This is a genomic window from Musicola paradisiaca NCPPB 2511, assembly GCF_000400505.1.
Classification (GTDB): Bacteria; Pseudomonadota; Gammaproteobacteria; order Enterobacterales; family Enterobacteriaceae; genus Musicola; species Musicola paradisiaca.
This window is the reverse complement of the sequence record NZ_CM001857.1, coordinates 1-115,343: the sequence shown is the minus strand read 5'-3', so window position 1 is coordinate 115,343 and position 115,343 is coordinate 1. Positions and strand designations below refer to the sequence as shown.

Below are 115,343 nucleotides of genomic sequence, written 5' to 3'. Positions count from 1 at the left end.
GCTGGCTGCGGCTGAAACTGATCTGCTGACGCAGAATGCTCAGCAGGCGCTCGTTATCCCAGGGTTTCTGGATGAAATCGACCGCGCCGGTCTGCATCGCACTGACGGCGATATCCACACTGCCCCAGCCGGTCATCGCTACCACCGGCAGGTACTCGTCGTACTTTTTGATCTCTTCCAGCAAGATCAACCCTTCCTGCCCGGACGTCGTGTCCCGCTGGTAATTCATGTCCATCAGGATCACATCGAAATCATGCTGGGAAAGTTGAAGAGGAACCTGTTCAACGGTGGATGCCAGAGTGACCTGATACCCTTCCATCGACAGCAACATCTGCAAACTGGCCAGAATATGCGCGTCATCATCAACAATCAGAACATGTTGCTTATCCGCCATGTGGGTCCTTTATCACGCTGGGTTATACCGAAGTGTTATACCGATCGACAACCATACACCACAACGCTTATGCGCGGTTGACTGCCAGACCAGAGGCCAGTTTATGGTTGAGATCGCTCCGCGAAATAGCCGCTGGCCGCCGCCACGCATCATTACGGCATCCCCGACGCCGCCAGTCGGAGCGACGGGCAAAACCAGGGTGGGAAGTCCCCGCTGTGTTTGCCCGTCTAGCCAAGTATGACAGCTTGTGGCGACAATTAACGACTCCTGTGCGGAAAACAGGAACCTTAAGGATGCTATCGGGAGTGTCTGCGCCGCTTACTCGTAACGGATCGCCTCGCCGGGTTTCATCATGATCGCCCTGCGCGAAGGGATCCAGGTGGCCAGCGAAACCGTTATCAGGATGAAAAACGCAACCGACAAAAACAGCAGGATAAATCCACTGCTGCCGTCACCGTATACCCGGTTGATTTTTGGTGCGGCAAAAATGGCAAGTGGTAATCCCAGAGCAAGACCGACAAACAATTGCTTCAGCCCAGAGAACATCAGCATGCGCATGAGGTTGGTTGGCGACGCGCCTAGTGCTTGCCGAATACCTATTTCCTGAGTGCGCTGGTTAATCGCATTCTGTGTAACACCATAAATACCACTGGCTGCCAACACCATTGCCGCCAGACCAAATAGCAGAAACAAGTTAGTGACAAACTCCACACCCGCAGTATTTCGGATCAGCATATCACTCAGCATTTGTGGCTGACTCATTCCAACACTTGGATTCACCTGCCGAATAACCTGCTGCATCATAGGAGCCACTTGTTGCTGCTGAGTAGTTTTTAACATCAACGTTAATGGCGGATTATCCTGCTGTAATTGCAATAATGAGCGATAAACGGTTGGCCGACTTTTGAATTCACTAAAAGGGCGGCCGTGAATAATATGCGGGGCAACACCAATTATGGTAAACCAACGACTATCATTCCCATCAATAAAACGAATTTTTTTACCAATAACACTTTTTTCACCGGGCCAATACCGTTGAGCAAAAGAATTGCTGACGACGGCAACGGGTAAAGAATTACTATCATCATTAAATGAAAACTCTCTCCCATATAAAACCGCCGCACCAATTTCTGACAAATTACCCGGCATTAATTTTATGTCATTTACCAGTGAATAGGGCTGAGGTTCTTTAGTATTGCTAAGTAAATCTTCCGTAGTGACCTGATGTGGAAAAGTAAACTGCCCCGGTGCGTTAGAAATTAGAGCACCACCGCTCACCCCAGGAATTTTTTTTAATATTTCCATTGTTTTTATATAAAAATCACCGCGACTTTTGCTATCAGGATAATTATCCTTACTAAGACTGATTTGACTAACAAGATAATTATCAATAGGTACCCCATAGTCTGCTTTTGTCGCGCGAATGACTAAAAAAAGTAATAATACGCTGATACACAGAATAGAGCAGGATAATGCAACTTCAACCACAACTAACGTTCGACTAAATTTACCCGTTCTTCTCCCTTGATCGCTATTTGCACCATCACGCAGTGCATAAGCAAACTGTCCATTCGCTACTTTCCAGGCAGGCAATGCGCTCGTTACCAATGCGGTGATAATGACCAATACAATAGCATCAATAATGACCTCTCCATCCAGCGACAAATGCCACCACACAGGAATTTTATTCGGAACAAATTTGGGGAATATATAGTTTGTGATATCTAGCCCCCAAGAAGCTAATAGCACACCGATAATTCCTGCTACCGTACAAATAATCAGACTCTCCCACACCATTTGTAATAATAGCCGCGATGTAGGAGAACCCAACGCAACCCTAATAGCAATTTCCCTTGTACGGCGATTAGAGCGTGCAAGCAGCAGGTTCCCAACGTTGCAACATGCCAGCAAGAGAACAAAACCTACGGCTGACAACATAACCAGAAATGATTGGGCCGTTTCCTCTCCGGTAAAACTTTCCTGAAAGGACAGCACCTTGACAGAAATTTCTTTCTTATCATTGGGAGCCTCGCCCACGACACCCCGCATAATGCCATCAAGTTCACGATCGGCATCCACAGGCTTACGTTTTTTCGCCAAATGTGCAAAAACAAAAACCTCCGGCGCTTTTTCCCGTTTCAAAGTCGATGCGGCTGGAATAGCGGCAGGCAACCACAAGTCATGATAAAAGGGAAACGCAAAGCCTTTTGGCATCACACCAACAATCTGTGTATTTACGCTATTAATTTTTACCGTCAGGCCAACAATATCACCACGTCCCTGAAAATATTTCTGCCAAAGGTCATAGCTGATAATCGCGACAGGAAGGGCATTTTCCGCCATATCCTGGTCATCAAAAGCACGCCCGAGTAATGGATGGACACCGGTATAGCTGAACATGCTCGGTGTATTTCGCACGGCAATATATCGCACGGAGGTATCTTCCGTTTTCAAATCGATATATTCGGCATAAAAATAACTCATATCTTCAAGCGTTCTGGCTCGCTGGCGAATCAATTCGTAGTCAAGAAAATTTACGCCATAGTCATTAAATGTTTCGCCATTTACCGTCGGTGTCAACAACACCATACCGCTACCATTCGGGTACGGTAACGTTTTATACATAATGGTGTTGATGATGGAAAACATATAAAGCGCAAGCCCCAGTCCGCACGCCATTACGGTAATGGTCAATACGCTGAAACCGGGGCTTTTCAACAGCAGCCGCAGAGCATAACGGATATCAAACCATATGTTCATGCTGTTATACCGCCTGCAGCAGTTGGCTGTTCCCGCCATCAGCCACCACCTGCCCGTCGGACAGCACAATGGTGCGCTGAGCGCGCATGGCAGATCGGGGATCGTGGGTCACAATACAAATGGTTGCACCGTCCTGATGTAATTCGTCCAAAATGTTCATTACCGCTTCAGCGTTGGCGGAATCCAGATTGCCGGTCGGCTCATCGGCCAACAGCAACGAAGGCCGCCCAACGATGGCGCGAGCCACAGCCACCCGCTGCTGTTGGCCACCGGAAAGCTGGGAGGGATAATGCCGCACACGGTGGGACATACCGACCTTCTCCAACGCCTGAATCACCCGCGCTTTTTGCTCCGAACGGGAGATGTCATTACGGTAAGTCAATGGCAATGCGACATTTTCCTCAATGGTCAGATCGCTTATCAGGTTGAAAGACTGAAAGATAAAACCGATTTCTCTGTTGCGCAGGCGCGCCATCTCCTTACGGCTGATAAATTCGATATCCGTACCATTCAACCAGTAGTGCCCTTCGGTAGGCGTATCCAGCAATCCCATAATCGACAATAGCGTAGACTTGCCGCAGCCGGACGGGCCGGCAATGGAAACGTACTCACCCGAATGAATGGAGAGATTTATCTTGCTAAGGGCATGAGTCTCGATTTCATCGGTAAGGAAGATTTTATGCACATTATCAAGTTGAACCAGCACCGTCATGGGAAATCCTCAGAATATAAATAAAATCAGCCTTCCGCGGCCGATGATATCTTATAGTCTTTCTTGCGATTACTTTTTATCTCTGGTTTTAAGAATACGCAAAATTCTCCTGAAAAACACCGAACGCCCTCCCTCTACATTTTCTCGCCGGATAGGTTTCTCCGCTACCTGACGGACAATACCGTCCTATTTCACGCCGCACCGCTGCTTCCACCATTTACGGAACAATAATCCCATTAACGAAACGAATTTCGTCCCAAGAATGGGACTATTTACCAAAAATCGTAACGAATTCCCTTGATATACCGGCTTTCCATACATGGCATGTTATTTGCGTTAAATCGTTTGCTCGTTGCTGTAAGGACAATAATTAACAACCCCTCACCGTTGTATGGATATTCGTCTGTAGCCGGATCCAGATACGAGGAAATTATTTTGGGATGACACCATGAACCTACAGAATACATACGCTCACACACTGGATAACGACAGTTTCAATAATAATCTCATTCAGGATATGTATCGCCGGCATCCGCAATTACGCAAAACGCTGGCATCCAGCAGCAAAGCCACCAATCTGGCGGTGATTATCGACTATATTATAGACAACATCGGTAACAATATTACGCTGGAAAATCTTGAACAGGTCAGTGGAAAATCGAAATTCGACATCTGCAGATTATTCAATCAGATATATAATATTACACCCATGCGTTGGATCTGGCGCGTCCGCCTGACGTTAGCGAAGGAAATCATCCATATTTCCCCCAACTGGTCGTTAACCGATATTTGCTATGCCTGTGGATTTTCGTCGTTACCTCATTTCTCGCGCTGCTTTACCAAAACCTACAATATTCCACCGCTGAAATACCGTAAGGCCGTGTTTCAGGATAAAGAAGCCGCCCGCGTTATTAACAATACCAGCTTCGATATTATTTTCGGTCGGCAGCGTCACCTGTTTTCGCGCCATGTTCTGTTGGATAACATTCAAAATATCGCCAACTGACCCGGGGGCGTCACAGCCAGAAAATCCAGAATACGCCGGTGTACCAGAGGACTGCGTAAAATACCCAGGTGGCCCAAGCCTCGGGTATAAAACAGTTCGCTGCAACGTAAGGCGCCATGCAGCGTCTGCGCAGTCTGCGGCGCAACCCTGGCATCCTGCAAATCATGGCAAATCAACGCCGGGCAGAACAGCGAACGGTAAATTTCCGGCCCGACGTTGTCTGGATGAAAGCCGAAACGCTGCGCATACAGCGCTTTCATCGGCACCGCCAACGCGGGCGCGACTCCCGTTCCCGCCAGAAAGCGATCAATCATCGCGCCCAGATTATCCGGGCTCGCCAACAGCACCAGCCGCTCGGCGGCGAGCCCTTGTACCATGGCCAACGCACTAATAAGTCCTCCGCTGGAATGGCCGATCACCGCGTCGAACGGCCCATACTGCTTCCCCAGCATAAGCACCAGTTCCGCCAACTCATAGTTGGACACGCGATCCCCTTCCGACACCCCATGCGCTGGCAGATCCGGCATCACGATGCCGAACCCTTGCGCTTTCAACGCCTCGCACAACGGGCGAAACATGATGCCGCGCCCCTCCCAGCCATGCACCAGCAGCACATTTCTCAGCGGCGCGCCCCGTGCTGGAAACCAACGGAAAACGCACACCCGCCGACGCTGAAACAGCAGTTCTTCCTGATCAAATGCCGCCAGGTAATCGCGATCCATCTGCTTGTAAGAAAAATAGCGGGTTGACTCAAACAAACGCAGCAAATACCCGGCTGCCAGACGCTGAGAAAATCGTTGCAACAGCCAGAGATCCGCCATGCGTAACCGGTGGCAAACCTGCTGGTAATGGGTATCGGGTTTGATTTTTATCCGCAGCAATAACGAAGGCCGCCGTTTCAACCAGACCAGTACGCGGTAATAACTGTAATGAACCTGCGCAAACAGCCACAGCAGGGGATAGCACAGATCATACAGCAGCATCCCGCTCCCCCAATGATTTCAATAACAAGCGATACTCTCGCAGGAAAACTACCGCATACAGCACGCTAAAAGACACCATCAGACCGGCAAGCGCCCTAATGTCATCAAAGTACGACCTGGTGGTCAGCACGACGCCCGCCATGGCGAGTTCCAGAACCAGGGTAAATAACAACACGCGCTTTCCCCGTTCTAACTGCTCCAGCAGCGTCTGCAACGCCGCCACCAACGACGTCAGGAAAAACGTAGGCAATAGCAACAACAGCACCGTCTGGCTGGCATGACGGATCACCGCATCGTTGGACAACCCATCCAGTACGCCGGTACGGATCGCCCCCACCGCCAACGTCAGGCACAAACAGACCAATACAACCAGCCATAACCCACTTTTCAACAACCCAGCCAGCGCCACGACCGAAGCCGTTTTCAAGCGTTGATTAGACAAAATGGCGATGGCGGATCCCAATGCCACGGCAGGGATGATGAAAAAAGCCCGCAGCTTGATAACGATCAGGAACGCCGGCAACATCCCTTCTCCCGCGCGGGCCACCATCGGAAAGATCACCATCGAACTGAAGAAAACCACCACCATGGAGAAAAACACCGGGATGCCGGCATTGGTCAGCAACGCCAATAGCCGGGGCAAAAACGCCTGCGGGCGATCGTCAGGCCGGTCGGCGGTGCGCGCCTGACGGCGTACCAGAACAAAAACCAGCGGCAGCAACGGCGCTGCGGCGACGGCGTTTGCCAGCAGCACGGCATCGAACCCCAACTGATAGTGCTGAAAACCCACAAAACACAGCAGGGCGTTGCCCAGGATGTAAGCGCACATCAGCAGCATGGCCGCCGCGGTACGGCCCTGACCGCGTAACGCGGCATTCCCCACCTCCAGCAACATGAAAGGCGTCATGGAAAGCAGATACCAGGGGGCCGAGGAGCGCATCAGCGACGGATCCGAACTCCCCATCCAGCTCGACAACGGAGAGGCCAGCAGATAGCACAGCGCCGCCGCCGCCGTTGTGGCCAGCAGCCCCAATCCCCCGGACAGCAACGTGCTGTGCCAAATGCGGCCACGGGGCCAGTCATGTCGGGAACGGGCGCTAAACACCTGATTAGTGATCGCCACGCATTCCATAATGGCGATAAACAGAAAATTGAACGGTTGCAACAAAGAAAGCGTCGACAATGTCTGGCTTTCCGCCCCGTTTCCCAATATCGCGATCTGCAGATTCTGGGAAAGGGAAACGACAATGGCAGTCACCATCATCGGCCATGCCAACACGACGATCTGGAGCACATCGCCGTGCACAGACGATGTTCGGCGGGTCATCACTCGCGAAATCAGGCCCATTCTCGCTTCCTTACCGGTCGTCAGGCTGCAGCCAGGCAACTGGCCTTGCCGTAGATGCTGTACAGCATCATGGAAAAATAGGAGAGGCTATGGGTATTGCCGAGCAGAAAACCGTGACCGCCCATCATTTTCTCCGCGTCATTGCTAAGCTGCGTGATCTGGTAATGGTCGTCCTCCAGGCCAAGCATATCGCCCGCTTGCAGGCGCTGCTGCTGCTGTTCCAACAGCAGCGCGGCCCTGCCCGCCACATCGGCGAAACTGGCCTTAATCAGTTGGTGCCGGGTCGTTTTGGCGCCGAAGCTGGTTCTGCCGGATAAGTGCTGCCAGCTCATGGCCTGCATGCGAGCCAGAATGCCGAGCCGCGCCACACAGACCAGCAAAGGGAAATGAGCCGGCAGGGATAGCGTCTCCTGACTCCGCACCACATCCAACTCCAGGTGCGTCAATACCCGGTCGAACAGCCGTTGCGGCTGGCCCGCGTCAGGGATCCGGCCGATTTCCTGAATCTGGTAGCCTATCTGATGAAGATAATGCCTGGCGCCGGATGCGGGTTGCAGCAACAACGTCAGCGCCTCCGCCAACGGACGATCACGGAAGGCCGTCCAGATTTGCCCGATATGCTCAGCCGACATGACGCACCTCCTGCATGACATTGCTATTCAGCCATGAAATCAGGCCGCCGACTGTACTAAAGGTTTCCATATTAATCTGGTCGGGGTCGAACAGCAGGCCTTCAATTTTATCTTCCAGCGTTAACAGAAATTGCACGAACATCACGGAATCCAGATCGAGATCATTATCCAAATCCGTACTTTCATTAATTTCAATCTCATCGTTATCCATAACTTCACGTAATGCCTGTTGAATTACCGCTAATGTCGCAGACATACCCTTCTCCTATTAAATATCTGTGTGCTGTATCAGTGCGCAAGAAAGCGTGACGCCCATCCCGATGGAAAAACAGAAATAGTTTCTCGCGCGACTGGTTGTCTTAAGTAATGAAGAAAAATTAAATAACACGTCGGAACAATAAAGATGTCCATAATCGGCAACATTGCCATCGAATAATCGCCCGCCAATATTCAAACGCGCCGCCATTTGATTAAGTAATGGAAGATTAAGATTACAGGGTACGAAATAATCCACGTCTTCCGGGTTTATTCCCGACAGCCTGACGGAATGCGAAACAAAATCGCATAATTCTCCCAACAAACAATCATTGAGATCCGCTTTTTCCTGACGGGTCATATTGTCGGCATTGTTATAAAACCGGCTTAAATGCTTTACCGCTGTAAACGTGACCTGCCAAGGGCTGTGCCGCGCATTAAATAATGCGGCGACAGGTAATTCTCCTTGTACGCCAACGGTGAAACGATTTATTTCGGGATGAAACGCCTTCTCTCCCGTTAATACAATAATTGGTATATTTCGCCTTACCGCCCCTTGCCTGATCAAATGCAATGCCGATAGCGCGGAAGCGCAATGATTCAGGCTCAGCGTCATGACATCCCAGTTGGCGAGCCGCTGCCGGATAAGAATACTACCCAGCCAGTCCCGATCGAAAAAGGTGTTGTGGGTTTGTGTTTTGGCATAAATCACCACCCCTTCCCGCTGGCGTAATTCGGGCCATTCTGCCGCCAAACTAGCCACAACCGATTCCAGCATCACTTCATGGCTGGCCGGGTGCATAGGCACCGTTCTCAACTGGTAGAACTTTTCCATCACGCGGCACTGGCCCGCTTTCAGCCGATGCGAATCACCCAATTCGCTCAGGGGAACTCGCCGGATAGCCGAGGGTGCATCGTGATAGATAGCGTTAAGGCAAAACACACCGGTTTCCGATGGAATGTGCACGGCTCCCGTCCCATTTTCGCGCATACGCTACTATTTCCGGACACTTTGCCAATAAACAGATTTAATTTTTATCCGGAATTGCTGGCGTCGGCGTTTCAGGAGACTCTCCGTCCCGCTAATGGGATTAGGGCTGAAAATCCGGAACAGAACGATAAAAACAGCAAAAAAATGGAAGAATGAACTTAAGGCCGGTCAATCCCGCGCCAATAAATCCATGCCAAAACCGGGGGGTTGTCTGTTGAGACCCAAAAAGTAGGCATTACTGCGGGAACCGCCCCGCCTTACCCGGCCTGAGTAACCGGCTTACGCCCCGGTCAGACGCGAATAAGACAGGGTAAAAAAGCGCTGCCGTTCCGGTGTGCCGCTGATTAATCCGGGGACGACATTCCGCTACGCCACGCGACAACTCAGCCGTTACGCCCGAGTTGCGCTTTTCTCTTCAGGAACGCTAAATCCTGGGCGGCAATGACAGCGCCGAAAATGAGAACAACGCCGAGCAGCTGTGCGCCGGACAATCCCTGAGACAAAAACAGAAACCCCAGTAACAGGGCAACGAGCGGGCTAAGGAAACTCAGCATCGACATAGCGACCGGCGAATGCGCCTCTACGCCGGAAAACCACATGAAATAAGCCAACAGCGACCCAGGTATCGCCAGATAAAAATAACCGGCCGCATTTATCAGGGAGAAATGAACCGGAAACGACTCCACCATCAATTGGAGCGGCAGAATAACGATACCGCCGCAAAATAGCTGCCAGCCGGTGAACGTCAGCATCGACATCCCTGGCGGGCGCCCCCATTTTTTGGTCAGCACCAGACCCGACGCCATGCTGCATGTCGCCAGCATCGCCGCCATCAGGCCCTCTGGGTTCAGTGGCGCGTCGGGCAACGAAATCAACAGCACAATCCCCGCGCCGCCCATGGCGGCGGCCATCACCTGCTGCTTCACGATGGGTTGCGCCAACAGCAGGCATGACAACACGATCACCACCAGCGGCTGAAAAGAGCCGACCAATGCCACCACGCCTCCCGGCAATCTGTAGGCGGCGAAAAACAACATGACAAAGAAAATACCGATGTTAAGCGCCCCCAGGACAAACAAGCGCCGCAGCCAATAGCGACTCGGCATGGAGGTACCGGCGATAAGCATCAGCCCCGGCGGCAAAGCACGAACCAACGCCGCCAGCAATGGCCTGTCGGCCGGCAAAAATTGGGTGGTGACAAAATACGTTGTCCCCCAGACACAGGGCGCGTAAAACGCGAAATGCTTAAGTCTCATAGCCCCTCCTTCGACAATGTGCCAATCCATGAACAACGAGCCGTCGTATCGCGTAAAAAGAGACACATCCGGCGCAACCTTCCTGCCTGAACCACAGCCTGGCGATAGGCCGGTATGAGGTTAACCGATCATATATTTCATTGTCGAAATATATTTTTTGGTAATTTACTTAACGGTAATATATTAGATTGAATTTTTCTCTATTGAATATTAGAGTCATGCGTATCGCGTTCAGGAGTTTTCATCGCGTATGACGAATAGGGACAGACAAGACAGACATACTCGCTGATTCAAGGATATCGCCGAAATGCCACGCTACCTGGAAGTATCTGATATTATTAAACAATGGGAACAGGAACGTCCGGATCTGGATGTCAGCCCCATGCTGCTCATCGGGAGTCTATCCCGCGTCAGCCTGCTGATTGACCGGGCGTTAGACAGGGTTTTCAGCCAGCATCACTTAAGCGCCAGAGAGTTCGACATTCTGGCCACCTTGCGCCGCAGCGGCGCGCCGTATGCCATCAGCCCGACGCAAATCGTCAATGCGTTGATGATCAACAACAGTACGCTAACCAGCAGGTTGGATCGTCTTGAGAGCGCCGGATGGCTGCGGCGGGTTCCCATTCAGGGAGATCGGCGCTCCGTGAACATCCAGCTTACGGATGAAGGGTTCGCACTCATCAACCAGGTGGTGGCTGAGCATGTCGAAAATGAAAGGCAGCTGCTTTCCCTCTTCAGTGATGAAGAAAAAGTCACGTTACGCACGTTGCTCTCTCGTTTTGAAAAACACCTGAACACCACCGACTGACCGGCCTGACAGCCGATTCGAGCCATCAAAAAAGGGCATACGTGTATGCCCTTTCGTTGTAACGCCGACCGGCGTTATTTGGCGGATTTGTCCTGCAACTGCGAGTTGCCGCTCACCAACGGTACACCGGTATTGCCGGAGGAAAGCAGGCCGGTTTCCGCATAGTTGAACAGTTTTTCGCGCGTATCGATGATATCCAGGTTACGCATGGTCAACTGGCCGATACGGTCATCCGGCGAGAATACGGATTCGCCTTTTTCCATGGTGAGACGCTCCGGCTTGTAGGTCAGGTTATCGGAGACGGTATTCAGAATGGAATAATCATTGCCGCGACGCAGTTCGAGGGTGACTTCGCCAGTAATAGCGCTAGCGACCCAACGCTGCAACGCATCACGCAACATCAGCGCCTGCGGATCGAACCAGCGCCCCTGATACAGCAGACGGCCCAGCTGACGACCGTGGGCGTGATACTGCTCGATAGTGTCTTCGTTGTGGATACCCGTCACCAGGCGCTCATAGGCGATATGCAGCAACGCCATCCCCGGGGCTTCATAGATACCGCGGCTTTTCGCTTCAATGATTCGGTTCTCGATCTGATCGCTCATGCCGAGACCATGACGGCCGCCGATGCGATTGGCTTCCAGCATCAGTTCAACGTCGTCAGTGAATGTTTTGCCGTTCAGCGCCACCGGGTAGCCGCGTTCGAAACGCACGGTCACTTCTTCCGCCGGGATGTGTACGTTTTCGTCCCAGAACTTCACACCCATGATGGGATTAACGATTTTCACGCTGGAATTCAGGAACTCCAGATCCTTGGCCTCATGCGTCGCCCCCAGCATGTTGGAATCGGTGGAGTAGGCTTTCTCGGCAGACATCTTATAGTTGAAGCCCGCTTGCGCCATAAACTCGGACATTTCCTGACGGCCGCCCAATTCATCAATGAAATCCGTATCCAGCCAAGGTTTGTAGATCTTCAGCTCAGCATTGGTCAGCAGACCATAGCGATAAAAACGCTCGATATCGTTACCTTTGTAAGTGCTGCCGTCACCCCAGATATTCACGCCGTCTTCTTTCATCGCCGCCACCAGCATGGTGCCAGTCACCGCACGGCCCAATGGGGTGGTGTTGAAGTACGTCATACCGCCGGTGGTGTTGTGAAACGCACCGCACTGGATTGCCGCGATGCCTTCAGCCACCAGTTGCTTACGACAGTCGATCAGACGGGCGTTTTCCGCGCCATACTCCTTGGCGCGGCGCGGAATGGCCTCGTAATCATCCTCATCCGGCTGCCCCAGATTTGCCGTATAGGCGTAGGGTACGGCCCCTTTCTGACGCATCCAGAGTAAGGCGGCGCTGGTATCCAGACCACCGGAGAATGCGATGCCAATCCGCTGACCAACCGGAAGATGTTTCAGAATCGTCGTCATAACTATTAGTCCCTGCTCGAGTTCGGTGGCGTGAAGCTTAGCAGCCCGCCGGTTTACGCAATACATGAGAATACATTGAAGCAACCAGGATCACGATGGCGCCGTTGGGATGGCGTTTTCATCATCACGCTCATCAATGCATATTTATGCAAAATATATGATTTATAATTTAATCATCTTTTTTTGCCGACCGGAAGAGAAGAGCGGGATTTTTGGAGGAAAATTTCGTAGATACAGTAAAACCGGCGTTGAAAACGCCGGTTGAAAGCGGTGATAACCCAACAAGGGTCGGAATGAACACCTCGACGCAATGACATGGGACGCAGATTAGAAGAAATTCAATCGACCAGCGCCGTGAACCAGCATATAGGCGCCGACCAGAGCAATCAGCAGGCTGGAAAAATAAGGCGCACGACGCGCCAGCGTCGAAAATCCCGACCAGCGTCGGCTGACCTGCTTCACGCTGATCGCCGCTCCCACGCCGACGGCAACCAGCGTCAGCGCCAACCCGATGCTGAAGCACACCACCAACGCCGCTCCCAACGAAAACGCCTTCACCTGAAGACACAACAACAAGACGGTGATCGCCGCCGGGCAAGGCAGCAGCCCGCCGGTCAGCCCGAATAATAAAATCTGGCCATTGGTTGCCCGCCCATCGGCAAACCGGCGGCGAATTTCGCTGGCGTGAGCCTGCTCATGGGCGTCTTGATATTCGTCGTTATGCCCCACAGGTTGTCCATGCCCGTCGTCGGAAAAGACCAATGGGTAATCATGGTGATAGTCGCCGTGGCCCAGGGTCAGAGACGCCAGAAAACTGTGCGGCTCCGGGATGGTCTGCGCCGACTCCAGATACCCCTCGCGCTCGACAAAACAGAAGCGCTGTCGTTCGCCTGCCGACCGTTCCGTCTCTACGTATACCTGTTCCGCCGCCCACTGCGCACCGGATAACGCTGTCAGTCGCCAGCGCGGTTCACCGGTTTCTTCAATGATCGTCAGCATCACCCGACCGTGGCCGGTATCGACGATACGCTGCTCGTCATGGTGGTGCTCATGGTGGTGGTGCTCATGGTGATGCGTATCCCATTGCCGCTCCCCCTGCCAGGTTCGCCAAAACATCCAGGCCGCCGTGCCAAGAATGATGAAACCAGAGCACAGTTGTAACCAGGGCTCCGTCGCTTCCGCAGTAAAGGCGTTGCTCAAATACATGCCGCCCAGCGCGATCAACCAGACTACGACGGTATGCGACAGCGTAGCCGCCAGCCCCAGCATGATCGCCTGCCGCACCGTCCCCTGAATGGCAATAATAAACGCGGCCATCATGGTCTTCGAATGACCGGGTTCCAAACCGTGTAATGCGCCCAGCAACACCGCGCTGGGAATAAACAGCCAGGCATTGGCTACGCCCTGCTGCAAAAGAGAGACGAAATCAGTCATAGTGAGCATCCGTGTCCGGCGTTTACATGCCTGGATAGAGTGAAAGGAAATGAGAATCAGTTTTATACTATACCCCAGTATATTATGAGACAACCCCGGAGTATTTCATGCCTCATACGATTAAAGACAAAAAGAAGTTGTTGACCCGAGTCAGACGCATAAAAGGCCAGGCGGAAGCGCTGGAAAAAGCGCTGGATAGCGGCCACAGCGAATGCCTGCAAATACTCCAGCAGATCGCCGCCATCCGCGGTGCAGTAAATGGTCTGATGAGCGAGGTGCTGGAAGGGCACATTCGGGTACATTTGATGAACGAAAATGCAGACCCCGCAGAACGGGAAACGGATTTGGATGCGATCGTGGCGGTCATCCGCTCATACCTTAAGTAACCCCCCGCGTCTACAGAGTCTGCGATCCGCAGACTCGCTTCATGATGATTTCGGTTTGCAATACCCATCAATATTCAGCGCGCGTTACGCGATACAAGGCACAGATTCAAAACGTAGTTTCATTTTTTAGCTATTTATTTGCTATCCTTGCGAGCATCAACTCCCCCGATTGCTGGAGATATTATGGCTAAGAAAGTCGCCGTCCTGCTGGCGCCCGGATTCGAAGAAGCAGAAGCGGTCATGGTCATCGACGCCCTGCACCGCACTCAAGTAGAGGTCATGACGCTGTCCTGCCAGGACATGCTGGAACTGCGTAGTTATCACAATATCCGCATGTTTGCGGACGCACTGCTGGAACGCAATATGGATACCCTGTTCGACGCAGTGGTGATCCCCGGAGGGCCGCAAGGCACGGTAAATCTGGCCGCTAACCCGCTGGTCGCTGAATTTATCCGCCGTCATGACGATGCCGGCCGGCTGATTTGCCCGCTTTGCTCCGCAGCGGCTCGTGTACTGGGCGGCCACAACTTGTTGAAAGGCCGGCGTTATGTTTGTTCCGGCGATCTATGGAAAGACGTAACGGACGGCGTATATGTCGACCAGAATGTGGTGGAGGATGGCAATCTGATCAGCGGTAAAGGGCTGGGTGTGGCATTTGATTTCGCCTTCACCATCGCTCACCGGCTGACCGGCAACACCGACGACATCAACTACCAGGTTGAGCACATTTACTATGACTCCTGGCGTGTTAAGGAAACAGCCCACGCCTGAGTTGTCTGTCAGAGACCCTCTTCCAAGGCTGCATGACCATGCAGCCTTTCAGTCACGTTGCCAAGCGACGTCAGTCACTGTAATCCCCTTCGCCGTACCGTTTCCGATACTCTTTTGGCGTCATGCCGTAGTCCTTCTTAAACACGGAATAAAAATACGGCAGCGACGGATAACCGCACATTGTCGAAATTTCATTGACGGACAACGACGTGGAAACCAGCAAATTACGGGCGCGATCCCGTTTTTCTCTATGAATGATGCCGTGAATCGTCTGGTTGGTTTCATCCTTAACGCGCTTCTCCAGATTGGAACGGGAAAGGCCAACCGCATCCAGCACCTGCTCCACCTTGATACCGCGGCAGGCGTGATGACGAATGAAATGCAGCGCCTGAATCACCGCCGGATCATGCACCGAACGGTAGTCCGTAGAGCGGCGTTGCGCCACCCTCACCGGCGGCACCAGAATCCGCTGCAACGGCAACGGCTGTGACGCCAACAGCAGTTGATGCAGCAACTTCGCGGCCCGATACCCCATCTGGCGCGTTCCCTGTACTACGGAAGACAACGCCACCCGAGACAGGTAGCGCGTCAACTCTTCGTTATCGATACCGATGACGCACAACTTTTCCGGCACCGGGATATTCAGATGCTCGCAAACCTGCAGCAAATGGCGAGCCCGGGCATCCGTCACAGCGATAATGCCGGTCTGCGGCGGCAGCGTCTGCACCCAATCAGCCAGACGGTTCTGTGCGTACTGCCAGTTATCCGGCAACGTTTCCATTCCCTGATAAACCACGCCTTGATACTGCTCCGCCGCCACCAGCTGCCGGAAGGCATACTCCCGCTCCTGCGCCCATCCCTTGCCCGCCTCAGCCGGTAAACCGTAAAAGGCGAAACGGTGAATCCCTTTTTGTTTCAGATGCATAAACGCGCTTTCCACCAGCGCGTGGTTATCGGTGGCGATATAGTGCGCTGGCGGATAATCCGCAGGATCATGATAAGAACCGCCCACCCCCACCAGCGGCACCGAGACATCCGCCAGCCGGCGGATAATGTCTCGATCGTCGAAATCGGCGATCACGCCATCACCGAGCCAGTCGCCGATGTTTTCCAGGCGACAGCGAAAATCCTCTTCGATAAAAATGTCCCAATCACACTGCGAAGCCTGCAGGTATTCCCCCACGCCTTCCACGACCTGCCGGTCGTAAACCTTGTTGGCATTGAACAACAGCGTAATTCGATAGCGCTTCTCAAACATGTGATGCATCTCATCCGAACGGAGCCTTCCTGAATAGCACAGCCTGCTTACGGCCAGAAAATGAATTTCCCCATTTTGCGAAGCGCCTCGAGTACCCGATGGATCGCGCCGCCCGGCCACATCGCTGAATGCGTCTCAGGCTTTACGCTTGGTGGCGGTATCCATCCATACCGCCAGCAATAAAATGCCGCCCTTCACGATGTACTGCCAGAACGTGGGCACATCCAGCATGCTCATTCCATTATCCAGCGACGCCATGATAAAGGCCCCCATCACCGCGCCGGCTACGCTGCCGACGCCGCCGGCCAGGCTGGTTCCGCCGATAACGCAGGCGGCGATGGCATCCAGTTCGGCGATATTCCCCGCCGACGGCGACCCAGCGCCGAGACGGGAGCTGAGCACCAGACCGGCCACCGCCACCAGCAACCCATTGATGGCGAATACCGCCAGCTTGGTACGCTCAACATTGATGCCGGATAATCGCGCCGCATCCAGATTGCCGCCCACCGCATAAATCCGGCGTCCGAACGCGGTACGGGCCGCCATAAAAACACCCGCCAGCATAATCAACGTCAACAGCAAGACCGGCGTGGGCACACCACGATAATCGTTGAGCAAATAGATGGCGCCTAACACAACGGCCGCCATCAACGCCTGACGGCCGACGTCGGCGGATGACGGGGCCACCGGCAACCCCAGACGCTGACGGCTGCGTCTCTGGCGCCACTGCCATGCGACAAACAGCAGCAACCCCAGCACACCGAACAGGAAACCGACGCCATCCGGCAGATAACTCTGGCCAATCCGGGACATGGCGGGCGACGTGGGGGACACCGTGGTGCCGCTAGTCACACCGATCAGCACGCCGCGAAATGCCAGCATCCCCGCCAGCGTCACGATAAAAGACGGCACCCGACGATAAGCGACCCACCAGCCGTTCCACGCCCCCAGCAACAATCCCAGCAACAGTGTTACAACGATAGTCAATGGCAGCGGCCAGCCAAACCAGACGTCGAAGATCGCCGCCGCGCCCCCCAGCAACCCCATCATCGAACCGACCGACAGATCGATCTCCGCGGAAATAATGACGAAAACCATGCCTACCGCCAGAATGCCGGTGATAGCCGTCTGGCGCAGCAGGTTGGAAATATTACGGGCGCTCAAATAGGCCCCATCGGTCATCAACGTAAAGAACAACCCGATGGCGACGACCGCTGCAATCATCACGTAGACCTGCAGATGAAAATTTTTGGCGCGGCGAGGCACGGCCAGAGCGTTCGGCCGTTCAGACAGCGACGTTTTCAGCATGATGCTCACTCCTCAGCGCGGCTTCCATGACCTGTTCCTGCGTTAACCCCTGATTAGGCAGATCAGCCCGGATACGTCCCTGGTGCATCACCAGAACCCGATCGCTCAAGCCCAATACTTCGGGCAATTCGGAAGAAATGACGATGATGGCAATCCCTTGTTTAACCAATTGATTGATAAGTTTATAAATTTCATATTTCGCACCGATGTCGATGCCGCGCGTGGGTTCATCCAGAATCAGAATTTTAGGGTGCAGCAGCAGACATTTCGCCAAAATGGCTTTCTGCTGATTGCCGCCGCTCAGACGGGCAATCGCCAGTTCCGGCGACGAGGTTTTCACCTTGAGATGGGCAATAGACTCACGAACACAATTCTGCTCTCGCGCATCATCCAGCACAGACCCGCCGCCGGTGAACTGTTCCAGCGCCGCCAGCGTGATGTTCTGCGCCACGCTCATTACCGGCACGATACCGTCTTTCTTGCGATCTTCCGGCACCATGGCGATGCCGAGCGCTATGGCGTCCCGACAATGACGGATAGTGACCGGCTTTCCCTCCACCAGAACCCGCCCTTGCCAGCGCCCCGGATAAGCGCCGAACACACACTGTACAGTCTCGGTACGCCCCGCACCGACCAGGCCGGCAATCCCCAGGATCTCGCCGCGATGTAACGAAAACGACACCTCATCCACCCGACGAATATGGCGGTTGACGGGGTGCCAGGCGGTCAAGTGCTCCACCCGCAACACTTCGTCACCGATATCGTGCGGTTCGCCGGGGTACAATTCGGTTAACTCACGGCCGACCATCATGGCGATGATCTGCTCCTCGCCAAGCGATGCCGCCGGGTAAGTGCCGACATGCTTGCCGTCGCGAATGACGCAAATCATGTCGGAAATGGCTTTGACCTCATTCAGCTTGTGGGAAATGTAGATGCAAGCGATGCCGTGGTGACGCAGATCCTGCACGATATTCAACAGTACCGCGGCCTCTTTCTCGGTCAGCGATGCCGTCGGCTCATCCAGAACCAGCAACCGCACCTGCTTATTGAGCGCTTTGGCAATTTCCACCAGTTGCTGCTGGCCGAGCCCGAGATCGCCCACGCGGCTGTTGGGGTCGACATCCAGCTTTACCTGTTCCAGCATCGTCTGACAGCGCAGATACATGGCGTCGTAATCCATCACGCCAAAATGCGACCATTCATTGCCGAGGAACACGTTCTCCAGCACCGTCATCTCTTTGACCAGCGCCAGTTCCTGATGAATGATGGCAATCCCCCTCTGTTCGGTGTCGCGGATATGCGCAGCCCGCAATTCATCGCCGGCAAACCGGATGCTGCCTTCATAGCTGCCGTGCGGATATACCGCACACAGCACTTTCATCAGCGTAGACTTGCCGGAACCGTTTTCTCCGCACAGCGACAACACCTGCCCGGCATCAAGCTGCAGGCTGATGTTGTCCACGGCTTTCACGGCACCGAAAGTCTTGGTGATATTTTTCATTTCCAGCAAACAAGGCACGATGCACTCCCCCTTTACCGGCGGTCTCTGCCGTCAATGGACAACATCGCCATCGACGGCGACGCCCCACGCCCCACGCCCCTCAGTACACATCCGATTTTTTGTGGAAACCGTCAGCGACTACGGTACTGTCGATGTTGTTCTTATCCACGGGGATCGGCGTCAGCAGGAAGGAAGGAACGGCTTTCTTGCCGTTATTCAGCGTGGCGTTCGACGAAGGCGTTTTCCCCTCGCCCAGCGAAATCGCGATATCGGCGGCGTCCTGCGCCAGTTTGGTAATGGGTTTGTAGACCGTCATGGTCTGGGTGCCTGCGACGATTCGCTTAATGGCCGCCAGATCGGCATCCTGACCGGAGATCGCCACCTTGCCCGCCAGCCCCTGCGCCGCCAACGCTTGAATGGCGCCGCCGGCCGTAGCGTCGTTCGAGGCCACGACGGCATCGACCTTATTGCTATTGGCCGTCAATGCGTTTTCCATGATCTTCAGGGCGTTTTCCGGTAGCCAGGCGTCCACCCATTGGTCGCCAACCACTTTGATTTTCCCGTTATCAATTAACGGTTTTAATACTTTCATCTGCCCTTCGCGGAACAGCTTGGCATTATTATCAACCGGCGATCCGCCCATCAAAAAATAATTTCCCTGAGGCACTTTATCAACCAGATATCGGGCCTGTAATTCGCCTACTTTCTCATTATCAAACGAAATATAAAAATCGATATCCGCATTATTAATCATACGGTCATAAGCCAGTACCTTTATTCCTTCGCGTTTAGCCTCTGCAATAACATTGCTTAAGACCTTGCCGTTATAGGGAATAATAACCAGCACATCGACGCCGCGATTAATCATATTTTCTATTTGCGATATCTGGGTTTCCTCATTGCCATTCGCGGACTGTACAAACACTTTCGCCCCTTGCGTTTCCGCTTTCTGCACGAAAATATCCCGATCCTTTTGCCAGCGTTCAAGCCTTAAATCATCGATCGCCATACCAATTTTCACTTCTCTGGCGAATCCCGGCTGACCCAGCGTAGCGATAACGGCACAGACTGACAGCAAAATGTATTTCACTTTCATCATTGAGTACCTTTCGTTATTTGAATGCAGGGAACCCCTGACAGGTAAATCCCGTGCTCATCGGAATTGTTGACGCGAAAAGCACAGAGCATCAATTGCTGATTTTCATCCCTTGATTACGATTTTTGGTTTAATTGTTATTTTTTGATAGCGGTCATATTTTACGCTTGTTAACTCTGTTTTTTCACGTAGCTATTCCGAGCAGGTTTGCAAATTTTATTAATTCATTTTTGAGAACACGCGCACATTTAATAATTATCTTAATTTCAGTGTAAAATAACGTAATTGAGCCGCCCAAATATCGATACGAATAATTAAGCAGTGTCCCGTCTGTCGGGAAAATTTCCAAGGAGATGAGAATGCACGCTTATTTCGATCAGATAGAAAAAATCCGCTTTGAAGGTCAGGGCAGCAGCAACCCATTAGCTTTCCGTCACTATGATCCCGAACAGGACATTCTCGGTAAACGGATGGCCGACCACCTGCGCTTCGCGGTGTGTTACTGGCATACGTTCTGCTGGAACGGCGCGGATATGTTCGGCGCCGGCGCGTTTACCCGCCCCTGGCAAGGCAGCGGGGATCCTCTGGCTCTGGCGCGCGCCAAGGCGGACATCGCATTCGAGTTCTTTCAGAAGTTGGGGGTTCCCTATTACTGCTTCCATGATGTGGATGTATCGCCGGAAGGCGCGTCGTTACAGGAGTATCGCAGCAATTTCGCCGCCATGACCGATATTCTCGCGGCTAAACAGCAGGATACCGGCGTCAAGCTGCTCTGGGGCACCGCCAACTGCTTCACCCATCCGCGTTACGCCACCGGCGCCGCCACCAATCCGGATCCGGAAGTGTTCGCCTGGGCGGCGACGCAAGTCTTCACCGCCATGAACGCCACCTTGCAGTTGGGAGGAGAAAACTATGTGCTGTGGGGGGGACGCGAAGGCTATGAAACCCTGCTGAACACCGACCTACGTCAGGAAAGGGAACAAATCGGCCGTTTCATGCAGATGGTGGTGGAACATAAACACAAGATTGGCTTTCGCGGCACGCTGCTGATCGAACCCAAACCGCAGGAGCCCACCAAGCACCAGTACGATTATGACGTCGCCACCGTCTACGGTTTCCTGAAACAGTTCGGGCTGGAAAAAGACATCAAAGTCAATATTGAGGCCAATCACGCGACGCTGGCGGGCCACTCCTTTCACCATGAAATCGCCACCGCCATCGCGCTCGGCATTTTCGGTTCGGTGGACGCCAACCGCGGCGATCCGCAACTCGGCTGGGATACCGACCAGTTCCCTAACAGCGTGGAAGAAAACGCGCTGGTACTGTATGAAATCCTGCGGGCGGGCGGGTTCACCACCGGCGGGTTGAACTTCGACGCCAAGGTGCGCCGCCAAAGCACCGATCGTTACGATCTGTTCCACGCCCACATCGGCGCGATGGACACGCTGGCGCTGGCGCTGAAAGTGGCGGCGCGCATGATCGAGGATAACGTGTTGAGCCGGCAGGTGGCGCAGCGTTACTCCGGCTGGAACGGTGAACTGGGCCAACAGATCCTGCAAGGTAATGCCTCGCTGGAAACGCTGGCGCACTATGCGGAACGCCACCAGCTCGCTCCCCAGCACCGGAGCGGCCGCCAGGAAATGCTGGAGAATCTGGTCAACCGCTATCTGTACGGCTGATGCTGTCCGTTCGGCATGCCATCCGGCTACGGTTGAACTCGCCAACACCGCACAAACACAAACAGTGAGGCGTTATGTACATAGGTATCGATCTGGGAACGTCGGGTGTAAAAGCCGTTCTTCTGCGGGAAGACGGCGAAGTCATCGCCAGTCAGAGCGCCGCGTTGACCCTATCCCGACCCCATCCTTTATGGTCAGAACAGGATCCGGAACACTGGTGGCAGGCGACCGATGGCGTATTGACGCAGTTGGCGAGACAACATGATCTTAGCGCGGTACGTGCGATCGGGCTCTCCGGCCAGATGCATGGCGCCACGCTGCTGGATCGGCGACAACAGGTACTGCGCCCGGCAATTCTGTGGAATGACGGACGCAGTTCCCTGCAATGTCTTGAACTGGAGCAATTGACGCCGGATTGCCAACATATCACCGGCAATCTGATGATGCCGGGGTTTACCGCTCCCAAGCTAAAATGGGTGCAACAGCATGAGCCGGAGATCTTCCGGCAGGTGGACAAAGTGCTGTTGCCCAAGGATTACCTGCGTTTCCGCATGACCGGCGACTTCGCCAGCGATATGTCGGATGCAGCCGGCACGCTCTGGCTGGATGTCGCCAAGAGGGACTGGAGCGATGTACTGCTCAACGCCTGCGCGCTGACTCGTGAACAGATGCCCGAGCTGTTTGAAGGCAACAGTATCACCGGGTTGTTGCGGGCTGATATCGCCGCCCGCTGGGGAATGAAGACCGTCCCGGTCGTTGCCGGCGGCGGAGACAACGCGGCTGGCGCGATCGGCGTCGGTGTATATCAGGCCGGTCAGGCGATGTTGTCGCTGGGTACGTCCGGCGTCTATTTTGCCGTCAGCGATGGATTTCGCAGCAACCCTCAGCATGCGGTGCACAGTTTCTGTCACGCCCTGCCCGCTACCTGGCACCTGATGTCGGTCATACTGAGTGCCGCATCCTGCCTGGACTGGGCGGCAAAGCTGACCCACGCCGACAGCGTGGCTGCCTTGTTGACCGAAGCGGAACAAGCCGGCGAGGACGAAACGGCAACCCCAATCTGGTTTTTGCCCTATCTGTCCGGTGAGCGCACGCCGTACAACAATCCGCATGCAAAAGGGGCGTTCTGGGGGCTGACGCATTCGCATGGCCGGGCCGCGCTGGGCCGGGCGGTGCTTGAGGGGGTGGGTTTCGCGTTGGCGGACGGCATGGATGTATTGCACATGACCGGGCTTGAACCTGAGCGCGTTACGCTGATTGGCGGCGGCGCGCGCAGTGCCTACTGGCGACAAATGCTGGCGGATATCAGCGGTAAAACGCTGGTGTACCGAACGGGAGGCGATGTGGGCCCGGCACTTGGCGCCGCTCGTCTGGCACAGATCGCGATGAATCCGGATCAGCCGCTGGCAACGCTGCTGCCCGAATTGCCGATAGAGCAAATCCATACGCCGGATCCGGCGCGCCACGCACATTATGGTGAACAACGCGGCGTCTTCCGCCAGCTCTATCATCATCTGCTGCCGATGATGTCATAACCCCACCATGGGCTGGACGAGCTGTTATCCGCAACTCGTCCAGATATAGCCCTATCATGTCCTGATTTGGCCTTCAGTCATCCGGTCGTCTGCTGCATCATGACCACTCACCACCACCACCGGAGAGCCGATATGGCCCAGTCAGCATTGTTAGTCATTGATGTACAAAACTCTTTTTTACACCGTCCATTCTGGACGGAGAGCGATGTTCCGGCATTTCAGACGGCGCTGCTGCGATTGATTGATGGCTGCCAACGTCAGGGCGTCGCCATTGCGGACGTTTTCCATGTATCGCAGGGCCCCTTTTCGCTGGCGTCCGGCCATGTCGTCCGTCAGTCTTTTTTGACACATCGGTCAGACATCCAGGTGCACAAACACGTACATAATGCGTTAACCGAGTCAGGCCTGCTGACCTGGTTACAACAGCAGGAGATCCGTCACCTGATTATTTCCGGTATTCGTACCGAACAGTGCTGTGAAACCACCGCCCGAGTTGCCTCCGATCTGGGCTATCGGGTAACGTTTGTTACAGAAGCCACGCTGACATTCCCAATGACGCATGACGGCCTGACGCTAAGTAGCGGCGAATTGAAACACCGCACCGAAACCGTATTGATCGATCGCTTCGCCGCCATCCGCAGTGTGGACGCCTGTCTGGCCGAACTGGAACAAACATCGTAATTCGCCGACCGCGTGACGGCGAAGCGGCACCTTGCCGCCACAGTGGCGGCAATCATCAGATGCAGCAGGAGCCCCAACCATGAGCCGACAAGTCTACTTCCTGATGCTTCCCGGCGTACTGATGCTGGATGTCGCAGGCCCGGCGGAAGCGTTACGGCTGGCCGGCCACTTTTCGCTGCATTACGTCAGCCCGGAAGCTGAATTGCAATGCTCCACCGGCATGACGCTGAGCCACCTTGCCCCACTACCGGATGAGCTACCCGAAGGCGCGATTCTGATCGTTCCTGGCGTCTTTGATTCACAACACTATTTTTCGACACCGCAAGCCGATATCGCACGCCGCTGGCTCTGTCGGCTGCAACCAGCCTCGCGTGCGCAGCGGCTGACGCTGGCCTGTATCTGTTCCGGCACCCTGCTGGCGGCGCAAGCCGGCCTGTTGGATGGCTACCAATGCACCACCCACCACGATGTACTGGAACGGCTGATCCAGCAGGCACCGCTGGCATTGGTAAAAGAGAACCGGATTTTCATTGAAGATCGCGGTATTTACACCAGTGCGGGCATCACCGCCGGCATCGACCTGACCCTGCATCTGATCGCTCGTTTTCTTGATGCGCAACAATCGCTGCAGGTCGCCCGAGAAATGGTGGTGTACTTCCGACGAGCGGGCAGCGACGAGCAGCTCTCACCCTGGCTGCAACACCGTAACCATATCCACCCGGTGGTACACCGGGCGCAGGATTTAATGTCGGCGGAGCCGGAAGCCGACTGGCCCCTCGACGCGCTGGCTGATCGTATTCACGTCAGTAGCCGCCATTTGACCCGCCTGTTTCGCGAACAAACTGGTATCAGCGTCCGGGAGTATCACGAGCGGTTACGCATCGCCGTCGCGCAACAGCGCCTGAGGCAAGGCATTGGCGTGGAAAAAGCCGCGTTGATGGCTGGGTTCTCTTCCGGCCGTCAGCTACGGCGGGCCCAGCAGCGGCAGCAACAGCACTGCTGATAAACAGACAGGGCTGCATACGCAGCCCTGTTAATCAACACTCTTCCCGTCAGAACAGGCCGAGCGGTTTATCCGAGTAACTCACCAACAGGCATTTAGTCTGCTGATAATGCTCCAGCATCATTTTGTGATTTTCCCGGCCAATGCCCGATTGTTTGTACCCGCCGAATGCCGCATGTGCCGGATACGCATGGTAGCAGTTGGTCCACACACGACCAGCCTGTACGCCACGGCCTACACGATAGGCAATGTTGGCATTACGGCTCCAGACCCCGGCACCCAGCCCATACTGGGTGTCATTAGCGATCTCCAGAGCATCATCGATGGTCTTGAAGGTGGTTACGGCCAGCACCGGGCCGAAAATTTCCTCCTGGAATACGCGCATACTGTTGTGGCCAAAAAGAATGGTCGGTTCCAGATAGTATCCCTGCGCCAGATCGCCCGGCAGCGCTTTACGACGCCCACCGCTCAGCACCTGCGCCCCCTCTTTTTTGCCGATATCGATGTAATTCAGAATGGTGTCCAACTGGCCGGACGAAACCTGCGCCCCCATCATGGTCTGGCTGTCCAACGGGTTGCCCACGCGAATGGATTCGACGCGCTTGATGGCTCGCTCCATAAAACGCTCGTAAATGGACTCCTGAATCAGCGCCCGGCTCGGACAGGTACACACTTCGCCCTGATTGAAAGCAAACAGCGTGAAGCCTTCCAGCACCTTATCGAAAAAGCTGTCTTCCCGATCCATCACATCGGCAAAGAAGATATTCGGCGATTTGCCGCCCAGTTCCAGTGTCACCGGGATCACATTCTGGGCGGCATAGCCCATGATCTGCTGGCCGACTTCGGTAGAGCCGGTAAACGCAACCTTGGCGATACGCGGAGAGGTCGCCAGATATTCGCCGATCTGCCCCCCGGCGCCATTCACGACATTGAGAACGCCCGGCGGCAGCAAATCCTGAATCAACTCCATCAGCAACAATACTGAAAGCGGCGTCAGTTTGGCGGGCTTAAGCACAATGCAGTTACCCGCCGCCAGCGCGGGCGCCAGCTTCCAGCACGCCATCAACAGCGGGAAGTTCCACGGAATAATCTGCCCCACCACGCCCAACGGCTCGTGAAAGTGGTAGGCCACGGTATCGTGATCGATTTCACTGATACTCCCTTCCTGCGCACGAATACAGGCGGCGAAATAACGGAAATGATCGATGCCCAACGGGACGTCGGCATTGAGGGTTTCACGGATGGGCTTGCCGTTGTCCCAGGTTTCAGCGCTGGCCAACAGTTCGAGGTTTTCCTCCATACGATCAGCGATGCGATTAAGAATCAACGCCCTCGCACTGGCAGACATCGCTCCCCATTCGGCTTTGGCTTTATGCGCCGCGTCCAGCGCGTGATCTACATCAAGGGTGTTCGAACTGGCGACTTCACACAGCGGCAACCCGGTCACTGGCGTCAGGTTGAGGTAATACTCGCCGCTGGAAGGCGGCACCCATGCGCCGCCGATAAAGTTGTCATAACGTTTCTTCAGATTAAGCGCATATCCATACTCACCGGGAGCAACCCGGCTGCCTGAAGCGTCAATGGTCATGTCGTTCTCCTTCGTGATGCACCGCCTGCAACACCGCTTGGGGTGTAGGGGCTCAGCTATACCCATGTGATCAGCGCGCCTGCGATCGCCCTGACCACAGTGAAAAACACTGGAAGACACAAAAGCGAAAACAAATCAGTAACAGTGATTAAAGAATATACAGCGCGTTATCCATTACAACAGCCTGTTCCACGGTGAAATCTTCACTCTCCGACACAGCGCACAGTTTGTAGCCAGAGTGTTACACCTCGTTACTCTGATTGCGTGCAGGTACGCAACTCCGGGAGAAAAGTTCGCATCCACCAGGCAGCGGTGAAATAATGCGGCAACCTACTTATGCGATGACAGGCAGACAATCAGGGTGAACAGCAACGTCGATAATTTTCCGCCCACCGTTTCGCAGAATGCGGCAACCGGCGCGTGCCAACGTCAGGTACGACATCAGGGCAGCCTCGAATACGCGCAGCCGGATTGGCTGGCGGAAGAAGTGCCGGTGGCGCTGGTTTATAACGGGATCTCCCATGTCGTGATGATGGCGACCCCCAAGGATCTGGAGCCCTTCGCGCTGGGGTTCTCACTGTCGGAAGGCATCATCGAGTCGCCGCGAGAAATCTACGGTATGGACATCGTCCCCGTATGCAACGGTATCGAAGTACAGATAGAACTCTCCTCCCGCCGCTTCGCCGGCCTGAAACAACGCCGTCGGGCAATGGACGGGCGAACCGGCTGCGGCGTCTGCGGCGTCGAACAACTGGCGGAAATCGGTAAACCGATCTCGCCGCTGCCTTTTACCCAGACCTTTTCGCTTTCCCATTTGGAAAATGCGTTGCACGCGCTCAAAAATGTACAGCAGGCAGGGCAACTCACCGGCGCAACCCACGCCGCCGCCTGGATCGCGCCGGATGGGCAATTGCAAGGGGGCTGCGAAGACGTGGGCCGCCATGTGGCGCTGGATAAACTGCTTGGCCTGCGCGCCGGCCAGCCCTGGCAGCAAGGCGCAGTGCTGGTTTCCAGCCGCGCCAGCTATGAGATGGTGCAAAAATCCGCTATGTGCGGCGTTGAAATTCTCTTCGCCGTCTCGGCGGCGACATCGCTGGCGGTGGATGTCGCTCAACGCTGTAATCTGACGCTGGTCGGTTTCTGCCGTCCCGGTCGCGCCACGGTGTATACGCATCCGCAACGGCTGCGGGCTTAGACCGATTTGTTGTTAGGTTGACGGCTGTTGGCATAAGCATTTGCATCCAAGGGCTAAAAGAGCATAAGGCGCTGGCCGCAACCTCGAATAATCATTTTCAATATCATTTAATTAACTATAATGAACCTAATGCTTACGCGGCGCTAACAAGCTTGCGCCGAACAACGGTCATTCCGCATTACAACATAATGGAGATGCTAAACATGAGTTATTCACTGCCATCCCTGCCATACGCTTACGACGCTCTTGAGCCGCATTTCGACAAGCAGACGATGGAAATTCACCACACCAAACATCACCAGGCTTATGTCAACAATGCCAACGCCGCGCTGGAATCCCTGCCGGAATTCGCCAGCCTGTCCGCTGAAGAGCTGATCACTAAACTGGATCAACTGCCAGCCGATAAAAAAGGCCCTCTGCGCAACAACGCCGGCGGTCATGCCAACCACAGCCTGTTCTGGAAAGGCCTGAAACTGGGCACCACGCTGGAAGGCGAGCTGAAAGCTGCCATCGAACGCGATTTCGGCAGTGTTGACGCCTTCAAGGAAAAATTCGAGCAGGCCGCTGCTACCCGCTTCGGTTCTGGTTGGGCCTGGCTGGTACTGAAAGCTGACGGCAAACTGGCCGTGGTGTCCACCGCCAATCAGGACAGCCCGCTGATGGGTGAAGCAATTTCCGGCGCGTCCGGCTACCCGCTGGTCGCCCTGGATGTCTGGGAACACGCCTACTACCTGAAATACCAGAACCGTCGCCCGGATTACATCAAAGCCTTCTGGAGCGTCGTCAACTGGGACGAAGCTGCCAAGCGCTTTGCTGAAGCCACAAAATAATCACTTCACGCTGATTATCACGTTAGCGTAATACCTCAGGCCCGGAATAACTGCCGTTATGCCGGGTCTTTCTTATTTTATTCACCGCATAACCGATACAAAAACCCTGTAAGCTTGCCATCGTTGAGCGCATTAATTTCTGACGCTATCCCGGCTTATGGATGAGAGCATTCAGCACCAATCCTACGCGGATACATAAAATTAGTGCGGATAAGACTCGCCAAATAACATCACGGACTATTGAGTATTATTAATATCTTTTGGGTTGGCGGAGATCCGGCTATACCTTGAATAATTCAAGCGGCAGGACAACCGGCTGGCGTGTTGAACGACGTCAGACATTGGCTTTTCAGGATAAGGGTCATTGAGCGCCTTGTAATACGGCAAGTGGGAACATCCCGATGATCTGACTGCGGTAAGTGATTCGGGTGAGCGACAAATCTGCCGAAAGCAGATTTGAACGCAGCAACGGCGGCCCCCAAAGGGCCAACCCCAGAGATGGTCGAGTTACCAAGCCAACTTACCTGCCACTTGACGTATGACGAGTCTATCAGCCCTCTCTCAATGAACGCGGCATACGTGGAAGAAAAACATGGCTATAAATTTTGAGAACATCAAGGTTAGCAAAAAGTTAGGGTTCGGTTTTGCACTGGTACTGTTGCTGACCGTTGTCATTGCAGGCGTCAGTGTGCGCTATATCGAAATACTGAAAGGGCGTTTTGAAAAAGTTATTTTCAGTAATCAAATCAGTGATGAGGTTAATCAGGCACGTTATTATCGTGCGCTTTATAGCGCCAATTACAGTCCTGATAGCATGAAGGAAAACACCACACATATTGATAATGTTATTAAATTAATATCGTCCATTCAGACAAAATCCTGGCGGTCGGATTATGACGGAAAATTGGGAAATATCAGTAAACTGATCGACCAATATAAAGAAAAACAGAAAAACTACCTTGATGCCGTCGCTAAAAAAGACGATGTCAGAAAGAGCTGGAACCTGTCGGGTGCCGACAAGCCCGTCAAAGAACTGGAACAACAGATCAACGCATCGGGCGATCTCTCCCAACAACTGCAACTGACAACACTAAATCAAAAACTGGTTACTGTTCGCTATCTGGTGCGCGGCTTACTGTTGTCATTGAATAGTGACGCTGAAAAACCATTGCTGGCGGCACTGGATGACGCACGCAGCAGCACCGATCAGTTTGTGAAAATCCTGTCGCCGGAACAGCAGGCGATTCTCGCACCGGTGGTATCCACGTTATCAACGTACAAAACACGGGTGCAGGCTTATCTTCCCGCTTATCAGGAAGAGATGAATCAAGGCAACCAACTTGGCGCCGTTGCGGAACAACTGATGTCAGAGGTGGATAAGCTCGTCACCGAAGAAACGACATCCACCCAGCAGGATATCGCCAACGCTGAATGGCAGATAGCCATCACGTCGATAATCACACTACTGCTAGGCGTCCTGGTAGCTTGGTATATCTCCCGCCAGATAACTCACCCGCTGAACCAAACGGTCAATATCGCCGAACGTATCGCAACAGGCGATCTGACCGTTACGGTGGAAACCCAACGCCGCGATGAGCTGGGTATGCTGCTCGGCGCTATGGCAAAAATGAAAGCCAATCTGCACAACATGATCGACGATATTCGTATGGGAGTGACCCAAATCACTACCGCCGCCAGCGAAATCGTCACCGGCAACAATGACCTCGCCGCACGAACGGAAGCGCAGGCCGCTGCGGTAGAAGAAACCGCCGCCAGCATGGAGCAACTGACCGCGACCGTGAAACAAAACGCCGACAACGCGCATCACGCCAATAAACTGGTGCTGGATGCCACGCAGACGGCGCAATCAGGCGGGAAACTGGTGGAAAACGTGGTGCAGACCATGTCCGAAATCGAAGGCAGCTCCAAACGCATTGCAGAAATTACATCGGTGATAAACGGCATCGCGTTCCAGACCAACATTCTGGCGCTCAACGCCGCCGTAGAAGCGGCGCGCGCCGGTGAACAGGGCCGTGGATTCGCCGTAGTCGCTAACGAAGTCCGCAATCTGGCGCAGCGCAGTTCGCAGGCGGCCAAAGAAATTGAAGGGCTGATCTCTACGTCGGTGGAACAGGTTTCCCACGGTGCGCAACTGGTGCACAAGGCAGGAAAAACCATGAATGACATCGTTTCGGCGGTCACGCATGTCCACGACATCATGGGGGAAATCACCATGGCCTCCGACGAACAGAGCCGTGGCATCGCCCAGGTCAATCAGGCGATAGTGGGCATGGACAGTTCCACGCAACAGAACGCCGCACTGGTACAGGAATCCTCGGCGGCGGCCAATTCACTCGAAGATCAGGCGGTGTTGCTGTCGAATGCCGTTTCTGTATTCCGCCTCTCTTCGGGACGGGAATTGGGGCCGGCAACCCATGGCCTTCCGTTTGCCGGCAGCCCGCGGCAATTGCCCCTCCCGCGCTGACGTTTCCAGCGGTGCGCTGCATCGCGCCAACCGTTAAAAATGCCATAAAAAACGGCGTGAGGAGCTCCCCTCACGCCGTTATCACTGCCGCAAACCTGTCGTTATCGGGCAAATGTCAGCAACGACTGAGATTTCAACTGCGTGAACAGCTTCTGTTGCTGCCCCGTCAACTCGGTCAGCATATTGTTGTACTGGTCAACCTGCTGCTGGGTACGAAACTGCACGTTGGCGCCGTTAAAAATGGCCTGATTGCCCTGTGCCTGCAGATAATCGCCGATTTGCACCAACATCTGGGCAAACGCAACGCTGGCTGGCCCGACGGTTATCATCGCATTGGCGGGCTGAACCACAATGCGGCCATAAATCTTGTCAAACACCGGTTGCAGATCTTCCGTCTGTTTCAATGCACGACGGGCATTCTCCGCCTGCGCTTTGGCGTTCTGCACCTGCTGATTCACCAGGTTAAGCGCGCTGACCGTCTGGCGCACGCTATCGCGCTGGTTGATGTAATCCTGCGGAACATGGATACGCGACACTTCGTCCAGCATCGGCGTCAGACTATCAGCCAGCACCTGATTCAACTGCTGATTGAATGACGTCAACACCGCGTAATCCTGGGTATAGCGGCCAAAACTCTGTTTCTGCGGTTCGGAAAGCTCCGGCAGTTGCCGCCCTTCCTGCGGCAACCCTTGCAGAAACGCAATAAACGCCTGACGCTGCTCCTTGTCCTTGTCGCCACAGGCAGACAGTTGCAATGCCATAAAAAACATCATTACTGGCAACAGCCAGCGTGAACGGATATCCGCCAACATCTCTGATACTCCTGTTGTATTTCACCGCCGCTCACGACGGCAGATTTCACCAGTACATCATGTCCAACCACCGGGCTATGCAGAACGCATCACACGGGATGGAAAACGCCTATCAGGCAGTGGTTCGCTATTCTACGCTCTATTTCCCCGAGGCCATGTAAAAAATAGCCGGCATATTCATCATGCGCCGTCGTAAAAACCCGGTACGCCATGTCACTGGGGCTGGCGGCATATGCAACAGTGCGGACACCTCATCAATACAGGGACGTCTGGCGGGGATGCGAACCACTTAAGATGACGGCATCAGGCAAAGCGGCCGACATTGCGGAACCGATAAAAAGGAAGATCCCTGTCGTCGCGCCGGTGACGAGAGCCAACCGGACACAGCACCGCCAGCCCGGCGGCAGGGTTAGGTCGGGCTGGCGGCGAAGGGGAAAGACTACGCGGACGGTAAGCCCGCCCGTGGTTAGCGGCGGGCAGGAAACCGGCGTTACTCCTTGGTAGCGCCGGCCATCAACCCGTTCATGAAGTAGCGTTGCAGCGCCAGAAAGATCGCCAGCATCGGCAAGACCGCCATGGCGGACATCGCCAGCAGGCGCGGCCAGTTGATATCAAACTGGCCGACATTGCTGGCCAGCGCCAGTTGTACCGTCCACTGGCTCTGATCGCTGATCACCAAGAACGGCCACAAGAAATCGTTCCACCGCCAGACGAAGGTGAACGCCGCCAGCGTGGCGATGGCCGGCAGCGACAGCGGCACCACGATGCGCCACAGAATCCGCCACTCGCTGGTGCCTTCCAGACGCGCCGCCTCCAGCAGGCTGTCGGGAATGTTCTTGATGTACTGACGCATCAGGAATACCCCGGTGGGCGTGGCCGCCGGCGCGATAATCACCCCCCACAGCGTATTGAGCAGGTGCAAATCGCGCAGCAGCAGGAAAATCGGGATCAGGATAATCTGCAGCGGGATCATCAACGCGCACATGATGATCATGAACACCAGCGTATCGCCGCGAAACCGGAACTTCGCCAGCGCGTAGCCCGCCATGACGCTGATCGACACAGACAGCAGCGACGAGAGGATGGAAACGAAAAAGGAGTTGCCGAGCGTATGCACAAAATTGGTGTTGGCGAACACATCGACAAAGTTTTCCAGCGTGATGTGTTCCGGCCACAGGGACGGCGGCCAGGCAAAAATCTCATCGACCGATTTCAGCGCGTTGGAAAAAATCCAGATCGGCGGCAACAGGAAAAACAGCAGCATAAAACCGATGACTATCCAGCGCGTCAGCAGAGATGAACCCTTCATTTAAAACTCCTCGACAGACGAAGTTGGATAACGGAGAGCGCAAACAGGATCACGAACAGCACCACCGATTGCGCCGCCGCAACCCCTGCGGTGGCCGGTTGCATAAACGCATTCTCATAAATGGTCTGGATCAAATAGACGGTGGCGCGCCCCGGCCCGCCGCCCGTAAGTGACAGCACCAGTTCATACACTTTAAAAGCTTCAATCGACGACAACACCACCACCACCACTACACTCGGCTGCAACAGCGGCAGAGTAATGCGCCAGAAGGTGCGCCAACGGCTGGTACCGTCGATACGCGAGGCTTCATACAAATCTTCCGGAATGGCCGTCAACCCGGCCAACAGAATCATCATATTGAAGCCCGCGCTGGCCCACACCCAGACAATCACCACGGCAATCTGCGCCATGGTTTCCTGTTGTAGCCAGGGTACCGGGCTGATATCGATCAGGCTCAGTACGTAGTTGATCAATCCGGAGTTATAACCAAACAGCCATTTCCACATGATGCCGATGGTCAGCAAGCTTATCATCGACGGGAAAAAGACGATGGTGCGCGCCAACCCGAACCCCCGCATCTGCGGCGCCAGCAACAGCGCCATCACCAGAGCGATCGTCAGATTGAGCGGTACCGCAAACACCACAAACACCACCGTCCGCAGCAGGACGTGCTGAAATTCGGGATCGGTAAAGACCTGAATAAAGTTGTCGATGCCGACGAATTTGGGGTGCGTGCTGGCGACCTGCGGCAACACCACCACGCCGCGCTGAAACACCGACATCCAGAACCCTTGCAGCAGCGGATAGAAGGTGAACAGCAACAACAACCCAAACGACGGCAATATCAACAAATAAGGCCAGAACTTCCTGATACGACTGTTAAACGATCCCGAACTCTGCGACATACCCGCCAGACTGGCCTGCTCCGGATTCATCACTTTCATTGCGATGCCCCTAATCCATCCTGTGCCGCCTTCATGATTTTCTCGATGGCCTGCTCCGGCGTGATCTGATGAGTTACCGCCTGCATTACCGCATCCTTCATCGGCGCCCAGACGAACTGCATCGCTTCATTGGCCTGATCCGCCGCCGCATAAGCCGGGCTTTCCACCAGTTCATGCTGCATCAACGCCATCGCCTGGCTGATTTTCGGATCCTCATATTTCACCGGCTCGTCGGACAACGTGGCCGGGATCATGCCGATCGGTACCGAAAGACGTTTCAGGACATCCGGCGAAGTCAGCCATTTGACCACACGGGTAGACTCATCCAGATGTTGACTGGTGTTGAACGCGACCACATATTCGCCGCCGTAAACGCTGGATTTGACGGTGCCTCGCGGCGTATAACCGGCACGCCAGTCAAACTTGGCGCGTTGCGCCAGCGAACTGAGCTGCCAACTGCCGGTCATCCAGGCCACCGCCTGCCCGCCGATAAACAGCTCTTTCGGGTTATCCGCGCTGGAGCCGGACCACTGACCGCGCGGCATATACTCATCGGCGATCTTGACGAAGCCGGCCAGCGTATCGGCGGCTTTCTGCTTATCCATCACCACCTTGTAAGGCGGTTCGGTGGAAAAGACATGGTTGCCATAGTGGTATTCATGGATGATCCAGCGGCTGGCCGACACATCCCACACCAAGGGATAACGCACATGCGCTTTCTGCGCGACTTCCTTGATCTTCGGCAGGAACTCTTCCCAGGTCCAACCCTGCTGCACATCCGGCAGCGCGACGCCCGCTTTCTTGAACGCATCGGCATTGAGCAGCAACCCGGTGGCGGTGACATACAGCGGAGCGGCTATCGCTTTATCGCCCAGCCTGGCGCCGTCCGCCCACCCTTTGATGTAGTGATTCAGGTAGTCCTTGCCGAAGTATTGATTGAAGTCCACCAGGTAAGGGCGAATCACCGCTTCCATCGACGAGGTTTTGGAAATATCCGGCATCCCGGAACCCGACGCCGCATATTGGCGGAATTTCTGGATCACGTTGTCATACGGCACCAGTTGCAGGTTGAAGGTCGTCTGCGGATGCTGTTGTGTGTATTCATTCAATAACTGCTTGAGCACGGCGGATTCATTCTTATCCGTTTCGTACCACATGATCGTCAACTCGGCGGCCTGCAATGATGAACACGCAAGCGTCATGGCGCCAGCCAGTACTGCGATAACAGCCTTTTTCTTCATGATGTGTTTCCTGATCAATGTTATTGCATCGAACACAGTCAAACTACGCTGTGATTACTGACCGCCGTCAAAGTGATGACGGTACTTCATCACCACCGCGGCGGGCATACTGCTCCACCCTTGTAATAACGATCCCCGACCAAACGGCGGAGAGAAATACTCCACGGCGCCCGCCCATCCCTGTTCCAGGCACGTCATCCACCAGCGGGTCAGCGGGTACTCGCTTCCCGGTATGCCGTATTGCAATAGCGTATCGGCGTATAACCCATCCAGATAAGGCCAGTCGGAACCGTTGTGGTAACGCAAGGTAAAGGCCGACTTGGCGCGCGTATCCTGCCGGCGTTTGAACGGCGGCCAGGCGCACATCACGCCCCAGTCGCCATAGCGTTGTTCGCGGTTATGGCGAGTCTCCAGTTGCGCCTGGATCCGGCGCAGCACAGCGTCGGCGCGCGCGTTATCCACCGCGCCGTAACGCAGCAACGTCAGGCTGTCGAGCGTGAGGTGATCTTCAATGAATTCATCCGGACGGCCGTAATCGGCGTAGTGCCCATTCGGTTGCAAAAGCACGGCGTCGAGATGCCGGGCCGCCTGTGCCGCCAGGCGTTCGCAACGCTCGGCCAGCGCCGGATCGCGCGCCGCCGCCCACTGCGCCACCGCGTTGACGGCGCCAACCCACAAACCGAGATCGTAAGCGACATAGCCGAAGCGATAGACGTTATCCGCCCAGTCACGATCGTTATGCGACGGTTTTTGCGGCAGACCGTTATCGTCAAGAATGAAGCCTTCGTAGCGCGCAATGATGGTGGCGATCTGCGGCCAGTATTGCTCGCAGGGCGAGCTGTCACCCGTGACGCGCACGTAATCGGCAATCGTCAGAATAAAGAACAACGGGCTGTCGAAATGGTCGCTCCACCAGTCCTGCGGGCGGCTGTGGTTTTCCGTCACGGCGGGATTATGCTGACGCGCATCTTCCCAGGCGTCCGACAAACCGGGGCCATTGAGGATCACGCCGCTCGGCGCTTCGCCCGTCGGCTGCAATCCCGCCGCCATCAGGTGGATCTCCTCCAGCACGATCTGCGGCTGCAACGGCAGCAACGCCTGCAGCGTCCAGTAGCCGTCACGGTAGTAGGTGCGCGCCGGGGCGCTGTAGTCCATCCCCGCCGCCAGCCCGGCGAATTTCCCGGCGTGGTCATAACGAATACTGGACAACGCGGCGTGCAGGCTTTGCTGCACCATACTGCGCAACAGAGGCTGCGCCTGCGGCAGTTGGTCGCAGTCATCGATGTAACGCTGCGCCTCCTGCTTGATCTGTTCGGTGCTCAGCGCCAGGCCGCGCCGGGCCTCGGCGTCGTCATTGCCCGCAGCGATCAACACATCCTCGCCGCGCTGTTCGACGATCACCACGCCCCAGGGCAATACCCAGCGTTGTTGTTCGCCTAACCGTTCCCGTGCGGCGCGGCCGCCTTGCCGATCCCACCAGGCGCGTTTTTTCGCCGGATAAAAACGCTGGAATCGCGTCTGCGTCAGCAGCGCCACCGGCTGCGATTGCGCCACATAAAACCCCCGTTCCGCCGTCAACAGGCGGTTAGGTGCAAACAAGCAAGACCCATTCAACGGCGCGACATGGACGCGGCCCAGCGTACCGCTGCCCCACAGCGCCAGTTCCACCATGCCCTGCGCCGCACAGAACGATCCCTGCAGGCGCCGAGCCATGAACGGCAGCCGCGTCACGGCGTCGCCGACGAGCTGGCCATCCGGTTGCGGTTGTAACTTCCACTCAGATGACGATATTGACGTGTTACTGTTCATGCCGGTTCTCCCACATCATGCCAAGACAACGCCGTCAGGCAGGCTTCTCTGGCCAGATGGACGGCGCCGACGACGCCCGCATCGTCCAACAGAGCGCTGCCGGTAAGCCGTACCGGCACCGGGATCAACGCCTCAACCTGCTGGCGAACCCGTTCATGGAACGCCGGCCGCGCGCCGATGCCGCCGCCCAGAATCAGCCATTCGGGGTTCAACAGGCTCACCGCGGAAGCGACACCCAGCGCCGCAATCCGTGCGGTATTCTCCAGTACCGCGAGCGCCTGCGGCTCGCCCTGTTCAGCCTGGCGGAAAATATCGATGACCTCGATATTTCCCCCCTGGTAACGCTGGCGAATCGCGCTGCTGCTGACACGATCTTCAAACACGCCGCCCACGGAAATTCTGGCGTCTTCGTAAGGCGTTGCGCTCAGCGGCAAGAGCGCGATTTCACCCGCCATACCGCTATGCCCGCTGATAATGCCGCCCTGCGCGATAATGCCCATCCCGACGCCGGTGCCGAAGGCGACAAACACCAGCGAATCGCTGCCCTTGCCGTGCCCATAGTGGTATTCCCCCAGCGCCGCCAGATTGACGTCATTCTCGAATACCGTCGGACATGGCTTGCCATCCGCCAGTGACAGCACAGCAGGCAGCCGGGCAGGTAAGCGCAGGTTGGGGGAGAGTTGTACATTGCCTTGTTTATCGATTGAGCCGGGAATGCCGATGGCGATCTGCTTCAGCCGCTGCGACGAAACGCCGGCCTGGCTGAGCAGATCCTCCGCCAGCGACGACATTTGTTGCATCGCGGCTTGTTCATCGCCTTTGCGGGTAGGGTGCGCCGTTTGCGCCAGCACTTCGCCGGCCAGCGTCGCCAACCGGCCTTTGACTTTGGTGCCGCCCAAATCAAAACCTATGACGACGGGCGACTGCGGATGCAATTCGATACCCTGTGGTTTACGTTGGATAATGTCCTGTTTTTCCAGAAATTCCATCAATTGCTGTGCGCTCGCCAACGGAATATCGAGGACGGAAGCCCAGCCGGATATCGGTTCCAACGACAGACGCTCCAGTTGAGAAAGCGCGTTTGCAAGAGTTTTACCAAGTGGCTGAGAGTTCGCCATATCACGTCCTTTTTTCCCAACGTAGATTGCAGCCATAAATAACTGCTATAATTAGTTCATCAACCTTACGAATTAATATCCTTTCCGATCGGAACCGTCAATATGAACCCTGAGTCAAATAATAATTTTCTCTGGAAAGTGAACAGAAACGAGAGCGGGGTAACACTTTTATTGCATAATATGCAGGCATTTCTGGCGATCAGACGACCTGATTCAATACCGTCCCGATACATGATTGAGAAAAAATAAGTGATTGAAATAGAAAATGATGTTCCGGTTCTACGCCAGATATCGGTTCGAGCCGTGATGGAGTACCTGCTTCACGCCGGCCCGGCATCGCGTGCGGCGATGGCAAAGGCAACGAAGCTGTCCAAGCAGACGATGTCCGAAGTTATTTTGATTCTGGAAGAACGGGGGTGGGTACGCCCCTGCGGACTGGAGTCGGGCAAGGTCGGGCGCGCCGCCATGAACTACGAGATCGCCGACGATCTGGCCTATGTGTTGGGCATGGACGTCGGTGCCACCACGATCCGGCTAAGCCTGGTCAACCTGCGCGGCGCCGAAATCACGCATTACGAAACAGAAAACAACAGCCAGGGCGGCATCGATCTGGTCAATCGCTTGTGCCAGTTAAAAAACGACATTCTGGCCCAGCAACAGATCGATGAGAGCAAACTGCACAGCGTCAGCGTGGCGATCCCCGGCGTGATCAACCAGAAAACCGGCGCGCTGGACATGGCGCCCAACCTGAAAAACATGAGCGGATTCGCGCTGCGGGACACCATGCAGCAGGCTTTCGGCTGCGAAGTGCTGATTGAAAACGACGTGAATGCCGCCGCAATCGGCGAATACTGGCGGGGCTGCGGGCAGGACGACCACTCACTGGCGTTTATTTCACTGGGTACCGGGATCGGTCTGGGCCTGATACTGGAAGGGATTCTACTGCGTGGCGCGATGGGCGCCGCCGGCGAGATCTCCTATCTGCCGCTGGGCGGAGATGCCTACACGCCGGAAAGCCTGCGTCAGGGGACGCTGGAGTCGGTGCTGGGCGCCGCCGGTATTAGCCAGCGCTATCATTTCGCCGGCGGAGCGGCGAACACGCCGGTGCGGGACATACTGAACCGCTACGCGGACAAAGAGCCTGCCGCCATCGTGACCATCGAAGAGACGGCCCGCACCGCAGCCTTGCTGGTGCTGTCGGTGTCACTGATGTTCGACCCGGAAAGCATCATCATTGGCGGCAATATCGGTATCCGTCCGGAGCTGACCGAACGCATTCGCTATTACCTGAGTAACTGTTCTCCCCACCCTATCCTGCTGAAATCCAGCACCCTGGGTTCGCAGTCCGTACTGACGGGCGCAGTGGCTATTTCATTGAATAAATTACACAATCTTCTTTTTGGTTTACCGGATCTGTCCCGCAAGATCCCATTGCCTAAAAACCTCTGAGCGCCTGCCTACAGCCCTCTCGCGAGCGAGACCGGGGAAAGACGGGAACCCCCCGTTCCCTTCACCCCGCCGCTCGCGCTGCCAGACTGACCAACAAGCACGATCCGCCAACCCACTCTGGCTTTCCGGGCCACTCAACGACCGGTGGCTCTGCCGCAGCGATAAGAAAAAAATATCATAACTCGCTAAATTATAAGTATTTTTATACATTCTTGTTGAAGGTCACATTTTTTTAATTATTTAGTTCGACATATTGACGAACTAAATAAAGCTCCGTCATGATGTCACCCGCTAAGGTAATCGATAGCGTTATCTATCGGTTACTGCGTCTCTCAACTCTGAGCGGTGGACGGAAAGATCTGATGGCACAACTGACACTGAAAAATATCACTAAATCATTTGGTAATACGCAAATCATCAAGGGCGTCGACCTCGATGTTAAAGATGGTGAGTTTGTGGTTTTCGTCGGTCCTTCCGGCTGCGGGAAATCAACGCTGCTCAGGCTGATCGCCGGTCTTGAGGACTGCACCTCCGGCACTATCGCCATCGGCGGTAGCGATGTAACGCAGGTATCGCCGAGCGATCGCGGCATCGCGATGGTATTCCAGTCTTATGCCCTCTACCCGCATATGACCGTAGCGCAGAACCTGTCGTTCGGCCTGGAAAATACCGCCATGTCCAAGGCCGATATCCAGACTCGGGTGCAGGAAGCCGCCAGAATGTTGCAGATAGAACCCTATCTGGCCAGAAAGCCGCGTGCGCTTTCCGGCGGTCAGCGCCAGCGCGTCGCCATCGGCCGTGCCATTGTGCGTAACCCCAGTGTTTTCCTGTTCGATGAACCGTTATCCAATCTCGATGCCGCCCTGCGGGTGGATACCCGTTCGGAAATCATCAAACTGCACAAGCGGCTGAAAAGCACCATCGTTTACGTCACCCACGATCAGATTGAAGCAATGACGATGGCGGATCGCATCGCCATCCTTAACGGCGGCATGGTGGAACAGTTCGATAAACCGCTGGTGCTTTTTCATCATCCCAGAAATCGTTTCGTCGCCGGTTTTATCGGTTCGCCGAAAATGAATTTCTACACCGGGGTCATTGCAGAATTGCAGGGCGATCACGCACAGATCGCGATTGAAGGGTTCCCACCGCTCACTCTGACAGTCAATCCGCAGTTAGCGCAGCCCGGCATGGAAATTGAGCTGGGCATCCGACCCAGCCACTTCCTATTACATACGGCGGATGAAAACACACTGCCGTTCCGCGTGGACTACGCCGAGATGATCGGTACAGAAACCTATATGTACGGGCACATTGAAGGCAACAACAGCAAAACGACGCTGCACCTGCCGGACAACCTCAATGTCGCCGAAGGGGACTTGCTCGCACTGGCGCTGCCGGCCGAACGCCTGCACCTGTTCCGGGTCAGCGATGGCCTCTCGTTGGCCGCGCATTAAGCGGCCCGCCTTGCCGGGCCCGCCCCGAATACTGTAGGACACCACTTAACATTTAATGCTATATTTCCCGGCGATTGAAAATCCTGTTTCAATCCGGTGCGGGCCATAATGATCAGAACCGCCGCATCGTATGAATCATAAAAAATGACCCTGAGGATAACGGCATTATGCGTTTGTTATTTATTTGTCCAGACTGGGCGGGGTTGGCAACACCGATCGTGGCGGAAATGAAACGGCAGGGTCACGATGTTATCCATATCGATCATCGCGATTTATCGACATTCCGTTATTTTGACTCATGCCACCGCATTATCGCTAAACTCTATAAAACATTTAGCGGCAAGCACTACAAACGTCAGGCACTCGATCATCAAATCCAGCATGGCCTGCATAATTTTTTTATCGGCCGAGAACCGTTCGACGCCATTATTATGACGGAACCCAAGCTGTTTAATGAACAGCACCTGAACATACTGCGTCAGCATGGAAAAAAGCTGGTCGCCACGCTGTGGGACAGCCTGAGCAAAGCGCCAGACAACGCTTTACATATCAATATGTTCGATCACGTTCTGAGCTATGACAGCCAGGATTGCGCACGCTTTCACTTCACCAAAATCAACAACTATATCGATCCATCCTGGAAAAGCGCGGCGCCCTATCAGGCCTGTGAATATGATGTTTTTTCCATTATGAGTTTTACATCGGAGAGATATAAACAAGCGGTTCAATTTCTCGATAAAAACCCCGAACTCAAATCCAACCTTATTTTCTATATCGATAAACCGGGAAAACGAAAATATATCAAGGACGCGCGGATAAAAGCCTCGGAGCAATTATTCCTGGGCGCGGCGCTGGCGCACGAAATTGATAATGCCAGAGCCATTCTGGATATTGTACAGGGCCAGCAGGCGGGATTATCTTTTCGCGCTTACGAATCCATGGCTTATCAGCGCAAACTGATCACCACCAATCCGCACACGGCCGATTATGATTTTTATAACCCGCACAATGTCTGCATGCTTAATCAGGATGGGTCAGTCCCATTGGATTTCATTCATACCCCTTACCAACCCGTAGCGGAAAATATTTATCGCCAATACACGCTCAGTGCCTGGGTGGAGAAGGTGATGCAGGAAATATCAGGCGGTACATTGCCCCCCACGGCATTGAATTGACGGGCGACCTTCCTCAGCATCAGCATGGCCCGGCAAACCCCGGTTAGCACCCGGCTAATATGCAGCAGGCGGGCGCCTTTTTACCGTGCATCATCAGCACAAGCCGAATTCGACAAGGCACGCTCAAACGAAAAAGCCTCCGAAACGGAGGCTTTGAGATATGAATGGTAATATCCGAACCGCTTACTGCAACACCGAAATATCCGCCACCTTCAGGAACAGGTTGCGCAGTTCGTTGAGCAGCGTCAGGCGGTTGATACGCACCTGCTGATCCTCGGCGTTGACCATCACCTTATCGAAGAAGTTGTCCACCGATTCGCGCAGCTGCGCCAGTTCCACCAGGGCTTCCTGATAGCGGCCTTCGGCGAACCACGGCGCCAGCTTGCTGGTCAGCGCGGTGACATAGGTCGCCAGTTGGATTTCTTCGTTCTCTTTCAGCAACGCCGCCTGCACGCCGTCGTTCAGCGTTTCGGTGGATTTAGCCAGAATGTTGGACACGCGCTTGTTGGCGGCGGCCAGCGCAGCGGCTTGCTCCAGCGTGCGGAAATGGCTCACCGCTTTCACACGGGCGTCGAAATCCGCCGGGCGAGTCGGACGGCGCGCCAGCACCGCCTGAATGGTGTCCACGCTGTGACCTTCTTCCTGATACCAGGCGCGGAAGCGGCCCAGCATGAACTCGATCACATCGTCCACCACGTTGGCGTTAGTCAGCTTGTCGCCGTACAGACGCACCGCTTCTTCGGTCAGGGTTTGCAAGTCCAGCGGCAGGCGTTTTTCCACGATGATACGCAATGCACCCAGCGCGGCGCGGCGCAGCGCAAACGGGTCTTTGTCGCCTTTCGGATGCTGCCCGATGCCAAAGATCCCCGCCAGGGTATCCATCTTGTCGGCGATCGCCAGCGCGCAGGCTACCGGCGACGACGGCAGCTCGTCACCGGCAAAGCGCGGCTGATACTGTTCGTTCAGCGCCACCGCCACGTCTTCGGCTTCGCCGTCGTGACGGGCGTAGTGCATCCCCATCACGCCCTGGGTGTCGGTAAATTCGAACACCATGTTGGTCATCAGGTCGCACTTGGACAACAGGCCCGCACGTTTAGCATGGTTCACATCGGCGCCGATCTGGCCGGCCACCCAGCCCGCCAGCGCCGCAATGCGGTCGGTCTTGTCGCGCAATGTGCCCAACTGCTGCTGGAACAGCACGGTTTCCAGACGCGGCAGGTGATCTTCGAGGCGTTTTTTACGGTCGGTATTGAAGAAGAATTCGGCGTCGGCCAGACGCGGGCGCACCACCTTCTCGTTACCGGCGATGATCTGCTGCGGGTCTTTGGACTCAATATTGGCGACGAAAATAAAATTCGGCAGCAACTTGCCGGCATTGTCGTACACCGGGAAGTATTTCTGGTCGCCCTTCATGGTGTACACCAGCGCTTCCGCCGGCACCGCCAGGAATTTCTCTTCGAACTTCGCGGTCAGCACCACCGGCCATTCCACCAGCGAGGTGACTTCTTCCAGCAGGCTGTCGCTCAGATCGGCGTTACCGCCAATGTTACGGGCGGCCGCTTCGGCATCCGCTTTGATTTGGGCTTTACGCGCCTCGTAGTCGGCAAGCACCTTGCCGCGCTCCAGCAGAATCTGCGGATACTGGTCGGCGTTATCGATGGTGAATTCCGGCTCGCCCATAAAGCGGTGGCCGCGGAGGGTGCGGGCGGAGTCGATGCCCAGCACGGTACCGGGAACCAGCTCATCGCCCAGCAGCAACGTCACGGTGTGCACCGGACGCACAAACTGGGTGTCGTTATCGCCCCAGCGCATCAGTTTAGGGATCGGCAGTTTCGCCAGCGCTGCACTGACCATGCCCGGCAGCAGCGCCTGCGCCGCTTCGCCTTTCACCTGCGCGCGGAACAGCAACCATTCACCCTTGTCGGTGGTCAGGCGCTCGGCCTGAGAGACGGTGATGCCGCAACCACGCGCCCAGCCTTCGGCCGCTTTGGTCGGGTGGCCCGCGGCGTCAAACGCCTGCGCGATGGCCGGCCCACGTTTTTCCACTTCCCTGTCCGGCTGAGACGCGCTCAGACCGGCAACTTTCAGCGCCAGACGGCGCGGCGCGGCGAACCAGTTCACCGATTGATAACCCAGCCCGGCGGTATCCAGCTCGGCGGTAAAATTAGCGGCAAAAGATTCCGCCAGATTGCGCAAAGCCTTCGGCGGCAGCTCTTCCGTGCCGATTTCCACCAGAAACGTCTTGTCTGTCATCGCTGCCTCTCAGCTCTTTTTTCGATTACACATCGGGAAGCCCAGCGCCTCGCGGGAGGCATAGTAGGCTTCCGCCACCGCTTTGGTCAGGGTACGGATCCGCAGGATGTAGCGCTGACGCTCGGTCACGGAAATGGCTTTGCGCGCGTCCAGCAGGTTGAAGCTATGCGCGGCTTTCAGGATGCGTTCGTAGGCTGGCAACGGCAGCGGTTTTTCCAGCGCCAGCAACTGCTGGGCTTCTTTTTCGTACTGCTCGAAGCAGGTAAACAGGAAATCCACGTCGGCGTATTCGAAGTTATAGGTGGACTGCTCCACTTCGTTCTGATGGAACACGTCGCCATAGGTGGTTGTACCCAGCGGGCCGTCGCTCCACACCAGATCGTAGACACTGTCCACGCCCTGAATGTACATCGCCAGACGTTCCAGGCCGTAAGTGATCTCGCCAGTCACCGGTTTACACTCAAGACCACCCACCTGCTGGAAGTAGGTGAACTGGGTCACTTCCATGCCGTTCAGCCACACTTCCCAACCCAGCCCCCAGGCGCCCAGCGTCGGGTTTTCCCAGTTATCTTCCACGAAGCGGATGTCGTGAATGGTCGGATCCATGCCCAACTCCTTCAGCGAACCGAGGTACAGCTCCTGAATATTGTCCGGCGACGGCTTGATGATCACCTGGAACTGGTAGTAGTGCTGCAGACGGTTGGGGTTTTCACCGTAGCGGCCGTCGGTAGGACGGCGGGACGGTTGTACATAGGCGGCGGCAATCGGCTCCGGGCCGAGCGCGCGCAGGCAGGTCATTGGGTGGGAAGTGCCGGCGCCGACTTCCATGTCCAGCGGTTGGACGATGGTACAGCCCTGACGCGACCAATAATCCTGCAGTGTAAGGATCAGGCCCTGAAAGGTCTTGGTATCAAACTTTTGCATGTTGGATTCGCACGCGATACAAGTGGTTTTTACAATGAAGGCGCCAGTATACCCGCTGAATGCAAGATATACAGCCAGAATGCGGCAACAACTTTACCCACGGGTAAATTTTTGCAGCCCGTAAAACACAGGGGCCGAATAGGCTATTCAGCCGGTAAATACGGTCTGCAACATTTTCAAACTCAGCAACAGCAGCAGCCCGGCAAAACACTTTTTCAGCGTGACGACCGGCAGCCGGTGCGCCAGCCGCGCGCCCACCGGCGCAGTAAAAAAGCTCACCATGGAAATCAGCACTACCGCCGGCAGCGAGACGTAACCCATGCTGAATGCGGGCAAACCGGTCGTCGACCAGCCATTCACCATATACCCCAACGCACCGGCCAGCGCGATCGGCAACCCGACGGCGGCAGACGTGCCGATCGCCTGCTGAATGCGCACGTTGCACCAGGTCAGGAAAGGGACGGTCAGCGAGCCGCCGCCAATCGCCACCAGCGCGGAGATACCGCCGATAACCAGCCCCGCCAGCGATAAGCCCGGCGTTCCCGGCAACTGACGGTTGGGTTTGGGCTTAATGTTCAACACCATCTGCACGGCGACATAAGCCATGAAACAGGAGAAAAAGATCGCCAGCACGCGCGTCGGCACCTTCGTCGCCAACCAGGTGGCGGCAAAAGTGCCGATCAAGATGGCGGGGGCGATGCGCCACACCACCGGCCATAGCACCGCCTGATGCTGATGGTGGGTACGCAGACTGGAGACGGCGGTCATCACGATGGCGGCCATGGACGTCCCCAGCGCCAGATGCACCAGGTGCGACGGCGCTACGCCTTGGGCGGCGAACAACCCGGTCAGCACCGGCACCATGATGCCGCCGCCACCGATGCCCAGCAGCCCGGCCATAAAACCGACGACGGCACCCAATGCCAGATAAGCCAATATCCACTCGACGCCCATTACGCTCCCCTGTCTGCAAAAAATGAGACGGCATCACATCAGCGCCATCTTCGGTTTCGTGATCTTACTGTCGGCGCAGGGTTGCATCCCGCCGGCGTTCAGGTAATCATCGCCGGGATCCGCATCTATGCGCCACACGTCGGCCATCATCAATACCAACATCACCGACAAATCACAACGGGTTAACTCTTTATCGGGGGACGCTATGAAACGCTGCGGCTGGGTCACTCAGGATGCCCTGTATCTGGACTACCACGACAACGAATGGGGCAAACCCTGCACCAACAGTCAGAAACTGTTCGAGTTGCTCTGTCTCGAAGGCCAGCAGGCGGGGTTGTCATGGATTACCGTACTCAAAAAACGGGAACACTACCGCCGCTGTTTTCATGATTTCGACCCGCATCGCGTTGCCGTGATGACCGACGACGACGTCGCGCGGCTGGTACAGGACAGCAGCATCATCCGACATCGGGGAAAGATCGAGGCCATCATCACCAATGCGCGTGCCTGGATAGTGATGCAAGCGCAGGGTGAAAATTTTTCCGATTTTATCTGGGCGTTTGTCGACCACACGCCGATCGTCAACCACCCGGTTTCCCTGTCCGACGTCCCGGCGAAAACCGCCGTTTCCGACGCCATGTCCAAGGCGTTGAAAAAGCGCGGCTTCAAATTTATCGGTTCCACCATCTGTTACGCCTTCATGCAGGCGGCCGGCCTGGTGAACGACCATGTTGTCGACTGTTTCTGCCGCCAGGAGTCATCGTGATCCGGGATTTTCATCCACAGGATGTGGAACAACTCATACCGCTTTGGCTGGAAAGTACCACCCGCGCGCACCCGTTCATCCACCCTCGTTACTGGCAGGAAAGCGAAGAGCTGGTGCGTTATCGCTATCTTCCCCACTCTCAGACCTGGATTTATGAAGACGAACAAGGCATCGGCGGTTTTATCAGCGTCATGCGTCAACGTTTTGTCGGCGCGCTGTTCGTCCACCACCGGCTATACGGCACGGGTGTTGCCGCCACGCTGATGCGCTACGTTCAGGATAGATTTGATGCACTGAGCCTGGAGGTGTATCAGCAAAACCATCGCGCCTGTGCGTTTTACCGCAAGCTGGGGTACTCGGTGGTACAGGAGAGTTATCAGGGGGAAACGCAGGCCCAACTCTTGATTATGCACTGGAAGCGGCTGGATCCAACCTTGTCGGGGTGACGTGTCGAAAGCAGGGCACGGGACGGGTCAACCCGTCCCATGTCAATCGGTGAGAACAATCAGTTGTAGAGCTCAGCCACACCTCGCAGGCTATCGCTGCCGCTGGCGGAAATGATGCGGAAGGATTTGGCGCCGGCGGCATCGGCTTTGGCGGCCAGTTCGGCATTCAACTCACCCAGGCTGGAGGCACTGGCGGAAACGGTACCGATTTCAGTGCCCTGCGCCTGATGAACTTCAGTGGCCGCCATAGTACCGAAAGACAGGGTTGCGAGAGCGAAAATTGCAGCAATATTTTTGATGGCGTTCATAGTATTAATTCCTCGTGTATTTATCAGTGTGGAAGGCTGATTACCTTCGATGGAATCTATCCTATGCCTGTCATCCGGTGATGAAAATCGGGTAATTTTGCGGATATCATTCGATTTATTTGAATTAAAATATGGGCAATTCCACAGCCAATGATGTGCCTTAATCGCTTGCGGTTCACACCGGCCTCACCCATGATGCAGATTGTCACCTCGCCTTGAATCTGCTGGAGTTTGTACCGATGAAACCTGAAATAATCCTCTACAAAAGCATTCCTGACGATTTACGCCGCACGCTGGAACAACACTTTACCGTCGCCGTCTTCGATGGCCTGCCGCCTGTCGACCACCCGGTGCTGGCGAACGCGGAAGGCCTCATCGGCGCAGGTCATACCGTCAGCCGGGAATACATAGCCCATATGCCGAAATTACGTGCGGTTTCCACCGTCTCGGTGGGTTACGACAACATTGACGTCGCCGCGCTGAATGAAAAGAACGCACTGCTGATGCACACGCCGACCGTCCTGACCGAAACCGTGGCCGACACCGTACTGACGCTGATGCTGATGAGCGCCCGACGGGCGCTGGAATCCGCCGAGCGGGTGAAAGCCGGCGAGTGGACGCGCAGCGTCGGCGCCGACTGGTTCGGCGTCGATGTGCATCACAAAACCATCGGCATTCTGGGCATGGGGCGTATCGGGCTGGCGGTGGCGCAACGCACGCACTGTGGCTTCGGCATGAACGTGCTCTACAACGCCCGCCGTCATCATGATGAGGCGGAAACCCGTTTCAACGCCCGCTACTGCGATCTCGATACCCTGCTGGCCGAGTCGGATTTTCTGTGCATCACCCTGCCGTTGACGCCGGAAACCCGTCATCTGATCGGCCAGGCGCAACTGGCGAAGATGAAGCCCGGCGCCATTCTGATCAATATCGGGCGCGGCCCGGTCGTAGACGAACAGGCGCTGATTGAAGCCCTGACCAACGGCACCCTCTACGCCGCCGGTCTGGATGTGTTCGAACAAGAACCGCTGCCGGTCGATTCGCCGCTGCTGAAACTGCCGAACGTGGTGGCGCTGCCGCACATCGGTTCCGCCACCGTCGAAACCCGCTACAACATGGCGGCCTGCGCGGTGGACAACCTGATCGCCGCGCTCAGCGGCAACGTCAAAGAAAACTGCGTCAATCCGGATGTGCTGACGCAGTAACCCATCGTACCCTCTCATCAAGACTGCCTCTTGAGCAGACATTCTGGCCAAGAGGCTTCGCTAGTCTATAACGTTCAACCATATCCTGAGGTTTTACCCTAAAGCCTCATAAATACTTCACGAAACAGAACATCAAATAACACATAAAAATACATAACCAATTGATTTAAAATAATTATATTAGACAGCAACACATTGCGTCAGCCTTCCTATTACTAATGACAAATATATATTTTTATCAAATTACAGATTTCTTTCTTGATTGATAACTTGACAATTCAATTTTTATCAATTTTATGATAGACAATGCATAACCAAACTGAGATAGTTTGCCAAGTTGAACAAAAAAATGTCTAAGTGAGTCGAGTATGATTAAATGGTATCGTTTTAAAAATCTTTACTCGTTTAAGGACGAGCAATTGATTGACCTCACCTTGAAGGCAAACTCTTCAGAGTCATCGTTTGATAGGCAATGGATAGACTGCCGCATAACCAAGGTTCTGGCAGTCATGGGGGCTAATGGTTCTGGTAAGTCTAACTTAATTAAACCGTTAGCATTTTTAAGCTGGTTCTGTAGTGAGTCGTTTAAATCAATGGATAATTCCGACTCATTGCCCATCTATTCTCATATCTGTAATGAAAGTGAGCCTTCTGAAATCGAGATATGCTTCGTTGAGAGTAAAGAGGATAAGAACAGTGTAGATTTTTTTGAATTCAAATATTTTTTGAAATTTAATAGAAAAAGAGTCCTGCATGAAGAATTGAAATATAAAAGCAGTCGTTTATTTTCGTCAGTCTTTTACAGAAAATATGACACAGATACTAATACATACAAAGTAAAAAGTGCAGGCAATGGTTTTTCTGTAAATGAGCTAAAAGCAGTCCCTCAAAATGCTTCAGCTATCTCTTATTTTAGAAGAAAAGGTGACAATGTTATCGCCAAAGCCATGCATTCTATTTTTTATAGCATAGAAAATAATTTAAATGTTTTTGGAAAATCAAGTTTCAATTATGGAAATGTCCTCGAAGCCACAGAGTTTTATAATGAAAAACCAGAATTCTTCGAAAAAGCAAAAAAATACTTAACCAGAATGGATTTTGGTCTTAATGATATTCGGATAAGAACTGAAGATATAATTGATAAGAAAACTGGCGAAGCTGAAAGAAGATTTCTACCTTATGGAATTCATGCCCATGGTGGCAATGAATTTGAGATACCATTCATTATGGAGTCTACTGGTACTCAAGCCTGTTATTATTTTATATATAAATTAATATCCGCATTAAACTATGGTGGTGTTGCTGTTATCGATGAGCTTGATAGTGACCTGCACTCATATATGGTTAGAGAGCTATTAGATATGTTTGCTAATGAAGGAGTTAATAAACTATCATCACAATTGATATTCAGTTGTCATACAGCAGAAGTACTTAAAACTCTCAATAAACATAATGTTTATCTTGTTGAAAAATCAGATAGTGTCAGTGAGGCTTGGCGCTTAGATGAAATACAAGGTTTAAGGAGTCAAGACAATCTATATGCGAAATATATAACTGGTGCATTAGGTGGCGTGCCGAATATAAACATTTGAAGGTTAGAATAATGGCTAAGAAAAAAAGCACACTCCGCTCCATTAATAAAACATTATTATTAGTTGGTGAAGGACATGCTGAAAAGGCTTTCCTTTCTCATATGAAATCGCTTTTCTCTAATGGGAAATTTAAAATAACCGTCGTTACGGCCGGAGGGAAAGTGCCGGAACATGTAATTACCCATGCAATATCATGTAAAAAGTGTGATGGTTATGATTTTGTCATAGTACTGCTCGATACTGACCTTGTGTGGCCAAAATCGCATGTCCAACGTGCCATGAGTGCTGGTATTAACCTTATAGGTTCAGATCCTTGCCTTGAAGGGTTGCTACTTGAAGTTATTGGCAGGGAAAAGGCTGAGTCCAATAGAGCGTGTAAAGAAATTTTTCATCCACTATTAAATGGCTCATCTACTGACCGTGACAGTTATTCTGAACTATTTACGATTGAAGTGTTGGGTAATTGTGAGAATGCAAAGATCAAATTCATTATAGATGCATTACGGGGAAAAGAAAGCAAGTCAATTAAACTGTAGATTTATAATAACACAGCTTATTTATATATAAACTATCTGCCTCTAGTTCATCTTTAAAAAATAAAAACCATGAAGAATTAGCATAAAAGAATAGTTTAAATAAAATGGCTCATTGTCTATCGCCAGCTCTGTAAACGAGCAACAGATCTGAGCCAGATTGGTAACATAATTATTTCAATATTGAGTTGTAAAGCCTAAATGCTATTTAGCAACCGTTGAAAGACCAATCACTCCACCGCGATCGGTTTTTCAGTCAGCGTGACAGCGCGATCGCCCTGAATCGCCTTCACTTTCTGCTCGGCTTGCTGAACGGCGGCCGGGCTGCTCAACAGGCTGTAGGTCAGCTCAAACGTGGTGCTCTGGCCCGGTTGCAACGTCTTCACCCGCCCCTGCTGGCGCTCAATAGTGACCGGATAAGCGTAACTGGTGCCGGGTTCAATACCGGTAACGTAGCCCTGCTTCTGGGTATCGGTATTCTTCCACAGCGTCAGCAGCGGCAACTGATGGGTATCAAACGCGATCGACACGCCTTTGTCTCCCGCCCGGTTGAACAACGCCGCCAGCGTCTTGCCGTCTTTATCGGCATACGGCGTCAGGTTAAACACCATCTCATCAAAGCCTTTGGTCGGCCCTTGATAGGTCTGCCAGTCTTTCAGGCCCGCTTTGGCGTAATCGTTAAACGGCGAGATCTCTTTCACCGGCGCGATGAAACGCGCGCCCGCTTCCAGAACCGGCGTGCCGAAGTTGCTGTGATAGATAATCTGGTAATCACGCGGGTAGTCGGCCTTGTTGGTCAACACATCATGGATAGTGAAAGATTCGCTGCCCGGCACGTAGCGCAGTTCAGTCCAGGTTTCCAGATGGGATTTCTTGAAGCTATTTTCCTTGAGTAAACCGCGAACCGTGATGGTGTGCGGCGCTTTGTCGCTCACATCGACAATCACTTTTGACGCCGGCGTATTCCCGGCGCGGCCGTGCAAAGTGTAGATCATGCCGTCGCTGGTGACGGGGTGCCCGGTCCATTCGTAACCACAACGCACCATCATTTCGTTAAAGCCTTCCAGCCAACCCAGGCCGTTGCGGCTTTCCAGCCGGATGGTATTGGGGTTGACCACTTCATCCACCGGCGAATCCCAGCCCAGCCGGATATTTTTGCCGGTCACATGCAGCAAATCCATGCCGCGGCTCGGGCTGAGCGCAATCTGCAACCCGTTCGGGCTGGTGATGGTAATCACTTTGCTGCCTTCCTGACGGCCGCCGTGCAGTACCTTTTGCTCAATGCTGAAGTGCTGATCCTTAATCTTTAGCGCGTCGCTGGTCACTTGCCAGTTGCCTTTCTCGGTGCTGCTTTCCACGTCCGTCAGCACAAAGGTTTGTGCGGAAAGCTGCCAGGAAACCAGAGCCAGAGAAATACCCATTGCCAGTGCTTTTTTCATCCCTTGCGTCCTCTTTAGCTGAATTGATTAAGCTTTCGAAGGCAGAGACTACGAATCCAACGCCTGAGAGAATGTGACCCGTCTCACCAGGCAACAGGAATGCGCATTTTTCATGCTGAATTTGCCGGTTGAGTCACAGGAAACATAGAAAATATTGACGTTTTATCAGCAAAAATGGGCAATCGATCGGTATAAAGCTGACGAACTTCAGCCGCAGCGCGACCGCGGTGGTGTTAACGCGCAGCGTAAGCTGAACACCTTTCAGCTTATGCTGCGCCAGCGTGCCATTCGGCATCGGCCGTAAAAAATCGACCGTCCCGGCGGTTCCGATTGCGCCGTATTCGGGCCCGCGCTAAGGTTGCGCCTTACCTGCGATCGACGATGACTCACAACATATGAATTTCTCCCGTTTCGGCAACAAATTTACCCGCCATTCCGGCATCACCCAGCTGATGGCGGATCTGAACGACGGCCTGCGCACACCCGGCGCCATTATGCTGGGCGGCGGCAACCCGGCCCATATTCCAGAGATGGATATGTATTTTCAGCAGCTGTGCGGCGATTTGCTGGCAGAAGGAAAATTAACGGAAGCGCTGTGCAATTACGACGGCCCACAGGGTAAAGACGCGCTGTTGTCCGCGCTGGCGGAAATGCTGCATCAGCAGCAGGGGTGGGATATCGGCCCGCAGAACATCGCGCTGACCAATGGCAGCCAGAGCGCTTTTTTCTATCTGTGCAACCTGTTCGCCGGGCGTACCGATGACGGCAAACTGCGCCGGGTGTTGTTCCCGCTGGCGCCGGAATATATCGGTTACGCCGATTCCGGGGTGGATGAAGACATGTTCGTCTCGCTGCGCCCGCAGATTGAACTGCTGCCGGAAGGGCAATTCAAATACCACGTTGATTTTGAACAACTGAACATTACCGATGACATCGGCATGATCTGCGTCTCGCGTCCCACCAATCCCACCGGCAACGTGCTGACCGACGACGAAGTGCAGCATCTGGATGCGCTGGCGCGCCAGCACCAGATCCCGCTGGTGATCGACAACGCCTACGGCGTGCCGTTTCCCGGTATTATCTTCAGCGACGCCACACCGTTGTGGAACCCCAACATCATTCTGTGCATGAGCCTGTCCAAACTGGGGTTGCCCGGCTCACGCTGCGGCATTGTGATTGCCGCGGAACCGGTGATCGCAGCGCTCGGCAACATGAACGGCATCATCAGCCTGGCGCCCGGCTCTATCGGCCCGGCCATTGCCCTTGAGATGATCCGTCGCGGCGATCTGCTACGCCTGTCGGAACAGGTGGTGCGCCCGTTCTACCGCCAGCGCGTCGCACAGACTATCGCCATCATCCGCCGCTATCTGTCGCCGGAACGCTGTCTGATCCATAAACCCGAAGGCGCGATTTTCCTGTGGTTGTGGCTGCGCGACCTGCCGATCACCACCGAAGAGCTGTACCAGCGACTGAAAAAACGCGGCGTACTGATGGTGCCCGGCCATTACTTTTTCCCCGGCCTGGCGCAGGAATGGGATCACGCCCACCAGTGCCTGCGCATGAACTATGTGCCGGAACCGGAAAAAATCGAACGGGGCGTCGGCATTCTGGCGGAAGAAATCGAGCGAGCGTGGCAGGAAAAACGCTGACGACACAACCGACGCAGCCAGCCAGTGGCGAACGCCGGATAAACGCAGCCCCTCATGACGAGGGGCTGGCAACACCTAAAAAACAAGGCCGCATGACGGCCTGCCTCTACCTCACTTCTCGGGGGAGACCAGAATCTTCACCTGGGACTTATCGGCAATCAACGTGTTGAACCCCTGCTCAATCACATCGTCGAGCGCGATCTGGCGCGTCACGAAGTCTTTCGGTTTGAAATAACCTTTTTCCATCAGCGCCAGCGTAGCCGGGAACACATTGCGATAACCGATAATCCCCGTCACATGCCGTTCTTTAAACAGTATCTGGTTGGGGTAAATCGGCGCAGCCTTTTCCCACACGCTGACGATCATGGTTTCGCCCTGAATACGCACGCAGTCGATACTCTGCTGCAATACCGGCGCCACGCCGGTCACTTCATAGGCCACATCGACGCCGCCGTCGGTACGCGCCACAATCTCCTGTACCGCATCCGTCGCGGAAGGGTCGATAACGATGGCGCCCAACGAGGCCGCCTTTTCCCGGCGCTGCGGCGACAGCTCGACGACATAGATCTCCTGCGCGCCGGCAGCCTTAAGCGCTTCGACAACCAGCAATCCGATCGGCCCGGCGCCAAACACGGCGGCCTTGTCGCCCATCTGGAAACGGCTTTCCCGCACCGCATGTACCGCAACCGCCGCAGGCTCGGTGAGCGCGCCTTGCTCATAGCTCACCGAATCGGGCAGACGATGAATGATGGATGCCGGCACCGACGCATACTCGGAAAAACCGCCGCCCATCCCAGCCAGACCGTAAAAGCCCATTTTGTCGCACAGATTGTAAAGCCCCTGACGGCTGGCTTTGGAGTTGGGATCGAACAGAATCGGCTCGACCGTCACCCGATCCCCGACGTGATAATCGCTGACACCGGCGCCGACTTCCACGATTTCGCCGCAGAACTCATGGCCCAGCGTCACGGGCGCTTTTTCACCGGTCAGCGGATGGGGGTGTTCGACCGGGATAAAGATCGGCCCGGCAAGGTATTCGTGCAGATCGGTGCCGCAGATACCGCACCATTTCACCTTGATTTTGACCCGTCCCGGCCCTGCCTGAGCTTCTGCAACGTCATCGATACGAATGTCTTTCTGACCGTGCCATCTTAACGCTTTCATAACACCTCGCTTTCAGTTACCTGATGTTGTTCCTTGAGTTTTCTTGCCGGCGGCCAACCCTGCCGGCAAACAGCGTGAGATCAAATAATATGCAAGCCCGCCTGGCGGCAAACCCCGACGCACATCACCTTTCACCCAAAAACATCTCATTTCATTGACATTATCGATACATATTGAAAACCATCCGCCTAAAACCGGAGCCTGCTGTCGCAATACGTGCGTTTTTTTAGCGCCATGGTCGACGGGGAGCTCAAATCGCTTCATCGACGCATCCTGTCGCCTGAATAATCAGATCCCATCACCCATCACCCATCACCCATCACGGAGGCACGACCATGCGAGTATTCCAACTGCGAACTTACACCCTGAAAACACCGGAAGCCGCCGCGCAGTATGCGGAAATCTGGTATGCCCATATCACGAGCCTGAAAGCGTTTCACATCCAGACGCACGGCGTGTTTCAACCGCTGGCGCATGAACGTCAGGTCATTGCACTTGTCAGCTATCCGGAAAATGCGGATGTGCCGGCGCTGGGCGCCGCTTATATGTCCAGCGATGCGTTTCGCGCCGACATGGCCGGGTTTGATATAGCAATGATTGAAAAGGTGGAAGAGACGCTGCTGGGCGCGCTGCCCGCCTCGCCGTTACAGTAACGAAGCACCGGCTCATCGACGCCGCCGGTTTGGACACAAGCAAACCGCGCACAGATAACCTGACGGGCTGGGTCATGACCCGCGCCAACCGGTTTAAGCATGGCAACTAAAACCAACGCCGTCCCCGGCAGGCAGGAACGGCGTCGTGGGTTTTGACGATCCACATTCAGAGGGGGCCGGGCTCAGCGCCGCCCCACCACGCCCGCTTTTTCCAGCATCGCATGCAACAACACATTGGCGCCTGCCGTCACATGTTCCGGCGCAGCATACTCAATCTCGTTGTGGCTGATGCCGTCCTTGCAGGGGATAAAAATCATACCGGTGGGCGCCAGCATGCTCATATACACCGCGTCGTGCCCCGCGCCGGACACGATATCCCGGTGGGAATACCCCAGCCGCTGCGCCGCATTGCGTACCGCATCTTTGCACTCCGGATGGAACGGCGCCGCCGGGTAGTGCGACACCTGGGTCAGTTCGATGCCGAGGCCGGTTTCCTGCGCCAGTTGGCTGATAAAGGCTTTGAGCGCGGCGTCCATCTCGTCGACCAGCGCATCGTTGATATTGCGAAAATCGACGGAGAACTTCACGCTGCCCGGCACCACATTGCGGCTGTTGGGATGCACTTGCACCATCCCCACCGTCCCGCGGCCATGCGGTGCAAAGCGCCCGGCGATCGCCACCACTTCCTGCATGATGCGGGTGGACACCTGCAACGCATCCTTACGCAGCGCCATCGGCGTCGGGCCGGCGTGCGACTCCTGCCCCGTCACCACGCAGTCATACCAGCGGATGCCCAGCACCGCCTGCACCACGCCGATCGTGACGTCTTCATCCTCCAGGATCGGCCCCTGCTCGATATGCGCTTCAAAATAGGCGCCGATCGGGCGATCGCCCGGCGTTTGCGGCCCGGCATAACCGATCTTCGTCAGTTCATCCTTTACCGTCTTGCCGTCGATATCTACCGCGGCGTAAGCGTGCTCCAGCGAGAAAACCCCGGCGAACACCCCGGAACCCATCATCACCGGCACAAAACGCGAGCCTTCTTCATTGGTCCAGAACACCATTTCCACCGGCGCTTCGGTTTCAATACCGCTGTCGTTGAGGGTACGGATCACCTCCAGCGCCGCCAACACGCCAAAATTACCATCGAACTTGCCGCCGGTGGGCTGGGTGTCGATATGGCTGCCGGCGACAATCGGCGGCAGCGCGTTGTTGCGCCCGGCACGGCGCATAAACACATTGCCGATCTGATCGACGTCCACCGATAGCCCGGCGGCGTTGCCCCATCCCACGACCAAATCGCGCCCTTGCCGATCCAGATCGGTCAACGTCAGTCGGCACACACCGCCCTTCGGCGTGGCGCCGATAACCGCCAAATCCATCAGCGACTGCCACAGCCGGTCGCCATCCACCCGCAGGTCGGTCGTATCGATGCCGCACTGGGCGGCGGTCAGTACATCGCTCGTCATTGCTCTTTCCTCACCGTGAAATCAAACCCTGTCTGAACGATGGCGGCCCCGCCCGCAACCGGACGGAGACGGCCTCTCGCGTTAGCGCGTCACCGCCTGCGGCGCCCGCTGACGTTCCCATTGCGCCGCAGCGCTGAAATCCGGCCCAAATGCCGGACGTTTGATATAGCGTCCCGCCCCTTCACGGGCGCGCAGATCGCCGTTGGCGTACACCACCACGCCCTGACTGACGGTAAATGCCGGAATGCCCTTGACGGTACGGCCTTCAAACGCATTGAAATCATTACGAGAATGATGGGTTTTGGCCGACAGCGTCTTACTGCCCGCCGGATCCCATAACGCCAGATCCGCATCGGCCCCAACGGATACGCTGCCTTTGCGCGGATAGATATTGAACAGCCGCGCGGTATTGGCGGAGGTGATAGCGACAAACTCGCTCGGCGTCAGACGGCCGCTGTTGACGCCCGCATCCCAGATCACCGCCATGCGCTCTTCGACGCCGCCGCAACCGTTGGGAATTTTGGTGAAATTATCCAGGCCGGCCGCCTTCTGGCTGGCGCAGAACGTACAGTGATCGGTCGCGGTGGTGTGCAACTGCCCGGACTGCAACCCGCGCCACAGCGCGTCCTGATGCGCTTTCGGCCGAAACGGCGGGCTCATGACGTAGGCGGCGGCGCGGGCGGCGTCCGCATCGCGGTAGACGCTATCGTCGAGCACCAAATGCCCGGCCAACACTTCGCCGTACACCCGCTGCCCACGCGCTCTGGCACGGGCAATCGCCTCTGCCGACTCGATGCAGGAAACATGCACCACATAGATCGGTACCCCCATGATGCTGGCGATGGTGATGGCGCGGTTGGCCGCCTCGCCCTCCACCTCCGGCGGACGCGACAATGGGTGCCCCTCCGGCCCGGTAATACCCTGCTTGAGCAATTCCTGTTGCAGCAGGTAAACCATCTCACCGTTTTCGGCGTGCACCGTCGGCATCGCGCCCAGCTCCAGCGAGCGGCGGAAACTGTTCATCAGCGTTTCGTCGTCGCACATGATGGCGTTCTTGTACGCCATAAAGTGTTTGAAGCTGTTGACCCCTTCTTCCTGCACCAGCGTGCCCATGTCACGCCGCACGCTGTCGTCCCACCAGGTAATGGCGACGTGGAAGCTGTAATCCGAGGCCGCCTTTTCCGCCCAGCCGCGCCAGGTGTGATACGCCTCCATCAGCGGTTGCTGCGGATTGGGAATGACAAAATCGATGATGGTGGTGGTGCCGCCCGCCAGCGCCGCGGCGGTGCCGCTGTAGAAATCGTCCACCGTGGTGGTGCCCATAAACGGAAAATTCATATGGGTGTGCGGGTCGATGCCGCCCGGCATCACGTACAGCCCGCCGGCGTCCACCACCTCCGCGCCGGCGATGTCCGAGGCCGGGATATCGCCCACCGCCGCAATCACGCCGTCGACGCACAACACATCGGCACGGAATTGACGATCGGCATTCACCACCGTGCCGCCCTTAATCAACAATTTGCTCATCATTGCTCCTCATTGCACAGAGTGCTGACCACACGCGGTGCTCAGGCCACGCCTGCCGTGGTTGCCATCGGGTTATTCGGGTGGGTAGTCCAATTGGCGTAGTCGGCGCTCACCGTCTTGCCGGTACGCAGATCCACCTCGCCGGGTTGCAGGCTGCGCATTGAGATGCAGTTTTCCACCGGGCAGATGGAGACGCACAGGTTGCAGCCGACGCAATCCTCTTCTTTCACTTCAAAATGACGCTCACCGTTTTTCTGACGGGTGATCGCCTGATGGGAGGTGTCTTCGCAGGCCAAATGGCAACGCCCGCACTTGATACACAGCGACTGGTCGATCACCGCCTTGTCGATATGGTTCAGATTGAGGTAACGCCAGTCGGTGACGCTACTGACCGCACGGCCGCGAAACGCTTCGATGGAGCGGTAGCCGCGTTCGTCCATAAAGTTGGACAGCCCGCTAATCATGTCGCGCACAATCGGGAAACCCTGCACCATCACCGCGGTGCACACCTGTACCGTGCCGCAACCCAGCGCGATGAACTCCGCCGCGTCGCGCCAGGTGGAAATGCCGCCGATACCGGAAATCGGCAGGCCGAACGTGTCCGGGTCGCGGGCGATTTCCGACACCATATTGAGCGCGATCGGTTTCACCGCCGGGCCGCAGTAACCGCCGTGGGAGCCTTTGCCGCCGGTGTGCGGCGTCATCAGCATCTGGTCAAGGTCAACCCCCATCACCGAGTTGATGGTGTTGATCAGCGATACCGCGTCCGCGCCGCCGCGTTTCGCCGCCCGCGCCGGATAACGGATGTCGGTGATGTTCGGCGTCAGCTTGACGATCACCGGCAGGCTGCAATACTGCTTGCACCAGCGGGTCACTCTTTCGATGTATTCCGGCACCTGCCCCACCGCCGCCCCCATGCCGCGCTCGCTCATACCGTGCGGACAGCCGAAGTTCAGCTCAATGCCGTCGGCGCCGGTCTCTTCCACCAGCGGCAGAATGGCTTTCCACGCTTCTTCCTCGCAGGGCACCATGATCGACACAATCATGGCGCGATCCGGCCAGTTGCGTTTAACCCGGGCGATTTCTTCCAGATTGACGTGCAGCGGCCGGTCGGTAATCAGCTCGATGTTATTGAGCCCCAATACCCGGCGATCGGCGCCCAGAAGCGTGCTGTAGCGCGGGCCGCTGACGTTGACCACATGCGGATCCAGCCCCAGCGTTTTCCAAACCACGCCGCCCCAGCCCGCTTCAAACGCCCGCACCACGTTGTATTCCTTGTCCGTCGGCGGCGCGGACGCCAGCCAGAACGGGTTAGGGCTCTTAATACCCAGAAATTCGGTGCTCAAATCAGCCATGGGAACGCTCCTGACGAGTCAGTGAAGAGGTATCGTTAGCCGCCACCAGACCGGTGACTTTCAACGCCAACTCGATGGATTTGGCGGCCAGCTTGCCCTGACGCACCGCATCCACGGTCAAATCCAGCCCGTCGGCGCAGCAGTCGCCGCCCGCCCAGACGCCGGGCAGCGAGGTGCGGCCCTGTTCATCCACCGCAATACGCCCGCTCTTCAACGCCAGCGCCGCGCCGGCGGGTTGCGGCTCGTAGCATTGGCCGATCGCTTTGAGCACCATATCCGCCGCCAGCGTGAAGGTTTCCCCGCTGGCCGTCAGCGCGCCGTCCTGCGGTTGCATCACCTGGAAAGTCACGCCTGTCACCTTGCCGTCTGCGCCATGCAGCGCCTGCGGCGCCGCCCAATGCCGGATGACCACACCGTTCTGTTTTGCCCACTGCTGTTCATGCGCTGAGGCTTTCATCGCCGTCTCGCCACGGCGATAGACCATCGTGACCTCGCGCGCACCCAGTTTTTTCGCCTGCACCGCCGCATCCACCGCCGTCATACCACCGCCGATCACCACCACCTGGCGACCGACCGCCACCTGGCTCAGATCCTCGGCCTGCCGCAATGCGGCGATAAAATCCACCGCCTCTCGCACACCGGCCAGCGGCGGTTCGTCGATCCCCAGCGCATTAACGCCAGCAAGCCCCATACCAAGAAACACCGCGTCATACGCTTCCCGCAGCGCATCCAGCGTAAAATCCCGCCCTAACTGCTGGCCGAGGCGCAACGCAATGCCGCCGATCGACAACAGCCAGGCGATCTCCTTCTGGGCGAAATCCTCGGTGGTTTTGTATGCCGCCAGTCCATATTCATTGAGGCCGCCGGGTTTGGGCCGGGCGTCGAACACCACCACTTGGTGGCCGCACACCGCCAACCGGTGCGCGACCGTCAACCCGGCCGGGCCTGCGCCGACTACCGCAACGGTTTTTCCGCTGTCCGGCGCCCGCACAAACAACGGGTTGCCGGGGTTAGCCAGATAGCGATCGGTCGCGTGGCGTTGCAGCAATCCTATTTTTACCGGGTTGCCGTCCTGCGCATTACGCACACAGGCCTGTTCGCACAGGGTCTCCGTCGGGCACACGCGGGAGCACATCCCGCCCAGCACATTGGCCTGCAAAATCACCTCCGCCGCGCCGCGCGCATTGTCCTGTGCGATACGGTGAATAAAGCTCGGGACATCGATATCCGCCGGGCAGGCGCGGGTGCAGGGGGCGTCGAAACAGTAGTAGCAGCGTTCGGCCTCGATCACCGCCTGCATTGCTGTCAGCGGCGGGCAGCTGTCGCTGAAATTACCGGCGTAGTCCGCCGGGTCGAGACGAGCGGAGAGAATACCCGGCGCATCAATGCCGGCAGAGAGGGGGGTTGTCATCGCACCACCTCCACACGAAAAGAAACATCGGGATAACGGCGACCCGCGCACGCCATCTGCCGGGGAATATCGCCAATACTGCGTTGCTGTCGAATGCTCATGGTGCTTCTCCTGAACAGGAATGGCCGACGTCGGATGTCATCTGATCGTCCAATCAAAATCCTGACCGTTTGGTTAAGTTTTCAGGAGAAACAATGCGATTGTTGTGCCATTTTTTCAGACATCGTGAAATGCATGAAAAACAGGCGATTAACAGAAATTTGCGGGAAACATAAGAACAAATTTTGACCGAATGGAGTGCAAAACCAGCCACTTTCACCGCCGGTTGCGCCATTTTTGTGCTTTGCGTCCGGTCGCAGGCATGCCCCAACATGGCAAATGATCGTGACTCCTGAACTAAAGCCCCGAATGCCTGAGTCAACACATATGCCGGGGTTCAACCGCCCGCATGGTGAGGGGGAGACACGGAGGGCATATCCCCTTTTCCCGTTGCGCTGGCGTTATGATTCGGCCCATCCCAGAGCCACGCCCCTTGGGGCTGCAACGGGCGGCGTTCAACGCCGCGCCCGGCAGATGCATCACTCATCCGCATCACTCACGGGAATAAACGCATCGGGATTGGTAGACCTGCGGTCTTCCTGCTCTCCCTTATTTAAGGCATATATTTTTTTAGAGAAATAGAATAAAAATCTATTCCATTAGGGTTATTTCACCGGTCATTTGGGCCAAGCAGGGCCCGATATCTTCTCGTATTTCGTGTACGTTCCGGTTTATCTGTGTTATTCGAGTCCACACCGGTTATGCGAATAACACCTACTGAGATAGACTCTACGAGTCATTATTATTTACCCCCCCATCATTATGCGTAAAATATGAAGAATTCTGCACAATTCTTTTTTATTCTTCATAATGTTACAAATTAAAATAATCACATCATCGATATGATAATGAAATACATAACTTTACCGGACTGACTATAGCCTTCCCCCTCCTCCGCCACTATATTTATTACAAAGTGTTACTTTCTCGTTGCGAATTGATTTATTTATTCCTTTTCGTTTCGCCCAAAAAATAAAAACCATCTTATTAAATTCAGAGGTTCTTTATCATGAAGTTAATTACCGTGTCATTTTTGGTCTGTCTTACCATCTGGGCGTTGAGTCTGCCGGAGGTCACTACCCTGGCCGCTTTTTTTTATTGGCGCGATATGTTGTTGCAGCTTACTGGTTTTATTGCGGTATTGTGCATCGCCGGGTTGCTGCTCATGGCGCTCCACCCCTCATTTCTGGAAAAACGGCTGGGTGGCATGGACAAAATGTATCTCCAGCACAAATACCTGGGGATCGGCGCCGGCGTCGCCACTTTGCTGCACTGGTTATTCGCCAAACTGCCGAAAATCGCCGCCGCGCTGGAATGGGTGACATCAGGCCGCCATCAGCCACATCCCTTTGATCCCTGGCGCAAGGTCATGGATGAATTCGGGGAAATTGCCTTTTATGGCATGACAATATTCATTGCCGTCAGCCTGATTAAATGGATTTCCTATAAACACTTCCGCATTATTCACAAAATTGGCGCAATTATCGCACTGCTGGGGATGATTCATTCCTTTTATATGATTAATAACGATATGCGCTGGACGGCTTTCGGTATTGCCATTATGGTGTTATGCGTTATTTCCGCAGCCATTGCGCTTTATTCACTGGCAGGGCAAATCGGCAAAAGAAATAATTTCCCAGGCAAAATCACTGCGACGAATAAATTAAATGATTCAACGCTAGAATTAACCATCAATATTCCGGCGTCATTTAGCCGTCATTATCAACCCGGCAAATTTATCTTTCTGACTACCGACCCGAAAGAAGGTAAGCATCCGTTCACGATCAGCCGGTACGATGCGAATCACCAGACATTGACCATCACCATCAAAGCACTGGGGGATTACACGGCATCGCTGGTTGACGCGCACGATCTGATAGGAAAAAACGTGGTGGTGGAAGGCCCCTACGGCGATTTCATCCTGCCGGCGCATCCGGATAAACCAACCTACTGGGTCGCCGGCGGCATCGGTATCACGCCATTTTTGTCATGGCTATACCATCTGCACGACAGCCGGGCTAAACAAGCGAATACGACGCTGTTCTATTGCGTCAACAGCGAAACCGACCTGATCCACCGGGAGACACTGGAACACCTGGCGGGCGAAACCGGGGTCAACCTGAACATTATCGTCCGCGACCGGGACGGGCTGCTGGATCCGCAGCGCATCCCGACCGACGACTGCGCTGGCGTCTGGTTCTGTGGGCCAGCCGGCATGCGGCGCTATTTGCAACGCCGCCTCGGCCGCTCCGCGCTGCATTTCGAGCAGTTCGATTTCCGCTGACCCAAAACGCGCCCATCGTTCACCGAGTCATGACCGCCAGCTTGACGGCAAGCCCGGTAAACGCGGCGGCGACCAGCCAGCGGATCGCGGTAAACACGCGGGGATTCATGACGACATGCCGTCTAAACCGCACCGCCATGGCGCCATAGCCGACAAAGACCCAAAACGTGATCCCCGCGAAAATGGCCGAGAGCAGCAGCATGGTTCGTACTGGTTGCCGGTCGTGTTCGCTGACGAACTGCGGTAGAAAAGCCAGAAAGAAAACGGTCAGTTTGGGATTCAACAGGTTGGCCGTAACCGCATGGTAAACCAGCATTTTCCCGGAAAACTCGCTGTCAGCGTCCAGCGTCAGGGGCGTTTTGTCCCGCAGCGCCTGCCAACTCATGAACAGGAGATACCCCACGCCGGCGAACTTCACCCCATCAAACACCAGCGCACTGGCCTGATACAACGCGGCCAGCCCCGTCACCACGGCCAGCATATGCGGCAACACGCCGAGCGTGCAGCCGGCCGCAGCCACCCAAGCGCCCCGCATGCCATATTGCAGCCCGGCGGTCAGCGTAATCAGCGTTCCCGTACCGGGCGAAATCACCACCAGCAGTGAAATCGCCAGAAAATCCAGGCTCACCATACCGGCACCCCGCTGCGGCGCGCTGTGCCCGCGCCGTCAGGCAGGCCGTGACGCATCCTTAATACGCCGACCACTCGATGCGACAACGACGCATGCGTGCCAAACCAACAAACAGAAATAAACGACATCAGTACCTCCCCTTGCATCCAGCCATCGTTCGATTCTGGAAAACGGGAGCCCCTGCTGTCTTGAATGAAATTGAACCTTCAGTGGGATGACGCCAGCGCCAGCTGACCAGGGGTATAACCGAAACTCCGCACGAACAGCCGGGTCATATGGCTCTGATCCGCAAAACCGCTACACAAGGCGGCCTCGGCCAGCGGCGTCCCGCGTCCGATCAGCGCCCGCGCCATCAGCACACGGCGCTGAACCCGGTAGGCGTGGGGCGTCAGCCCGGTCAGGCGGCTAAAGCCGCGCAAAAACTGAAACTGATTCAGACCGGCCTCGCCGGCCAGTTCAGCCAGCGTCTTCGGGCTTGACGGGTCATCATCGATCATGTCGCGGGCAAGCAGAATGCCGCGGTGGGGAAACACCTGCTGACGACGGGGAATCGCCGCTAACGCCGATGCCAGCATCAGCAGCCTCTCCTGGACGGCAAGCGCGCCATCCTGCGTCTCTTGCTGGGTGGCGGACAGGTACAGCCGACGAAAACACACGGCCAGCCGCCGATCGGTGAATACCGGGTGGGAAAATTCGCCGCTGCGGGAACGGCCGTCGGAGATCTCGGCAAAACAGCGTTCGACCACCTCCGGCTGGATATACAGCATCCGCCAGGCTCTGGCGCCGTCGATGGGCATGCCGTCATGAATTTCACCGGGATTCACCGTAATGATATCCCCGGCGACGGATTCAACCCGCCCGCGTCCGCTCAGGGATTTCTGAGCGCCCCGTACCATCAGGCCGATACCGAACTGGTCGTGCGTATGGCGGCCGAACGAAAAGTCCGTATCCGCCTCCACCGCCTCAATCCCCGGCTGACGGCAGGCCAGCAACCGAACTGAACGCGCTTTCATACCGCTCTCCGTTAGTTATTGCCCGCCTCGGGAAACACCGCTTACAGCCCGCACATCCGAAACACACTGTTCAGCACATGGCGGGTGGCGCGCGCCTCGGCGGCGTCGCTGTGGGAATCATCGCCCAGCACCGCAGCGATTTGAATGTCGAAATCCGCGTAGGTCTGGGTCATCGACCAAACGCTGAAAAAGAAATGGGTGGTATCCAGCGGTTGCAGACGATCGGCGGCGATCCAGCCATCCAGCACCGCCGCCTTTTCCACCACCAGCCGCCGCAACTCCGTCTGCAACAGGTGATGCACCATCGGCGCCCCTTGCAGAATCTCGTTGGCGAACAGGCGGGAAGCGTCCGGGCGGGCAAAGCTGAAATGGATCTTCTGACGCACATAGGCTTCGATCGCGGTTTTCGGATCGGCCTGCGGGTGCAGGTCGTCCAGCGGCGACAGCCAATCGTGCAGAATGCTGTCGAGCACCGTGAGGTACAGCGTCTGTTTATTGCCGAAATAATAATGCAGGTTGGCCTTGGGGAGCCCGGCTTCTTCGGCAATCAGCGCCATGGTCGCGCCCCGAAAACCGAAGCGGGCGAATACCCGCTCCGCCGCCAACAGGATGATGGCTTCGTTATCCTGCCGGATTCGTCCCTTTTCCCCTTCATCCGCGCTCTCCGGCAACAAACGCCCGCTTTGCGCGGCAACTATTCCCTCATCCTGCATATCCCGTACCCGCATCAGATTGCTCACCTCATTAGGCGCCGTCCCTGGCTGAGGCGCTTATTTCATGGCCGCGTCCCACACCACATGACTCATGGCGGCATCCCCCGGGTCTTTTTTGATGACCGGATTGCTGCCGCCGCTCTTCAGCAGCACGTCGATGGTGCGACGGTAGGCCGCCGGATCCAGATACCCCACCTTCGGCGTATTGGCATGGGTGATCAGTTTAGCCACATTTTCCATCTGACGCTGCTGAACGTCCTGGGTGGCGGCGCCGGAGGCATCCTCCGCCACCACGATCTTCGCCGCCTCATCAGGATGGTTGACCGCATAGTTCCACCCCTTGAAGGAGGCTTTCAGGAATTTCGCCATCTTGGCGACGAACGCCGGGTCTTTCAGGTTCGGCCCCAGCACATACAAGCCGTCTTCCAGCGTGGAAACCCCCTGATCCTCATAGGCGAAGGTGATCAGGTCATCTTTTTTCACCCCGGCATCGATCAGCTGCCAGTATTCGTTGTAGTTCATGGTGGAGATACAGGCGGCCTGATTCTGCAACAGCGGATCGACGTTGAAGCCCTGTTTCAACACCTTGATGTCCACATCCGGTTTGTAGCCCAGCTTATTCATCCAGTTGAAGAACGGATACTCGTTGCCGCCGAACCAGACTCCCAGCGTTTTACCTTTCAGATCGGCGGGCGCCGCCACGCCGCTGGATTTCTTACAGGTCAGCATCATACCGGAGCGGTCAAATACCTGAGCGATGTTCACCAGCGGGACGCCGGCCTCCCGCGCGGCCAGCGCGTCCGGCATCCAGTTGACGATCACGTCCGCCGACTTGCCGGCGATCACCTGTACCGGGGAAATATCGGTGCCGCCGGGTTTGATGGTGACGTCCAGTCCTTCCTGTTTGTAGAACCCTTTCTCCTGCGCCACGTAATAGCCGGCGAACTGGGCCTGCGGCACCCATTTCAGTTGCAGCGTGACCTTTTCAGCGGCCTGCGCCTGCAAGGCAAAGGTCAGGGACAGGGCCGCCAGCAGCGCTCCCTGGCGAAACACGGAACGTTTTGTCATCTGATACTCCTCGGGTTAAGTGAACACAACCAACATGCTGCCTGTTATCAGGGCGCTCCCTCGACGCCGGCCCGGCCGGCTTTCGGTTATCCCTTGTTTTTCCTTGCTGAACAACGTCATACCACATGGATGACGCCGTTTAAGACACGCCCCGAACCGAGGGGTGCCAGAAATTGACCTTACGCTCCAGACGCACCAGCAGGGCGTAAACCAGCGAGCCGATTGCCGAAGCGACCACGATCGCCGCCCAGACGATCGACATATGCATCCGCGCCGCTTCGGTGGAGATACGAAAACCGAGCCCGGCGGTAGGCGAGCCGAAAAACTCCGCCACAATCGCACTGATCAGCGCCAGCGTGGCGTTGACCTTGAGTGCGCTGAAGATGAACGGTAGCGCGGCGGGCAGCCGCAACGCCCACAACGTGCGGCGCGGGCTGGCGGCGTAGCAGTACATCAACTCCCGCTCCAGCTTGCCGCTGGCCCGCAGCCCGGCCAGCGTACTGACCAACGCCGGAAAGAATGTGACCAGGACGATCACCGCCGCTTTGGACGGCCAGTCAAAGCCGAACCACATCACCGCAATCGGCGCCACGCCCACCAACGGAATGGTGCTGGTCAGGTTCGCCAGCGGCAATAATCCGCGCTGCAAAAACGGCAAACGGTCGATCAGCATCGCCACCGCGATCCCCAACCCGCTGCCGAGCAGGTAGCCCGCCAGCACGGATTTCAATACCGTCTGCACCACATCGCCCGCCAGTAACGATGCGCTGCCGAACAGTGCCTGCAGAATGTCCAGCGGCGTCGGCAACAGTACCTGCGGAATGGCGAACCACGTCACCAGCAGTTGCCAGAAATAGAGCACCCAGACGCCGAACAACAGCGCTACCGCGCCTTCCGGCAAATGCCGCCCCGCCAGCCGCGCCAGCCCCTGCACGCTGACGCCGGCCAGCAGCGCCAGCGCTGTCAGCGTCGCGCCATCCAGCCCTTCATCGGTCAGGGAGGCAAGCACCACCGCGCCGATCGCCAACAACGCCATCAACGTCAGCCAGCGCCACACCGCCATCGTCGGCGACATCGCGGTAAAGCAAGCGGCCAGCAGAACGGCGTCCGCCGCCAACGCGGCCCACGACGGCGCGTCGTGGCTGAACGCCTGAATCCCTGCCAGCACCAGGGACAGTAGCGCCGCGATCAGCAGCACCACGCCGGGAATCGGTCTGGTTTTTATCATTCAAGCCCCCTTGCGCTGGCGCATCACCAGCCGCTCCGTCAGGCTGACCAGCGCGGTCAACCCCAGCCCGAGTAACGACGCCATCACCAGCGCCGACCAAATCTGTACCGTGTTGCCGTAATAGGAGCCGGTCAGCAGACGGGAACCCAATCCAGCCTGTGCCCCGGTCGGCAATTCCGCCACCATGGTGCCCACCAGCCCGCTGGCGATCGCCACCCGGAACGCCGGAAACAGGTACGGCAGCGAAGACGGCAACCGCACCAGCCAAAACGTATCGATACGACTGGCGGCATAGGTATGCACCAGCTCCATTTCCAGTTTCTGCGGCGCACGCAGCCCCTGCACAGTGGCGATGGTGACGGGAAAGAAACACAGGTACATGGCGATGGTAGCTTTCGGCAACATGCCGGTAATCCCCAGACTGCCGAGGATCACCAGTACGATGGGCGCTATCGCCAGCACCGGTACGGTCTGCGAGGCGACAATCCACGGCAGCAGCGCCTTATCCAGCGTGCGGGAATGGACGATACACACCGCCAGCCCCAGCCCCAACGCCAGCCCCATGAAAAAACCGGTCAGCGCAGCGCTGGCCGTCACCCAGGTGTGCAACAGCAAATTACGCGGCGACGTGACCGGCCACTGGGTCAGGCTGTTCCAGATATCCAGCAGGATCTGGTGCGGCGCCGGCAGCACCGGGCGCGGCATCGACAAGGTGGTCGCCACCAGCTCGCGCCAGCCCCAGTTCCCCTTCGGCGCCAGCGTGCGCTCTATCGCGCCGGCGGCATTGAGGCCGACGGCCAGCAGGTACCAACCCAGCAACGCCGCCAGCAGCACCACGCCGACCGGCAATGCATGACGCCTGATCAACTCAGTGTTCATGATGCCCCTCCACCAGCGCCTCCCTGACTTCCTGTGCCAGCCGGATGAACTCCGGCGTATCCCGCAGCGACAAATCGCGCTCGTCAGGCAGCGGCGATTCGATGATTTTTACAATCCGCCCCGGACGCGGCGTCATGATGACGATGCGGGTGGAGAGATAGACCGCTTCCGAAATCGAGTGAGTGACGAACGCCATGGTGCGTTTTTCGCTGAACCATAGCTGCTGCAATTGCTGGTTGAGGTTGTCGCGGGTCAATTCATCAAGTGCGCCGAAAGGCTCATCCATCATCAGGATTTTCGGCTCGAAACCCAGCGCACGGGCGATCGACACCCGCTGTTGCATCCCGCCGGACAACTGCCACGGGTACTTTTTCTCAAACCCTTTCAAGCCGACGCGCGCCAACTGCTCACGGGCGATTTCATCACAACGGCCGGGCGGCACGCCCTGAATCTGCAACGGCAGCATCACGTTGGCCAGCACCGTGCGCCACGGCAGCAGCACCGGCGACTGAAACACGTAGCCGTAAGCCCCGGCCTGCCGCGCCTCGGACGGCGTCATGTCATTGACCAGCACCTCGCCGGTGGTGATCGGCTCCAGGTCGGCGATAGCACGTAGCAGGGTGGTTTTTCCGCAGCCGGACGGCCCGATAAAGGAGACGAACTCGCCCTGACGAATGGTCAGGTTGATGTCTTTCAGTGCATGCACCGGCTGATCCGCCGCCGGGTAAATCACATTGGCGTCGCGCACCACGATCGCCGGGCGCGGCGCCGACGCCGGCTTTAACGCCACCACGGAAGGTTCGTCGACGTAGACCATCTGGCTCATTACGGTTCTCCCTCAGGTAATTTTCTGACCGTATGGTTAGGTTTCGTCCTTTAACCATGCCATTTCTGTGCCAATGTTTATTTTTTGAGCCAAATGAGATAAATGGCGCATTTTACCCGCCATATAATCCTTTTTTATGACCAGATTGGTGCAGTTAGCGACACAATTGCTTTCCGATGGGGCAAGAGAGCGGGACAGGAAGCGACGAACACGAAGGCGGGTTTCTTTTCAACAAACGCCGAACGCGACCCCATCCGGGTATCGCGTTCGGCATCATCGTCACCACTGACCGCATTATGACTGACACAAACTCACACAGGGGCTATCACGCCAGCGTGTTGCTCAACTCCGCCAGCGCTTCATCGATAATGGCGAGCCCCTGCCGGGCTTCGTCGGCGGTGATGATGCAGGGCGGCACCACATGCAGGCGGTTTTCGGCGATAAAACCGATCATGCCGCGATCCAACAACGCTTTTTTCAGCTCCGCCATGCGGGCGGCGGGCAACGGCGTGCGGGCAGCCGGATCGCTCACCAGCTCCAGCGCGTGGAACACCCCTTTGCCACGCACATCACCGACGATAGCGTATTTTTCGCCGATACTTTTCAGGCCCTCGGCCAGAATGCCGTCGCCGATTGTCGCGGCATTTTCCACCACCTTTTCCTCTTCCATCGCATCGATAGTGGCGACGATGGCCGCCATCGCCAGCGGATGGCCGGAGTAGGTCAGGCCGCCGGGGAACAGCCGGTCATCAAAAAAGTGCGCGATGCGCTCGGAGATAATCACCCCGCCCGCCGGCACGTAACCGGAGTTCACCCCTTTGGCGAAGGTGATCAAATCCGGCGTTACGCCATAGTGCTGGCAGGTAAACCAACTGCCGGTACGGCCGAACCCGGCCATTACCTCATCCATAATCAGTATGATATTGAACTCGCGGGCCAGCGCTTCCACCCCTTGCAGATAACCGGCGGGCGGCACCAGAATACCGGCCGTGCCGGGAATGGTTTCCAGCAAAATAGCGGCAATGGTATTCGGCCCTTCGCATTCGATAATGCGGCGCAGGTGATGCAACGCCGCCGCGCACTCCTGCTGTTCCGTCGTCGCATGAAACTCGCTGCGGTACAGATAAGGCGTGAAGAAATGCACATGACCGCGAGAGTATTCATTCGGCAGGCGGCGCCAGTCGCCGGTGGCGCCGATCGCCGCGCCGGTGTTGCCGTGGTAGGAGCGGTAGCCGGACAGCACTTTTTCCTTGCCGGTGAACAGACGCGCCATGCGGATGGCATTTTCGTTGGCATCGGCGCCGGCGTTGGTGAAGAACACCTTGTTAAGCCCTTGCGGCGCATGGGACACAATGCGCTTTGCCGCTTCACCGCGCGCCAGATTGGCGGTGGCGGGCGCAATCGTGGTCAGCAGCCCGGCCTGTTCACGGATCGCCGCCACCACTTTCGGATGCTGATGGCCGATGTTGGTATTCACCAACTGGCTGCTGAAATCCAGATAGGAGCGGCCTTCGTAATCCCACAACCGGCACCCCTCGCCGCCGGCGATCACCATCGGGTTTAGCGCCCCCTGCGACGACCAGGAATGAAAGACATATTGTCTGTCCAGTTGGCGGACTTCTTCGTTCGATTGCACCTGTTTCAACGTCATTTTGTTTACCCTCGTCATACCCACGGCACGCCCCCGGCGGCGCAACACTGCCGACGAACGTGAAACACATCATGGTTTGAGACTAGGAAGAAAACCGTCGCAGGCGATAGAGCCAGTTCCCGATGATTAATGAGCCAGATGTGTCCCATCCTTTCCGGCGAACTGGCCCTGTGAGCCGCCAGGCCTTATTCGTAGAGTTGAAATCATGCTGAACGGCCTGCTGCCGCCATGGCGATCATTCGCGGGAAGTGCTTCCTACGCCGTCCATCGCACATCATCCATCGAGAGGAACCCATCGTTATGAGCAATATTGTGTTTATTACCGGCGCCACGTCCGGGTTCGGTCGCGCCACCGCGTATCATTTCGCGCGTGCGGGCTGGTCATTAATTCTGACCGGACGCCGCGCAGAACGACTGCAAGCGCTGGCGGATGAGCTGTCTTCCACGGTGCCGGTGCATATCGCCACGCTGGACGTGCGCGACGCCGCCGCGGTGCAAGCGGTGGTCGACAACCTGCCGGACGGTTTCCGGGCGGTGAAAACGCTGGTGAACAACGCCGGGCTGGCGCTGTCGCCGCAGCCTGCGCAATCGGTGCAACTGGACGACTGGCACACCATGATCGACACCAATACCAAAGGGCTGGTCAACGTCACCCATGCGCTGTTGCCGACGCTCATCAGCACCGGTACAGGCGCCAGCATCATCAACATCGGCTCCATCGCCGGCCAGTGGCCGTATCCCGGCAGCCACGTTTACGGCGCCACCAAAGCCTTTGTGAAACAGTTCAGCTACAACCTGCGCTGCGACTTACAAGGCACCGGCGTGCGCGTGACCGACCTGGCGCCCGGCATCGCCGAAACCGAATTCACGCTGGTGCGCACCAAGGGCGATCAGGATGCGTCCGATCGCCTCTACCGCGGCACTACGCCGCTAACGGCGGAAGACATCGCCGGGCAGATTTATTACATCGCCACACTGCCGGATCACATGAACATCAACCGGGTTGAGGTGATGCCGGTACGTCAGGCCTGGTCGCCATTCGCCATCGACCGCGATCCGGCATAAACGTATTACGGTACGAAAAGCCAGCCCCGACGATCGCTCATACGCCAGGATCGTCGAGGCCTATTCAGAATACCTATTGATAAGAAAAGAGATTTTTTCACCGCCCTGACAGCACCATCGGTTCAGATGCTGTCCTTGCTGGCTTATCACTCCCTCATCGAACAACAGGGTTTATCTCCTGAAAAAAACTTAGCCCTAACCTCATCCGAGATCAGGGCTGTGGTATGGCTGCTATCTGTCTTTTTTGAGTATTGCCTTAAGTGCAGCGATATTGGCTTGTGCGCCTTCGGCTTCTTTTAAGCGGCGGCGCTGCTGGGCAAAACGGTCAAACTCCCGTTTGGCCTTATCATCTGCCGCTTGTTTGGATATTTTCCCAGCACCACTTAAAACATCCCGATCGTTAAAACTTAAGAACTGGTCAAGCTTGTCTGCCCAGTCCTGTAAGAATACCTGCTTGCGGCGCAGAGCCTGATCTTCGGCAAAGTCGAGCCACATATTGACGATGCGATTAAGCTCTTTGATTTCGTCTTCATGCAGATAGTTCTTTGCAACGGTGACGTCAGTCCTACGTACCTCATCGCCTTTGTAGCTGGTCAGACCCATATCCGGCTTACTGGCATCCACACGGTTGGCGATAAGCTCAGCGGCCGTCATATGCGTGCAGGCATAGTGCAGCTTGTTTTGGATGGTTTGAAAGAAGCGGTTGGTCTCTTGATTGGATGGCTCGTAATCCGCGGCCATGGTAAAGATTTCTTTCACCCGCAGATAAACACGTCGCTCACTGGCTCGGATATCGCGAATGCGTTCCAGCATTTCATCAAAGTAATCCGGCACCGCAGAGTGGCCGACGGGTGGGTTTTTCAGGCGCTCATCATCCATAACGAAGCCTTTGATCAGATACTCTTGTAAGGTTTGAGTTGCCCATTGGCGGAACTGAGTACCACGTATTGAACGGACACGATAACCAACCGCCAATACTAATTTCAGGCTAAAGTATTGAACATTGTATGATTTTCCATCTCCCGCAGTTGTTCGGTATAACCGAACAACTGAATTTTCGTCCAATTCACCTTCAGCAAAGATATTTTTTATATGCTCACTGATGGTTGCTTTCGCCTTGCCGTACAACTCACCGATCATGGCTTGAGAAAGCCACAAGGTGTCTGACTCAAAACGACACTCGACGCGGGTTTTACCATCAGCACTGGTAAAAAGAACCAACTCGCCTTGAGGAGGTTGGGGTATGTTATCTGTCATTCAGTCACCCTATTTGCGTTATCGGGTACGTTATTTATCATCGGCGGAATTGCCCAATTGTAATGATCCGTTGCCCACCAGGATAGTTGTCCCCGATCTAAAGCATGAAGTCTTCACAGCAAAGACACCATGACGCAAGCGCCACCACAATCATCATCCCAGCCCCCCCTCAGCGCGCTCTGTCTCCCTCTTTTTTCTCATCTGTACTGCTGACTGACGTTCATCTGCGTCACCGTGTTTTTACATGAAAATCGCATAACAATTACCATTCTTATACTTTGTCGTTTCAATATCACTGTGAAAGTATCGTGTCTCAACGGCAGTGCGCCTGTCGCCCCAGTCATTGGCTTATTTTCAAATAATCATTTAATAAATAAAGGAAAAACCATGTTTGGTTTATTTGATGCTCCGCATAATCGGCAGATGGGTCTGTTTATTTCATTAGCATTATTGGGAAATGGCGCCACGGCACAGGCCGACGAGAAAGCGCCGAAAACCGGCGGAACACTGGTGTATCTCGAACAGCAGTCCCATACCAATCTTTATCCGCCCGCCGGTGGTTTTTACCCGAACGGCGGCATTCTTAACCAGATCACCGACAAGCTGACCTACCAGAACCCGGAAACGCTGGAGATTGAACCCTGGATCGCCGAGTCCTGGACTATCAACGCCGACAGTACCGAATACACCTTCAAACTGCGCCCCGGCGTGACGTTCTCCGACGGTACACCGCTGGACGCCAACGCCGTCGCCAAAAACTTTGATACCTACGGCCTCGGCAACAAGGAACTGAACCAGCCGGTGTCGGAAGTGATCAACAACTACCTGCGCAGCGAAGTCATCGACCCGCTGACGGTGAAGTTCTACTTCAAAAAACCGTCGCCCGGCTTTCTGCAAGGCACATCGGCCATCGGTTCCGGGCTGGTATCCCTCAGTACCCTGGCCCGCAACTTCAACCAGTTGGGAGACGCTCCCCGCATCATCGGCTCCGGCCCGTTCGTGGTCAGCAGCGAAAAACCGGGGCGTGAACTGAAGCTGACGGCCCGCAAGGATTACAACTGGGCGCCGGTGAAATTCACACATCAGGGTCGTCCTTATCTGGACGGCATCACTTATCTGGTCACGCCGGAAGACAGCGTGCGCATTGGCGCGCTGGTTTCCGGTCAGGCGGACGTTATCCGCCAGATTCAGGCCTATGACGAAAAACGGGTGCAGAGCGAAGGCATCCACGTCTATGCCGCCGCTACTCGCGGCGTCAACAACAGCATCAACTTCCGCCCGGATAACCCGCTGGTCGCCGACATCCGTGTTCGTCAGGCGCTGCTGCACGGCACCAACGCCGGGGAGATAGTCCAGACGCTCTACTCCGGCAACTACCCGCAGGCGACATCGGTACTGGCGAAAACCGCCGCCGGCTATGTCGATCTGTCGTCAAAGCTGAGCTTTGACCCGGCGCAGGCGTCGCGCCTGTTGGACGAGGCTGGCTGGAAAACCGGCGCGCAAGGCCTGCGTGAAAAAGACGGACAAACATTGACCCTGACCGCCTATGAATCACTGCCGCAACCGCAGAACAAAGAGATGCTGCAACTGGTGGCGCAACAGTGGGCCAGGTTAGGCGTGAAGCTCAACGTGCTGGCGGGCGACGCCGGCAGCAAAACCGTGGACAGCCTCGATCCACAAAAAACCGGCGTCGCGCCGGGCATGGTGGGCCGCGCCGACCCGGACGTACTGAAGAGCCAATATTATCCAACGCTGCGTAACGTGCTGCTGCAAAAAGGCGGCGTGAGCGACAAGGTGAAAACCTTTGAAGATGCGCGCCTGAACGCGCTGCTGGACGGCATTGCCTCCACTACCGATCGCCCCCGGCGGCTGGCGTTGGTGGGCGACGTGCAGAACTACCTGATCGATCAAGCCTACGTCATTCCGATTTTTGAAGAACCACAGGTGTTTGCCGGGCGCGCCGCCACCAAAGGCATCGGTTTTGAAGCCGTCGGCCGCCCCAGCTTCTACAACACCTGGCTGGACAAGTAACCCGACGCCCCGCCTGAGCCCGGCATAACAGCGATCGCCAAAGTCTGTCCGCCGGGCGAAGGCCGGGAGTCCTTGCGGCGTTCGCTCGTCGACGTCGATCCCGGCATCAGGTTGAACGTCATCAAACCGCCGTCGCGCATGGCGCCGATGGCGGCACAGGCCGAATCAGGAGGTGAGGCATGAAATATCTGGCGATACGCATCGGGCAGGCGCTCGGCGTGCTGTGGGCGGCGTTCACCCTGTCGTTCATTCTGTTGCAGGCGCTGCCGGGCGATGCGGTGCTGATCAAATTCATGAACCCGGAGCTGGGGCTGAGTGCCGACCAGATTGCGCAGTTGCGTCAATCCTACGGTACGGACGTTCCGATGCTGACGCAGTATTTCGCGTCGCTGGCGCGCATTCTGCATGGCGATTTCGGCCTCTCGCTGCACGCGGGGCTGCCGGTCGGCGAGCTGCTGGCGACCAATCTGCCGCCGACGCTGCTGCTGGCGGTGCTCGGTTTCAGCGTTTCGGTACTGCTGGCGTTCGCACTGGCGTTTCTTTCCGCGCTGTCGCCCTTCTACTGGCTGCGGCAGGCCTTTCAATCCGTACCGTCGCTGTTTATTTCCATCCCCACCTTCTGGCTGGGCATCGTGCTGATTCAGGTGTTCTCCTTCCGCTTGGGCTGGGTTTCTGTGATCAACCCCGGCGAATGGGAGGGATTGGTGTTGCCGATCCTGACGCTGGCGGTGCCGATCTCGGCGCCAATCGCCCAGGTACTGATGCGCAGCATCGATCAGGTGCTGACGCAGCCGTTTGTGGCGGTGGCGCGCGCCAAAGGCATCAGCCGCAGCGGCGTGTTGTGGCGTCATGTGGCCCGCAACGCCGCCCTGCCCGCACTCACGCTGGCGGGCATGCTGCTGGGCGAACTGATCGCGGGCGCGCTGATCACCGAAACCGTCTTTGGCCGCAGCGGGCTGGGCCAGTTGACGCAAGAAGCGGTCAACACCCAGGACGCCAGCGTACTGCAGGCTATTGTGCTGGTGTCCGCCACCGCGTTCGTCACGGTCAGCCTGCTGGTAGACCTGCTCTATCCCCTGCTTGATCCACGCCTGAAAAAACGGGCGGAGGTATAACCATGGCGACGATTCAACTGGAAAAAATGACTTTTCCGCTGCGCCGGAAAACCCTGCGGCTGCGCCGCTACATCGCCCAGCCGGGGCTGCTTCTCGCCTGGCTGGTGCTGCTCACCGTGATGCTCTGGGCGCTGTTCCCCGCGCTGTTCACCCACGCCAACCCGGTTGAAGGCATTGCGGGCGCGCAGCGGCTGGCGCCGGGTCAACATGCTCTGCTGGGCACGGATCAGCTCGGCCGCGACGTTTACACCCGCATGGTTTATGGCGCGTCGCACTCGCTGTCCGGCGCGGCGATCGCCGTCGGGTTGGGTCTCGGCCTCGGCAGTCTGTTGGGCCTGCTGGCGGGCGCGCTCGGCGGACGTTCGGATACGTTGGTCATGCGCGCCGTCGATGTGCTGCTGGCGATCCCAAGCCTGCTGCTGGCGCTGACGGTGATTATCCTGCTCGGCTTCGGCAACGTGAACGCCTCCATCGCCGTGGGCACCATTCTGGTGGCCAAATTCGCCCGGCTGGTGCGGGCGGAAGTGTTGCGCGTACGCAACAGCGACTACGTAGAAGCGGCGTTCGGCAGCGGCGGAACCTTTTGGAGCGTGCTTTGGCGGCACATTCTGCCCAATGCGCTCCCCAATGTACTGGCCTATGCCGCGCTGCAATTCGGCTACGCCATTCTGGAGCTGGCCACGCTGAGCTTCCTGGGCTACGGCGCGCCGCCGCCAACCCCGGAATGGGGCCTGCTGATCGCCGAAGGACGCAACTACCTGGCGACCGCCTGGTGGCTGACGACGTTCCCCGGCCTGTTGGTGGTAGCGGTGGTGCTCGCCGCCAACCGCGTCAGTCAATCGCTGCGGAGGGCATGAACATGAGTCTGCTGGCAGGTTTGCAAACCCAGGCGCCGCAACCGGTACTGGCGCTGGACGACGTCACCATCGCCTATCGCGGCGACGACGGCGAACGCATCGTGGTGGAGGGCGTTTCGTTCTCCATCTGGCCCGGCGAAGTCGTCGCGCTGGTAGGGGAATCCGGCTCCGGTAAAACCACCACCGCCCAGTCCGTCATCGGGTTACTGGCGGATAACGGCCGCCTGGCGCGCGGCGCCATCCGCCTGAACGGCATCGACATCAGCCGCTGGCCGCAAAAACGGTTGGACAGTATTCGCGGCAGCGTCGTTAGCCTGGTGCCGCAGGATCCCGGCAGTTCCCTCAACCCGGTAAAAACCATCGGCGAACAGGTGGACGAAATTTTGCGGCTGCATCAGAACCGCGGCGATCGCAAAGCCATCCGTCAGCAGACGTTGGCGCTGCTGGCGCGCGTCGGGTTGACGCAGCCGGAATTGCGTGCCGCCCAGTATCCGCATGAGCTGTCCGGCGGCATGAAACAGCGGGTGCTGATTGCCATCGCCATCGCGCTGAAACCGGCGCTGATCATCGCCGACGAACCCACCAGCGCACTCGATGTGACGGTGCAAAAACGCATTCTCGACCTGTTGGACGACCTGCGCCGGGAACAGGGCACCGCCGTGCTGTTCGTCACCCACGATCTGGGGGTGGCGGCCGAGCGCGCCGATCGACTGCTGGTGTTTCGCCAGGGCTATATTCAAGAACAGGGGCCGGTGCGGGAGGTGTTGTCCGCGCCGCAAAGCCCGTACACCCGCACGCTGCTGGACAACATTCCCTCGCTGGCGGCGACCAAACGCCCCAGCCGCCGGCAGGACGGCGCCCCCATCGTCACCGTGGAGCATTTGGTGCAGGAATTCCCGCTGGCGGGCAAAACCACGCCGTTTCGCGCGGTGGACGATATCTCGTTCAGCGTCGCGCCGGGTACCACCCACGCCATCGTCGGCGAATCCGGCTCCGGCAAAACCACCACCGCCCGCCTGCTGCTCGGCTTCCAGCGTCCGACCGCCGGCCGCATTGTGATCGACGGTACTGACATCGCCCCGCTACGCGGTGAAGCGCTGCGTCAGTTTCGCCAGCACATCCAACTGGTGTACCAAAACCCGTTCAGTTCGCTCGACCCGGCGCAACGGCTGGCGGATATCGTTGAAGAACCGCTGCGTAATTTTGGCCGTTACCGCCGTCTGGAGCGCCAGCAAAAAGTGGCGGAGATGTTCGAGCGGGTGGCATTGCCCGCCTCGCTGCTGCAACGCTACCCGGCGGAGCTCTCCGGCGGCCAGCGTCAGCGCGTCGCTATCGCCCGGGCATTAGTGCTGGAGCCGAAGGTGCTGGTGCTGGACGAAGCGGTATCCGCGCTTGACGTCACGGTGCAAGCGCAAATCCTGCGGCTGCTGGAAGAACTGCAAACCGCGCTGGGACTGACTTATCTGTTCATTTCGCACGATCTCGCCGTCGTCCGGCAAATCGCCGATACCGTGTCCGTACTCTGCCACGGCAAATTGGTGGAGTCCGGCCCGGTGGAACAGATTTTCTCCCAGCCGGAGCAACCCTATACCCAGGCGCTGATCGACGCCATTCCGGGGCGCCGCGCCCTGATCCACGCCTGAACCATTGCGATGAGAGGATAAACATAATGCGTAAACGCCTGGGGTTTTTTACCCGTCTGCTGGATGACGTACCGGCGGGACAACGCTACCGGCTGGCGACGGAACAGATTATCCGCGCCGAACAGCTCGGTTTTGACAGCGCCTGGGTGGCGCAACACCACTTTCACGCCGACGAAGGTGGCCTGCCGTCGCCGCTGGTGTTTTTAGCGCAGGTAGCGGCGCGCACGCGCCGCATCCGGCTTGGCACCGGCGTTATCACGCTGCCGATGGAGCAACCGTTGCGCGTGGCGGAAGACACCGCCGTGCTCGATTTGCTAAGCGACGGCCGCCTGGAAGTGGGTATCGGTTCGGGCGGCACACCTTCGTCCTTCGCGGCATTTGGCCATAACAGCGAGCAGCGCGGCGACATTCTGGCTCGTTATCTGGCGCAGGTTCGCGCCGCCTGGGCCGGCGTGCCGCTGAGCGGCGACGGCAACCAGCTTTACCCGACCGCGCCGCATCTCAACCAGCGCGTGTGGCAGGCCACTTTTTCGGTGGAGGGCGCCATTCGCGCCGGCAAAGCCGGTGACGGGCTCATGCTGTCCCGCACCCAGCCGCGCGCGGAAAACCACGCCGACGCCACGCTGGCCGACCTGCAAAACCCGATGATCGATGCCTATCTGGACGCGCTGCCCGATGGCGTCGAGCCGCGCATCATGGGCTCGCGCAGCGTGTTTGTGGCGGATGACCGCGCGCTGGCGCTGCAATTGGCGCAAACCGGCCTGCAACGCTCTGCCGCCCGCCTCGCCCGGCTGGGCCGCCCCTCGCGCGACGGTTCGGTGGAAGAACTGATCGCCTCCTTCGACAGCCATGTGGGCGCACCGGATGACGTCATCGCCTCGCTGCTGGCGGATAGCGCGCTGGCGCGTACCACCGATCTGTCGTTCCAGGTGCACTCCATCGATCCACCGCACGCCTCTATTCTGCGTTCGCTGGAACTGATTGCCACCCAGGTGGCGCCGGCGCTGGGCTGGCAGACGAAAAAAGCGCAACAAAACAGCCCGGTTGGGCAGGAGATAGCATGAGTTTTTCGACACAGGATATTTTGCAGCAGTTGGCGGAGATCGCCCCGAATACCGATTTGGCGCAGGCCCGAACCGTCCGCGACGCCGCCACCCGGCATACGCAGGGCAGCCATGAGGCGCTGTTTTCCGCCTCGGCCAGCGGCAATCTGACGCCGGCATTGCGTTTTCTGCTGGCGGAAAAAATCAGCGGCTGGCATCAGGATAGCGTGTTGCAACGCTTCTATGCCGAGCGACTGGCGGATTTCCCCGTACCGGCCGACAGTGATGCGTTGCAACTGGCGTTGGCGCATGCCGAGCGGCTGACCTTCCGCCCGGCGACGGCCACACACGAACATCTGCACGCCTTGTTGCAGGCCGGCTGGATCACGGACGACATCGTCACGCTGTCGCAGCTGACGGCATTCGTCAGTTTCCAGAGCCGCCTGCTGCGCGGCTTTCGCCTCCTGGCCGGGCAACCGGTCGCCGAAACCGATACGGTTGCCGTTGCCGCCGGCGCCTGGCATACCCAAGCGCTGACCCACAACGGCAAGCCGGCGCCGCTGGCCTTCACCCAGGAAGAACTGGCGTGGGAACCCTGGATCCCCGCCAAACCGCTGGCGGAGTTCAGCGCTGCAGAACAGGCGGTGCTGGCGAAATTCGGCCATACCCACTCGGACTATTTCCGCCTGCTGGGACGCAATCAGCCCGTGCTGGAACAGCGCACCCTGACCGACAAGGGCATTTTTTACACCAGCGGCGGGCTGCCGCGCGCCGAACGCGAGCTGGCCGCCGCCGTCGCCAGCAAGGTTAACGGCTGTATTTACTGCGCGTCGGTGCACGCCCGCAAAGCCAGCCAACTGGCCAAACGGCATGATGCGGTACAGCGCTTGCTGGCGGTCGCGCCCGGCGGCGATCTGAGTGTAGAACAGGAGCCGCGCTGGCAGGCCATCATTGATGTCGCGGCACGGCTGTCCGTAACACCTGCGCAGCTTAACCCGCAGGATATCGAGCGGTTGCGTCAACAAGGGCTGAGTACGCTGGAGATACTTGACCTGATCCAGTCCGCCGCCTTCTTTGCCTGGGCCAACCGGCTGATGTTGACGCTGGGCGAACCTTTCCAGCCGCAGGGCTGAACGCCACATGCCTACCTGAGCCCGCACGTTGCGTCGCCAGGATGATGTTCCGCCGCCCTTGGCATAACGGCTACCCGGATCATGATGCCGTGCCGCCAGGCGGAACGGCGGAATCTGGGCCGAAGCCAGCGGCAAACCAAGCAGAGGTCACGCAACACGCCATGAATTCCTGCGCGTTTTAGGCACGGCTGGCGGGGGCATCCCAATACCTCATGTTCAGCGTGGCCGGATCCGCGCGCTGCCCGCCGACAACAGCATTGACGTCCGCGTCAGCGGGCAATACACAACAACCGCATTCCCTTCAGGCCGCCGCACGTCGACGTCACCGCGGCACATCGCGCTTTCCGGTATATATCTTGCTTATATTGTTTGTTGTTCATTCAGCAGGAGGAGGGAAAAGATGATCGAACACTGTCTGCATATCGATTTTGTGGCTCACCGGAGTTTGCAGGAGCAACTGCGGGAGACGCTGATCACGTCGATTCTTTCCGGGGTGTTTCCGGTGGATGAAGCGCTGCCCTCCTGCCGTAAGCTCTCGTGCCAGCTGAATATTTCCCGTAATACCGTGGCGCTGGTTTACGAGGGGCTGCAAAGCGACGGCTATTTGGTCAGCCGCCCGCGCAGCGGCTATTACCTGCACCCGGATTACCATCAACCCGAAGCCGCGGCGGCGAGCTGGCCGCAACAAGCGGCCAATGATAGCGCTCAACAGGCACCAGATTGGGGCAAACGCCTGAATGTCAGCCCGAGTAACTTCCTCGCCATTATGAAACCCGCCCAGTGGATGGCGTATCCGTACCCCTTTATTTACGGCCAACCCAATACGCAACTTTTTCCCATCGAGCAGTGGCGCGAAACCACACGAAGAGTGACCGGCACCCACCGCGATCACCACTGGCTTTACGACAATATTGATCAGGACGTTCCGCTACTGATCGAGCAAGTACGACAACGTATCCTGCCCAAACGCGGCATCATCGCCCGCGCCGACGAAATCCTGATTACGCTCGGCTCACAGAACGCGCTCTCGCTGTTGTCGCAGTTGCTGTTCAGTCACACGACCCAGGTGGCGGTGGAAAACCCGGTATTCCGCGAAGCCATCAATGCCTTTGCATTGCAAGGGGCGCAAATCATTCCGCATACGCTGGATAATGAGGGGCTGCGCCTGGCCGATGCCTCGCGCCAGTGCGACTATTTCTACATTACGCCCAGCCATCAGGCGCCTACCGGCGTAAGGATGAGCGACGCCCGGCGCCGTGCATTGCTGGAACATGCCAACCTTCACGATCAAATCATTATCGAGGACGATTACGACTCAGAAACCAACTTTGACCCTTACCCCCGCGCCGCGCTGAAAGCCAGCGACACCGGCGGACGGGTGATTTACGTCAGTAGTCTCTCGAAGTCGTTGTCGCCCGGCCTGCGGTTGGGATATCTGGTGGCGCCGTCGGAGTTGATCGATGAGCTGCGGGCATTGCGTCGGTTGTCGTACCGCCATCCGCCCACCCATATCCAGCATCAGATGGCGCATTTTCTGGCTCAGGGATATTACGAAGCCTATCTGCATCGCTATCGTGAAGACTCCGCACGCCGCTGGGATACGTTAAACAATGCGCTGGATCGCTGGCTGCCGGAGTGCCGACGCATGACGGGTAGTGAACACGCCAATGCGTTTTGGCTGCAGGCGCCGGAGGGGTGCAACACCCGGCAGTTGGCCTGGCGTGCGGCGCACAATGGCGTATTGATTGAACCGGGACAGGCGCATTTTCTTGATGCCGCCGCGCCGGAAAACTATTTCCGGCTGGGGTTCCACGCTATCCTCCCGGATCAGATTGAAGCCGGCATTACCCGGCTGGCGGAAGCCTTTCATCACCGCATCCGCTGAGCGGAGCGCCCTGCCATCGCCATAGCAGCCACGCATTACGCCGCGATAACCGCTTCTTCAGGCGGCGTCGGCGGTAGACCCCTTTGATGGACACGGCTTACAACGTCTGTCCCAACGCCTGACGCAAATACGCGCCGGCGCCCAGCAGACCGGGCTGCGGGTGGGTTATCAGATACGCCGGAATATCCGCCAGATAGTCCCGAAAACGGCCTTTGTCTTCAAACGCCGCCCGAAAGCCGGAATTACGGAAAAACTCAAGAAAACGCGGCACAATGCCGCCGGCGATATAGACGCCGCCGAAGGTGCCCAGCGTCAGCGCCAGATTGCCGCCGAACCGCCCCATCAACACACAAAACAGCGACAGTGCGCGCAGGCAATCCACATCGCTGTGGGCCAGCGCCCGCTCGGAAATCGTCTGCGGCGTTAGCGCCTCCGGCACGCGATCATCCGATTTGACGATGGCGCGATAAATATTGACCAATCCCGGCCCGGACAACACCCGCTCAGCGGAAACGTGCCCCAGTTCCTGACGCAGCACCTGCAACAACAGATCTTCTTCTTCGCTGTTAGAGGCGAAATCCACATGCCCCCCCTCGCCCGGCAGGCTGACCCACTGGTCGCCGACCGGCAGCAAATGACCGACGCCCAGACCGGTACCCGCGCCATACACCGCGATAGGCTTGCCCGCCAGCGGCGCTGCACCGCCCAACTGAATCACATCGTCCGGCGCCAGCGCCGGAATCGCCATGCTGACGGCGGTAAAATCGTTAATCACTTCCAGATGGGAAAAACCGAGGCTCTGCTTCACGGCGGCAATCGAAAAGGCCCAGTTATGATTGGTCATCTCCACCCAATCGCCGGTAATCGGGCAGGCGATGGCGATACAGCCACTGCCGACGGCGAGTGCGGCGTGTTCGCCAAGAAACAACCGGATGACGCTTTCCAGGCTATCGTGCTCTAACACCGAATACTGCTTACCGTGCGACAAATTGCCATTCGTCAGATCACAGAGAGCAAGGCGGGCATTGGTTCCGCCGACATCGCCGACCAGCGCATATTGATACATAAAGCAGGTTCTCCCTTACAATTCCATCATCACCCAAGCTATGCCCCATCATTCAGGCTTTTCCAATCATTTTCAGCATATCGTTGCCAAAGAAGGCGTCAAATGTCCGTGCGCAATTTTGCGGGCTGATGCATTAAAACACCGTTTGGATAATATTTTCTTATGAATAAACGGATGGAGGGATGACAGCTAAAATATAAAAGCGAACCATAATAAAATTATCAATTCCGGTTATCAGCCATCATCATGGTATAAAAAATCATCGCAAATCCATCCTGATGATAATCATATTCAGCACATGCAATATGCTTTATTTTTACCGTTATACATAAAGGGAATCCGCGAAAACATAATCCCACTCATCTTATAGGTCTTTCTATTCTTTCCTCTGGCGATCTTCGCGCTGGCAAACATAATTCGAGTTGCAGAAAGCAGTCAGTCCGTGCCCCCCGAAGCGCTCGCTCCGGTCGCTCATTTAGGTGAACGACAAACCTGTCGGGAACAGCGGTGAATGCAGCGTGCTGCAACCCAAAGAAATGAAACCCGCAGATAAACTGAGTCATAATGCCAATGCGCCTGCATGGCGGGTATATATTAAGCGGTAGATGATATATGCGATAAACATGACGTTTAAAACATAGCGTTTAAAATATGGCGTTTAAAATATGACCTTTAAAATATCGTCGTTAAAACATGCCCCTTAAAATAACAACGATGAATCACCGGCGCCGTTATTCCCTTCGTTCAGGTTGAGCTTGCAGATTGAAAGAAACACTGCCGTCAGCAGCTGATAAAACACATCACGATGGAATAGCATCTGATAGCCGTAATAATCATCGCCCTTATTTAACCGACGCCAACCGACCGGCATGCTGCATGATTATTTCTTCGCTGAGTGTTCTTGTTTTAATCGCATCCGGTTGATGTGACCTGCTTGATGGGACTGGTTGTGCCCCGTAACTATTTTTTGTACAAAATAAGCCCACTCATTAACTAAGAAACCTCTCTCATAGTTCGTTACGATTTTCTTGATAATATCAACGCTTTAATTGACACTCGGTTGCCGCCTGAACGAAATACATCCAGAAGTAGATGGCCTTATATTGAATACAGGCAGGTGATACAAGCCTATTTTGGTACTGTGTTTAACAGGGATGCTTACGGCATAACCTCAGAGTGGGCATTAGTTGTAGCCATTAAATTTTTCGGTTTACCTATTGATTATCGCGCTATGAAGGCCAAAATAGGTACCTTAAAGATTTTCGTTTGAGAAACAAAGATGAGTACCCTTATTAGCGTAAAAGATGTTTCTAGAGAGCTGCTTATCAGTGAGCAACATGTTCGTAACTTATGTAGAAATGGGATACTACAGTCCGAAAAAATAGGACAAACTTGGGTGGTTTACGAATCCAGTCTAAAACAGTACAAAAGTAAACTAATCCCTCTCACAGTCAAAGATCATGAACATACTTCCAATTCTGTATGTTTTGAAAAAAGTAAGCCTATTGCCTTAAGCTTTTTTTCTGGTGCAATGGGGCTGGATTTAGGTATCGAAAAAGCAGGCTTTGACATTCGTCTTGCTTGTGAGATTGATAAATATTGCAGACAAACAATCTCATTAAATAAACCTGACATTGCTCTTTTAAGTGATATAAATGATTACTCAGCTATGGATATTATAAAAGCAGCAAAAATATCTCCAGATACGGATATAGATTTAGTTATGGGTGGCCCACCATGCCAAGCTTTTAGCACTGCTGGAAAGAGAAAATCGTTTAAAGATGAAAGAGGAAATGTTTTTCTTAAATATATAGATTTGGTATTAGAGCTTAAACCTAAGTATTTTATTATCGAAAATGTTAGAGGAATACTATCAGCAGCTTTAAATCATCGTCCGCTTGCAGAAAGAGGGGATAATTTCCCTGTTCTTGAAAATGATGAAATTAAAGGTGGTGCTCTTAATTTCATTCTTAGTAAATTAAAAATTTCAGGTTATGCCTATTCATTTAATTTATATAACGCGGCTAACTTTGGAACACCACAAATTAGGGAACGTGTGATTATCATTTGTTCAAGAAATGGTAAAACACCACCTTACCTAACACCAACCCACTCTGATGATCCTTACTTTGAACTCCCACATTGGAATACTTTAGAATCCAGTATTAGTGACTTAAAAAATCACGATCATTTGAATTTTCCTGAAAAACGGCTGAAGTATTATAGAATGCTAAAACCTGGCCAGAACTGGAAAAATTTACCAGAATATCTTCAGAAAGAAGCTATGGGGAAATCTTTTTACTCTGGTGGTGGTAAAACAGGTTTTCTAAGAAGACTGGCTTGGGATAAACCATCACCAACATTAGTAACACATCCGGCTATGCCTGCAACGGATCTGGCACATCCTGAAGAAAATCGCCCTCTTTCAATACAAGAATATAAGCGAATTCAAGAATTTCCAGATAATTGGAAAATATCAGGCCCCTTGCTACAGCAATACAAGCAAGTTGGTAACGCAGTACCAGTTAGCTTAGGATTTGCAGTAGGTAATACAATTATAAATCTGCTCAATGGCAAAGAAGCCGAACCTGGCATCCCTAATTTTAGATATTCAAGATATAAAAACACCTCGGATAAAGAGTGGGAAGCTGAGTTTTTTAAAATAAAAAAGCAATAGATTAATCAATTAATTGCTTATGAGCTAGATTTTCATCTAACAACTCATAAGCAATTTTATAAAAAAAATACTAATATCCAGAGTTAAATCTCAGAAGCTTTTCCCAATCAATCGCACCTTTTTCTGTGCAGTAATTTTGGGTAAACTCCATAGTGAATTTATTTAATACACTAGCATATTCATAATTGAATTTATCATTTCTTTCTTCTGCTTTGAATCCTAATGGCTCTATTATTTTCTTATATAAATTTTCATCTCCGGATATTAAAGTCCAGAATTTTTCACCGCATAATTTTTGATATTCATCTTTTATCGGATTATTATCTTTCCCATAACAACATCCATTAATCGCTTCTACTGGAATAGGTTTACCTGCGTTAGTCCCCAAAATTCTTTTTGCCTTGCGGAAATGATCCTTCATTTTAGCTATCTGAGAACTATTACCCCAATTAGGCCCTGATTTTATAGATATAATATATCTAACACCGTCATTAATAAATTCAAGGTCAATACCTTCAGCCGATGATTTTATACCTCTATATGTCTCATGACAGATATATATAGCAAGTTCCTCTAAGAAACCGCCAAAAATACCTTCCTCTTGTGAAGATAAATGGGCATCTAAGATAGATTTTACTAAATCGTGACTCGTGTTTAGATTTTTAACTCGGAAAAGATACGGATTTTTCCTTTTAAGAATATCTCCCAATTTCAATAATTTGAGACGTTCAAGTATTTTATTGTGATAATCTTGTATACCTGCTTCAATAAATTCATCTAATGCTATATTTCGTTCCATCAATCGTACCAATAATTAATTGCTAGATTTTGTAATGTCACCGCTTGTATGTAGAGTATCTCAACCAAACTGCGACCCGTCACTATTTTTTGTACAACATAAGCTCGCTTTGACTAAATCTATAAAATTAAAGGGCGCAGCTTATTGGTTGATAAGGTCAATAATGTATCCAAATACTCAAGCGGTTGGAGACACTGCGCCATCATGCCAGCCGGGTATCTGGGATTGATGCAGAAAAGCGTGGCGCCGTTTCAGCGCCGCGCGAACGCCAGTTGCCGATCATGCAAAAAATGACAACCAATCTGGGCTATACCGCGCCCGATGATCCGCAGTGACCCACTTAATGCACCGCATCATGCCGGTCGTAAATACCGTGCCGCACGTATGTCCAGGTGTAATCGTCCCGGTTAATCGGCTCGTAGCCGACTTTCTGATACAGCCACGGCGCCGTAGAGGTCAGCAATAATTGCCGCCGCAGGCGCTGCAACCGGGGGTGGGCCAGCGTACATTCCACCAGAAAACGCCCCAGCCCCGCGCCTTGCCGTTCCGGCAGGACAAATACATCGCACAGATAACCAAAGGTGGCGAAATCCGTCACCATTCGTGCAAAACCAATCTGTTGCTCCCGGTGAAAAAGACCAAAACACAAACTGTTATCGATAGACAGGGTCACGGTTTCACGATCGATCCCGTTCGCCCAGGTTGATGTGGTGAGATAAGCGTAGATGGCATCACAATCCAGGCGTTGCCTGTCGGTTGATACCAGATATTCACCTTTCGTCCATTGCATTAACATAGGTACTCCTCGCTGCATCCGACTTCTCTGCTGTTTATACTCCCTTCATGTACACGAGAAAATCTATGCCCGAAATCAGGCGCACTAACGGTGTAAAACCGTTTAGGCTGAGATCATGTTCTGCCAGCCCGATGAGAAACCGCTATGTTTGACCTCCCCGACGACGACGAACTGTATCGCGCCTTGATCGCTCGCGACCCAACCTGGGAAGGGTTCGCTTATGTCGGCGTGAAAAGCACCGGTATTTTCTGCCGGTTAAGCTGCGCCGCCCGCAAGCCTAAACGGGAAAACGTACAATTTTTTTCCTCGGTGGCGACAGCGCTGGAAGCCGGATTCCGCCCCTGCAAGCGTTGCCGACCGTTGATGGCCAAAGGCGATGAAGAAGGGAGTATCGTAGCGACCCTGACCGCTGCGCTGGAAAAACAGCCGGAAAAACTCTGGAGCGAATCCGATCTGATCGCGATGCAGATGGATCCGTCTACCGTACGACGTACCTTCAAACGCCAGTTCGGCATCACGTTTCTGGAAATGGCTCGTCTGCGCCGATTGGCGAAAGGGATCACGACCCTGTCGTTCGGCGAAGACGTCATTAGCGCGCAGTTGGATGCCAGCTATGAATCCGGCAGCGGTTTTCGCTCCGCCGTCATCCGGCACCTGGGCATTTCCCCCAGCCAGGCCAGGCGACACAGGTTGTTGAAGGCGGCGTGGATCGATACGCCGATCGGCACCATGCTGGCTGTCGCGGATGAACATGCGCTCCACCTGCTGGAATTCGTCGACCGCAAGGGGTTGCCCGGCGAGCTGGAAAAGCTGAAACAACACACGGCCTCCAACATCATCATGGGGACGCTGCCCGTCATTGAACACCTCAGAGAAGAGTTACGGGATTACTTTGCCGGGCGGCGTTTCCGCTTCGAGACGCCGCTGGCGCAGCACGGCACGCTGTTTACCCGCCGGGTATGGGACGCATTAAGCGCCATTCCTTACGGGACGGTGGAAAGCTACCGCACGCTGGCAACCCGCGTGGGCAACACGGCGGCCTGCCGCGCCGTCGCGCGCGCCAACGGTGCCAACCCACTCGCGATTGTGGTGCCCTGCCATCGGGTGATCGGCGCCGATGGTTCCCTGACCGGCTACGCAGGCGGCCTGTGGCGTAAAAAATGGCTGTTGGAACATGAGCGCCGCACAAGGCCGGACGACGCACCCAGCGGCGACGTCACAGCATAGAACGCACCGGCAATGCCGTTTTATGGATCAAGCGCCTGAGCGAGAACGAGGTCTGCACATCACGCAGCCCTTCTATCTTGATCAGCTTTTTCTGCAAAAAACGCTCAAAATCGGACAAACTGGCCGCCACCACCCGCAACATGAAGTCATGACTGCCCGACATCAAATGGCACTCCATCACTTCATCAAACGTTGCAATCTGCTGTTCAAATTTGCGGAAGGTGGCTTCGGATTTGGGCTCCAGCGTCAGCGAGATATAAGCATTGACCGGAAATCCCGCCTTTTCCTGATCCAGCAACGTGACATATTGTTCAATGATGCCGCTCTCCTCCAGATGCTTTAGCCGCCGGGTGCAGGGGGTGGCCGACAGGCAGACCCGCTCTGCCAGCTCGGTAATTTTCAGCCGGGCGTCCTGCTGCAGCTCATTCAATATCTGGGCATCGATGCGATCCATCTTCATGAGTGATACTCCCTAACCAATCTCAATTAAGCAGAGAAATCCGCTACAAAAAAGCGTGATAAAGCTTATTTTTAGGAAAAAAACACTCTTCAATCAATGTTAATTTAAGCGCCGCCGGTGAATTATCAGGCAAATAAAATGCAAACATATGCATTTCTTATGGTTCAGATGGCGAACGATCTATCAGAAAGGGGGCTACGTGCTGCGAAAAGAGAGTATTCCGGGCAATATCCCCGGCATCGGCGCTCGCGCTGGTATCGCCCATACGCTGAAAGACGACATTTATGGGCTGGCGCTGGGTGTCATGTTCATTGCCTTCGGGCTAAACATGCTGAAACTTTCCGGCATGGTGACTGGCGGCATTGCCGGCATCGCGCTATTGCTCTCCTACTACGTTCCGCTCTCGATTGGCGTGCTGTTTATCCTGACCAACATCCCGTTCATGTTGTTCTGCTACTTCAGTATGGGGCGCGGTTTTACGCTGAAAACGCTGATCGTCAATATCGCGCTGGGTTGCACCACACAAGCCGTGCCTGGCCTGATCACCATCAGCTACATTCATCCGTTGTTTTCCGCGCTGGTCGGCGGCACCTTTCTGGGGATGGGGATCCTCTCGCTGGCCCGCCACAATGCCTCCGTCGGCGGCACCGGCGTCGTGACCCTGTGGTTGTACCAACGCTTCAATATAAACGCCGGGAAGACTCAGATGCTGCTGGACGTGCTGGTGTTTGCGCTCTCGCTCATCAAACTGCCTGCGGCGCTGCTGCTTTGGTCGGCCCTCAGCGCGTTGGCGATGAATGCCATGCTGATGAACTGGCACAAACCGGGGCGTTATCAGGGGGGATGAGCGACGACTGCGGCCCTATGGTGTTGCCGGCACCCGCGTATTCGCGACCGGCGTCGGCAACATCATCACGGGGTATAACTTAAGGGATCAGTTTATAAACCCGAACCAGCACGGCGGTGCGTTGGGGTTTTAAACTGGTTAACGTGCCGATATACACATTTTTATTAATCCAGTCATATTTCCCTTCCGGGGCGATCAGTTCAATCTGCGAAAAAGCTTTTTCACCTGGTTTTCTGGTCATCGGCGTTAATACATGATTGGCGACGCTAATCACCACGCCATCATCCGTTTTCAATTCATAGGTAGCTTGCAGGAATTTATAGCCATCCTGCCGGATCTGTTGGCGGTCAGCACCGCCCGGCACCAGGGTTCCCCGAATATTATTACCGGTAAACGTCCCGGAAAGAATGGGCACCATCGCCCGCTCGCCCAACGGGCCTTTTCCCATAGGGATGGAGGGGGCAATATCCGCCGTAATTTCCATCACCAATTCCGTTTTCGGTGGCGTCTCTTTTTCTACACTGATTTTTTCATCAGCCAATACCGATGAACTCACAAGACCAAGAATTGAAAACACGGCAAACACCTTGCTGATGGCTTTCATTTTTACCTCACGAAATCAATATATTATTTATATGTAGGGTAGACCCTAAATAATTCGAGTTGCAGAACAAAACACTCGTGTTTTGAACAACGTACCGCATTGACCCATCAGGATAAGGCGCATTCGAGCCTTGTCATGCGGCCAGTGCGTGAATTCCGATGCGCTGACCCCAGTCAGCGATTGGGGTCAGCAAGCACAGCCAACGCACATGCAACTTGAAATATAGTGGGTATATATGACGCCAGAGAGAAAATACTGTCCGTCATCGCAACAAAATATCCGTACTCATAAAATCAGTTAATAGAAAAAACAGTTATTACTGTTATTAGCATCCATTATTAATTATAAATAAGATTAACTCGTCACACACATTTATAAATCTGCCCATATTCATAGGATATATTTTGTGAAAAAATAAAAATTAATGTTATGTAAAAATAAAAAAGGACAATCATGTTACTCAAAAAAATCATATTAGCAGGCGGAATCATGATGGGTATGACCACGACGACACTCCATGCCGCAACCCACGATCTCCCCGGTTACGCCGATGGCGCCCAGGTGATTCAGGTGAAAAAGGCCAACGAACAGATCGACGCCATGAGCGGCATTATTTATTCCCAGGTAAAAAGCACGCGCGCGATACGGCAATTGCAGATGGCGCTGCTCATTCCCCGCACCCAGGATCTTAAACCGGCGATAATTTATTTCCCCGGTGGGGGTTTTACTTCAGCCGACCATGAAAAATTCATCGAAATGCGTATGGCGCTGGCGGAAGCCGGTTTTGTTGTTGCCGCAGCAGAATATCGCGTCGTGCCTAACACCTTCCCAGCCCCGGTGCTGGACGGCAAATCCGCGGTGCGCTTTCTGAGAGAACACGCCGCAGAATACGGCATCGACCCGAACCGCATCGGCGTACTCGGCGATTCAGCCGGTGGATATCTGGCTCAAATGTTGGGCACTACCAATGGCGACAAACAGTTTGAACAAGGGCAATTCCTGAACCGTTCTTCCGACGTTCAGGCAGTCGCTACCTTATACGGTCTTTCCAATCTATTAAATATTGGGGAAGGCTTCCCGGAAAATATCCAGAAAGTCCATCAATCTCCTGCCGTTACCGAAGCGTTATTGGTTAACGGCGCCGCTTTCCGCGACTTTGCGGGCGCCACAATCAGCAGCGATCCGAAAAAAGCGCTGAATGCCAGCCCGATGGGGCACGTCAACGGGAAAAAACCGCCGTTCCTGATCATGCATGGCAGCGCGGATACGCTGGTATCCCCCGGCCAGAGCGCCCAGTTGTATAAGGCGTTGAAAACGGAAAACAATAATGTTGAGTACGTACTGGTCGAAGGGGCGGCCCACGGCGATATCACTTGGTTCCAGAAGCCGGTGATCGAGCGCGTCGTCCATTGGTTCAAACAAACTCTGGGCGCCCCCATCAAACCGGCCGTCAGTAACGGTAAAACCAGCGCCAACGCGAATCTATAACGCCATCGATTCCTATTGCGCATAAAAAAACAGAGCCGGCATCGGCTCTGTTTTCTCTTCCGGACGGCTGATAAACCACAACGCGCGGAATTAGCACATTATTTTGACTCACTACAGGTCATTCCCCCGAAAATCGGCGTGTTAATTAAGTAGAATGTTCTCGTAACCGAAGCCACGGTGATGATAAAGAAGTGGTAAAGCGCCCCCTGGGAACAGGAATATCAGTATTCGTGTTACTTGCCAGATCATTGCCGTCATCCAACATTGCTACCAGCGAGTCAATTAGCGATGATTATATGAATCAGGATTCACACGATGGCCTCACCGTTATTGGCTTAGCGACTCATAATTTTCAGGCTAATTTATTGCCTGTTTAGTTTTATCTAAAAAGAGATGATTAATACATGGATGAGAAAAAATTCTTAGTTCTGACCAGAAGTAAACACAGTGAATTCAAGAACACAACAGGGAACGTTGTTACAATCACGCCATCTGATGACAAAACGCTGGTCACTTTCCTGGGTGGAAAAACATTCCCATACAATAGAGAAAACGTCCGCTTTTTTGATAACCCAGCCGTTATTAATATTGAAGACTCGATCATTTTATTAGCAAACGGAAGAAGCAAAAAGTTTGATGAAGCATTCGTTTTTGGTAATAAATACATCGTTCTTTTCTCAGAAGGGAATAGCGAATTCCATCCTGTCGCTGATGTCACAATAACACCCAACATTGCTAAACATAAAGAAACCAGGCATCTCATTGATTACTACCGTTATATCGCTACTTTTTTGAAAGAAGAGACACCTCATGTACAATATTATTATGAAAATAAATTAAATCAGATCAGGGGGGATTCTGTACTAAACAACTTTGTAAACAGCACCCCATCAAGGAACCCATCGCCGTCATCGATTATTTTCCCTTTCGGTATGAATCCATCGCAGCGTGAAGCCGTTATAAATGCGTTAACATCACAAATCAGCATTATTCAAGGCCCACCCGGAACAGGAAAAACACAAACCATACTCAACATAATTGCAAATCTGATATGCCAAAATAAGACGGTGGCTGTGGTTGCCGGGAATAATGAAGCAACACACAACATTTATGAAAAGCTGGAAAAAGAAGGCTTTGATTTTATTGCTGCCAGTCTTGGAAAGGCAGACTTACAAAAGATATTCTTCGCAAAAGAACATGCCATTCCTGAAATTGCGCATTGGGCGATCGCTGAAACAGATCTGCATCAAATCAGACAAGTAATGACGTCCTCTGATAATTTGGTCTCTAGGTTACTTGAACTTCAAAATGAGCAAGCAAGGATTAAAGAATTAATAAGTAGACTTGAGGTTGAGAGTCAGTATTTTGATAGGCATTTCTCTGTAGACCCAATAAATCCATCTACGTGGTCTTTTGGCAACAAATGGTCAACACCTAATTTAATAAAATTCATGGCTGAAGTAGAGTATTTTTCTGAAAATGATAAACCATCCTGGTCATTAAAATTTAAGTGGCTATTTAAATACAGGATTTATAAATTTAAAGATATCAGTTACCTTTCCAGTGACTTGTTCAAGGGGCTTGTCTCTGAATATTATCAAAGAAGAAAAACCGAGCTATTAGCCAACAAACTCTCGATTGAACAGGAACTAAAAAAACACGATTTCAAGGGATTGTTAAGACAATATACTGATAGTTCGATGACTATTTTAAAAAATTATATTTTCTCAACACACCATAAAATAGAGAACATTCCATTTAATAACCAATCCTACAAGAAATCTTTCGACAACTTTGTTAAACGCTTTCCTGTTGTATTAAGCACAACAGATTCTATCATTAATAATAAAAGCGACGATGAATTGTTTGATTATCTCATTGTAGATGAAGCATCCCAGGTCAATCTCCTCACGGGAGTATTAGCGATGGCGTGCGCCAAAAATATGGTGGTGGTTGGCGATTTAAAGCAGATACCTCATATTCCAAGCCAGTCGCTCATTTCTACACATCCTGATATTAATGAAAAGTTCGATATTAAAATGAAGTATAATTATCTCACTGAAAGTCTCTTGTCATCTATAAATAAAGTGTTCGCTGAAAGCGTACCTTCCACACTACTGAAAGAGCACTATCGCTGCCATCCTCGGATCATCGATTTCTGTAATCAGAAGTATTATAACAACCAGCTGGTTATCATGACACATTCAAATACGGAGCCATTTAAAATAGTGAAGACCGCGCCAGGCCACCACACATGCAAAGCCCCTGGCGGCAAAAGCCAAATCAACTTCCGTGAGTTAGAAGTGATTAAAGAGGAATTACTTGACACCATTCTGGCTAATACCGCTCCAGAAAAAATCGGCATCGTCACGCCTTATCGCGCCCAAGTTTTAAACGCTAACCACCTTATTGATAAAAAAGATTTAAAAATAGACACGGCACACAAATTCCAGGGGCGTGAGAAAGACATTATTATATATAGCCCAACAGCAAGCTGGTCAGATAAATTTAACGACAGCCCAAATTTGATCAACGTCGCCGTCTCCCGAGCGAAAGCACAATTTATTATGGTCATGTCAGCCAATTTATTTAAACAACAAGGGACAAACATTGGTGATTTAATTCGTCACATAGAATATCAATCTATGTCACCGGCTATTTTTGAAAGCAAAACCATCTCAATATTTGACTGCTTATACAGTGAGTATTCACCTGCTTTACAAGATTTTAAAATGCGTACTGGCAATACATCCAAATACTTGTCTGAAAATTTAATGATTACATTATTAAATGATATTTTTGCCGATAACATTTTCACGTCTTTTACGTACAAACATAATTACCCGCTGAGTTTATTAATAAGTAATTTTGAATCTTTAACGGAAAGAGAGAAAAAATTCGGGCAACATCTGAGTAGCCATATTGATTTTCTTATTTTTAATAAACTGGATAAACTTCCTGTACTGGCGATAGAAGTCGATGGTTATCAAACGCATGCGCTCAATCCTCAGCAGAGAGAAAGAGATGAGTTGAAAAATAGTATCTTGTTCAAATTAGGCGTTCCATTATTACGGTTTCCAACGAAAAGAAGTGGGGAAGAGAGAATAATTCGGCAAGCATTACAAGATATTATCGCGCTCATACCAGAATCTGATACGGAACAACATGAATCAGTGAGATAACAACCGCAAAAGCTATGGGTTTCCATCAATCACTCAAATAACCACATGTTTGCTTGGCGGATAATTATTTTCAACGCGGGACTATAACCATACCAAGCCAGGCTATGCTGGCTTGGTATCTATTTATCAACAGTAAAAAACGGATCAACAGTAAAAACGGACCAACGCGGAATTAACGCATCGTCACAAATTCTTCCGCGGCCGTGGGGTGAATCGCCACCGTGTTGTCGAAATCTTGCTTGGTCGCGCCCATTTTCACCGCCACCGCGAAACCTTGCAGGATCTCATCCATGCCGAAACCGATGCCGTGCACGCCAACAATCCTCTCTTCCGGCCCCACACACACCAGCTTCATGCGGCACGGCTGGCGATGCTGCGTCACGGCGGTATACATGGCGGTAAAGGCGGACTTGTAGACCTTGACCTGATCATCGCCGTACTGCTCGCGCGCCTGCGGTTCAGTCAGGCCCACCGTGCCGATCGGCGGATGGCTGAACACCACGGTCGGGATGTTGCTGTAATCCAGATGTTCGCCCGGCTTGTTATTGAACAACCGTTCCGACAACCGACGCCCGGCCGCCACCGCCACCGGCGTCAGCTCGACCGCGCCGGTATTGTCGCCCACGGCATAAATACCCGGTACGTTGGTGTTTTGGAATTGATCCACCGGAATATACCCCTGCGCATTGCGCGCCACGCCCGCCGCATCAAGGTTCAGGTTATCCGTCGCCGGTTCGCGGCCGATGGCCCAAATCAGGCAATCGACTGTTTGCTCATGGCCGTTTTGCAGTTGTAGCGTCAGGCTGCCATCGGCATTTTTCACCACCGCTTTAGGGATGGATTCGGTATGCAGCGTCGGGCCTTCGGTATTCATCACTTCCACCAGCGTCTCCACAATCAGCGGATCGAACTGGCGCAACGGCGCGTGCTTACGCACAAACAAATGAACCTCAGACCCCAGCGCCTTCAGCACCCCGGCGATTTCCACGGCGATATAACCTGCCCCCACTACCGCTACGCGAGTAGGCTGGGCCTGCAATGCAAAGAATCCATCGGAATCAATGCCGTACTCCGCGCCGGGAATCTCCGGGCGCGTCGGGCGTCCCCCGGTGGCGATCAGAATGTGGTCGGCGGTGATACGTTCGCCGTTGACTTCCACCGTATGCGCATCAACGAAGCGAGCGAACCCGTGAATAACCTCAACCTGATTTTTGCCCAGCACGTTGTGGTAGGACTGATGAATACGGTCGATGTAAGCGCTACGGTTTTTCAGCAACGTACTCCAGTCAAACCGATTAACGGTAACGTCAAAACCGTAGTCCGGGCCGTACTGGTGAATCGCCTCGGCGATCTGTGCGGCATGCCACATCACTTTCTTCGGTACACACCCTACGTTGACGCAGGTGCCGCCCAGATGTTTTGCCTCGATCAGCGCGCATTTCTTTCCATACAGCGCCGCACGGTTGATAGAAGCGATGCCGCCGCTGCCGCCGCCAATGGCGAGATAATCATAGTGTTTGGTCATCGGGATCCACGCTCATGTGAAATAGGTGACGTAAAGTGTAACGCCGGTGTTTCACTTCCGGCAAAGAGAGACACCGGGATTGTGTGTACAAATGCGTAGCCTATCGCAACAGTGTTGAAAAAGCGCGCGATAGGCAAAACGGGCTGTAACCGGCTTCGCGCATGATGCAGCGAGACTTACCCGGTCGCAGCAACCGATCACTCCGGCACTACCCACTCCACCCGCGTATGGCCGGTACCTTCCGGCACCAGCACCTGATGCAGCCACGGCAGCAGGCTTTTCATCTGCGCTTCCAGCTTCCACGGCGGGTTGATGACAATCATGCCGGAAGCGGTCATGCCGTGGCGATCGCTGTCCGGCAGCACCGCCAGTTCAATCTGCAAAATTCGGCGGATACCGGTCTCTTCCAGCGCCTTCAACAGACGTTTGATCTGTTGACGCAGCACCACCGGGTACCACAGCGCATATACGCCGGTGGCAAAACGTCGGTATCCTTCCTGGATGCCATCCACCACCGCCTGATAATCGGTTTTCAGCTCATACGGCGGATCAATCAGGATCACACCACGGCGGGCGGCGGGCGGCAGGCGGGATTTCAACTGCAGATAACCGTCCTCGCGTACCACGCGGGCGCGATCATCCCGCGCAAATTCCTGACGCAGCAGCGAGAAATCCGTCGGATGCAGTTCCGTCAGGTTCAACGTGTCCTGCTCGCGCAGCAACTGACGAGCAATCAACGGCGAGCCGGGGTAATAGCGCAATTGCCCGCCGGAATTGTAGGAACGAACCACCTGCAGATAGGCTTCCATCTCCGCCGGGATATCGTCGCGCTGCCAGATCCGACCGATGCCCTCGCGATATTCGCCCGTGCGCTCGGCATGTTCCCCGTGTAGCTGATAACGCCCTGCGCCGGAATGGGTGTCGAGGTAGAGAAACGGTTTTTCCTTTTCTTTCAGCGCGGTGATGATCAGGCTCTGAACAGTGTGTTTCAGCACATCGGCGTGGTTGCCGGCGTGGAAACTGTGGCGATAACTCAGCATAAAGTCGGTTTTCCGATAAAAGCACAGGACGGCACAGTATAAACGCTCCGTGCTGAAATCACCCGTTCATCATGACAAATGGCCCGTCGCACCACGCACGACTGCCATTTCCGCCGCACTTGGTTATATAATTAACTATATAACGATTTACAGCGGGTACACGCACATGAAAAACCACTTTGGCGATGGCATTCTGGCCGGGCTGAACGCCAGCGGCCCTTTATCCGACCACGATATCCGGCGCTACTGCGATGATTTCCGACGCGGTTACGTCTGCGGTTACGCCCATCAGCGCGCTGGCCTGTGCGGCAGGCTGCGAGCGGCGTTCGAAGCCGGCCAGCTCAGCCGCCGTTACGGGTTGCGGCGGGATATCGTCGCGGAGTTCTTCACCGACGTTCAGCAGCCGACGCTGGTGCAATCCTTCTATGACGGCTACGACCAGTACGCATAACGCACCGTATAAACGTTGATGACGGCTTTTCCGGCGCCGGTGATCCTGTTGTGCCCTCAACCATTGATTTTCCCCTGGATACCCCTCATGTTAAGTCATCATCATTACCATTCAGGACTGTGCTATGACCAATCCATTGCTTTCCTCCTTTACCCTGCCGCCGTTTTCCCACATTAAGACCGAAGATATCGTTCCCGCCGTGCAAGCCGCGCTGGATGACTGCCGCAGCGCCGTCGAGCGCGTAGTGGCGCAATCGGGGCCCTTCACCTGGGACAATCTGTGTCAGCCTTTGGCGGAAAGCGACGATCGGCTCGGGCGCATCTTCTCGCCGATAGCCCACCTGAATGCGGTTAAAAACAGTCCGGAGCTGCGTGAAACCTACGAACAGTGCCTGCCGCTGCTGTCCGAATACAGTACCTGGGTCGGCCAGCACGCCGGTCTGTATCGCGCCTATCGCGAACTGCGTGACGGCGCTCACTACGCCAGCCTGAGCGTGGCGCAGAAAAAAGCGGTGGATAACGCCCTGCGTGATTTCGAGTTATCAGGTATCGGGTTGCCGCCGGAAAAACAGAAGCGCTACGGCGAAATCGCCGCCCGGCTGTCCGAACTGGCGTCGCAATTCAGCAACAACGTGCTGGACGCCACCATGGGCTGGAGCAAACTGATCACCGATGTCGCCGAGCTGGAAGGGCTGCCGGAAAGCGCGCTGGCGGCGGCCAAAGCGCAGGCGGAAGCCAGAGAGCAACAGGGTTGGCTGCTGACGCTGGATATCCCCAGTTATCTGCCGGTGATGACCTATTGCGCCAATCAGGCGCTGCGCGAAGAGCTGTATCGCGCTTATGTGACCCGAGCCTCCGAGCAGGGCCCGAACGCCGGCAAATGGGACAACAGCGCCATCATGACGGAGACGCTGGCATTGCGTCACGAACTGGCGCAGTTGCTGGGCTTCGACAGCTTCGCCCATAAATCACTGGCCACCAAAATGGCGGAGAACCCGCAGCAGGTGCTGGATTTCCTGACCGACCTGGCCAAACGCGCCCGTCCGCAGGGGGAAAAAGAACTGGCGCAGTTGCGCGCTTTCGCCAAAGAACACTACGGCGTCGACGAGCTGAACCCGTGGGACATCACCTACTACAGCGAACAGCAAAAACAGCATCTGTACGCCATTAGCGACGAACAATTGCGTCCTTATTTTCCGGAAGCGCGTGCGCTGGCCGGCCTGTTCGAGGTGGTGAACCGCATCTACGGCATCACCGCCAAAGAGCGCATCGGCGTGGATGTCTGGCATCCAGAGGCTCGCTTTTTCGATCTGTTCGCCGAAAACGGCGAGCTGCTGGGCAGTTTCTATCTGGATCTTTACGCCCGCGAGAACAAGCGCGGCGGCGCCTGGATGGATGACTGCGTTGGCCGGCTGCGCAAAGCCGACGGCGACGTGCAAAAACCGGTCGCTTACCTGACCTGCAACTTCAACCGTCCCGTCAACGGCAAACCAGCGCTGTTCACCCATGACGAGGTCATCACGCTGTTCCATGAATTCGGCCACGGTTTGCACCATATGCTGACCCGTATCGATACCGCCGGCGTCGCGGGCATCAGCGGCGTGCCTTGGGACGCGGTCGAACTGCCGAGCCAATTCATGGAAAACTGGTGCTGGGAGCCGGACGCGCTGGCGTTTATCTCCGGCCACTATGAAACCGGCGAGCCGCTGCCGAAAGAGATGCTGGATAAAATGCTGGCGGCGAAAAACTATCAGGCGGCGTTGTTTATTCTGCGCCAGCTGGAGTTCGGCCTGTTCGACTTCCGCCTGCACGCCGAGTACAACCCGGCGCAAGGCGCACAGGTGCTGGCGACATTAGCCGATGTCAAAGCGCAAGTCTCCGTGGTGAAAAGCCCGGAATGGAATCGCTTCCCGCACTCCTTCAGCCATATTTTCGCCGGGGGTTACGCTGCGGGTTACTACAGCTACCTGTGGGCCGACGTGCTGGCGGCGGATGCGTTCTCCCGCTTTGAGGAAGAGGGCATTTTCAACCGTGATACCGGGCAGTCGTTCCTGGAGAATATCCTGTCCCGCGGCGGTTCCGAAGAACCGATGGCGTTGTTCAAACGTTTCCGCGGCCGTGAACCCAAACTGGACGCAATGCTGGAACATTACGGCATTCAGGCATGAAAATGGGTTTGTTGACCGAAGCCGGCGCCGACCCCGAGGCGCTGGCAACGCTGGCCCGGCGCTGGGGTCTGGAAGATGATCCCACATCGACGCTGGCGCTGGTGCTGACGCCGGAGCGCCTGGAACTGCGCAAGCGGGATGAACCGAAACTCGGCGCCATCAGCGTGGATTTCGCTTCCGGCGCCATGGCGCACCGCCGTCGTTTTGGCGGCGGACGCGGCGAAGCGGTCGCTAAAGCCGTGGGCATCAAAAAGGATTACCTGCCGGATGTGGTGGACGCCACCGCCGGGTTGGGCCGCGACGCCTTCGTACTGGCGTCGCTTGGCTGCCGGGTACGCATGGTGGAACGCCACCCGGTAGTGGCGGCCTTACTGGATGATGGGCTGCAACGCGGCTATCAGGACGCCGAGATCGGCGGTTGGCTGCGCGAGCGGCTGACGCTGCTGCATGCGTCCAGCATCGACGCATTGGCGGATATCACGCCGCCGCCGGACGTGGTGTACCTGGATCCGATGTTTCCCCACCGGCAAAAAAGCGCACTGGTGAAAAAGGAGATGCGGGTATTCCAGACGCTGGTCGGCGCCGACGATGACGCCGATGCTCTGCTGGCGCCCGCCCGACGCCTTGCGCGTAAACGGGTGGTGGTCAAGCGTCCCGATTACGCCCCGCCGCTGGCCGGTCTCCCTGCTCAGTCCGCGCTGGAAACCAAAAGCCACCGCTTCGATTTTTATCTGCCTCTGACAGCATAAAATGCTGTACTCTCTGTAGCCCGGTTCTCCACTACATTATCTTTCGTAGCTGCCGGGTTGCCCACATTCACTACTTTGCAGCTCTAAATAGCTTCGCACATTGATGCTTTTCCTCTCATCGTACGAAGCCAGCGACCAACTCACACAAGAGTAGCGCTATTATGCAAAGCTATTTAGTCAGTAAGGCTTCACTTTCTATTTTCGCTACAGACATCCGAAGAGTAACTCAGTTGCTGCTCTCGGTAATTCGAAACTACTACCGGCGGCAAAATTATCGAAAGCATTCACTATCTTTAATAAAAATCAATTTATTGAAAATGATTACCATCATAATATTCCATAAATGTAATTTTTCTTCATTTTTGACAAATACGATATCCTCCTGACATACACCGCGTGTCTCTTCAACCCCAATAAATATGTGAATAACTTATGATCAATATACATCCTTACGATACTTATATTGCTATTGGCTTGATTATCTGTTTTTGGTTTTACTTCAATAAAAACTTCACAGAAAAAAATGCACAAGAAGGCCCAGGGCTATTAATTACTATTGGTATTGGTGCGACATTTTTTGGCATTACCATTGGTTTGCTCTCTTTTGATATGAACGATGTCGAAAAAAGCCTGCCTGAATTAATTAATGGGATAAAAACGGCTTTCGTTGCATCATTCGCTGGTGTTTTTGCTGCACTCATAATAAAAATAAGACACATTTTTATTAAAGTAAATAAAACCGATGATACGTCTGAAGAAGGTGCAACCATCGATGATATCGTCAGACAACTAAAAAAATCTGACACCTCTCTTGATAAACTTCATTATTCATTGGTTGGTAATGAAGAAGCCTCGCTGCTAACACAGCTCAAACTAATACGTACTGACCAGAATGACCAACTCGGAAATTTACATAAAGCATTCATCGAATTTGCACAAAAACAAGCGGAAAACAACTCGAAAGCGTTAATTGATGCATTAAGAGAGGTCATTCGAGATTTCAACGAAAAAATCAGTGATCAGTTTGGCGAGAATTTTAAACAACTCAACGACGCAGTTGGTAAAATAAATGACTGGCAAGAGCAATATCGTCAACAGATGCAAGAGATGATCGAACAACAGAAACAGACAACCATCAACATGCAACAAGCAAGTGAAGGATTTACCCAGATTGTTCAGCAGTCGCAATCATTCGGTCAGGTAGCGGAAGATATTCACAATACCATAGGCATGATTTCAATACTGGAGCAAACATTACGAGAAAACTTGACCTTATTAGCATCCGTCATTGATGCCACTAAAAATGGCCTGCCAGAAATCGAACAGAAAGTGATAGCGATGGTGAGTGATATCAGCAATGGTGCCCAAGCTTCAACCAGCTTGATTACCCAGCATATACAGGATGTATCTCACACACTGCAATCCTCAGCGAATGATTTTAGCTTACAGCTCAATAGCAGTGCCGAAAATATGGCATCTGCGGTAGTGAAGCAAAACTCTGAAATAAATCAAACCATACATGAAATTAGTATTGACCTGAAACAGCAAGTTTCTGACATTGCCAAAGATCTGGTTCATCATCAAGATGATATTACCCAAACACTTAAATTATCAACGAGTCAATTCACTCAACAGCTCAATAGTAGTGCTGAAAATATGGCTCATGCAGTGACTAAACAGAGTAATGAAATGCACCAGGCAGTGCAGAAAACCTCTTCAGAATTAAATCAACTGATTACTGGCCTTGAGCAGGAGCTGACAAAGTATATTCAACGGCATAATGAATCCATTACTGGTCACCTTAGTGAAATGACAAAAAATACGGCACAGCAAGTCACGGTTCTTGATAAAGAACTATCAGAGGCACTCAAAAAATCCCTTGATACGCTTGGACAACAATTAGGATCACTTTCCACCAAATTTGCCCAGGATTACACCCCGCTAACCGAGAAGTTAAAAGAAGTGGTTCGTTTAGCTGAAACACTAAAGGCATAAACCATGGCAAATCGATTATTGGCATCGGCAAAAAGCAGTAAAAGTAAAGAAGACTACTGGATTAGCCTGAGCGATCTCATGACGTCCCTGATGATGATCTTTCTCCTTATTTCATTAATTTATATGATTAAAGTACAGGATATGGTTAAGATCCCAACGGTGTATAAAAATACATTACAGGGCTTAGGCCAGGCATTGCAGCATGAATTTAAAGATGACCTAAAACGTTGGCACGCTACCATTGATGAAGACCTGACGGTACGTTTTCAGGAACCGAATATTTTATTCAACAACAATTCTGCTGATCTTAAACCAGAATTCAAAGCCATACTCGATGAATTTATCCCTCGCTACCTTAATATAATCACTAACCCGAAATACATTGACAATATAGAAGAAATACGCATTGAGGGGCATACATCAACCGTGTGGCGCGCGGGTGTCAGCGAAAAAGAAGCCTATATCCATAATATGGAGTTGTCACAATCTCGAACTCGATCCACCTTAGAATATATTATGAACATGTCTGTCGTTTCCGAACCTGAATCAATGTTTAGCTGGTTCAAAGGGCATGTTCGGGCAATCGGTTTTTCTTCTGCACGACCTGTGGATTCAGAAGGTAAGGTGATTATCAGTGCGGATAAAATAGAAGATCGGGCGCGCTCACAACGAGTCGAATTTCGTGTCAGAACCAATGTTGAACGTCAGGTCGCTAACATCGTTGAAAAAGGAAAGAATACTCATGAATAAATTTCGTGTTGCTGAATTACCCGATTTCCTGAAGGTGAAAAAGCTTAATGAATTACGCCATTCTATGCAGGCGGAAATTATCCCACCCATTTCTGATATAAAAATAAAGACACTGGATATTGATGAACTCCTTGCGACAACAGGCATTGATACCTCTATCGAAGATATAAAAGTAAACCAAGACAACACTTTTGATTACAACAATAAAAAAGTCATTTTACACATTCGAGATGTGAATACCTATGGCAAAGAAATAACATTACCCAAATACCATCTAGCCAATTGTAGAACATTACAAGGAATGTGGAGAAGAAACCGCAGCGGAAGATATGTTGTGGCAACAAGAAGCGACGGTTTATTTATTATTAAACATCTTGATGCATCAGGCACAGAATGGGAAACAAAAGAAACTCGACTTAATGTCTGCAAGTCATGCCTGGAAACGCTAAACTGGAAAGGCTATTCATCAAAAAGCTATCAGGAAAGAATGACTATTTTTAACCAGTTTAGCCTGAAAGAGTTTTTTGAAAAATACCCAAACTCTAAAACCACTTACAGAGCAGAACATACGGATATTTCTGCCCCTACCAATACTTATTCTAATGATTTTAATACCATATCAAAGCAGTATCGAGAATCCATACACTGGCATTGTGAACAATGTGGCATTAACCTTAAAGAAAAAAACTTAAATAAATATCTCCATGTTCATCATCGTGATGGGCAGAAAAATAATAACCAACGTAGTAATCTACAAGCACTTTGCATTGAATGCCATTCAAAACAAGATAATCATGGACACATGAACTCACATCATGATCTGGCAATATTTCTCACACTCAAAGAAGCGTTATAGTCCACAGAAATAACTCTATACATAAAGAACACAACAGGGTGATGACAAGCTCTGTTTATCATTATAATGATTCGTTTTCCTGAATATAATAGAAGAGGGGGAATATAAAAATAATTTAACGCATATCGCGTCATCTTTTGCATTATCGTGACCAGGTCATCGGCATACTGAAAGCTGTACCCAAGTCACGAGATCCTATAGACTCATTTCAAAACTTATTATTAATTAATAAATTATCAAAATAATCATGAAAATGAAAAAGCTACCATTGCTGGCACAGGTTTCCTCCGCCCACTGGGTGAGTCATTTCCACATGATGGTATTGCCGGCGCTGATGCCGCTAATCTCAGCACAGCGCGGCATCAGTTATGTGGAAATCGGCGTCGCGCTGGGCGTGTTCAATGTGGTTTCAGCACTGGTGCAAACGCCGATCGGCTTCGCCGTCGATCGCATCGGCCCACGCCGCACGCTGATCGCCGGTCTGACGCTGGGCAGCTTGTGCTTTCTGTCGCTTAGCCTGTTTACCAGTTATGCCTGGATGATTATCGCCATGGCGCTGGCCGGGCTGGCCAACGCGGTTTATCACCCGTCGGATTACGCCCTGTTGTCGCGCGGAATTGCGGAAAATCGCATGGGCCGCGCCTTTTCGATTCACACCTTTTCCGGTTTTCTCGGTACCGCGGTAGCCCCGGCTATTCTGCTGTCGGTGGCGTCCATCGCCCACATTGCATTCGCGTTTGCGCTGGCCGGCGTCGTGGGGCTGCTGACAGTTCCCCTGTTGCTGAGCGAGCGCGAAGCGCCGGTCGCGGCCGCCAGCCGCAAAAACGCCGCAGCATCCCGCGCCGGTGTCTTCACGCTGCCTGTGTTGGTACTGCTGATCCTGTTTATGCTGCTCAACCTCAGCACCAACTCGATCCAGAACTTCTCCGTTACCGCGCTGGTGAACGGCTACGGCATGCCGCTAACGCAAGCCAATATGGCGTTGACCGCCTTCCTGTTTACCAGCGCCTTCGGCGTGTTGGCAGGCGGTTCGCTGGCGGACAAAACCCGGCATCACGGACTGGTGGCCACCGGCTCGTTGCTTATTACCGCGGTACTGATCGCCGTCGTGGCGGTCTACCCGCTGCCGTCGCCGGCAACCATCCTGATTTTGGGCGTAGCGGGTTTCCTCTCCGGCATCATCGCGCCATCGCGGGATATGCTGGTACGTGCGGTATCGCCAGCCGGCGCGGAAGGCCGGGTGTTCGGCATCGTCACCACCGGTTTTAATATTGGTGGCGCTGCCGGCCCAGTAGCCTTCGGCTGGTTGCTGGATCAAGGTCATCCGTCCGCTATTTTCTGGGCGGCGGTGATGTTTATGGTGATTACTGCCGCGATGGCGCTGGATCAGGAACTGCGCAGCGCCAAACGCCGGGCGCTGGCAACAGAGTAACCATCCGTCTTCCTAGAAACCGGTATTGATCTCGTGCCGAAAGGACATGCTCGACGTCTTAAAACAGCGGTTGCGTCCAATCCTGCAACATTGAAATTTACAGATAATCGGACAGCGCCCAATCAGTTGATGACCACCCCGTTTGCAAGACGCGGTGGTCATCAATAAAAAAACCCGCGGTTAACGCGGGTTTTTCAACATGAGAGCGAGTAATCAAATATCAATATTCGCCGCTTTCAGGGCGTTTTCCTCAATAAAGGCGCGGCGCGGTTCGACGGCGTCGCCCATCAGCGTGGTGAACAGCTCGTCAGCGGCCATGGCGTCTTTCACCGTCACCCGCAACATGCGGCGGCTTTCCGGATCCATGGTGGTTTCCCACAGCTGTTCCGGGTTCATTTCACCCAACCCTTTGTAACGCTGGATCGCCAGACCGCGGCGTGACTCTTTGGTCAGCCATTCCAGCGCCTGTTCGAAACTGGCCACCGGCTGTTTGCGCTCGCCGCGTTCAATGAAAGCACCGTCTTCGATCAAACCACGTAGTTTTTCACCCAACTGATTGATTCTGCGATATTCATTGCCCTGCACAAACGCCAGATCCAACGCATAATCAGAATCCACGCCATGGGTACGCACACGCAGCACCGGCTCATGACGCTCCGGCAGATCGCGGATGACGAAACTGTAAGCGCTGCCGTGCTGTTCCTGCTCATGCAGATGATTGACCAGCGTCTCGATCCACTGCTGCACCTGCGCCCTGTCCTTCAGCAACGCTTCCGTCAACGCCGGTTGGTAAACCAATGCGTTCAGCAACGCTTTCGGATAACGACGCTCCAGGCGATCAATCAGTTTCTGTACGCCCGAGTGCTCGGCCACCAGTTTCTCCAACGGCTCGCCGGCCAACGCGGGGGCATGGGCGTTGGTATGCAGCGTCGCGCCGTCCAGCGCCAGCATGATCTGGTACTGATCCATCGCCTCGTCATCTTTGATGTACTGCTCCTGCTTGCCCTTTTTCACCTTGTACAACGGCGGCTGCGCGATAAAAACATGCCCGCGCTCGACGATTTCCGGCATCTGGCGATAGAAGAACGTCAGCAACAGCGTGCGGATGTGGGAACCGTCGACGTCGGCATCGGTCATGATGATGATGCTGTGATACCGCAATTTATCCGGGTTGTACTCGTCCCGGCCGATACCGCAGCCCAGCGCAGTGATCAGCGTCGCCACTTCCTGCGAGGAGAGCATCTTGTCGAAACGCGCTTTCTCCACGTTCAGGATTTTCCCTTTCAACGGCAGAATGGCCTGATTCTTACGGTTACGCCCCTGTTTGGCAGAGCCGCCTGCGGAGTCCCCTTCCACCAGGTAGAGTTCGGACAGCGCCGGGTCGCGCTCCTGGCAATCCGCCAGTTTGCCCGGCAAGCCCGCCAAGTCCAGCGCGCCTTTGCGGCGCGTCATTTCACGCGCTTTGCGCGCCGCTTCGCGGGCGCGGGCGGCATCGATGATTTTGCCGACCACAATTTTGGCGTCGCTGGGGTTTTCCATCAGGTAATCCACCAGCCGATCGTTCATCAGCGATTCCACCGCCGATTTCACTTCGGACGACACCAGTTTGTCTTTGGTCTGAGAAGAGAATTTCGGATCCGGCACTTTCACCGACACCACGGCAATCAGCCCTTCACGCGCATCATCGCCGGTGGCGCTGACCTTGGCTTTTTTGCTGTAGCCTTCCTTTTCCATGTAGTTATTCAGCGTGCGGGTCATGGCGGCGCGGAAACCGGCCAGATGAGTACCGCCGTCACGCTGTGGAATATTGTTGGTGAAGCAGTAGATGTTTTCCTGGAAACCGTCGTTCCACTGCATGGCGACTTCCACGCCGATACCGTCTTTTTCGGCACTGAAGTAGAACACTTGCGGGTGAATCGGCGTTTTATTGCGGTTCAGATAGTCCACGAACGCCTTAATGCCGCCTTCGTAATGGAAGTGGTCGGCCTTGTTCTCTTCACGCTCGTCACGCAAACGAATGGAGACGCCGGAGTTGAGGAACGACAGTTCACGCAGACGCTTGGCCAGAATGTCATATTCAAACTCGACCACGTTGGTGAAGGTTTCCAGGCTCGGCCAGAAGCGCACCGTGGTGCCGGTGGTACTGGCGTCGCCGACGACGGCCAGCGGCGCCTGCGGCTCGCCGTGTTTGTATTCCTGACGATGAAGTTTACCTTCGCGGCGGATCACCAGCTCCAGTTTTTCGGACAGGGCGTTCACCACCGACACCCCTACGCCGTGCAGACCGCCGGAAACTTTATAGGAGTTATCGTCGAATTTACCGCCCGCATGCAGCACGGTCATGATGACTTCGGCGGCGGACACGCCCTCTTCTTCGTGAATGCCGGTGGGAATACCACGGCCGTCATCCTGCACCGACACCGAGTTATCGGCATGAATAGTAACGACAATATCTTTACAGTAGCCTGCGAGCGCTTCGTCGATAGCGTTGTCCACCACCTCGAATACCATATGATGCAGACCCGTTCCGTCATCCGTATCACCGATATACATCCCCGGGCGTTTACGGACTGCATCCAGTCCTTTTAATACCTTGATACTTGAGGAGTCATAAGAATTCGACATCAACGTTTCTCGCTCATTTAGTCCTGTGATTGAACGGTTATTTTACCCTGTTCCACGCGGAACATCTTGCCATTTTCGCCCACCATGTCGCTAATCTGCTCAGCAGTGATGGCGCTGACGAACACCTGGGCCTGTGTGGCTTTGAGCCGCTCGGCAAGCAGGCGACGGCGGGTACTGTCCAGTTCGGAAGCAAAGTCATCGATCAGATACAGGCACTTCAGCCCGTTCTGTCGGGTGAGGAATTCGCCCTGCGCCAAGCGGAGGGCGCACATTAGCAACTTGAGCTGACCGCGGGATAACATGTCCTCAACCGCTACGCCGCCGGCACGGATGCGAAAATCCGCTTTGTGCGGCCCCAACGCGGTATAACCCAACTGCCTGTCGCGCTCAAAATGACGCTCCAGCAATTCGGCGTAATCACTCTCTTTATCCCAGCCGCGCTGAAAGGAAAAACTTAAGGAAAATTCCGGCAAAAACTGGGCGCAGGTGGAGGCAATATCCGTCGCGATGGCGGCGCTGTACTCGGCGCGCCACTGGCTGATGCGTTCCGCCAGCGGCACCAATTCCTGATCCCAGGCCCTCAGCTGGCCGTAATGGTTTACCTGACGCAAGGCGGCGTTGCGCTGGCGCAACAGCCTTTTGAGGTTGCTCCAGGCCATGAAAAAACCGGCTTCGTTATGAAAGCAGCCCCAGTCCAGAAAAGCCCGGCGATACTTGGGGCCGCCATTGAGCAAAGTGAACCCTTCCGGTGTGATCAGTTGGATCGGCAGCAACTGCGCCAACTCCGCCACTTTGTGGCCGTCACTGCCGTCAATACGTACCGTGCTATCGCCGTCGCGGTTTTTGCTAAGCCCTACGCTTCGTTCCCGCTCAGCACCGGCAATCCGACCGTGCAGGATGAATTCCGCCTGATCGTGGCGAATCACCCTGGCCGCCTGAATGCTGCGAAACGCCCGGCCGTGGCCCAGCGTATAGATGGCTTCCAGCACGCTGGTCTTGCCGCTGCCGTTGGCACCGACCAGAAAATTGAAACCGGGAATCAACGCCAGATCGGCCGATTCGATATTACGAAAATCGCGGATAAGAAGACGGGTCAACGCCATATCACAACCATTTTGCCTGATTTGTAGCCCATGCCGGACGGAGTTGCCCTCAATGCCCGATAACAACACGCCGCACCCAATGGCGCGGCGTGTAACATCAGACGGGTGCAAACCTTGATTACAGACGCATCGGCATCACAACGTAGGCCGCGGCCTGGCTGGCGCAATCCTCAAGCTGCACGCTGGAAGCCGGATCAGCCAGCAACATGCGAACGTCCTCACATTTCAAGGCATTCAGCACATCCAGTACATAACTGACGTTGAACCCGATTTCCATTTCGGTGCCGCCGTATTCCACATCCAGAATCTCTTCCGCCTCTTCCTGTTCCGGGTTGTTGGCGGTAATACGCAACTGGTTCTGGTTCAGGTACAAGCGCACGCCGCGGAATTTTTCATTCGACAAAATCGCTGCGCGGGCAAAAGCCTGCCGCAGCAGATCACAGCTGGCTTCCAGCGTTTTGTCCGGATTTTTCGGCAGTACGCGGCGGTAATCCGGGAAACGGCCATCCACCAGTTTGGATGTGAAAATAAAATCGCCGACGTGGGCGCGAATATTGTTGCTGCCAATCTGCAACTGTAATGGCGTCTCGCCGCCATCCAGCAGACGCACCAACTCCATCACCCCTTTGCGCGGAACAATCACCGAATGGGACGGCAACGGCTGGCCTACCGGCATGGAGCACACCGCCAGGCGATGACCGTCGGTCGCCACGGTACGCAACCCGTCCCCGCTGGTTTCGAACAGCATGCCATTGAGGTAATAACGCACGTCCTGATGCGCCATCGAGAATTGCGTGGCTTCGATCAACCGTTTCAACGTCGCCTGCGGCAATTCAAAAGCCACTTCGCTCTGCCAGTCATCCAGATTGGGAAAATCCGATGCCGGTAACGTGGAAAGGGAAAAACGGCTGCGTCCAGAACGCACCAACATCCGATCGCCTTCCAGCGTAACGGTGATTTCAGCGCCATCCGGCAAGCCGCGGCAGATGTCGAACAGCTTGCGGGCAGGGACAGTGGTGGCGCCCGGCTCATGCGGCTGCGTCAGCGTTACATGCGCCACCATTTCCATTTCAAGATCGGTACCGGTCAGCGACAATCGTCCTTCGCTGACCTGCAACAACAGATTGCCCAGGATCGGCAGCGTCGGCCGGCCGCCCAGCGGGCTGCTGACCTGTTGCAACGGTTTTAACAGATGCTCGCGCTCAACAATAAATTTCATGATGTTATGACGATAAGGTCCGGATTAAATTGGAAAAATCTTCTTTAATGTCGTGACTTTCTTCACGCAGCTGCTCAATTTTACGACAAGCGTGCAGCACGGTGGTATGGTCACGGCCGCCAAACGCATCACCGATTTCCGGCAGGCTGTGGTTAGTGAGCTCTTTGGCCAGCGCCATCGCCATCTGGCGCGGGCGCGCCACCGAACGGGAACGGCGCTTGGATAAAAGATCCGCTACTTTGATCTTATAGTATTCCGCCACCGTCTTTTGAATGTTGTCGATAGTGACCAGCTTTTCCTGCAACGCCAGCAAATCGCGCAGCGCTTCACGCACGAAATCGATGGTAATCGCCCGGCCGGTAAAATTGGCGTTGGCAATCACACGGTTCAGCGCGCCTTCCAGTTCGCGCACATTGGAACGCAGGCGTTTGGCGATGAAAAACGCCACTTCGCCCGGCAGACGGATATCATTCTCGTCAGCCTTTTTCATCAGGATCGCTACGCGGGTTTCCAGCTCGGGCGGTTCGATCGCCACGGTCAATCCCCAACCAAAACGGGATTTCAAACGATCCTCCACCCCATTGATCTCTTTCGGGTAACGATCTGAGGTCAGAATGATCTGCTGATTACCTTCAAGCAGGGCGTTAAAGGTGTGGAAAAATTCTTCCTGCGAACGCTCTTTATTGGCAAAAAACTGGATGTCATCGATCAGCAGCGCGTCCACCGAGCGGTAATAGCGTTTGAACTCTTCAATCGCGTTGTTCTGCAACGCTTTCACCATGTCCTGCACAAAGCGCTCGGAATGCATGTAAACCACTTTCGCATTCGGTTTGCGCGCCATGATGCCATTGCCTACCGCATGCAACAGATGGGTTTTACCCAGGCCGGTTCCACCGTAAAGAAACAGCGGGTTATAGGCGCCGCCCGGGTTATCCGCCACCTGGCGCGCGGCCGCGCGAGCCAACTGGTTGGATTTACCCTCGACGAAATTGTCGAACGTATGTTTGGGATTCACATTGGAGCGATAGGTGTGCTCCGTCGGCGCCGATTGGGTATCCCAGCTGGGCCGCATCAGCGAAGCGGCCCGAACCTGCGGCACCGGCGCGGCAATACTGTTTCCCACCGATGAAACAGGTACTGCGGAAACCGGTTTGCTGCCGACTTCAAAACGCAACAGCGGCGCATCCATTCCACAAAAATCGTTCAGCAATCCATTGATATTATTTAAATATTTATCACGAACCCAATCCAGCACAAAACGATTGGGGGCATAAAGCGCCAGCGTGTTGTCACTCAATTCCGCCTGCAACGGGCGTATCCACATACTGAATTCTGTGGCAGGTAGTTCATCCTGCAAACGGGCAAGACATTGCTGCCAAAGCGAAAGTGACACGGCGGACTCCACTCGAACAAGACACAAATCCAGGAAAAGAAACAGGACGTCGGTTATTACTCATGATTTTAGGCACTGTCTTTCCTTACGCGGGCGCAGGAATGCCTGAAAGTATCACGCATGGAAAGAGCGTGACTACGGTCGATCCCGACACCTGGATCGACCGCAGGACGGCGGATCATAACCT

Annotated in this window: 96 protein-coding genes (1 of these 96 running past the window's edge); 42 read left to right on the top strand and 54 right to left on the bottom strand. The window is 54.7% G+C overall.

All coding sequences use genetic code 11. The features are described 5' to 3' along the window. The 3 genes from DPA2511_RS00510 to DPA2511_RS00500 form a co-directional block, all read right to left on the bottom strand. Nucleotides 1-394, bottom strand: the start of a protein-coding gene (locus DPA2511_RS00510; protein ID WP_012763739.1) for a sigma-54-dependent transcriptional regulator. The gene continues 1,007 nt to the left of window position 1, outside the view; the window shows 394 of its 1,401 coding nt (coding positions 1-394); it begins with the start codon at nt 392-394; its stop codon lies off the left edge, out of view. A 318-nt stretch (nt 395-712) separates the two neighbouring features. Next, on the bottom strand, nt 713-3,154 hold the full coding sequence (locus tag DPA2511_RS00505; protein WP_012763738.1) for an ABC transporter permease: 2,442 nt from the start codon (nt 3,152-3,154) through the stop codon (nt 713-715). Between the two features lie 4 nt (nt 3,155-3,158). Then, nucleotides 3,159-3,866 (bottom strand): ABC transporter ATP-binding protein, encoded by a 708-nt coding sequence (locus DPA2511_RS00500; protein WP_012763737.1) that lies wholly within the window; start codon nt 3,864-3,866, stop codon nt 3,159-3,161. A gap of 448 nt (nt 3,867-4,314) precedes the next feature. On the opposite strand from DPA2511_RS00500, the gene DPA2511_RS00495 reads away from it, so the two are divergent. Next, entirely contained in the window at nt 4,315-4,872 is a 558-nt protein-coding gene (locus DPA2511_RS00495) for a helix-turn-helix transcriptional regulator (RefSeq protein ID WP_012763736.1), read from the top strand. Here the strand turns inward: DPA2511_RS00495 and DPA2511_RS00490 are convergent. The 6 genes from DPA2511_RS00490 to DPA2511_RS00465 all read right to left on the bottom strand — a co-directional run bounded on the left by DPA2511_RS00490 (nt 4,854) and on the right by DPA2511_RS00465 (nt 10,337). Further along, on the bottom strand, nt 4,854-5,855 hold the full coding sequence (locus DPA2511_RS00490; RefSeq protein ID WP_012763735.1) for an alpha/beta fold hydrolase: 1,002 nt from the start codon (nt 5,853-5,855) through the stop codon (nt 4,854-4,856). The genes DPA2511_RS00495 and DPA2511_RS00490 overlap by 19 nt on opposite strands. After that, entirely contained in the window at nt 5,842-7,203 is a 1,362-nt protein-coding gene (locus DPA2511_RS00485) for an MATE family efflux transporter (protein WP_012763734.1), read from the bottom strand. Before DPA2511_RS00485 ends, DPA2511_RS00490 begins: the two co-directional genes overlap by 14 nt. A 20-nt stretch (nt 7,204-7,223) precedes the next feature. Continuing rightward, nucleotides 7,224-7,835: a hypothetical protein gene (locus DPA2511_RS00480; protein ID WP_012763733.1), complete on the bottom strand. Its 612-nt coding sequence runs from the start codon at nt 7,833-7,835 to the stop codon at nt 7,224-7,226. After that, entirely contained in the window at nt 7,825-8,091 is a 267-nt protein-coding gene (locus tag DPA2511_RS00475; protein WP_012763732.1) for a phosphopantetheine-binding protein, read from the bottom strand. The genes DPA2511_RS00480 and DPA2511_RS00475 overlap by 11 nt, the downstream gene beginning before the upstream one ends. Before the next feature lie 12 nt (nt 8,092-8,103). Continuing rightward, the gene (locus DPA2511_RS00470) at nt 8,104-8,925 is read right to left on the bottom strand and encodes a 3-oxoacyl-[acyl-carrier-protein] synthase III C-terminal domain-containing protein (RefSeq protein ID WP_226376616.1); all 822 of its coding nucleotides are present in this window, start codon (nt 8,923-8,925) and stop codon (nt 8,104-8,106) included. A gap of 539 nt (nt 8,926-9,464) precedes the next feature. Then, the gene (locus tag DPA2511_RS00465) at nt 9,465-10,337 is read right to left on the bottom strand and encodes a DMT family transporter (protein WP_012763730.1); all 873 of its coding nucleotides are present in this window, start codon (nt 10,335-10,337) and stop codon (nt 9,465-9,467) included. Nucleotides 10,338-10,644: 307 nt separating this feature from the next. On the opposite strand from DPA2511_RS00465, the gene DPA2511_RS00460 reads away from it, so the two are divergent. Further along, nucleotides 10,645-11,145, top strand: coding sequence for a MarR family winged helix-turn-helix transcriptional regulator (locus DPA2511_RS00460; protein ID WP_012763729.1), 501 nt, complete (start codon nt 10,645-10,647; stop codon nt 11,143-11,145). A gap of 74 nt (nt 11,146-11,219) precedes the next feature. On the opposite strand, the gene argG is transcribed toward DPA2511_RS00460, so the two are convergent. Next, the gene (gene argG / locus DPA2511_RS00455; protein ID WP_012763728.1) at nt 11,220-12,572 is read right to left on the bottom strand and encodes an argininosuccinate synthase; all 1,353 of its coding nucleotides are present in this window, start codon (nt 12,570-12,572) and stop codon (nt 11,220-11,222) included. 327 nt (nt 12,573-12,899) lie between these two features. Beyond that, a complete protein-coding gene (locus tag DPA2511_RS00450; RefSeq protein WP_023638085.1) occupies nt 12,900-14,006 on the bottom strand; it encodes a nickel/cobalt efflux transporter in 1,107 nt (368 codons plus the stop codon). Nucleotides 14,007-14,113: 107 nt separating this feature from the next. On the opposite strand from DPA2511_RS00450, the gene DPA2511_RS00445 reads away from it, so the two are divergent. After that, entirely contained in the window at nt 14,114-14,392 is a 279-nt protein-coding gene (locus tag DPA2511_RS00445) for a metal/formaldehyde-sensitive transcriptional repressor (protein ID WP_012763726.1), read from the top strand. Between the two features lie 183 nt (nt 14,393-14,575). Next, nucleotides 14,576-15,163, top strand: coding sequence for a DJ-1/PfpI family protein (locus DPA2511_RS00440; RefSeq protein ID WP_012763725.1), 588 nt, complete (start codon nt 14,576-14,578; stop codon nt 15,161-15,163). Between the two features lie 70 nt (nt 15,164-15,233). Here the strand turns inward: DPA2511_RS00440 and xylR are convergent, their stop codons facing one another. The 4 genes from xylR to xylF all read right to left on the bottom strand — a co-directional run bounded on the left by xylR (nt 15,234) and on the right by xylF (nt 20,326). Further along, on the bottom strand, nt 15,234-16,421 hold the full coding sequence (gene xylR / locus DPA2511_RS00435) for a D-xylose utilization transcriptional activator XylR (protein WP_012763724.1): 1,188 nt from the start codon (nt 16,419-16,421) through the stop codon (nt 15,234-15,236). 135 nt (nt 16,422-16,556) lie between these two features. After that, nucleotides 16,557-17,729, bottom strand: a complete 1,173-nt coding sequence (gene xylH, locus DPA2511_RS00430; protein ID WP_012763723.1) for a xylose ABC transporter permease XylH — start codon at nt 17,727-17,729, stop codon at nt 16,557-16,559. Next, complete coding sequence (locus DPA2511_RS00425) at nt 17,707-19,248, bottom strand: xylose ABC transporter ATP-binding protein (protein ID WP_012763722.1); 1,542 nt, start codon at nt 19,246-19,248, stop codon at nt 17,707-17,709. Before DPA2511_RS00425 ends, xylH begins: the two co-directional genes overlap by 23 nt. Before the next feature lie 82 nt (nt 19,249-19,330). Continuing rightward, on the bottom strand, nt 19,331-20,326 hold the full coding sequence (xylF, locus tag DPA2511_RS00420) for a D-xylose ABC transporter substrate-binding protein (protein ID WP_023638084.1): 996 nt from the start codon (nt 20,324-20,326) through the stop codon (nt 19,331-19,333). Nucleotides 20,327-20,685: 359 nt separating this feature from the next. Here xylF and xylA point away from each other — a divergent pair, with 359 nt between their 5' ends. The 4 genes from xylA to DPA2511_RS00400 all read left to right on the top strand — a co-directional run bounded on the left by xylA (nt 20,686) and on the right by DPA2511_RS00400 (nt 25,224). Beyond that, nucleotides 20,686-22,005, top strand: a complete 1,320-nt coding sequence (gene xylA, locus DPA2511_RS00415; RefSeq protein WP_012763720.1) for a xylose isomerase — start codon at nt 20,686-20,688, stop codon at nt 22,003-22,005. 74 nt (nt 22,006-22,079) lie between these two features. After that, nucleotides 22,080-23,540 (top strand): xylulokinase, encoded by a 1,461-nt coding sequence (gene xylB, locus DPA2511_RS00410; protein ID WP_012763719.1) that lies wholly within the window; start codon nt 22,080-22,082, stop codon nt 23,538-23,540. A 132-nt stretch (nt 23,541-23,672) separates the two neighbouring features. Beyond that, nucleotides 23,673-24,221, top strand: a complete 549-nt coding sequence (locus DPA2511_RS00405) for an isochorismatase family protein (protein ID WP_012763718.1) — start codon at nt 23,673-23,675, stop codon at nt 24,219-24,221. Between the two features lie 79 nt (nt 24,222-24,300). Continuing rightward, entirely contained in the window at nt 24,301-25,224 is a 924-nt protein-coding gene (locus DPA2511_RS00400) for a GlxA family transcriptional regulator (protein WP_012763717.1), read from the top strand. Between the two features lie 49 nt (nt 25,225-25,273). Here DPA2511_RS00400 and exaC read toward each other — a convergent pair whose 3' ends face one another. Then, a complete protein-coding gene (exaC, locus tag DPA2511_RS00395; protein WP_012763716.1) occupies nt 25,274-26,812 on the bottom strand; it encodes an acetaldehyde dehydrogenase ExaC in 1,539 nt (512 codons plus the stop codon). A gap of 361 nt (nt 26,813-27,173) precedes the next feature. Between exaC and fdhD the strand changes: the two genes are divergently transcribed. From fdhD to DPA2511_RS00380, 3 genes are all read left to right on the top strand, one after another. Continuing rightward, nucleotides 27,174-28,007, top strand: coding sequence for a formate dehydrogenase accessory sulfurtransferase FdhD (gene fdhD / locus DPA2511_RS00390; protein ID WP_012763715.1), 834 nt, complete (start codon nt 27,174-27,176; stop codon nt 28,005-28,007). 203 nt (nt 28,008-28,210) lie between these two features. Next, the gene (gene sodA / locus DPA2511_RS00385) at nt 28,211-28,837 is read left to right on the top strand and encodes a superoxide dismutase [Mn] (RefSeq protein ID WP_012763714.1); all 627 of its coding nucleotides are present in this window, start codon (nt 28,211-28,213) and stop codon (nt 28,835-28,837) included. Nucleotides 28,838-29,429: 592 nt separating this feature from the next. After that, the gene (locus tag DPA2511_RS00380; protein ID WP_012763713.1) at nt 29,430-31,322 is read left to right on the top strand and encodes a methyl-accepting chemotaxis protein; all 1,893 of its coding nucleotides are present in this window, start codon (nt 29,430-29,432) and stop codon (nt 31,320-31,322) included. A gap of 101 nt (nt 31,323-31,423) precedes the next feature. Here the strand turns inward: DPA2511_RS00380 and DPA2511_RS00375 are convergent, their stop codons facing one another. From DPA2511_RS00375 to DPA2511_RS00350, 6 genes are all read right to left on the bottom strand, one after another. Next, the gene (locus tag DPA2511_RS00375; RefSeq protein ID WP_012763712.1) at nt 31,424-32,134 is read right to left on the bottom strand and encodes a DUF3053 domain-containing protein; all 711 of its coding nucleotides are present in this window, start codon (nt 32,132-32,134) and stop codon (nt 31,424-31,426) included. Nucleotides 32,135-32,624: 490 nt separating this feature from the next. After that, complete coding sequence (locus DPA2511_RS00370; RefSeq protein ID WP_012763711.1) at nt 32,625-33,443, bottom strand: carbohydrate ABC transporter permease; 819 nt, start codon at nt 33,441-33,443, stop codon at nt 32,625-32,627. Continuing rightward, nucleotides 33,440-34,387 (bottom strand): carbohydrate ABC transporter permease, encoded by a 948-nt coding sequence (locus DPA2511_RS00365; RefSeq protein WP_012763710.1) that lies wholly within the window; start codon nt 34,385-34,387, stop codon nt 33,440-33,442. The genes DPA2511_RS00370 and DPA2511_RS00365 overlap by 4 nt, the downstream gene beginning before the upstream one ends. After that, complete coding sequence (locus tag DPA2511_RS00360) at nt 34,384-35,628, bottom strand: ABC transporter substrate-binding protein (protein WP_012763709.1); 1,245 nt, start codon at nt 35,626-35,628, stop codon at nt 34,384-34,386. Before DPA2511_RS00360 ends, DPA2511_RS00365 begins: the two co-directional genes overlap by 4 nt. Nucleotides 35,629-35,682: 54 nt before the next feature. Continuing rightward, a complete protein-coding gene (locus tag DPA2511_RS00355; protein WP_012763708.1) occupies nt 35,683-37,437 on the bottom strand; it encodes a GH116 family glycosyl hydrolase in 1,755 nt (584 codons plus the stop codon). Then, entirely contained in the window at nt 37,434-38,555 is a 1,122-nt protein-coding gene (locus tag DPA2511_RS00350; protein ID WP_012763707.1) for an ROK family protein, read from the bottom strand. Before DPA2511_RS00350 ends, DPA2511_RS00355 begins: the two co-directional genes overlap by 4 nt. Nucleotides 38,556-38,804: 249 nt before the next feature. Here DPA2511_RS00350 and DPA2511_RS00345 point away from each other — a divergent pair, with 249 nt between their 5' ends. From DPA2511_RS00345 to DPA2511_RS00335, 3 genes are all read left to right on the top strand, one after another. Beyond that, nucleotides 38,805-40,004: an ROK family transcriptional regulator gene (locus tag DPA2511_RS00345; protein WP_012763706.1), complete on the top strand. Its 1,200-nt coding sequence runs from the start codon at nt 38,805-38,807 to the stop codon at nt 40,002-40,004. 362 nt (nt 40,005-40,366) lie between these two features. Continuing rightward, the gene (locus DPA2511_RS00340) at nt 40,367-41,461 is read left to right on the top strand and encodes an ABC transporter ATP-binding protein (RefSeq protein ID WP_012763705.1); all 1,095 of its coding nucleotides are present in this window, start codon (nt 40,367-40,369) and stop codon (nt 41,459-41,461) included. Nucleotides 41,462-41,628: 167 nt separating this feature from the next. Then, nucleotides 41,629-42,636, top strand: a complete 1,008-nt coding sequence (locus DPA2511_RS00335) for a hypothetical protein (protein ID WP_012763704.1) — start codon at nt 41,629-41,631, stop codon at nt 42,634-42,636. 183 nt (nt 42,637-42,819) lie between these two features. Here the strand turns inward: DPA2511_RS00335 and glyS are convergent, their stop codons facing one another. The 3 genes from glyS to DPA2511_RS00320 all read right to left on the bottom strand — a co-directional run bounded on the left by glyS (nt 42,820) and on the right by DPA2511_RS00320 (nt 46,767). Then, complete coding sequence (gene glyS / locus DPA2511_RS00330) at nt 42,820-44,889, bottom strand: glycine--tRNA ligase subunit beta (protein WP_012763703.1); 2,070 nt, start codon at nt 44,887-44,889, stop codon at nt 42,820-42,822. Between the two features lie 9 nt (nt 44,890-44,898). Further along, nucleotides 44,899-45,813, bottom strand: coding sequence for a glycine--tRNA ligase subunit alpha (gene glyQ / locus DPA2511_RS00325; RefSeq protein WP_012763702.1), 915 nt, complete (start codon nt 45,811-45,813; stop codon nt 44,899-44,901). Between the two features lie 147 nt (nt 45,814-45,960). Continuing rightward, nucleotides 45,961-46,767: a sulfite exporter TauE/SafE family protein gene (locus tag DPA2511_RS00320; RefSeq protein WP_012763701.1), complete on the bottom strand. Its 807-nt coding sequence runs from the start codon at nt 46,765-46,767 to the stop codon at nt 45,961-45,963. Between the two features lie 205 nt (nt 46,768-46,972). Between DPA2511_RS00320 and DPA2511_RS00310 the strand changes: the two genes are divergently transcribed. Both DPA2511_RS00310 and DPA2511_RS00305 read left to right on the top strand, forming a co-directional pair. Continuing rightward, nucleotides 46,973-47,533 (top strand): DNA-3-methyladenine glycosylase I, encoded by a 561-nt coding sequence (locus tag DPA2511_RS00310; RefSeq protein ID WP_023638082.1) that lies wholly within the window; start codon nt 46,973-46,975, stop codon nt 47,531-47,533. Further along, entirely contained in the window at nt 47,530-47,979 is a 450-nt protein-coding gene (locus DPA2511_RS00305; RefSeq protein ID WP_012763699.1) for an N-acetyltransferase, read from the top strand. Before DPA2511_RS00310 ends, DPA2511_RS00305 begins: the two co-directional genes overlap by 4 nt. 59 nt (nt 47,980-48,038) lie before the next feature. Here DPA2511_RS00305 and DPA2511_RS00300 read toward each other — a convergent pair whose 3' ends face one another. After that, nucleotides 48,039-48,287, bottom strand: coding sequence for a YdgH/BhsA/McbA-like domain containing protein (locus DPA2511_RS00300; RefSeq protein WP_012763698.1), 249 nt, complete (start codon nt 48,285-48,287; stop codon nt 48,039-48,041). A gap of 239 nt (nt 48,288-48,526) precedes the next feature. Here DPA2511_RS00300 and ghrB point away from each other — a divergent pair, with 239 nt between their 5' ends. The 3 genes from ghrB to DPA2511_RS00285 all read left to right on the top strand — a co-directional run bounded on the left by ghrB (nt 48,527) and on the right by DPA2511_RS00285 (nt 51,620). After that, nucleotides 48,527-49,492, top strand: coding sequence for a glyoxylate/hydroxypyruvate reductase GhrB (ghrB, locus tag DPA2511_RS00295; protein WP_012763697.1), 966 nt, complete (start codon nt 48,527-48,529; stop codon nt 49,490-49,492). Nucleotides 49,493-49,860: 368 nt separating this feature from the next. Further along, nucleotides 49,861-51,084 carry an AAA family ATPase gene (locus tag DPA2511_RS00290; RefSeq protein ID WP_012763696.1) on the top strand — a complete coding sequence of 408 codons (1,224 nt, stop codon included), beginning with the start codon at nt 49,861-49,863 and terminating at the stop codon, nt 51,082-51,084. 11 nt (nt 51,085-51,095) lie between these two features. After that, the gene (locus DPA2511_RS00285) at nt 51,096-51,620 is read left to right on the top strand and encodes an RloB domain-containing protein (protein ID WP_012763695.1); all 525 of its coding nucleotides are present in this window, start codon (nt 51,096-51,098) and stop codon (nt 51,618-51,620) included. 227 nt (nt 51,621-51,847) lie between these two features. Here DPA2511_RS00285 and DPA2511_RS00280 read toward each other — a convergent pair whose 3' ends face one another. After that, nucleotides 51,848-53,056: an aldose 1-epimerase family protein gene (locus DPA2511_RS00280; protein WP_012763694.1), complete on the bottom strand. Its 1,209-nt coding sequence runs from the start codon at nt 53,054-53,056 to the stop codon at nt 51,848-51,850. 395 nt (nt 53,057-53,451) lie between these two features. Here DPA2511_RS00280 and DPA2511_RS00270 point away from each other — a divergent pair, with 395 nt between their 5' ends. Continuing rightward, nucleotides 53,452-54,705, top strand: coding sequence for a valine--pyruvate transaminase (locus DPA2511_RS00270; protein ID WP_012763692.1), 1,254 nt, complete (start codon nt 53,452-53,454; stop codon nt 54,703-54,705). Nucleotides 54,706-54,816: 111 nt separating this feature from the next. On the opposite strand, the gene DPA2511_RS00265 is transcribed toward DPA2511_RS00270, so the two are convergent. Beyond that, complete coding sequence (locus tag DPA2511_RS00265; protein WP_012763691.1) at nt 54,817-55,869, bottom strand: 2,3-butanediol dehydrogenase; 1,053 nt, start codon at nt 55,867-55,869, stop codon at nt 54,817-54,819. Nucleotides 55,870-55,881: 12 nt separating this feature from the next. Beyond that, nucleotides 55,882-56,133, bottom strand: coding sequence for a hypothetical protein (locus tag DPA2511_RS23295; RefSeq protein WP_155961680.1), 252 nt, complete (start codon nt 56,131-56,133; stop codon nt 55,882-55,884). 71 nt (nt 56,134-56,204) lie between these two features. On the opposite strand from DPA2511_RS23295, the gene DPA2511_RS00260 reads away from it, so the two are divergent. Beyond that, nucleotides 56,205-56,522, top strand: coding sequence for an NIPSNAP family protein (locus tag DPA2511_RS00260; protein ID WP_012763690.1), 318 nt, complete (start codon nt 56,205-56,207; stop codon nt 56,520-56,522). 182 nt (nt 56,523-56,704) lie between these two features. Here the strand turns inward: DPA2511_RS00260 and DPA2511_RS00255 are convergent, their stop codons facing one another. The 4 genes from DPA2511_RS00255 to DPA2511_RS00240 all read right to left on the bottom strand — a co-directional run bounded on the left by DPA2511_RS00255 (nt 56,705) and on the right by DPA2511_RS00240 (nt 62,284). Beyond that, complete coding sequence (locus tag DPA2511_RS00255; protein WP_012763689.1) at nt 56,705-57,991, bottom strand: Zn-dependent hydrolase; 1,287 nt, start codon at nt 57,989-57,991, stop codon at nt 56,705-56,707. 81 nt (nt 57,992-58,072) lie between these two features. Further along, nucleotides 58,073-59,521 carry a dihydropyrimidinase gene (hydA, locus tag DPA2511_RS00250; protein WP_023638081.1) on the bottom strand — a complete coding sequence of 483 codons (1,449 nt, stop codon included), beginning with the start codon at nt 59,519-59,521 and terminating at the stop codon, nt 58,073-58,075. Nucleotides 59,522-59,559: 38 nt separating this feature from the next. Then, nucleotides 59,560-60,873 carry an NAD-dependent dihydropyrimidine dehydrogenase subunit PreA gene (gene preA, locus DPA2511_RS00245; RefSeq protein ID WP_012763687.1) on the bottom strand — a complete coding sequence of 438 codons (1,314 nt, stop codon included), beginning with the start codon at nt 60,871-60,873 and terminating at the stop codon, nt 59,560-59,562. Continuing rightward, complete coding sequence (locus DPA2511_RS00240; protein ID WP_012763686.1) at nt 60,866-62,284, bottom strand: NAD(P)-dependent oxidoreductase; 1,419 nt, start codon at nt 62,282-62,284, stop codon at nt 60,866-60,868. Before DPA2511_RS00240 ends, preA begins: the two co-directional genes overlap by 8 nt. A 1,108-nt stretch (nt 62,285-63,392) precedes the next feature. Here DPA2511_RS00240 and DPA2511_RS00225 point away from each other — a divergent pair. Further along, a complete protein-coding gene (locus DPA2511_RS00225) occupies nt 63,393-64,667 on the top strand; it encodes a ferredoxin reductase family protein (protein WP_012763684.1) in 1,275 nt (424 codons plus the stop codon). A 19-nt stretch (nt 64,668-64,686) separates the two neighbouring features. Here the strand turns inward: DPA2511_RS00225 and DPA2511_RS00220 are convergent, their stop codons facing one another. From DPA2511_RS00220 to DPA2511_RS00185, 9 genes are all read right to left on the bottom strand, one after another. After that, a complete protein-coding gene (locus DPA2511_RS00220; RefSeq protein WP_012763683.1) occupies nt 64,687-65,298 on the bottom strand; it encodes a LysE family translocator in 612 nt (203 codons plus the stop codon). Beyond that, on the bottom strand, nt 65,292-65,426 hold the full coding sequence (locus tag DPA2511_RS24050) for a hypothetical protein (RefSeq protein ID WP_264175895.1): 135 nt from the start codon (nt 65,424-65,426) through the stop codon (nt 65,292-65,294). The genes DPA2511_RS00220 and DPA2511_RS24050 overlap by 7 nt, the downstream gene beginning before the upstream one ends. 78 nt (nt 65,427-65,504) lie before the next feature. Beyond that, the gene (locus DPA2511_RS00215) at nt 65,505-66,311 is read right to left on the bottom strand and encodes an AraC family transcriptional regulator (RefSeq protein WP_012763682.1); all 807 of its coding nucleotides are present in this window, start codon (nt 66,309-66,311) and stop codon (nt 65,505-65,507) included. 41 nt (nt 66,312-66,352) lie between these two features. Further along, entirely contained in the window at nt 66,353-67,051 is a 699-nt protein-coding gene (locus tag DPA2511_RS00210; protein WP_226376615.1) for a TetR family transcriptional regulator C-terminal domain-containing protein, read from the bottom strand. 30 nt (nt 67,052-67,081) lie between these two features. After that, entirely contained in the window at nt 67,082-68,092 is a 1,011-nt protein-coding gene (locus DPA2511_RS00205) for an ABC transporter substrate-binding protein (protein WP_012763680.1), read from the bottom strand. Nucleotides 68,093-68,231: 139 nt separating this feature from the next. Next, on the bottom strand, nt 68,232-69,320 hold the full coding sequence (locus tag DPA2511_RS00200; protein WP_012763679.1) for an ABC transporter permease: 1,089 nt from the start codon (nt 69,318-69,320) through the stop codon (nt 68,232-68,234). Continuing rightward, nucleotides 69,321-70,199 (bottom strand): ABC transporter permease, encoded by an 879-nt coding sequence (locus tag DPA2511_RS00195; RefSeq protein ID WP_012763678.1) that lies wholly within the window; start codon nt 70,197-70,199, stop codon nt 69,321-69,323. After that, complete coding sequence (locus tag DPA2511_RS00190) at nt 70,189-71,025, bottom strand: ABC transporter ATP-binding protein (RefSeq protein ID WP_012763677.1); 837 nt, start codon at nt 71,023-71,025, stop codon at nt 70,189-70,191. Before DPA2511_RS00190 ends, DPA2511_RS00195 begins: the two co-directional genes overlap by 11 nt. Nucleotides 71,026-71,350: 325 nt before the next feature. Beyond that, nucleotides 71,351-72,676: an aspartate aminotransferase family protein gene (locus DPA2511_RS00185; protein ID WP_012763676.1), complete on the bottom strand. Its 1,326-nt coding sequence runs from the start codon at nt 72,674-72,676 to the stop codon at nt 71,351-71,353. 294 nt (nt 72,677-72,970) lie between these two features. Here DPA2511_RS00185 and DPA2511_RS00180 point away from each other — a divergent pair, with 294 nt between their 5' ends. Next, a complete protein-coding gene (locus DPA2511_RS00180; RefSeq protein WP_196805862.1) occupies nt 72,971-73,741 on the top strand; it encodes an SDR family NAD(P)-dependent oxidoreductase in 771 nt (256 codons plus the stop codon). Nucleotides 73,742-73,972: 231 nt separating this feature from the next. On the opposite strand, the gene DPA2511_RS00175 is transcribed toward DPA2511_RS00180, so the two are convergent. After that, nucleotides 73,973-74,998 carry a virulence RhuM family protein gene (locus tag DPA2511_RS00175; protein WP_012763674.1) on the bottom strand — a complete coding sequence of 342 codons (1,026 nt, stop codon included), beginning with the start codon at nt 74,996-74,998 and terminating at the stop codon, nt 73,973-73,975. A 387-nt stretch (nt 74,999-75,385) separates the two neighbouring features. Between DPA2511_RS00175 and DPA2511_RS00170 the strand changes: the two genes are divergently transcribed. From DPA2511_RS00170 to pdxR, 7 genes are all read left to right on the top strand, one after another. Continuing rightward, nucleotides 75,386-77,029, top strand: a complete 1,644-nt coding sequence (locus tag DPA2511_RS00170) for a TIGR04028 family ABC transporter substrate-binding protein (RefSeq protein WP_012763673.1) — start codon at nt 75,386-75,388, stop codon at nt 77,027-77,029. A 179-nt stretch (nt 77,030-77,208) separates the two neighbouring features. After that, nucleotides 77,209-78,144, top strand: coding sequence for an ABC transporter permease (locus DPA2511_RS00165; protein ID WP_012763672.1), 936 nt, complete (start codon nt 77,209-77,211; stop codon nt 78,142-78,144). A gap of 2 nt (nt 78,145-78,146) precedes the next feature. Then, a complete protein-coding gene (locus DPA2511_RS00160; protein ID WP_012763671.1) occupies nt 78,147-79,001 on the top strand; it encodes an ABC transporter permease in 855 nt (284 codons plus the stop codon). Between the two features lie 2 nt (nt 79,002-79,003). Then, a complete protein-coding gene (locus DPA2511_RS00155; RefSeq protein WP_012763670.1) occupies nt 79,004-80,644 on the top strand; it encodes a dipeptide ABC transporter ATP-binding protein in 1,641 nt (546 codons plus the stop codon). Between the two features lie 23 nt (nt 80,645-80,667). Next, complete coding sequence (locus tag DPA2511_RS00150) at nt 80,668-81,708, top strand: putative FMN-dependent luciferase-like monooxygenase (protein ID WP_026595087.1); 1,041 nt, start codon at nt 80,668-80,670, stop codon at nt 81,706-81,708. Further along, complete coding sequence (locus tag DPA2511_RS00145; RefSeq protein ID WP_012763668.1) at nt 81,705-82,820, top strand: alkylhydroperoxidase domain protein; 1,116 nt, start codon at nt 81,705-81,707, stop codon at nt 82,818-82,820. Before DPA2511_RS00150 ends, DPA2511_RS00145 begins: the two co-directional genes overlap by 4 nt. Nucleotides 82,821-83,220: 400 nt before the next feature. Continuing rightward, nucleotides 83,221-84,705 (top strand): MocR-like pyridoxine biosynthesis transcription factor PdxR, encoded by a 1,485-nt coding sequence (pdxR, locus tag DPA2511_RS00135; protein WP_012763667.1) that lies wholly within the window; start codon nt 83,221-83,223, stop codon nt 84,703-84,705. Nucleotides 84,706-84,802: 97 nt separating this feature from the next. On the opposite strand, the gene glk is transcribed toward pdxR, so the two are convergent. Beyond that, nucleotides 84,803-85,771, bottom strand: a complete 969-nt coding sequence (gene glk, locus DPA2511_RS00130) for a glucokinase (protein WP_012763666.1) — start codon at nt 85,769-85,771, stop codon at nt 84,803-84,805. 1,279 nt (nt 85,772-87,050) lie between these two features. On the opposite strand from glk, the gene DPA2511_RS00120 reads away from it, so the two are divergent. Further along, nucleotides 87,051-88,448 carry a DNA cytosine methyltransferase gene (locus tag DPA2511_RS00120; protein WP_012763664.1) on the top strand — a complete coding sequence of 466 codons (1,398 nt, stop codon included), beginning with the start codon at nt 87,051-87,053 and terminating at the stop codon, nt 88,446-88,448. Between the two features lie 70 nt (nt 88,449-88,518). On the opposite strand, the gene DPA2511_RS00115 is transcribed toward DPA2511_RS00120, so the two are convergent. Next, a complete protein-coding gene (locus tag DPA2511_RS00115; RefSeq protein ID WP_012763663.1) occupies nt 88,519-89,247 on the bottom strand; it encodes a PmeII family type II restriction endonuclease in 729 nt (242 codons plus the stop codon). Nucleotides 89,248-89,587: 340 nt separating this feature from the next. Further along, entirely contained in the window at nt 89,588-90,043 is a 456-nt protein-coding gene (locus DPA2511_RS00105; RefSeq protein WP_012763662.1) for a GNAT family N-acetyltransferase, read from the bottom strand. Between the two features lie 144 nt (nt 90,044-90,187). Between DPA2511_RS00105 and DPA2511_RS00100 the strand changes: the two genes are divergently transcribed. Continuing rightward, the gene (locus tag DPA2511_RS00100; RefSeq protein WP_012763661.1) at nt 90,188-91,270 is read left to right on the top strand and encodes a bifunctional transcriptional activator/DNA repair enzyme AdaA; all 1,083 of its coding nucleotides are present in this window, start codon (nt 90,188-90,190) and stop codon (nt 91,268-91,270) included. On the opposite strand, the gene DPA2511_RS00095 is transcribed toward DPA2511_RS00100, so the two are convergent. Next, on the bottom strand, nt 91,260-91,730 hold the full coding sequence (locus DPA2511_RS00095; protein ID WP_012763660.1) for an Lrp/AsnC family transcriptional regulator: 471 nt from the start codon (nt 91,728-91,730) through the stop codon (nt 91,260-91,262). The genes DPA2511_RS00100 and DPA2511_RS00095 overlap by 11 nt on opposite strands. Before the next feature lie 199 nt (nt 91,731-91,929). On the opposite strand from DPA2511_RS00095, the gene DPA2511_RS00090 reads away from it, so the two are divergent. Continuing rightward, the gene (locus DPA2511_RS00090; protein ID WP_012763659.1) at nt 91,930-92,577 is read left to right on the top strand and encodes a YitT family protein; all 648 of its coding nucleotides are present in this window, start codon (nt 91,930-91,932) and stop codon (nt 92,575-92,577) included. Nucleotides 92,578-92,656: 79 nt separating this feature from the next. Here the strand turns inward: DPA2511_RS00090 and DPA2511_RS20790 are convergent, their stop codons facing one another. Then, on the bottom strand, nt 92,657-93,181 hold the full coding sequence (locus DPA2511_RS20790) for a DUF3237 domain-containing protein (RefSeq protein ID WP_012763658.1): 525 nt from the start codon (nt 93,179-93,181) through the stop codon (nt 92,657-92,659). A gap of 453 nt (nt 93,182-93,634) precedes the next feature. On the opposite strand from DPA2511_RS20790, the gene DPA2511_RS00080 reads away from it, so the two are divergent. Together DPA2511_RS00080 and DPA2511_RS20785 are read left to right on the top strand one after the other, a co-directional pair. Next, nucleotides 93,635-94,669: an alpha/beta hydrolase gene (locus DPA2511_RS00080; RefSeq protein WP_012763657.1), complete on the top strand. Its 1,035-nt coding sequence runs from the start codon at nt 93,635-93,637 to the stop codon at nt 94,667-94,669. Between the two features lie 404 nt (nt 94,670-95,073). Continuing rightward, the gene (locus DPA2511_RS20785) at nt 95,074-97,851 is read left to right on the top strand and encodes an AAA domain-containing protein (RefSeq protein WP_012763656.1); all 2,778 of its coding nucleotides are present in this window, start codon (nt 95,074-95,076) and stop codon (nt 97,849-97,851) included. Nucleotides 97,852-98,023: 172 nt separating this feature from the next. Here DPA2511_RS20785 and gorA read toward each other — a convergent pair whose 3' ends face one another. Together gorA and DPA2511_RS00065 are read right to left on the bottom strand one after the other, a co-directional pair. Next, a complete protein-coding gene (gene gorA, locus DPA2511_RS00070) occupies nt 98,024-99,376 on the bottom strand; it encodes a glutathione-disulfide reductase (RefSeq protein ID WP_012763655.1) in 1,353 nt (450 codons plus the stop codon). Between the two features lie 197 nt (nt 99,377-99,573). Beyond that, the gene (locus DPA2511_RS00065; protein WP_012763654.1) at nt 99,574-100,416 is read right to left on the bottom strand and encodes a 23S rRNA (adenine(2030)-N(6))-methyltransferase RlmJ; all 843 of its coding nucleotides are present in this window, start codon (nt 100,414-100,416) and stop codon (nt 99,574-99,576) included. 166 nt (nt 100,417-100,582) lie between these two features. On the opposite strand from DPA2511_RS00065, the gene DPA2511_RS00060 reads away from it, so the two are divergent. The 7 genes from DPA2511_RS00060 to DPA2511_RS00030 all read left to right on the top strand — a co-directional run bounded on the left by DPA2511_RS00060 (nt 100,583) and on the right by DPA2511_RS00030 (nt 108,816). After that, nucleotides 100,583-100,867 (top strand): DUF2623 family protein, encoded by a 285-nt coding sequence (locus tag DPA2511_RS00060; protein WP_012763653.1) that lies wholly within the window; start codon nt 100,583-100,585, stop codon nt 100,865-100,867. Nucleotides 100,868-100,991: 124 nt separating this feature from the next. After that, a complete protein-coding gene (gene prlC, locus DPA2511_RS00055; RefSeq protein ID WP_012763652.1) occupies nt 100,992-103,034 on the top strand; it encodes an oligopeptidase A in 2,043 nt (680 codons plus the stop codon). Continuing rightward, entirely contained in the window at nt 103,031-103,783 is a 753-nt protein-coding gene (gene rsmJ / locus DPA2511_RS00050) for a 16S rRNA (guanine(1516)-N(2))-methyltransferase RsmJ (protein WP_023638076.1), read from the top strand. Before prlC ends, rsmJ begins: the two co-directional genes overlap by 4 nt. 432 nt (nt 103,784-104,215) lie before the next feature. After that, entirely contained in the window at nt 104,216-105,778 is a 1,563-nt protein-coding gene (locus tag DPA2511_RS22285) for a hypothetical protein (RefSeq protein ID WP_012763650.1), read from the top strand. A 3-nt stretch (nt 105,779-105,781) separates the two neighbouring features. Beyond that, entirely contained in the window at nt 105,782-106,528 is a 747-nt protein-coding gene (locus DPA2511_RS00040) for an OmpA/MotB family protein (protein WP_012763649.1), read from the top strand. Next, complete coding sequence (locus DPA2511_RS20775) at nt 106,521-107,384, top strand: HNH endonuclease (RefSeq protein ID WP_012763648.1); 864 nt, start codon at nt 106,521-106,523, stop codon at nt 107,382-107,384. The genes DPA2511_RS00040 and DPA2511_RS20775 overlap by 8 nt, the downstream gene beginning before the upstream one ends. 247 nt (nt 107,385-107,631) lie before the next feature. Continuing rightward, the gene (locus tag DPA2511_RS00030) at nt 107,632-108,816 is read left to right on the top strand and encodes an MFS transporter (RefSeq protein ID WP_012763647.1); all 1,185 of its coding nucleotides are present in this window, start codon (nt 107,632-107,634) and stop codon (nt 108,814-108,816) included. Nucleotides 108,817-109,029: 213 nt separating this feature from the next. Here DPA2511_RS00030 and gyrB read toward each other — a convergent pair whose 3' ends face one another. The 4 genes from gyrB to dnaA all read right to left on the bottom strand — a co-directional run bounded on the left by gyrB (nt 109,030) and on the right by dnaA (nt 115,156). After that, nucleotides 109,030-111,441 carry a DNA topoisomerase (ATP-hydrolyzing) subunit B gene (gene gyrB, locus DPA2511_RS00025; RefSeq protein ID WP_012763646.1) on the bottom strand — a complete coding sequence of 804 codons (2,412 nt, stop codon included), beginning with the start codon at nt 111,439-111,441 and terminating at the stop codon, nt 109,030-109,032. Between the two features lie 17 nt (nt 111,442-111,458). After that, nucleotides 111,459-112,544 carry a DNA replication/repair protein RecF gene (recF, locus tag DPA2511_RS00020; RefSeq protein ID WP_012763645.1) on the bottom strand — a complete coding sequence of 362 codons (1,086 nt, stop codon included), beginning with the start codon at nt 112,542-112,544 and terminating at the stop codon, nt 111,459-111,461. A gap of 118 nt (nt 112,545-112,662) precedes the next feature. Beyond that, entirely contained in the window at nt 112,663-113,763 is a 1,101-nt protein-coding gene (gene dnaN / locus DPA2511_RS00015; RefSeq protein WP_012763644.1) for a DNA polymerase III subunit beta, read from the bottom strand. 4 nt (nt 113,764-113,767) lie between these two features. Then, nucleotides 113,768-115,156, bottom strand: a complete 1,389-nt coding sequence (gene dnaA, locus DPA2511_RS00010) for a chromosomal replication initiator protein DnaA (RefSeq protein WP_012763643.1) — start codon at nt 115,154-115,156, stop codon at nt 113,768-113,770. Between the last annotated feature and the right edge of the window lie 187 nt (nt 115,157-115,343).

Bases quoted from the DNA above. Each gene is read 5' to 3' on its own strand.
- DPA2511_RS00400 (WP_012763717.1), top strand. From the start codon at position 24,301: ATGAGCCGACAAGTCTACTTCCTGATGCTTCCCGGCGTACTGATGCTG.
- DPA2511_RS00320 (WP_012763701.1), bottom strand. From the start codon at position 46,767: ATGGGCGTCGAGTGGATATTGGCTTATCTGGCATTGGGTGCCGTCGTC.
- DPA2511_RS00360 (WP_012763709.1), bottom strand. From the start codon at position 35,628: ATGAAGAAAAAGGCTGTTATCGCAGTACTGGCTGGCGCCATGACGCTT.
- DPA2511_RS00270 (WP_012763692.1), top strand. From the start codon at position 53,452: ATGAATTTCTCCCGTTTCGGCAACAAATTTACCCGCCATTCCGGCATC.
- DPA2511_RS20775 (WP_012763648.1), top strand. From the start codon at position 106,521: ATGAATAAATTTCGTGTTGCTGAATTACCCGATTTCCTGAAGGTGAAA.
- DPA2511_RS00350 (WP_012763707.1), bottom strand. From the start codon at position 38,555: ATGGCGAACTCTCAGCCACTTGGTAAAACTCTTGCAAACGCGCTTTCT.
- DPA2511_RS00445 (WP_012763726.1), top strand. From the start codon at position 14,114: ATGCCTCATACGATTAAAGACAAAAAGAAGTTGTTGACCCGAGTCAGA.
- DPA2511_RS00160 (WP_012763671.1), top strand. From the start codon at position 78,147: ATGGCGACGATTCAACTGGAAAAAATGACTTTTCCGCTGCGCCGGAAA.
- DPA2511_RS00255 (WP_012763689.1), bottom strand. From the start codon at position 57,991: ATGACGAGCGATGTACTGACCGCCGCCCAGTGCGGCATCGATACGACC.
- DPA2511_RS00040 (WP_012763649.1), top strand. From the start codon at position 105,782: ATGGCAAATCGATTATTGGCATCGGCAAAAAGCAGTAAAAGTAAAGAA.
- DPA2511_RS00495 (WP_012763736.1), top strand. From the start codon at position 4,315: ATGAACCTACAGAATACATACGCTCACACACTGGATAACGACAGTTTC.
- DPA2511_RS22285 (WP_012763650.1), top strand. From the start codon at position 104,216: ATGATCAATATACATCCTTACGATACTTATATTGCTATTGGCTTGATT.
- DPA2511_RS00440 (WP_012763725.1), top strand. From the start codon at position 14,576: ATGGCTAAGAAAGTCGCCGTCCTGCTGGCGCCCGGATTCGAAGAAGCA.
- gorA (WP_012763655.1), bottom strand. From the start codon at position 99,376: ATGACCAAACACTATGATTATCTCGCCATTGGCGGCGGCAGCGGCGGC.
- prlC (WP_012763652.1), top strand. From the start codon at position 100,992: ATGACCAATCCATTGCTTTCCTCCTTTACCCTGCCGCCGTTTTCCCAC.
- DPA2511_RS20785 (WP_012763656.1), top strand. From the start codon at position 95,074: ATGGATGAGAAAAAATTCTTAGTTCTGACCAGAAGTAAACACAGTGAA.
- DPA2511_RS00215 (WP_012763682.1), bottom strand. From the start codon at position 66,311: ATGAAAGCGCGTTCAGTTCGGTTGCTGGCCTGCCGTCAGCCGGGGATT.
- DPA2511_RS00490 (WP_012763735.1), bottom strand. From the start codon at position 5,855: ATGCTGCTGTATGATCTGTGCTATCCCCTGCTGTGGCTGTTTGCGCAG.
- DPA2511_RS00195 (WP_012763678.1), bottom strand. From the start codon at position 70,199: ATGAACACTGAGTTGATCAGGCGTCATGCATTGCCGGTCGGCGTGGTG.
- DPA2511_RS00450 (WP_023638085.1), bottom strand. From the start codon at position 14,006: ATGACTGATTTCGTCTCTCTTTTGCAGCAGGGCGTAGCCAATGCCTGG.
- xylH (WP_012763723.1), bottom strand. From the start codon at position 17,729: ATGCTGAAAACGTCGCTGTCTGAACGGCCGAACGCTCTGGCCGTGCCT.
- DPA2511_RS00375 (WP_012763712.1), bottom strand. From the start codon at position 32,134: ATGTTGGCGGATATCCGTTCACGCTGGCTGTTGCCAGTAATGATGTTT.
- xylA (WP_012763720.1), top strand. From the start codon at position 20,686: ATGCACGCTTATTTCGATCAGATAGAAAAAATCCGCTTTGAAGGTCAG.
- DPA2511_RS00105 (WP_012763662.1), bottom strand. From the start codon at position 90,043: ATGTTAATGCAATGGACGAAAGGTGAATATCTGGTATCAACCGACAGG.
- recF (WP_012763645.1), bottom strand. From the start codon at position 112,544: ATGGCGTTGACCCGTCTTCTTATCCGCGATTTTCGTAATATCGAATCG.
- DPA2511_RS00100 (WP_012763661.1), top strand. From the start codon at position 90,188: ATGTTTGACCTCCCCGACGACGACGAACTGTATCGCGCCTTGATCGCT.
- DPA2511_RS00205 (WP_012763680.1), bottom strand. From the start codon at position 68,092: ATGACAAAACGTTCCGTGTTTCGCCAGGGAGCGCTGCTGGCGGCCCTG.
- rsmJ (WP_023638076.1), top strand. From the start codon at position 103,031: ATGAAAATGGGTTTGTTGACCGAAGCCGGCGCCGACCCCGAGGCGCTG.
- dnaN (WP_012763644.1), bottom strand. From the start codon at position 113,763: ATGAAATTTATTGTTGAGCGCGAGCATCTGTTAAAACCGTTGCAACAG.
- glyQ (WP_012763702.1), bottom strand. From the start codon at position 45,813: ATGCAAAAGTTTGATACCAAGACCTTTCAGGGCCTGATCCTTACACTG.
- DPA2511_RS00175 (WP_012763674.1), bottom strand. From the start codon at position 74,998: ATGACAGATAACATACCCCAACCTCCTCAAGGCGAGTTGGTTCTTTTT.
- DPA2511_RS00505 (WP_012763738.1), bottom strand. From the start codon at position 3,154: ATGAACATATGGTTTGATATCCGTTATGCTCTGCGGCTGCTGTTGAAA.
- DPA2511_RS00365 (WP_012763710.1), bottom strand. From the start codon at position 34,387: ATGAAAGTGATGAATCCGGAGCAGGCCAGTCTGGCGGGTATGTCGCAG.
- DPA2511_RS00165 (WP_012763672.1), top strand. From the start codon at position 77,209: ATGAAATATCTGGCGATACGCATCGGGCAGGCGCTCGGCGTGCTGTGG.
- DPA2511_RS00220 (WP_012763683.1), bottom strand. From the start codon at position 65,298: ATGGTGAGCCTGGATTTTCTGGCGATTTCACTGCTGGTGGTGATTTCG.
- xylB (WP_012763719.1), top strand. From the start codon at position 22,080: ATGTACATAGGTATCGATCTGGGAACGTCGGGTGTAAAAGCCGTTCTT.
- DPA2511_RS00380 (WP_012763713.1), top strand. From the start codon at position 29,430: ATGGCTATAAATTTTGAGAACATCAAGGTTAGCAAAAAGTTAGGGTTC.
- DPA2511_RS00485 (WP_012763734.1), bottom strand. From the start codon at position 7,203: ATGGGCCTGATTTCGCGAGTGATGACCCGCCGAACATCGTCTGTGCAC.
- ghrB (WP_012763697.1), top strand. From the start codon at position 48,527: ATGAAACCTGAAATAATCCTCTACAAAAGCATTCCTGACGATTTACGC.
- DPA2511_RS00265 (WP_012763691.1), bottom strand. From the start codon at position 55,869: ATGAAAGCGTTAAGATGGCACGGTCAGAAAGACATTCGTATCGATGAC.
- DPA2511_RS00340 (WP_012763705.1), top strand. From the start codon at position 40,367: ATGGCACAACTGACACTGAAAAATATCACTAAATCATTTGGTAATACG.
- DPA2511_RS00300 (WP_012763698.1), bottom strand. From the start codon at position 48,287: ATGAACGCCATCAAAAATATTGCTGCAATTTTCGCTCTCGCAACCCTG.
- DPA2511_RS00240 (WP_012763686.1), bottom strand. From the start codon at position 62,284: ATGACAACCCCCCTCTCTGCCGGCATTGATGCGCCGGGTATTCTCTCC.
- DPA2511_RS00065 (WP_012763654.1), bottom strand. From the start codon at position 100,416: ATGCTGAGTTATCGCCACAGTTTCCACGCCGGCAACCACGCCGATGTG.
- DPA2511_RS00030 (WP_012763647.1), top strand. From the start codon at position 107,632: ATGAAAATGAAAAAGCTACCATTGCTGGCACAGGTTTCCTCCGCCCAC.
- DPA2511_RS00465 (WP_012763730.1), bottom strand. From the start codon at position 10,337: ATGAGACTTAAGCATTTCGCGTTTTACGCGCCCTGTGTCTGGGGGACA.
- argG (WP_012763728.1), bottom strand. From the start codon at position 12,572: ATGACGACGATTCTGAAACATCTTCCGGTTGGTCAGCGGATTGGCATC.
- DPA2511_RS00060 (WP_012763653.1), top strand. From the start codon at position 100,583: ATGAAAAACCACTTTGGCGATGGCATTCTGGCCGGGCTGAACGCCAGC.
- glyS (WP_012763703.1), bottom strand. From the start codon at position 44,889: ATGACAGACAAGACGTTTCTGGTGGAAATCGGCACGGAAGAGCTGCCG.
- DPA2511_RS00190 (WP_012763677.1), bottom strand. From the start codon at position 71,025: ATGAGCCAGATGGTCTACGTCGACGAACCTTCCGTGGTGGCGTTAAAG.
- DPA2511_RS00355 (WP_012763708.1), bottom strand. From the start codon at position 37,437: ATGAACAGTAACACGTCAATATCGTCATCTGAGTGGAAGTTACAACCG.
- DPA2511_RS00290 (WP_012763696.1), top strand. From the start codon at position 49,861: ATGATTAAATGGTATCGTTTTAAAAATCTTTACTCGTTTAAGGACGAG.
- sodA (WP_012763714.1), top strand. From the start codon at position 28,211: ATGAGTTATTCACTGCCATCCCTGCCATACGCTTACGACGCTCTTGAG.
- DPA2511_RS00285 (WP_012763695.1), top strand. From the start codon at position 51,096: ATGGCTAAGAAAAAAAGCACACTCCGCTCCATTAATAAAACATTATTA.
- gyrB (WP_012763646.1), bottom strand. From the start codon at position 111,441: ATGTCGAATTCTTATGACTCCTCAAGTATCAAGGTATTAAAAGGACTG.
- DPA2511_RS00460 (WP_012763729.1), top strand. From the start codon at position 10,645: ATGCCACGCTACCTGGAAGTATCTGATATTATTAAACAATGGGAACAG.
- DPA2511_RS00095 (WP_012763660.1), bottom strand. From the start codon at position 91,730: ATGAAGATGGATCGCATCGATGCCCAGATATTGAATGAGCTGCAGCAG.
- DPA2511_RS00145 (WP_012763668.1), top strand. From the start codon at position 81,705: ATGAGTTTTTCGACACAGGATATTTTGCAGCAGTTGGCGGAGATCGCC.
- preA (WP_012763687.1), bottom strand. From the start codon at position 60,873: ATGGCTGATTTGAGCACCGAATTTCTGGGTATTAAGAGCCCTAACCCG.
- DPA2511_RS00170 (WP_012763673.1), top strand. From the start codon at position 75,386: ATGTTTGGTTTATTTGATGCTCCGCATAATCGGCAGATGGGTCTGTTT.
- DPA2511_RS20790 (WP_012763658.1), bottom strand. From the start codon at position 93,181: ATGAAAGCCATCAGCAAGGTGTTTGCCGTGTTTTCAATTCTTGGTCTT.
- DPA2511_RS00115 (WP_012763663.1), bottom strand. From the start codon at position 89,247: ATGGAACGAAATATAGCATTAGATGAATTTATTGAAGCAGGTATACAA.
- DPA2511_RS00470 (WP_226376616.1), bottom strand. From the start codon at position 8,925: ATGGAAAAGTTCTACCAGTTGAGAACGGTGCCTATGCACCCGGCCAGC.
- DPA2511_RS00480 (WP_012763733.1), bottom strand. From the start codon at position 7,835: ATGTCGGCTGAGCATATCGGGCAAATCTGGACGGCCTTCCGTGATCGT.
- DPA2511_RS00310 (WP_023638082.1), top strand. From the start codon at position 46,973: ATGAAACGCTGCGGCTGGGTCACTCAGGATGCCCTGTATCTGGACTAC.
- DPA2511_RS23295 (WP_155961680.1), bottom strand. From the start codon at position 56,133: ATGAAGCGATTTGAGCTCCCCGTCGACCATGGCGCTAAAAAAACGCAC.
- DPA2511_RS00155 (WP_012763670.1), top strand. From the start codon at position 79,004: ATGAGTCTGCTGGCAGGTTTGCAAACCCAGGCGCCGCAACCGGTACTG.
- DPA2511_RS00370 (WP_012763711.1), bottom strand. From the start codon at position 33,443: ATGAAGGGTTCATCTCTGCTGACGCGCTGGATAGTCATCGGTTTTATG.
- DPA2511_RS00225 (WP_012763684.1), top strand. From the start codon at position 63,393: ATGAAGTTAATTACCGTGTCATTTTTGGTCTGTCTTACCATCTGGGCG.
- hydA (WP_023638081.1), bottom strand. From the start codon at position 59,521: ATGATGAGCAAATTGTTGATTAAGGGCGGCACGGTGGTGAATGCCGAT.
- DPA2511_RS24050 (WP_264175895.1), bottom strand. From the start codon at position 65,426: ATGTCGTTTATTTCTGTTTGTTGGTTTGGCACGCATGCGTCGTTGTCG.
- DPA2511_RS00185 (WP_012763676.1), bottom strand. From the start codon at position 72,676: ATGACGTTGAAACAGGTGCAATCGAACGAAGAAGTCCGCCAACTGGAC.
- DPA2511_RS00500 (WP_012763737.1), bottom strand. From the start codon at position 3,866: ATGACGGTGCTGGTTCAACTTGATAATGTGCATAAAATCTTCCTTACC.
- xylF (WP_023638084.1), bottom strand. From the start codon at position 20,326: ATGAAAGTGAAATACATTTTGCTGTCAGTCTGTGCCGTTATCGCTACG.
- DPA2511_RS00120 (WP_012763664.1), top strand. From the start codon at position 87,051: ATGAGTACCCTTATTAGCGTAAAAGATGTTTCTAGAGAGCTGCTTATC.
- DPA2511_RS00405 (WP_012763718.1), top strand. From the start codon at position 23,673: ATGGCCCAGTCAGCATTGTTAGTCATTGATGTACAAAACTCTTTTTTA.
- DPA2511_RS00200 (WP_012763679.1), bottom strand. From the start codon at position 69,320: ATGATAAAAACCAGACCGATTCCCGGCGTGGTGCTGCTGATCGCGGCG.
- DPA2511_RS00280 (WP_012763694.1), bottom strand. From the start codon at position 53,056: ATGAAAAAAGCACTGGCAATGGGTATTTCTCTGGCTCTGGTTTCCTGG.
- DPA2511_RS00080 (WP_012763657.1), top strand. From the start codon at position 93,635: ATGTTACTCAAAAAAATCATATTAGCAGGCGGAATCATGATGGGTATG.
- DPA2511_RS00335 (WP_012763704.1), top strand. From the start codon at position 41,629: ATGCGTTTGTTATTTATTTGTCCAGACTGGGCGGGGTTGGCAACACCG.
- pdxR (WP_012763667.1), top strand. From the start codon at position 83,221: ATGATCGAACACTGTCTGCATATCGATTTTGTGGCTCACCGGAGTTTG.
- DPA2511_RS00475 (WP_012763732.1), bottom strand. From the start codon at position 8,091: ATGTCTGCGACATTAGCGGTAATTCAACAGGCATTACGTGAAGTTATG.
- glk (WP_012763666.1), bottom strand. From the start codon at position 85,771: ATGTATCAATATGCGCTGGTCGGCGATGTCGGCGGAACCAATGCCCGC.
- exaC (WP_012763716.1), bottom strand. From the start codon at position 26,812: ATGACCATTGACGCTTCAGGCAGCCGGGTTGCTCCCGGTGAGTATGGA.
- xylR (WP_012763724.1), bottom strand. From the start codon at position 16,421: ATGTTTGAGAAGCGCTATCGAATTACGCTGTTGTTCAATGCCAACAAG.
- DPA2511_RS00260 (WP_012763690.1), top strand. From the start codon at position 56,205: ATGCGAGTATTCCAACTGCGAACTTACACCCTGAAAACACCGGAAGCC.